This window comes from Rathayibacter sp. AY1C9, assembly GCF_002932315.1.
Lineage (GTDB): Bacteria > Actinomycetota > Actinomycetes > Actinomycetales > Microbacteriaceae > Rathayibacter.
This window is the reverse complement of record NZ_PSVZ01000016.1, coordinates 1-81,534: the sequence shown is the minus strand read 5'-3', so window position 1 is coordinate 81,534 and position 81,534 is coordinate 1. Positions and strand designations below refer to the sequence as shown.

Sequence of the window (81,534 nt, the reverse complement as noted above, 5' to 3'; positions counted from 1 at the left end):
AAGCCGATCAGGAACGCGCCGCCCAGGGGGACGAACACGAACAGGCCGAGCATCAGCAGGTTCGGCGCGAGACGGCGGCCGCCTACGCGTTCCTCGCGCCGAACCTGCTGATGCTCGGCCTGTTCGTGTTCGTCCCCCTGGGCGGCGCGTTCCTGATCGGCTTCCAGCGCACGAACGGCTTCGGCGACGGCGTCTTCGTCGGACTCGACAACTACGCGCGGCTGCTCGGCGACGGCCTCTTCTGGCGCTCGACGTTGAACACGGCGCTGTTCACCCTGATCGTGACCCCGCTCTCGATGGCGCTGGGCCTCGGCGCGGCGGTGCTGATGAACTCGGTGCTGCCCGCGCGGCCGGTGTTCCGCAGCATCCTCATCCTGCCGATGGCGGTCTCCGGAGTGGCGACGGCGCTGATGGGCGTGCTGATCTTCGACGAGAACAGCGGCGTGCTCGACGGCATGCTCCAGACGATCGGCCTCCCCCGCATCGCCTGGCAGTCCGGCGGAGCGGCGGCCTTCGCCTCCGTGGTGCTCGTCACCCTGTGGTGGCGCACCGGCTTCAACATGCTGATCTACCTGGCGGGGCTGCAGGGGGTGAACCCGGCGCTCTACGAGGCGGCCCGGCTCGACGGAGCGAACGCGTGGCAGCAGTTCCGCCACGTGACGCTGCCGCTGGTCGGCCCGTCGTCGTTCTTCCTGCTCATCCTCAACGTCATCTACTCGTTCCAGGTGTTCGACATCGTCTTCGTGCTCACCGGCGGCGGACCGCAGAACGCGACCTCGGTGCTCGTGACCTACGCCTACGACACCGGGTTCGTCACCCGCGACCAGGGCTACGCCGCGGCCATCGGCATCGTGCTGCTGATCCTGACCATGATCTTCACCGCGGTGCAGTGGCGCACCAACCGCTCGAGGGACCTCGTCGAATGATCCGCACGTCGCGCACCTCGCGCCTGCTCCGCCTCGCCCTCGCCCTCGGTGTCTCGGTGGTCATCGTCTTCCCGCTGTACTGGATGGTCGTCGTCGCGTTCTCCTCGCGGTCCGAGCTGCTCGGCGGCACCCTCCGCCTCTGGCCGCGCGAGCTGACGCTGGTGAACTTCGAGCGGGTGTTCTCGTCGTTCCCCGTGGCGACCTGGTTCGGCAACTCCCTCGCGATCAGCCTGGTCACCGCCCTGATCACCGTGACGATCAACCTGCTCGGCGGCTACGCCTTCGCGCAGCTGCGGTTCCGCGGATCCGGCGTGCTCTTCCTCCTGGCCCTGTCGACGCTCACCCTGCCCGTGCAGGTGATCATGGTGGCGCTGTTCCGGCTCGTCACCGACCTCGGCCTCTACGGGAGCTACTGGGCGGTGATCCTGCCGACGGCGGCGTCGGCGTTCGGGCTGTTCCTGGCGCGGCAGTTCATCCTCGCGATCCCGCGGGACCTGATCGAGGCGGCCCGGATCGACGGCGCCGGGCACTTCCGCGTGTTCACGGCCATCGTCCTCCCCCTCTCGAAGCCGCTCATCGCCGTGCTCTTCTTCATGTCGCTGCTCGGCTCCTGGAACGACTTCGCCTGGCCGCTCATCGCCCTGAAGGAGAACGCGCTGTTCACGCTCCCGATCGGGCTGCTCTTCCTCCAGGGGCAGTTCGGCAGCGACTACGGAGCGACCATGGCGTTCGCCCTGGTGAACGTCGTGCCGATGGTGGTGCTGTTCCTGGTGTTCCAGCGCTACTTCGTGCAGGGCTTCGCGCGCAGCGGCCTCCGCTGACCCCGCGGCGGGGGATGCCGATCGGTGCACTGAGCGGCCATTCGTCCCCCCGTCCGGGGCCGGGAGTGTCAATCCCCCCGTTCCGCCGACCCGGCCGGCGCCGCCCCGCGGTACCGTCGTCGCAGGCGCCCACCTCGTGCGCTCCGGAGCGCACCGTTCGAGCGGAAGGCGGGATCGCCATGAGTACCGTCGCCGCGAACGCCGCCCAGCAGAAGGTGGCCGGCCGCTACTACCTGATCGAGCGCATCGGCTCCGGCGGGATGGGCTCGGTCTACCGGGCCCGCGACGAGACCGTGCAGCGCGAGGTCGCCGTGAAGGTGTTCCGCGCGGAGGCCTCGAACCCCGAGGACGTGGCCCGCCAGGAGCGCGAGGTGCGGATGCTGAGCTCCTTCGCCCACCCCGGCATCGTCAACCTCTTCGACGCGGGGCTGCACAACTTCGGCGGCGAGGTCCGCCGCTACGTCGTGATGGAGCTCGTCGCCGACCCCACGATGGAGGCGCGGCTCGAGTCCGGCCCCCTCCCGGCGGCGGAGGTCGCGGCGATCGGCACACAGCTCGCGGAGGCCCTGGCCTACCTGCACGAGCGCGGCGTCGTGCACCGCGACGTGAAGCCCGCGAACATCCTGGTCAGCGAGGTCGCCTCCAGCGGCTACACCCGCACCGCCAAGCTCACCGACTTCGGCGTGGCCCACTTCATGGACGGCTCCCGCCTGACCAGCGACGGCGTCGTGATCGGCACCGCGAGCTTCGTCAGCCCGGAGCAGGTCGCGGGCGAGCCGATCAGCGGAGCGAGCGACGTCTTCTCCCTCGGCCTGGTCCTCCTCGAGGCGATCACCGGTCACCGGGAGTACTCGGGCACCGTCCTCGAGGCGGCGATCGCCCGCCTCCACCGCAGCCCCTCCGTGCCCGACACCCTGCCGGCGGAGTGGCGGGCGCTGCTGACCTCGATGACACAGAGGGACCCGGAGAAGCGTCCGACCGCCGACGAGGTCGCGCACCGGCTCCGCGGCGGGATGACGACGGGCTCGGCTTCGGGCGCGCCGACCGCCTCGGACTCGCGCGCGGCACGGATCCGGCGCTCCGTGATCATCGGCTCGAGCGTGGTCGGCGTCGGCGCGATCGCGGCGCTGTCGTGGATGCTCGGAGCGCTCGCCGGTCGCTGAACGACCGGGCGCGGGGCCCTAGGCCTCGCCGGGGAACGCGGGACGGAGCACGATCCGCGTCCAGGCGCCCACGTAGATCCGATCGCCCTCCTCGACCTCGCGGCGCTGACCGGCGGCGATCGGCGACTGCGGGAGCGCAGCCCCGGCCGGGGCGAGGTACGTGCCGTTCGCCGACTGCAGATCCTCGACCCACCAGCGGTAGCCGTCGGTGCTCAGCTGGCAGTGGCGCCGCGAGACACCGGAGTCGGAGCCGCAGTCCACCTGCGGCGAGATGCCGCGGGAGACGGACGGGCGGCCGACGAGCAGGGTCCGCTCGCGGAGGACGACGGTCGCGGGCGGGCCGGGCGAGGGCATGGGGTCGTCGGCGCGCTGCTCGGCGTACCACTCCGGGTCGACCCAGAGCTCGGCGATCCACGGGCGGTCCGGGTCCGCGGAGGCGGCGGCGGGGCGGGCGGAGCCGGTGGCCGGCGCGGACGCAGCCTCCTCCTCCGACGCCGAGGCCCCGGGTGCCGGGTCGGGGGCTGCGGCCTCGGGTGCAGGGGCCTCCGGGATCACCTCGGTCGGCGGAGCGGCGGGCGGCGCGGTCGCGACGGGGGTGTCGAAGCCGGCCTCCTGCTCCGGGACCAGCTCGGTCGGAGCCGCGGGATCGGCCTGCGGCGCGGGCGCCTCGCCCAGGTGCTGGGCCGGGTCCCCCGACGGCGTCGCGGAGCCGCCGACCTCGCCCGGAGCGCGGACGGCGCCGGAGGAGGTGAACGGATCGGCCTCGGGGAGGGAGCCGGTCGTGAAGTCGTAGCCGCAGTTCTCGCAGAACAGGGCGCCGGGCTCGTTCGGGAACGAGCAGTGCGGGCAGACCGAGGGGCCGGTCGGGATCGCGGTGGTCGGCGCGGCGGGAGCGGGCGACGGGGCCGCAGCGGCACCGATGGGCGCCCCGCAGACGTCGCAGTAGTCGCCGGACTGGGAGGTGTGCCCCTCGGGACAGCGGAAGCTCACTTGCGCACCCGCGTGGTCTTGGTCGACGCGGTGTCCAGCGCCATCTCGTCGAGGCGGTCCACGCCGCGCTTGAGCCGCACGGTGCCCTCGTTCGGGTTGTCGATCTCGACGACCTTCCGCAGCTTCGCGGTCGCCTCGTCGTTCCCTGTGACGGAGGCGAGCTGCACCGCCCGCCCGAGTTTGACCGTGGCGGTCGCCTCGTCGCCCCGCGCCTTGGCCGCGAGCCCGTCCTGGATCGCCGAGGCGAGCTCGGTCTGGCCGGTGTAGTGGGCGACGGCGGGGTCGATGCGGGCGGTCAGGGCGGAGTCGTCCGTCCAGCGCGCCTTCACCAGGGCGGAGGCGACCACCTCGTCGCGCACGCTGAGCTGCACCCGCGCGGCGAGCTGCTCCGAGCCGACCGGCTTCGACGCGACCCGGACCGCCACGTGGTATTCCCGCGACTCGTCGCCCCAGGCGCCGGTCGGGTAGGCGCCGGTGAGCGGGTTCACGGCGTTCCGCCGGGAGCTGAGGTCCTCGAGGTTCGGCGCGACCTGGCGGACGAAGAGCAGCTGCGCGCCCTGCGGAGTCCAGACGCGGAGCTCGCCGTTGGCGACTCCCCGGCCCATCGACGCCCGCATCAGCGACTCGAAGTCGGCGGCCATGTCGGCCGGGTTCGCGATCAGGCCCACGGTGCCCAGCAGGGCGCTCGCGATGGTGCGCGCCTCCTCGACGATCCAGCGGGAGCCGACGCCGCGCACGTCGCACTGGAAGTCGCCCGACGCCGCGCGGATCGCCGCGTCCAGCTGCATCCGCGACTCGTGCTCGTTCTTGCCGTCGGTGAGGAGGATCGCGTGCCTCTGCGTCGCCTCCGGCACGGTCGCGAACAGCTGGCGGGCGAGGGTCAGCCAGGTACCCATCGCGGTGCCGCCGTCGGCCTGGAGGTAGCCGATCGCCTCCTTCGCCGCGGCTCGCGCCCCCGGCTCCATCCGCACCATCGAGACGGTGGCGTTGGGGTACGGGAAGGCGCGGTCGGCGCGCTCGGACCCGGCCACGACGGCGAAGAAGGTGCCGTCCAGGATCTGGTCGACGGCCACGGCGGCGGCGCGCTTCGCGGCCGTCATGTTCTCGCCGGTCATCGATCCGGAGCAGTCCACGATGATGATCTCGGCCGCGGCCCCGTCGGACCCGGCGACCCCCGTGCCGGACGCGGTCACCGTGACGATGGCGTGCACGTCGGTGGCGCCGTCCGAGAGGAACTCGTTCTGGAAAACACTCGCGCTGAACTCCGCCATTCCGGCAGTTTACGGGGACGCCCGGCCCGAGCGGCCCTCCATCGCCGAGGATCGGCCGGGCATCGCGGCTCGACGCCTGCACGACAGCTGTCGGGGCGGGCGGAGGCGGGTCGAGCGCCGCCGGAGCGCCCCCGTCAAGCCCGCCGCGACCGGACGCCGCCGGTGCCAGGGTGGAGCCGTGCCTCCCTGGACCCTCGCCCTCGCCAGCGGCGCCATCGGCGGCGCCACCCTCCTGATCGGCGCCGCGCTCGCCTGGTTCGTGCGCGTGCCCCCGAAGCTCACCGCCGCGATCTCGGCGTTCGGAGCAGGGGTGCTGATCTCGGCGCTCGCCTACGAGCTCGTGCAGGAAGCGGCGGACGACGGAGGACTGCTCCCGACGATCCTCGGCACGCTCGCGGGAGCCGTCGTCTTCGTCGGCGCGGACGCGCTGCTCACCCGCGCCGGCGCGGGGAACCGCAAGAGCGCGAAGGGGTCGGGCGGAGGAGGAGGCGCGGCCATCGCGGCCGGCGCCCTGATCGACGGGGTCCCCGAATCGATCGTGCTCGGCCTCTCGGTCGCCCAGGGCGGAGCGGGAGCGGCGATCAGCGTGCCCATCGTCGCCGCGGTCGCGATCTCGAACCTCCCCGAGGGCCTGTCCTCGACGGTCGGCATGAAAGCCGACGGCCGCTCCGCCCGCTACGTCTTCACCGTCTGGGGCGGGATCGCCGCGATCTCGGCCGCCGCAGCGCTGGTCGGCTTTCTGGTCTTCGCCACCGCGCCCGGCGCGGTCGTGGCCTTCGTGACGACCGTCGCCGCCGGCGCGATCCTCGCCATGATCTCGAACACGATGATCCCCGAGGCGTTCGACCGCGACGACGTGCTCACCGGGCTGTACGCGGTGCTCGGGTTCGTGACGGCGTTCGCCTTGCACAGTGCTGGTTAGGACGCCGCTCCCCGCGCGGCGTCCCGCAGTCGGCCCGAGCGCGCGGCCGGGTCCCGAAGAGCGGGATACGTACGGCGACGCGGATCCGCTGGAACGCGGATCCCCGGATACGCCTCGCGAAGACGCCGCTCCCCGCGCGGCGTCCCGCAGTCGGCTCCAGCGCGGGGCCGGGTCCCGAGGAGCGGGTCGCGCACGGCGACGCGGATCCGCTGGAACGCGGATCCCCGGATACGCCTCGCGAGGACGCCGCTCCCCGCGCGGCGTCCCGCAGTCGGCCCGAGCGCGCGGCCGGGTCCCGAGGAGCGGGACGCGCACGGCGACGCGGATCCGCTGGAACGCGGATCCCCGGACACGCCTCGCGACGGCGCCGCTGCATTCGCGGCGTCCCGCAGTCGGCCCGAGCGCGCGGCCGGGTCCCGAGGAGCGGGACGCGCACGGCGACGCGGATCCGCTGAACCACCGATCCCCGGACACGCCTCGCGAGGACGCCGCCGCCTGCGGAACGGAGTGCGGTCAGCCGCTGAAGGCGGTGAGGGCGTCGTCGAGGATGCCGAGGCCGCGGGCGACCTCGGCGGGGGTGATGACGGCCGGCGGGACCACGTGGATCCGGTTGTCGGCGGTGAAGGGCAGAAGGCCGCGGGACAGCAGGTCGGCCTTGAGGCGGGCGACGGAGGCCGCCGGCAGCGGGGTGCGCGCGGCCCGGTCGGTGACCAGCTCCAGCGCCCAGAACACTCCGGAGCCCCGGACCTCGCCGATCAGGTCGTGCTTCGCCTCGAGCGCCGCCAGGCCGGGGGCCAGGTGCTCCGAGCCGATGGTGCGCGCGTTGTGGACGATCCCCTCCTCCTCCATCGCCTGGAGCGTCGCGACGACGCTGGCCGCGGCGAGCGGGTGGCCCGAGTAGGTGAGACCGCCGGGGAAGACGCGCTCGTCGAAGTGGTGGGCGATCGGATCCGAGATGACGACGCCGCCGATCGGGACGTAGCCGGAGTTGACGCCCTTCGCGAAGGTGATCAGATCGGGGCGCACGTCGAAGGCGTCGAAGGCGAACCACTCCCCCGTGCGGCCGAAGCCCGCCATGACCTCGTCGAGGATCAGCTGGATGCCGTACCGGTCGGCGATCTCGCGGACACCCGCGAGGTAGCCGGGCGGCGGGGTGAGCACGCCGGCGGTGCCGGGGATGGTCTCGAGGAGGAACGCGGCGATCGACTCCGGCCCCTCCGCCTGCACGACGCGCTCGAGGTGGTGGAGGGCGCGCTCGCACTCCTGCTCGAGGCTCTCGGCCCAGAACTCGCTGCGGTACAGGTAGGGCCCGAAGGCGTGCACGTGCCCGCGGGAGTACTCGTTGGGGATGCGGCGCCAGTCGCCGGTCGAGACGATCGCCGCTCCCGTGTTGCCGTGGTACGAGCGGTACAGCGAGACGACCTTGTCGCGGCCGGTGAACAGCCGCGCCATGCGGATCGCGTTCTCGTTCGCGTCCGCGCCGCCGTTGGTGAAGAAGACCTTCTCCATGCCCTCGGGCGCCCGCTCGGTGATCAGGCGGGCCGCCTCGGCGCGGGTCTCGTTCGCGTAAGCGGGGCCGACGGTGGTGAGGACGCCCGCCTGCTCCTGGATCGCGGCGACGACCTTCGGGTGCTGGTAGCCGATGGTGACGTTCACGAGCTGGCTCGAGAAGTCGAGGTAGCGGGTGCCGTCGACGTCCCAGACCTCGGCGCCGAGACCGCCCGCGATCGGCAGCGGATTCAGCGCGCCCTGCGCCGACCAGGAGTGGAACACGCGGGACCGGTCTGCGGCGGTGACCGAGGCGTTGTCGCGGACGGTGGGGGCGGTCGAGGACGTCATGCTCCCCATCGTGCCGCGCGCGCCTCGGAAGTGGGCGTGCGGATCCGTCGATCCGCGGACCCTACGATGGACGGAACGTCGAAGGGAGCCGCGCATGCCCGCGACCGTCCGCGATCTGCTGGCCGAACCGGCCTTCCGCCTCCGCGTGCTCGCCGGCGTCCACGACGAGGCCGACCTCGACGCCCCTCTGGTGTGGGCGCACTCCTCGGACCTCGTCGATCCGACGCCCTGGCTCGAGTCGGGCCAGCTGCTGCTGACCGACGGCGTCCACTTCACCGGGCACGACAGCGCCGAGTTCTCGGAGGAGTACGTCGCCCGGCTGCGCGGCCGCGGCATCCGCGCGCTCGGCTTCGCCACCCGCATCGTGCACGACGAGGTGCCCGCCGCTCTCGTCACGGCGTGCGAGCGCCAGGGCCTGCCGCTGCTGGAGGTGGCGGACCTGACTCCGTTCATGGGGATCATCCGCTTCGTCGCCGACGTGATCTCGCGGGAGCAGCGCGAGCGGCTGGAGTGGTCGATCGAGGCGCAGCGGCGGGTCGCCCGCGCGGCGCTGCGGCCGGACGGGCTCGCGGCGATCCTCACCGAGCTGGAGCGGCAGCTGGACTGCTGGGTCGCCCTCTACGACGCCGCCGGGCAGAGGGTGCACCTGCCCACCCGGCTCGACGTGCCCGCGGAGGAGGCGGTCGCCGCGGCCGCGAGGCACGCCCTGACCCGCGGCAGCCGAGCGGGACTCCGACTCGACGACGGCGGCGGAGTGACGCTGCAGACGATCGGGCGCCGCGACCACCTGCGCGGGGTGCTCGCCGTGGGCACGGGCACGCCGCTGGACCCGGCGGGCAGCGACCTCGTCGCGAGCGTCATCGCGCTGGCGAGCATCGCGCTGGAGCAGCGGCGCGCGCTGGACTCCTCCCGTCGGCAGCTGCGCTCCGGACTGCTCGAGCTGCTGGCCGCGGGAGCCTTCGACGTCGCCGAGAGCACCGCACGGCGCCTGGGGAGCCCGCTGCCCGCCGAGCCGGTGCGGGTGGTCGTGCTGAGCGCGCCCGTGCACGGCGACTCGCTCCTCGACGAGCTGGAGGTCGTGGCGGAGGAGGACGGCGCGCGCCTGTTCTTCGCCGAGAGGGACGGCTCGCTCGTCGCCGTGGCCGCCGCCGACGGACTCGGGCCGCTGACCGCCGTGCTGGAGCGGCACGGCGCGAGCGCCGGCGCCTCCGCCCCGATCGGATGGTCGGACCTGGACCGGGGCCTCGAGGAGGCGCGGCGCGCCGCCGAGCGGACGGGAGACGGGACGGTGGTCCGCTTCGAGGACGTCGCCGCAGAGGGGATGATCGGGCTCCTCGCCGCCGCCGGAGCCGCACCGCTCGCCCGCCGGATGCTCGCACCGCTGCTGACCCCGGAGGGAGCCGTGCTGCTCGAGAGCGCCCGCGTCTGGCTCCGCCGCAACGGCGCCTGGGAGCCCGCCGCCCGCGACCTCGGCGTGCACCGTCACACCCTCCGCAACCGCATCACCGCCGTCGAGCGCGCCCTCGGCCTCGACCTCGACGACGTCTCCGCCCGCACCGAGCTCTGGACGGCGCTGCGGCTCCACTCATAGCCTCTCTCCTCCTTCGTCGTCGATCGGCCGCGGTCGGCCGGGGAGGGTGGTCGCGTTCCGCAGAGCGGGTTGCGTACCGCGCACGACGATCCGCTCCCACGCGGATCGCCGGTTGCGCGGTGCTCAAAAGCCTCTCTCCTCCTGGCGTCGTCGATCGGCCGCGGTCGGCCTCAGAAGGTGGGAACGATGGGAAGAGCGGGTCGCTTACCGCGTACGACGATCCGCTCACACGCGGATCGCCGGTTGCGCTCGGCGGTGCTCAGGAGCCTCTCCGGTCGACCGAGCACTTCCCGCCGGCGCGGAGCGCAACCGGTGATCCGCGTCCCAGCGGATCGACGTGCGCGGAACGCACGACGCCCTCGAGAACGGAACCACCCTCCCACGCTGACTGCGGGCGATCGACGACGAGGGAGGAGAGAGGCTCACCAGCGCCGCGACTGCGGGCGATCGACGACGCCAGGAGGAGAGAGCCTCACGAGCACCGCTGAGCGCAACCGGTGATCCGCGTCCCAGCGGATCGACGTGCGCGGAACGCGCGACGCTCTGCAAGACCCGACCACCCTCCCGAGCCGACTGCGGGCGATCGACGACGAAGGAGGAGAGAGCCTAGGAATGCTGCGGGAACCCGAGGTTGATGCCGCCGTGGGAGGGGTCGAGCCAGCGGCTGGTGATGGCCTTCTGCTGGGTGAAGAAGCGGACGCCTTCGGCTCCGTGGGCCTTGGTGTCGCCGAAGAGGGACGCTTTCCATCCGCCGAAGGAGAACGTGGCGACGGGGACGGGGATGGGGACGTTGATGCCGATCATGCCGACCTCGACCTCGTTCTGGAAGCGGCGGGCCGCTCCTCCGTCGTTGGTGAAGATGGCCGTGCCGTTGCCGAACGCGCCGTTGTTGATCAGGGCGACGCCCTCCTCGTAGGAGGCGACGCGGACGATGGAGAGCACCGGTCCGAAGATCTCCTCCGTGTAGGCGCGGGAGGTCGTGGGGACCTTGTCGAGCAGGGTCGGGCCGAGCCAGAAGCCGTTCGCGTCGCCGTCCACCTCGATCCCGCGCCCGTCGATGACGACCTCCGCGCCGTCCTCCTCCGCGATCGCGATGTAGGAGGCGACCTTGTCGCGGTGCGCCTCGGTGATCAGCGGACCCATGTCGCAGCCGCGGCGTCCGTCGCCGGTGCGCAGGGTCGCGGCCCGCTCCTGGATCTTCGCGATCAGCTCGTCGGCGACGGGCTCGACCGCGACGACGACCGAGATCGCCATGCACCGCTCGCCCGCCGAGCCGAAACCGGCGTTGATGGCGGAGTCGGCGACGAGGTCGAGGTCCGCGTCGGGGAGCACCAGCATGTGGTTCTTCGCCCCACCGAGGGCCTGGACGCGCTTGCCGTGGCGGGTGCCCGTCTCGTAGACGTACTGCGCGATCGGGGTCGAGCCGACGAACGAGATCGAGCGCACGTCGGGGTGCTCGAGCAGCCCGTCGACGGCCTGCTTGTCGCCGTTGAGCACCGTGTAGACGCCGTCGGGGAGGCCGGCCTCCTTCCAGAGGGCGCCGAGCCAGATCGCCGAGGACGGGTCCTTCTCGGAGGGCTTCACCACGACGGTGTTGCCGGCGGCGATGGCGATGGGGAAGAACCACATCGGCACCATCGCCGGGAAGTTGAAGGGGGAGATGATCCCGACCACGCCCAGCGGCTGCTTGGTCGAGTAGACGTCGACGCCGGTGGAGACCTGCTCCGAGTACTCGCCCTTGAGGTGGTGCGCGAGCCCCGTCGCGAACTCCACGACCTCCTGCCCTCGGGTGATCTCGCCCAGCGCGTCCGAGACGACCTTGCCGTGCTCCGACGTGATCAGCTCGGCGAGCTCCTGCTTCTTCGCCTCGAGGAGCTCGCGGAAGCGGAAGACGATCTGCTGCCGCTTCGCGAGCGACGTGTCGCGCCAGGCGGGGAACGCGGCCTTCGCGGAGGCGACGGCGGCGTCCACCTCGGCGGAGTCGGCGAGCGCGACCTCCTTGGTCGCGACTCCCAGCGCCGGGTCGTAGACGGGAGCGGTGCGGCCGGACGAGGAGGCCGAGGGAGCCCCGTCGATCCAGTGGCCGACGACGGACAGGGCGGTGGCGGGCTCGGCGATGCTCATGGCGACGACTGTAGGGGCGTGACCACGGCCGCGGGGGTGCCGATCCGTCCAGCGGTGGAGGGGTGGTCTGGACGGATCGGCGCGCTCAGTCGGTGGGACGGGAGGCGTCGGCGTCGGCGTCGGGCGAGGGGGTGGCCGCGTCGGGGCTCGAGGCGGCGGGGTCGGCCGCGCTCGGGTCCGCAGCGCCGGGATCCGCAGCGCCGGGATCCGCAGCGCCGAGGTCGGCGGCGCCGGCGTCGGCGGTATCCTGCTCGGCTGTACCGGTCTCCTCACCGTTCACCTCGGCAGCGGACGCTTCAGCCGCAGTCTCCGCCGCACCCGCCGGGTCGAACCGCGCCAGCGCGGCCGTGATGTTGTCGTGCCCGCCGCGCTCGTTCGCCCAGGCGACCAGCGCCTCCGCGAGCGTGACCGGATCCGCGCCCACCCTCTCCTGCGCCTCGCGCAGCACGCGCGCGAGGTCCTCGGCGGCGGACGCGTAGTTCCAGAGCCCGTCGGAGCAGACCAGCACCCAGCCCGGCTCGGTCAGCTCCTCGGAGGCGACCCGCGGCTCCTCGTCGTGCGCGTCGGCGCCGAGCCAGCGGGTGATGGCGTGAGCGTCGGGCGCCGTCTCGGCCTGCTCCCGCGGCACTCCCGAGGCGATCTGCTCCTGCGCCCACGAATCGTCGACCGTGAGCTGCCGCGGCTCGCCCGCGTCCGGCATCCAGTAGCTGCGGCTGTCGCCCACGTTGCCCGTGACGAGCAGCGCGCCGTCCAGCACCGCCGCGGTGAAGGTGCACGAGGGCGGATTCGACCGCTTCTCGGGCACGGCCGCGTCGATCGCTCCGGAGGCGCGCGCGGTGGCCATCTGCAGCAGCGCGCGCCAGCGGTCCGCTCCCGCGCTCTCCCCGCCGACCTCGGCCTGCAGCGCACTGAGTGCCGCACGGGCCGCGGCGAGCGACGCCTTGTCGGAGTCGGGGGTCGAGGAGACCCCGTCGCAGACCACGAGCAGCGCCGTCCTCAGAGAGCCGTCGGCGCCAATGACCGCCCCGAGCGCCATCGCGTCCTCGTTGGCCGGGTGCCGGAGCCCGCGGTCGCAGACGCCGCCGACCAGCGGGTGCGGCGCTTCGGCCCAGTGCTCGCGCTCGGTCGGAGCGGGGCGTCCGCACTGCTCGCAGTAGCCGTCCTCGGCGACCGCTCCCCCGCAGTAGACGCAGGCGGCGGATCCTCCGACGGCGACGGGCGGAGCGGAGGGGGTGGCCGCGACGATCAGCGGCGTCCCGCAGGCCTCGCAGAACGCGTCGCCGGTCGTGACCGGCTCGCCGCAGTTCGGACAGGGAGTCGACAGCGCGCCGCTCATGTCAGCGTCCAGCGTCGGACCTCGTTGGCCCGGTCGACGAGGCGCAGGCGCTCGTCGCGCTCGCGAGTGGAGGCGGCGAGCGCGCGGTAGGAGGCCTCGAGGCCGTCGCGGATGGCGGCCTCGTTCGCCTCGACTCCACCGAGGGTCGCTCCCTCGGCCGGGCCGTCGCGCCGCACCAGCTCGAGGGCGGAGGCGAGGACCTGGGTCGTGAGCTCGAGGCGGGTCCGCTGGTCGATCGACACGGAGTCGACGCTCGCGAGGGCGGCCGAGAGCGCGGGCAGCCCGCGGCCCGACTCCGCCAGCAGCTCCGCCCGGCGGCGGCGCGCGTCGGAGTAGGAGGAGCGCGTGGGCGCGACGATGTCGAGCGCGTCGAGCGCCCCGTCGAGGTCGGAGCGCAGCTGCCGCACCCGCGCGAGACCGAAGGCGGCGGGTGCCGTGTAGTTCGCGTCGGCGCGGGCGCAGATCACGTAGAGGGACTCGGCGACCTCGGGCTCACCGCTCGCCTCGCACGCCGCGGCGAGCGCGAGCTTCGGGGCGAGCTCGCCGGGGACCTGCCCGTAGACGGTGTTGAAGGAGGCGCGGGCCCCGATGTCGTCGCCGCGCGCGAGCTGCGCGAGACCGCTCATCCAGACCGCCCGCCACTCCCACGGGTCCTCCGTGAGGATCTCGCCCGTCGCGCGGGCCGCCTCCTCCCAGCGCTGCGCCTCGATCGCCGCCCGGGCGCGGGCGAGCCGCACCTCGACCGTCACGGTGGGCGCGAGCGCGAGAGCGCGCAGGCGCACGATCGGGTCGGCGACGTTCACGCCCGCGAGCCACGACCGGGCGGGATCGGACTCGTCGCGGCGGAGCGCCGGCAGCGCGTCCCACGGCGGGACGCGGTCGACCACGTCGGCCACGGGCGCCTCGAACAGGGCCGACTCCGTCGAGTGCAGCGCGGGGTGTCCGGGACCGCGGTCGGTCGCGACGACCTCGCGCAGCACCCCGAGCAGCTGGCCGCGCATCTCGTCCACCGTGGCGAAGCGGTCCTGCGGGTCGGGAGCGCACGCCTTCGCGATCAGGCGGTAGAAGGAGTCGTAGCGCTGGAACAGCGGCGTCTCCGACACCGGCGGCAGCGAGGCGACGAAGGTCGTCTGGTTGCCGCGGAAGTCGAGCACCAGCGAGGCCAGCGTGCGGCCGATCGTGTAGACGTCGGAGGCGACCGAGGGACCGAGGTCGGCGACCTCCGGAGCCTGGTAGCCGACGGTGCCGTAGATGGCGGAGTCCTCGTCGTCGATCCGGCGCACTCCGCCGAGGTCGATCAGCTTGACCTGGTCGCCCACCTGGATCATGTTGTCCGGCTTGAAGTCGCAGTAGAGCAGGCCGTGGTCGTGCAGGTAGGCGAAGGCGGGCATGACCTCGAGCACGAAGGCGAGCGCCTGGTCCACCGGCAGCGGATCCGCGGCGCCGCCGTTGGCGTCCAGCCGCTCCTTCAGGATCTGCTTGAGGCTCGGCCCGCCGACGTACTCCATCACGATGTAGCCGGCGCCGTCGTGCAGGACGAAGTTGTAGATCTCGACGATCAGCGGGTGCTCGACCTCGGCCAGGAACCGGCGCTCGGTGACGGCCGCCGCGTACGCATCGGGGTCGCCGGAGTTGAGCAGGCCCTTGAGCACCACCCAGCGCCCCGAGACGTTCCGGTCGCGCGCGAGGTAGATCCAGCCGAGGCCGCCGTAGGCCAGGCAGCCGACGACCTCGTACTGGCCGCCGACGACGTCGCCCTTCACCAGCTGCGGAGTGAACGAGAACGGCGTGCGGCAGTTGGGGCAGAACCCCTCGGTGCGGCCGGACCGACCGTCGCGCCCGCGGCCGACGGCCGTGCCGCAGTGCGAGCAGAAGCGCTTGCGCTCGGGGAGGACCGCCTCGGTCATCAGAGCGGCCATCGGGTCGGCGGCCGGGCGGGACGGGACGGTGGTGAGCCCGGCGCCGAGCCTCGGGCCGCGCAGTCGGGTCGAGGTGGTGCCGACGCGGCGGGTGACCTTCGAGCCGGTCTGCGCCGTGCGGGCGGAGCCGAGGGCGGCGGTGGCGAGGCGGGCGGAGGAGGTGCGCGTGCTGCGCGCGGTGGCCGACTCCTCCGCGGGCCCGGGTGCCGTGGCGCCGGGGGTGCCCTCGACGAAGCCGGTGCCGAAGGCGGCGGAGGCGGTGGCCGGCGGGGAGGCCGGAGCGGCGCGGCGCGCGGTCGGCGTGGAGGCGGCGGCGCCCTCCTCGGGCGGGAGGCCGCAGACGTTGCAGTAGCCGTCCTCGATCGTCCCGGTGCAGCCGGGAGTCGCGGTGCAGGGGGCGCCGTTCATAAAGTGGCCTTCCGGTGGTGCGCGGGGTCGGGGTGCGGGAGGTCGCGGGTGACGACGTCGTACTGCTCGACCAGGTGGCGGGCGAGCGGGACGGAGCAGGGCACCGCGTCGAGAGCGGCGCGCACCTCCTCCTCGGCCGCGACGCCGACGGCGGTGGCAGCGCGGCCGTTGCCCTCGGCACGCTCCCGCAGCGCCCGGAGGCGGAAGCCGAGGGCGGCCCGTTCGCGCAGCGGCGAGGTGTAAGCGGCCTCGACCGCGTCGAACGCGCGGCCGACGGCGGTCAGGCGGGCGAGGTGCGCGTCGAGCGCCTCGCGGTCGGACGGAGGATCGCCCAGCCGGGAGACGTCGGGCACGGCCAGCCGCGGCGGGTCGGCGATCTCGCGGCGGCAGCGGGCCACGAGCTCGCGCAGCGGCGCCTCGCGGCGCTCGGCCGCCTCCGCCAGCTCGCGCGCCCGACGGCGGTCGCGCTCGAGTCCGCGCCGCTCGGACGCGGCGATGATCAGGTCGCGCTCGAGCCGGGCGGAGTCGCTCTCGAGCTGGCCGAGCGGCCCCGACACGTCGGCTCCCCGACCCGCCCGCTCGGCGAGCGCGTCGAGGCGGGAGCGCAGCACGGCGACCCGCTCCGCCCGCTCGCGGTCGACCGTGCCGCCGCCGTCACGGGTGAGGTCGCGGCAGCGCTCGATCTCGGCGCGCACCCCCACGATCCGCCCGGCGACGTCGGTGCCGCTGGGGTCGAGCTCGAGCCGGGAGCGCAGCTGGCCGACGACCGCGTCGCAGAGGCGCACCGCCTCCACCAGCGAGACCGCGCCGCTCCCGGAGGCGTCGAGACGGCCCCAGATCAGCTGCGACATCCGCTCGCGCGCCGCGACGTCGACGCGGCCGGAGTCCCAGACCGCCTCGAGCTCGGCGAGGCGCCGGGTGACGGACTCGCGGAGCGACTGGGCGAGCACCACGTCGGCCGTGTAGTTCTCGGCCTGCGGCGACGCCAGCGCGGCGGCGTCCAGCCGCGAGAGCTCGCGCGTGGTCCGCTGGAGCCAGCGGGTGAGAGCGGCGAGGTACTCGAAGAGCTCGCGCTGCGGCGCGGCCTCCCCCAGCCGGCCCGGAGCGACGGGGGTCCCCTCCGCGAGACCGGTGCTCATCGGCCGTACACCGGGGCCGGCGGCGAGGCCTCGCCGAGGACCCCGAGCCAGCGCTCGTAGATGCTCTGCCAGCGGCCGTCGCTGCGGATGCTCTCGAGCGAGGCGTTGACGAAGCGCACGAAGTCGGGGTCGTCGGCGGGCAGGCCGAGGCCGTAGGGCTCCGAGCTCAGGGCGTCGCCGACGACCTTCGCGTACGGATCCTGCGCCACGAAGCCCGCGAGGATCGTGTCGTCGCCCGCGATGGCGTCGACCTCGCCGGCCTGGAAGAGGGCGAGGCACTGCGAGTGCGTGGCGGCCTCGACGGCCTCGACCTCCGGGTAGTCGTTCTGCAGGCGGCTGAGCGTCGTGGTGCCGCTGGGCGCGCAGACCCTCTCGCCGCCGAGGTCGCCGATGCCCGTGATCGGGACGCCGTCGGGGTCGTCGGAGACGAGCACCTTGAGGCCGGCGTCGTAGTACTCGGAAGAGAAGGCGATCGAGCTCCAGCGATCGCAGGTCATCGTGAGGGTGCGGGCCACCATGTCGACCTGCGGGGCGCCGTCGCCGCCGGTGAGCGCGGGGAGGCGCTGAGCGGAGGTGATCACGACGTAGTCGATGGAGTCGCTGCCGAGGATCGCCCGGGCGACCTCGCGGGCGATGTCGACGTCGAAGCCCTCGATCGCCCCCGTGATCGGGTTGCGGGCGCTCATCAGGAGGGTGTCGGCCGAGACGCCGACGCGCAGGGTCCCGCGCCCGCGGATCTCCGCGAGCCTGGTGCTGTCGGTCACGCCGGTCGGCGCGTAGGAGGTGACCGCCGAGGGCGAGCAGTCCGCCGCGGCAGGAGCGGCGGGAGCGGACGCGCTCGCCGTCGGAGTCGGGGTCGCCGCGGCGAGGGGCGTGCCGAGGTCGTCCGCCCCCGTCGTGCAGCCGGTGAGGGCGAGAGCCGCGGCGGTGGCCAGGGCGAGGGCGGCGGCGCGCAGGCGGTTCATCGGTACTCCTCCAGTCGCTGGGCGATGCCGCGCCAGGCGAACACGGCTCCGGCGAGACCCGCCGCCAGCAGGATCCACGAGACGAGGGTCGCGAACTCCGCGCCTCGATCGAGCGTGGTGGCGGCGGCCAGTGCCTTCTCCTGCACCACGTCGCGGGCGTCGTCGGAGAAGGTGGTGAAGAGCTCGTTCGGCGTGCCGTTCCCGGTGATCGTGGCGACGCGGACGGCCTGGTCCCAGTTCCCGGCGTCGTCCGCCTCCCGGATCTCCTCGTGGAACGACTGCCACTGCCCGAACTCGTCGACGAGCCGTGTCCTCGCCAGCTCGTCCTGCAGGTCGCCCGAGAGCTTCTCCCGGGCGGAGTCGACGGCCTGGGTGTAGCGCTCCTCGAGGGCGGCGCCGGAGCCGCGCTTGATCAGCGTGAAGCTCTCGAGCGACTTGGCGTCGCTCGCGGCGATGAGCGCGTTCGACACGGTGAGCGCCTCGCGGTAGGACTCGACCCGCGCCGTCCCCGCGTCCGCCGCGACCGATCCGTAGGCGAGCGCCCCGCCGACGCCGACGACCAGCAGGAGGGCGGTCCCCGTGGCGAGCGGGCGGTTGAGGTAGCGGTGCGTACGGCGGGCGAGCCAGAGCTGCGCCGCCAGGAGAAGGACCAGCATCACGAGCGAGCCGATCATGAGCAGGACGCTCCAGCGGACGGCGTCGTAGGCGGCCGCGACCCGGTCGGCACCGGAGTCGACGAGTCCGTCGAGGTCCTCGAGGATGCCGCCGTCTCCCGAGAGGGCCGTCGACGCCTGGTCGAGATACGCCGAGGCGACGGGGAAGCCCTGCCGGTTGTTGGCCCGCGCCTGCTCGATCAGCCCGCTGTAGGTCGTGATGCTGCTGGCGACCCGGGCGAGGGCCCAGGTGTCCGCCGAGTCGGCTGCCGAGAGTCCGGCGATCGCGGAGGCGGCGCCGGTGAGGCTCGAGACGTACGACGCCCGCAGCTCGGTCGGCTCCAGTCCGCCGACGAGGAAGGTGTTGGCCGCGATCGCGTTGGCGTCCACCAGCAGCGTGCGGACGTTCTGCACGCCGAGGAGCTGCGCCGACTGCTCCCGGGCCGTCGTCGCGGCGCGCGCCTGCATCGCTCCTGCCTGCTGCGCGAACACGCCGAACAGCACGGCCGCCAGGGCCGTCAGGGCGAGCAGGAGGCGCAGCGTGGCCGGAGTGGTCGCGGTCGCGCGGGCCAGCAGCGACGGCTTCCGCTGCGCCGGCCGGTTGGCGACCTGGACGAGGGGCGGCTCGGGGATCCTCTGCGCGGGCGGCGCGGCGGGTGCGGTGCTCAACGGCTCTCCTCCTCGGGGTCGTCGGTGACGGGGACGGCCGTGCCGCTCGGGGCGGCGTCCGCCTGCCCGAAGGCCTCCTCAGAGCCGTCGACCGCGCCCTCGTCGTCGTCGCCGGCTCCGTCCGGGCTGCTCGAGGCTTCGGGGCTCTCCACCACGTCCTCGGGGAGCAGGATGCGCAGCTCGTCGAGCGTCGGCTCCTCCACGTCGCGGAGGCGCCAGGCGTGCCGGGCGATCGCCGCGTCGAGGACGTTGCGGACCCAGCGCCCGTTGCCGAACGCCTCCGTGCGCTGCTGCGCCGAGGCGAGGCCCGCGAACGCGGCGAGCGCCTCCTCCGTCGGCTCGAAGTCCGCGGAGGCGGCGAGGCGGCCGAAGATCGCCGAGAGCTCGTCGTCGGAGTAGTCGGCGAAGTCGATCGTGGTCGAGAAGCGGCTGGCGAGACCCTGGTTCGTGTCGAGGAAGCCCTGCATCGGCCCGGAGTAGCCGGCGACGATCACGACGAGGTCGCCGCGGTGGTCCTCCATGTCCTTCACGAGGGTGGTGACCGCCTCCGCGCCGTACTGGTCGAGCGCGAGCGCGTAGGCCTCGTCGATGAAGAGGACGCCGCCGCGCGCGGAGGCGATCACCTCCGCGGTCTTCGTCGCGGTCTGCCCGAGGTAGCCGGCCACCAGCTCCGATCGGTCGACCTCGACGAGCACGCCCTTCGAGAGGATGCCGAGCGAGCGGTAGATCCGCGAGACCAGCCGCGCCACCGTCGTCTTGCCCGTGCCGGGGTTCCCCGTGAAGACGAGGTGGCGGGTGAGCGTGGGCGTGCTGAGTCCGGCGGCCTGGCGCAGGGTGTCGATCCGGAGCAGCTGCGTCTGCCGCTTGATCTCGCTCTTCACCCGGTCGAGGCCGATCAGCGCGTCGAGCTCGGCGAGCAGGTCGTCGATGAACTCCGGCGGGTCGAGCGGCTCCGGCTCGGAGGCGGGCTCCGCGGCGGCGGGCGCCGGCTCGTCCTGCGGACCGTCGTGCTCGGTCCGGCGGAGGCGCTCGAGGATCTCGTCGACCCCGGGCACGCCGGCGGGCAGACCGGTCGGCAGGTCGGCGCTCGCGGCACCGTCCGGCGTCCGGCCGGTCGTGTGCGGCGCTCCCCCGCTCGTCGTCGGAGCGGCGCCCCGAGCACCCGGGACGGCGGAGAGCTGGGCCGCGGCGGTCGCGGAGGCGGAGGCGATGCCGCCGATGCCCGGGTCGCCGAGAGCGCTGGCCGCCGAGACGACCTCGGTCAGGGCGCGGGCGTAGGCGGAGGAGTGGTGAGAGCCCGCGCCGACCAGGGCGGCCAGCTGATCGGTCGGCCCCGACCGCCAGCGCCGGCCGCTCGAGGCGGCGGTGAAGAACGCCTCCAGACCGCCCGTCGCGCCGGTCGCGGCGAGCCAGTCCTGCCCGGCGCCGCGGATCGACTCGGCGACGGCGGCGGCCAGCCGCGCACCCTCGTCGCGGACGGCCGCGGCGTCGAGGCCGGCGGCCGTCCCCGCGAGCACGAGGGCGTCCAGCGCCGGGGCGAGCGCGGTCACGAGGCGCTCGGCGGGGTCAGCGAGCCGGATCCGGACGGCGCTCCCGGCTGCGGAGGCGCGTCGAGACCGCTCGGGGAGAGCGAGGACTCCGTGAACTTCTCGGCCAGGAACTGCCCGTGCGCGATCAGCGCCGAGGCGTCCTGTCGCGAGACGGCGTCCGAGATGCGGTCGAGCGTGCCTCCGAGGAGGTCGAGCTGGTCGCAGAGGATCATCAGCGAGGTCTTCCCCCTGTGCACGGCGCGGCGGTCGGCGAAGTCCCTCGGCAGGCGGAGGTAGCCCTCCACCGCCTCGGGGAGGTAGCTGGTCGCGGTCGCGACAACGGTGTGGCCCTGACGGCTCATCCCGCCGAGGCGGTCGAGACGGGGCACCATCTCGCGGACCGTCTCGTCGATCCGCTGGATGCGCGCCGCGACGATGCCGGGCACCCGGCCCTCCGTCCGCGTGCCGACCCTGTCGAGCGCCGCGAGGATGTCGTCGCTCGTCGGGACGCTCGGCAGAGCGGGCGCGGTCTCCTCCGGCGCCGCGGGGGCACCCGTGAACAGGCGGGAGAACCAGCCCATCGGCTAGCGGCCGAGATCGAGCGAGGACGTCGCGTCGATGTCCGAGTTGCTGCGGCGGGCCCGCTCGACGTACTCGCCGGCCTTCGCCGTCTCGGTCTGCAGGACTCCGACGGTCTGGGCCATGCTGTCGAGCGCCTTGATCTTGAAGTCCGAGATCGAGTCCATCGTCTGGTAGATGTTCGCGAACGCGGCCTGCAGCTGCGGCAGCCCTACCGTGGCCGAGGCGGCCTGCGACTGGATCGAGGCCGACTGGTCGGCGAGCATGCGCGAGGTGGCCTCGATCATGTTGGACGTCGTGGTGTTCAGCGCCGTGATCTGATCGAGCACGAGGCGCTGGTTGGCGAGCGCCTGCGCCACGATGACCGCCGTGCGCAGCGCCGAGACGGTCGTGGTCGTCGCGCGGTCGACGCCCTTGATCAGCTCGACGTTGTTCTTGATGACGACGTCGATCGCGAGGTAGCCCTGGATCGACACGGCCAGCTGGGTCAGCAGGTCCTGGTGCTTCTGGCGCGCGTAGAAGAGGACGTCCTCGCGCAGCGCCTTCGCCCGCTCCGGATCGGTCGCGTCGAGCTCGGCGATCTTCGCCGAGAGCTTCACGTCGAGCCGCTCGGCGACGTAGATGTACTCGTTGAGACGGGTCATCGTCTCCCAGAGGTTCTGCTTCTCGAGATTCAGGGCCGCGTTGTCCTTCCGCAGCTCGTCCTGCCCGTCGTACAGGGCCTGGATGATCGCGTTCAGGTGCGACTGGGCGCTCTCGTAGCGGCGGAAGTAGTCGGTGATCTTGTTGCCGAACGGGATGAAGCCCAGGATCTTCTTCTGCAGGTTGTCCTCGGACGGGTCCAGATCCTCCACCGTGCGGCGCAGCTCGAGCAGCGTCTTGCCGATGGTCGACCCCTCGGAGAGCCCGCCCTCCTGGAGGGCGCGCACCGGCGTGCTCAGCAGCCGGTTCGACGAGTCGGCGGCCGAGCGGATGTCGGCGTCGCCCATCGTGCGGATGTCGTTGGCCCGCGTCGCGAACTCGGGGCTGCGGGACTCCGTCGCCAGGAGCGTGTCGAGGTAGCCGTCGACCTTCGCCTCGAGGCCGGGCAGTGCGGCTTCCGGCACCTTCGGCGCGATCGACGGCGCCGAGGTGGTCGGCACCGCCGCCACCGGCTCCGGAGGCGTGAGCGAGAGGGCGTTCTGGACGGGCGGCTGCAGGGCCTCGGTCATCGGGATCCTCACCGTTCCTGGCGCTCGGCGCCGACTGGGATGAACGTCCGCCCAGCATATCCCGGGCCCTCCCGCGGGATCTCCGCGAGCCGCCTCGTCCGAGGACTCGACGCGATCGGGCGGCTGTGGAGGAGCATCCGCCGCCGGTCAGACCGCCTTCGGGCGCCTCCGCAGCGTCGCCACCGCGACTCCGGCCAGGGCGAGCGCGCCTCCGAGCAGCGCGGCGAGCGGCGGGGTCTCGCCCAGGACGAGCCAGGACAGCAGCACGACCACCGCGGGCACCGCGTAGGTGGACGCCGCGGTACGACCCGCGCTGGAGCGCGCGAGGACGTACCCCCACGTCGTGAAGGCGACGGCCGTCGGGAAGATCCCGAGGTAGACCACGGCCAGGATCGAGGAGAGCGGAGCGGCGGCGAGCGCCTCGACGAGCTCCGGGGCGAAGGGCAGGCACGCGACCGTGCCGGCGAGGCAGCCGAGCCAGGTCATCGTCGGTGCGTCGATCCGTCCCAGCAGGCGCTTCTGAAGGGTCGCCGCGCTGCCGTAGACGACGGCGGCGACCAGGCCGAGGGCGACGCCGATCACGTCGAACTGCCCGGTGGAGGTGGAGAACGCGATCACCGCGACGCCGGTCAGCGCCACGAGCATCCCGGCGAGGAGACGGCGGGGGAACCCCTCCCCCAGCAGCAGCCCGGCGAGCACGGCGGTGATCATCGGCGCGATGTTCACCAGCAGCGCCGCCGTCCCCGCGTCGACGTGCCGCTCCGCAGCGTTCAACGCCAGGTTGTAGACCCCGAACCAGGCGACCCCCCAGCCCAGCACGAGCAGGAGGAGGCGCCCGCGCGGGACCGCCGTGCGCGGATCCGGAGCCGCCTCCGAGCGGCGCCTCCGGGCGGTGAGGACGACGCGCACCACCGTGAGCGCGAGCGACCCCACCACGATGCGGCCGAGGGTCAGCGCGCCCGGGCCGAAGTCCTCCGTCGTGGCGCGGATGCCGACGAAGGCCGACGCCCAGAGCAGGACGGTGACCGCGATCGCGCCCCACAGCAGGAGGGCGTCCCTCGTGGAGGGCGGGGCGGAGGAGGAGACGTCGGTCATGAGGCCATCGTGGCGCTGCCGGGGATTCAGCACCAGTTCCGTTCACTGTCGGATCGTTCAGCCGGACTGTACGGTCGTCTCATGCTCGACGTGCACCGGCTCCGCATCCTCCGCTCCGTCGTCGCCTCCGGCTCGATCGCGGGAGCCGCCTCCGGCCTCGGCTACACGTCCTCCGCCGTCAGCCAGCACCTCTCCGCTCTGCAGCGCGAGACCGGACTGACCCTGCTGGAGCGGGTGGGCCGCGGCGTCCGCCCGACCCCAGCCGGACGCGCCCTCGCCGCCCAGGCGGACCGCGTCCTCGAGCGCCTCGCCGAAGCGGAGGCCGTGGTGGAGGAGCTGCGCGAGGGCCGCTCCGGCCGCCTCTCGGTGACGTACTTCGCCTCCGTCGGCAGCGCCTGGATGCCGGAGGTCGCCCGCCGGCTGACCGCCGCGTTCCCCGGCCTCGCCCTCGATCTGCGCCTGGGAGAGGAGCTCGACGACGACCTCGGAGCGCGCCCCGACGTGCAGCTCCTCGTCGCCTCCTCCGAGCCGACCGCCCCCGGATTCACGGCGCACCACCTCCTCGACGACCCCTACCTCGTCGTCCTGCCCGACGGTCATCCGCTCGCCTCACGGAGCGAGATAGACCTCGCCGAGCTCGCGAACGAGCGCTGGGTCGACAACGACCTGCCCACCGGCTGGTGCCGCCGGAACGTCGTGGAGGCCTGCGCCGCCGCCGGGTTCGCGCCGCCCTTCCACGTCCAGGCCAACGACCACATCACCGCCGCCGCGTTCGTCGCCGCGGGCATGGGCGTGACGGTCCTGCCGGAGCTCGCGGCCCACCGCCTGCCGGACGGCGTCCGCGCCGTGCCCGTCGTCCGTCCCCGGCCTGTCCGCTCCCTCGAGGCCGTCGTGCGGAACTCCGCCGCCTCCTCCGCACCGGTGGCCCTGGTGCTGGAGACACTGAAGGCCCTCGCCGCGCGCCGCTGAGCGCGCCTGCACGGGCGAGCTCGCAGCACACCGGAGCACGATGGGCGCGTGAGCTCCGTCGAACCCGTCACCCGTTCCGCGCCCGCGCTCGGCGGACCGCGCATCCTGAAGCAGCGCTGGACCGAGGCGACGTTCCTGCACTGGCGGGTCGACCCCGCCCTGGTGGCGCCCCACCTCCCGGCCGGGACGAGGCCCGACGAGCACGACGGCTCCTCCTGGGTGGGCCTGATCCCGTTCCGGCTCTCGCGGACGGCCTTCCTCGGCGGCCCGCGGGTGCCCTGGCTCGGCACCTTCCCCGAGGTGAACGTCCGGCTCTACTCCGTCGACGAGCAGGGACGACGCGGAGTCGTGTTCGTCTCGCTCGACGCCTCCCACCTCCTTCCCGTGCTCACCGCGCAGGCGGTGTTCGGGCTCCCCTACCGCTGGGCCCGGATGAGCATCGAGCACCGCCACGGCGCGGTGATCTACGACACGATCCGGCACTCGGACTCGGCCGCCCGCTCCCGGATCGTCGTCCGCCCGGGCGAGCCGGTCGACGAGGACCCGCTCGGCTCGTTCCTCACCGCACGCTGGGCCTACCACGAGCGCCACCTGGGCTCCACCTGGTACGGCCGCAACCTGCACCGGCCGTGGCCGCTGCGACGCGCGGAGCTGCTCGCGCTCGACGACGGGCTGCTCGACGCCGCGGGCTTCCCCGGGCTGGCGACGCGCGCGCCGGACTCGGTGCTGTACTCGGCCGGAGTGGAGACCGTGTTCACGGTGCCGCGGAAGGTGTGAGGGGGGCGACGCTCCTCCACAGACGGTTCTTCGCGATGCTGTCCGATGAAACGGCGCTCCCGAGGCCTACGGCGAGACTTCGTCCGGTGAGATCAGGGCATGAAGGAATCGGCGACAGTAGACGACGCGCTCACGGAGGCGCTCGCGCTCGCCGGCTCACGGCACGCTGAGCGGTCCGCCGTCGAGGCATCCCGGTACCGGGCAGTCGAGGAGGCACGCCGCCTCGCGATGGCGGCACCGGCGGCGCTCGCCGGCGAGCACGTCCAGGTGCAGGTGGATCGGGCGGAGGCGGCGCACCGGGCGCTGATCGCGGAGCTCGCGACGAGACTCCGGGTCTCGGAGGCGCACGCCTCTGCACTGGTCGACGAGGCACGCCTGCTGGTGAACGACCTCCCGGCGACGTTGCGCGCACTCGCGGACGGAGCGCTCTCCCCCGAGCACGCGCGACTCGTGGTGCGAGGAGCGCTCGACGTCCCCGCCGAGGTCCGTGGGCGCTTCGACGAGGAGGCCGCCACGATCGCGGTCGCCTGCACGCCGCCCCAGCTGCGACGCGCCCTCCGGTCGCTCCGGGAACGGCTGCACCCGCAGACGCTCAGCGAACGTCATCGGGACTGCGCCCGTCGTCGCGCGCTCTGGGTGGAGGGCCTCGACGACGGGATGGCGATCCTGCACCTCTACACCGCAGCTCCCGATGTGCTCGGCGCGATGGACAGGATCGACCGGGCCGCCCGCTCCCTCGCGGATCTGCCGGACGAGGAGCGGACGCTGGGCCAGCTCCGCGCAGACATCGCCGCTGCGCTGCTGGTCGACGGGGAGACATCGGCCGACGGAGACGGCACGTCGATGCCGGCGGGAGTGCGCGCCGAAGTCGCGGTGACCGTGCCGGCGCTGACCCTCCTCGGGCGGTCCGACCAGCCCGCCGTCCTCGACGGATACGGACCCGTCGATCCGGAGACCGCGCGGCGTCTCACAGCAGGTGCTCCCTCGTTCACGCGGCTGCTCACCCATCCGGAGAGCGGAGCGGTCCTCTCCGTCGGACGCGACTCCTACCGAGTGCCGGCGGACCTGCGTCGCCACCTCCAGCACCGCGACGGGACCTGCCGGTTCCCGGGATGCACCCGCAGCACCCGCAACGCGGACGTCGACCACACGAACGACTGGCACCACGGAGGCACCACGTCGGCCGACAACCTCGCGCACCTCTGCCGACACCACCACCGGCTCCGCCACACCACGGGTTGGACCCACCGGCAGGAGCCGGACGGCACGCTGCACTGGACGAGCCCGACGGGACGGCAGCATGTCACCCGGCCCGGGGAGCCGGGGAACGGGACGGAGGGCGGACACGATCCGACCGGGACCGGCGGGCCGTGACAAGGGGCAGGTCGGGTGGCGTGGACGGGCAGGTCAAGGGGCGGGCCCGCTTCGGCGCGCCCGCGTAGCGTGGACGGCACGGGCCGATAGGCGCGGAAGCGACAAGAGGGGCAGCGACATGGCAGGAACGAAGGACAGGAAAGACGCGACGACGGGGACCTCCGCGGTGCTCTTCGACATCGACGGGACCCTCGCCGACACGAACTTCCTCCACGTCGAGGCGTGGTCGCGCGCCTTCTGGCAGGCCGACCTCGTCGTGCCCGCCTGGCGCATCCAACGAGCGATCGGCGCAGACTCGTCGGAGCTGCTCGACATGCTCCTCGAGGACGAAGTGAAGGAGGAGCAGCGCGCACTGGTGAAGTCGCTGCACACCAAGAACTACACCGAGACGACAGCACGCATCGTTCCACTTCCGGGAGCTCGCGAGCTCGTCGCGACGCTCGTCGGTCGAGGCGTCCACGTCGTCCTCGCCACCTCGGCACCGCAGAACGAGCTGGACGTGCTTCTCGACGTCCTCGACTTCGGCGGGTCCGTCCACGCTGTCACCAGCGGCGCCGACGTCTCCACCGCCAAGCCAGCACCCGACCTGATCTCTATCGCGCTCGACCGCGCGGGTGTCTCCGTCGACCGCGCCGTCATGGTCGGCGACGCGACCTGGGACGTCCTGGCAGCCGAGCGCGCGGGCCTGGCAACGGTCGGAGTCCTCTCCGGCGGAACCTCGGAGCACGAACTCCGCGAGGCCGGAGCCGTCGCCGTCTACGAGGACGCGGCGGCCGTCCTCACCGGTCTCGGTGAAGGGCCCCTCGCGAGCCTCCTGAACTGACCGACCGCCACCCCAGGAGGCTCACGAGCCTCAGTCGCGGGGTCGCCGTCGCAGCACGAGGAGCGTCACTCCGATGGCGGCGGCGACCGCGGCGAGAGCGCCGCCGATCCACAGGACGTCCCCGAGGAGTGCCGGGTCCGATCCGGACGTCGCCTGCGCTTCGTCGGCGGACTCGGCCTGTCCTCCTGAGACCGCGACGGTGCCGTTGCAGTCCGGGACCGAGTCCGACCCGTCGGCGAGCGCGGTCCCGTCGGCCGGCGCCCAGTCGAACGCGTACTGGCCCGACACGGGGTGCCCGTCGGTCGACACGACCTGCCAGGTCACCTCGTACTCCCCCGCCGCGCCGAGCTCGAGCGGCATCGACGCTTCCGGCCCGACGACGCTGACGCAGCCGTCGCCGTAGTAGAGCCCGTCCGGCCCGACGACGCGCAGAGCCGCCGCCGTTCCGTCCGTCCCGAGGACGAGCAGGTCGTCGTTCGTCGTCAGCACCAGCGTTCCCGGCTGCTCCGTCACGGTCGAGTCCGCAGCGGGAGTCGTCGAGACGAGGTAGTTGTGCGCGCTGGCGGGCGCCGCCACCGCGATCGAGCCGAGCAGCCCGATCGCGGTAACGGCGACGAGGGCCTTCCGACGGGTCACGCCGACGCCCGGGGTCCGCGGCGGCGGGAGGCGAGCCCGACGGCCACGCCGACCGCGCCGACGACGAGCCCGCCGACTCCGAGGATGCGGGCGAGCACGTCGTCGCCGCTCGTGGCCGTCGTCGCCGAGGCGGTGGTCGCGACCGCGTCGTCACCGTCGCCGTCGTCGTCGTGTCCGCCCCCGTGGCCGGACCCCGCTTCCGCCGCGGTCACCGCGACGGTGGGAGCGGGCAGCTCGGGCTCGTCCTGGCCGTCGACGGTCGGCTGGTCCCAGGCGGTGCTGCCGGTCTCGCACGTCTGCAGCACGGGGAACTCCAGCGTGGAGCCGGCTGCGTCCTCGGGGAGCTGAAGCTGGAGGGCGACGGTGTCGCGGTAGCCGTCGGCGAGGGGCGTCTTCGCCGTGTAGACCACGTCCGAGACCCGCTTGGTCGCGGTGTTCCCGTGGGAGTCGGTGACCGGGTCGGCGATTGCGACCTCGTTCTTCACGACGTCCCAGTTCGGGTTGATCGTCGGGCTGACCGAGTTGATGCCGTCGGGCATCGTGATCGTGAGTCCCGTCGTCGGCGAGCCCTCGCAGCCGTGGGCCACCGAGAACGTCACCACCGTGTACGAGCCGGCGGCGGTGCTGCTCGCCGCCGCGGTCACGTGGGCGCTGGCCGCAGTGGGCGCGGCGACAGCGAGCGCGATCGATCCGGCGGCGACGAGTGCGCCGCTGCCGACGAGGCGGAGCCGCGAGAAGGAAGAAGAAGAAGAAGAAGAAGAACGGGTCATGACGGTCGTGTCCTCGGGGGAGATCCGGCGCGGGGCCGGGAGTTCTGGACGCAGCGCGGGTTCGCGGTGCATGCGGAGGCGCCGACCGGAGCCGCTCCCGCACGGGAGGGGCGTCAGGCGGCGCGGAGGACCCGCAGCGGCGGCCCGCGGTGCCGGAGGATCGAGAGGACCGCGTCGAGGGAACGGGGCGCCCGCGGCTCGGGGGTGCCCGTCATCGAGACGCCGGGTGCCGACGGGAGCGCGACCGCGGACGCGCGGGCGACGATCCGTACGACGACGCGCTGGAGGCCTGCTCCCAGCGTCCAGAAGAGGCGCTCGCCGTACCGGAACGCCGCGATCGTGAAGGCAGCCGCAGCGAGGTGGGCGACGAGCATCAGCGGAGCGTGGGCCGCGTGTCCGCCTCCGCCGGCGATCAGCTCGATGGTCGACCCGTCGTGGAAGTGCGCGCCGGTGCCCGTCGTCCCGACCACGCTCACCTCCCCACCGCTGCCCGTGATGAGGAAGAGGCCGTGGTACGCGATCTGGCTGAGGAGCACGGAGAGCGTCAGCCGGGGAAGGGACGGACGGCGCCCCGAGAGGAGGACGCAGACGACGACGGCGAACGCCGCGGCGAGGGCGAGCACGGCAGGAGCGGGGGTCTCGGCGCCCGCGAGCGTGTGGGAGGCGGCGGCCGTGGCGGTCGCGGCGAGAGCGGCGGCGACGCCGCGAGCCACTCGTGCACCTCGGGTCTGCACTCGCCCGTCCTCTCGTCGTCGCGTCGACGCGTGCGCGCGACGTCTCCAGGGTAATCGACGCGGCGGAGCAGCTCCCCGCCGTCCCGGTTCCCTGCCGTTACGAAGCCGTTACCTAGATCACCGAAAGAAATCCAAACCCCCGCAGGGAGGGCTCCGAACACATGTCAACGGCCGCGACACGGTCCACACAGAACAGGTCCTCCGCATCACGTGGGGGCCGTCTCACGAAGGAGTAATCCCATGCGATCCACCAAGCGTTCCGCCCTCGCCGCATTCGCCCTGCTGGGCACCGCCGCCCTCGGCCTCACCGCCTGCTCGAGCGGAAGCGGCTCGACCACCGCCGCCAGCGACGCGGCGACCGAGATGTCGACCCCGATGGCCACCTCGTCGGCCTCCGCCTCCTCGACCCCCATGGCGACCATGGACCCGGCCGCGAACCTCGTCGGCCCCGGCTGTGCCGCCTACGCCGAGCAGGTCCCGGACGGCGCCGGCTCGGTCGAGGGCATGTCGCTCGACCCCGTTGCGACCGCCGCGTCGAACAACCCGCTGCTCACCACCCTGACCGCTGCGATCTCCGGTGGCCTCAACCCCGACGTCAACCTCGTCGACACGCTGAACAGCGGCGAGTTCACCGTCTTCGCCCCGGTCGACGACGCGTTCGCCAAGCTCGACGCCGCGACCGTCGACTCCCTCAAGACCCCCGAGGGCGCCGCCACGCTGTCCTCGATCCTGACCTACCACGTCGTCCCCGGCCAGATCGCCCCTGACGCGATCGCCGGCGACCACGCCACTGTCCAGGGTGGCAACCTCACCGTCACCGGTTCCGGCGACGACCTGAAGGTCAACGACGCGTCCGTCATCTGCGGTGGCGTCCAGACCGCCAACGCGACCGTCTACCTCATCGACACCGTGCTGACCCCCCCGGCCAGCTAATTCCCCTCACCGGCTCCGGCCGGTGAACACGCCGAAGGGCGGGCACCTCGCGGTGTCCGCCCTTCGGCGTTCGTGCGTGCAGAAGCCCTCCGCGAAGCCGGGCACTGCAGAGTCGTCCAGCACAGAGTCGTCCAGCACAGAGTCGCGCAACGCAGCGCCGCCCCACGGGAAGCCGCACAGCGCAAAGCCCTGCGCAGTGCGGAGTCGGAGGGTCACCACGACCCGGCACTCGCCGTCACTCCGCACCACAGCACTCACCACGAACGACACGAGGCGCGGACCCCGATGCAGGGGGTCCGCGCCTCGTCGTCGTGCGGTCGGCGGCTACTCGGCCGGGGCGCTGATCTCGCGCAGGACGCGGTCGCCGGGGCGGGCCTCGATCATCTCGGCCTCGATCTCGGCCCGGTCGAGCAGCTCCTCCATGCGGCGGCGACGGTTGCGCGTGATGAGCGTCACGACCGTGCCCGTCTTGCCCGCGCGACCGGTGCGGCCGGAGCGGTGGAGGTAGGTCTTGTACTCGTCGGGAGCGTCGGCCTGGATCACCAGGTCGATGTCGTCGACGTGGATGCCGCGCGCGGCCACGTCCGTCGCGACCAGCACGTCCACGCGTCCGCTGGTGAGCAGTGCGAGGTTGCGGGTGCGGCGCGACTGGTTGAGGTCGCCGTGGAGGCTCGTCGCGGGGATGTCCGCGTGGTCGAGCTGCTCCGCGAGCTGCTCCGCGAACGCGCGGGTCCGGGCGAAGATCAGCGTCTTGCCCTGGCGGGCGGCGAGCTGCTCGATGATCTCGGCCTTGTCGCGGTGCTCGATCAGGAGCACGCGGTGGTCGATGGTCGAGGACGCCTGGTCCTCGCCGGCGACCTCATGGACGCTCGGCTCGACCAGGAACTCGTCCACGAGCGTCGCGACGCCCTTGTCGAGCGTGGCCGAGAACAGCAGCCGCTGGCCGCCGTCGGCGGTCTGGCGGAGGATGCGCTGCACGGGCTCGAGGAAGCCGAGGTCGCACATGTGGTCGGCCTCGTCGAGCACCGTGATGGTGATGTTCGAGAGGTCGAGGCGGCCCTGCTCGACGAGGTCCTCGAGGCGGCCCGGCGTCGCGATGACGATGTCGACTCCGCGCTGGAGGGCTCCGACCTGCTTGTACTGGGGGACGCCGCCGTAGATGGTCGTCGTGAACAGGCCGACGGAGCGGGCGATCGGCTGGATGGTCCGGTCGATCTGCATGGCGAGCTCGCGGGTCGGCGCGAGGATGAGCGCCCGCGGAGCGCGGCCCGGCTTGCGGCCCTTCGCTCCGTTGTTCTCCATCAGCCGCTCGACGACGGGGGCGCCGAAGGCGATGGTCTTGCCGGAGCCGGTCTTGCCGCGTCCGAGGACGTCCTTGCCGGCGAGCACCTCGGGGATGGTCGCGGCCTGGATCGGGAACGGCGCGGCCGCTCCGAGCTCGGTCAGCATCCGGACGATGTTCCCGCCCAGGCCGAGGTCGCCGAAGGTGACGCCCTCGACGTCGACGGCGAGCGTGGCGGTCGCCTCGAGGCGCTCGAGCACGACGTCGTCGGCCTGGTGCGGCGCACGGGCGTCGCGGCTGGGGTAGAAGTCCGAGCCGGAGTCGCGGCGCGAGGGCCGGGAGTCGCGGTCGAACGAGCGGGTCGGGCGGTCGCCGCGGTCGTGGCCGCGCGAGGGACGCGCGTCCCGGTCGAAGGAGCGGGCCGGGCGGTCGCTGCGGTCGAACGAGCGGGCGGGACGCTCGGTGCGGTCGTAGCCGCGCGAGGGGCGCTCGTCGCGGTCGCCGGTGCGGGCCGGACGGTCGTCGCGTCCGTAGGAGCGGGCCGGACGATCGTCGCGGTCGTTCGAGCGGGCCGGACGCGCATCGCGGTCGAAGGAACGGGCCGGGCGGTCGCTCCGGTCGAAGGAACGCGCCGGACGCTCATCGCGCCCGTAGGAACGCGCCGGACGCTCGTCGCGATCGTTCGAGCGCGCCGGACGCGCATCGCGGTCGAAGGAACGGGCCGGACGGTCACTGCGATCGAAGGAACGCGCCGGACGCTCATCGCGCCCGTAGGAACGCGCCGGACGCTCGTCGCGGTCGTTCGAGCGCGCCGGGCGTGCGTCGCGGTCGTACCCGCGGACCGGACGCTCGTCACGGTCGTTCGAGCGGGCCGGACGCGCGTCGCGGTCGTAGCCGCGAGAGGGCCGCTCGTCGCGGTCGTACCCGCGGGCGGGCCGATCGGCGCGCTCGGTGGCCCGCTCGGCGCGCTCGTCGGCGTTCCAGCGCGCCTTCTTGGGGGCGTTCTCGTCGACGGCGCGGAATCCGCGGTGGCCCTCGCTGCGCGAGCCCGGCTTGGCGCCGGGGAAGCGCGAGCGGCCGCCGAGCTGGGACTTGCCGCTCGAGGCGCCGAAGCGGTTGGGCTCGAAGTTCTTGGCCGGACGTCCGCCGGCGGGCTTCTTGTTCTTGGGCATGGCAGTTCTTCCTGGGTTCAGGTCGTGCGCGAGGAGGCGACGCCGGAGGAGCCCCGTCGTGAGGGGCGTCCGTGCGCTGGACTGCTGCGGGGCAGCAGGGGGAGAACCCGGGCGAGTCATTGACCGGGGCCGATTCACACATGTGATTCGTCTCACGACGACTGTCGGAGACTCGGCCCACTTGACTAACAAACCCATCCGCACGAGAACGCACGGTGTCAAGAGCCGACCGAGCGAGTCTACACGCGGCCCCGGAGCCTGGCTAGGGCGGGGAGACGTGCGGCCAGGAGCCGCTCAGGTCGGGGGCCGCGAAAGCCAGGAGCCGCGAAGCCCGGGAGCCGCGAAGCCCGGGAGCCGCGAAGCCCGGGGGCCGCGCACCTCCGCAACCGGTCCCCCGCGGAGTCGCCCCGCAACAGCCCCCCGGCCCCGAGCCGCAGCACGATCGACGCGCGCCCGCGCGCAACGACCGCCCGTCCGCTACTGCGACGCCCGCCGGGCCCGGTACGCGGCCACGTTCGCGCGATTGCCGCAGTTGCCCGTGTCGCAGTAGCGCTTCGAGCGGTTGCGGGAGAAGTCCACGAGCACCGCCTCGCAGTCCTCCGCCGCGCAGACGCGGATCCGCTCGCGCTCGTCGCCGCGGATCACGTCGACGAACGCCATGGCGGCCTCGACCAGGATGCGGGTGGCGAGCGGGCTCTCGTCGCGCGTCGCGTGGAGGTGCCAGCCGTAGGGTCCGTGCCGGACCAGCTGCGGGAGCGCGCGGCCGGAGTCGAGCATCCCGTTGACGACGGGGACGAGGTCCTCCTCGGCCCGCGTGAGCCAGAGGGTGCGGAGGGAGGAGCGGATCGACTGCACGGCCTCCAGCTCCTCGGTCGATCCGTCGCGGCTGCCCGTGTACCGGTTCTCGAGGAGGAAGTCGTCCAGCTGCTCGATCGTCGCCATCTCGTCCTCGCCGGACGGCGACAGCTCGGGGAGCGTGTTGACGAGGGTGGCGGTGGAGGTCAGTGACGCCTCGACGTCATAGGCGAACACCATGTTGACTCCTGACAGTGCGGCTCAGTAGTGTGCGATCAGCTCGCTGTCACGAGTGTAATCCTTTTGACTCCTGAAGGAGCCGACCATGACCGCCGAGAGCACCGCCGCCGTCACCCTCCCCGCCGCGAGCGCGCCCGCGCCTGCACGGCGCCTCGGCTCGGGCCTCGTCGCGGCGCTGGCCGCGTCGGCGGCGTTCGGTCTGGGCGGGCCGTTCGTGAAGCCGCTCCTCGAGGCGGGCTGGACGCCGGCGTCCGCGGTCCTCTGGCGGGCGGGCGGCGCGGCCCTGATCCTCGCGATCCCGGCGATCCTGTCCCTCCGCGGCCGCTGGCCCGTGCTCCGCCGCAACCTCGGCACGATCGCCCTCTACGGAGTCTTCGCCGTGATCGCCGCGCAGCTCTGCTTCTACAGCGCGATCGAGCACATGTCGGTCGGCGTCGCCCTGCTGATCGAGTACCTCGCGCCGGTGTTCCTCGTCCTCCTCGCCTGGGCGCGCACCCGCCGGCACCCCGGCCGCTTCACCCTCGCCGGCTCCGCTCTCGCGCTCGGCGGCCTGGTGCTCGTGCTCGACCTGTCCGGCGAGTCGACCCCCGAGCTGGTCGGCATCGCCTGGGCGCTGACCGCCTCGCTCGGCCTGTGCGTCTACTACGTCATCGCCGGTCGAGTGGATCCGGAGCTGCCGCCGATCGCGCTCACGGCGGGGGCGATGACGGTCGGCGCCGCGATCCTGCTGGCACTCGGGGCGCTCGGCGTCACACCGCTGCGCGCGACCTTCGGAGAGGTGGTGTTCGTCGGAGCGGAGGTCAGCTGGCTCCTCCCCGCGGGCGTGATCCTCGGCATGTCGACGGTGCTGGCGTATCTGCTCGGGATCGAGGGCGGACGCCGTCTCGGCACGCGGATAGCCTCCTTCGTCGGGCTGACGGAGGTGCTGTTCTCGATCGCGGCCGCGTGGCTGATCCTCGGCGAGCTGCCCGCGCCGATCCAGTTCGGCGGCGGCGCGCTGATCGTCGCGGGGGTCGTCCTGGTCCGTCTGCAGCGCGAGCCCGGCACCCCCTGATCGCGGGGGTGCCGCATCCGGGGCGCCGGGCACCCCGTACGCTGATCGCACTCATGCGCGAGCCCACCCGATCCCCGCGACGCGTCGCCACGGTCCTGGCCGCCCTCGCACTCCTCCTCTCGGGCTGCGCGAGCACCACTCCCGTCTCGGAGCCGGTGGCGCAGGCGCTCGGAGCGGCACCCGCACCCGACTGGTCCGGCGTGAGTGTGACGGCCGACGTCGTCTACGACGCGAGCACCGGGCAGAGCGTCGACGTCTGCTCCTCCCCTGCCCCGTCGGCGGAGCCGCGGCCCGCCGTCCTCGTCGTGCACGGCGGCAGCTGGGCCCGTGGAGGCAAGGCCGACGCGAACTGGCGCCCGATCTGCCAGTGGCTCGGATCGGAGGGGTTCGTCGCCGTCTCGGTCGACTACCGCCTCGCGCCCGCCGCCGTGTTCCCCGCGCAGCTCGACGATGTGACGGCCGCCCTCGACTGGCTGCTCGAGCCGGAGCAGACCGCGCGCTTCGGCATCGATCCGGAGCGGGTGGCGGCCTTCGGCGGCTCGGCCGGCGGCAACCTCGCCTCTCTGCTCGGCACGCTGCCGTCGACCTCGTCGCGCCTGGCCGCCGTGGTCGAGCTGAGCGGTCCCTCCGATCTCAGCGCCGCCGGCCTCGCCGACGACGACCCGGTTGTCGGAGTCGCGGCCGCCGTGCGCAGCTACCTCGACTGCGCGGACCTCGCCTCCTGCCCCGCTGCGACCGCCGCCTCGCCCCTCGCGCAGGTGGACGGCTCCGAGCCGCCGTTCCTCATCGCGCACGCGGCGCACGAGCGGGTCGCGCTCAGCCAGTCGACCCGCTTCGCGGAGGCGCTGCGCGGAGCGGGCTCGAGCGTCGACCTCCTCGTCCTCCCCGGCTCGCTGCACTCGATCGCGCTCCTCGACGACGCTCTGCGTGCTCGGGTCGTCGAGTTCCTCCGCGCCCACCTGGGCTCGTGAGCGGAGTCGTCGTCCGCCTCGAGGACGCAGCCGGAGCGGAGGGCCTCCTCGCCGCGGTCCCGCCCCCGCACGCCCGCGTCCTGATCGCCCGGATCGACGGGGCGGCGTCCGGCGTGCTGGTGCTCGCTCCCGGCCCGGACGACTTCGCCGAGGTGCTGGAGCTCGTGGTCGCCTCCGTCCACCGGCGCACGGGAGTCGCCCGACGGCTCGTCGCGGCGGCGGAGTCGTGGGCGCGGGTGCAGCGGATCCGCACGCTGCGCCTGGCCGCCGCGCCGGAGCTCGCCCCAGCGGCCGAGGCGCTCGGCTTCACGGCGATCGACGGCTTCGGAGCCCACGTCGGCGACGATGCGGTGCTCTGCTTCGCGCGTCCGGTCTGAGCAGCGCCCGATCCGAGGCGAACCGGGTCCGAGGAGCCCGGCCCGAGGGCCCGCCCGGTCGGAGGCCGACACGGCAGGACGCCCGGCGCCATCCCTGTGCCGCTCCCGAGAGGCGGCCCCGCCCTCATCCGGCGCGCACCCCCGCCGTCAGTCGATCGAGCAGCCCGGCTCGTCCGACAGCGCACGCTCGATCCGCGCGCGGTGCTCGTCCGACATCGGCGGCAGCGCGTCGGGCGCGAACCAGCCGACCTCGGTCGACTCGTCGTCCGCGACGTGGGCCTCCCCCGAGATCCAGCGGCAGCGCACCACGTGGTCGAGGTACTGCGAACGGTCCCCGTTGGGGTACTGCATCGGCGGGAGGGTGTGCACCTGCACGAGGCGCTCGACCTCGATCTCGACGCCCGCCTCCTCCTGCGCCTCGCGGCGGGCGGTCCCGGCGACGGTCTCGCCCGGGTCGATGATCCCGGTGACGGCCGTCCAGGCGCCGGTGTCGGCGCGTCGGACGAGCAGGACCTCGAGCGCCGGCTCCTCCCGGAGGATCACCGCGGTCACGCCGGTGAGCCAGAGCAGCTCGGTCCCGATCCGCTCGCGCAGTCGCAGCACGAAGTCGGGAGTCGCCATCAGTGCTCTTCGGGTCGGAAGTCGAACGCGACGATGCCGGCCGTGTCGACGAACGGCCCGACGAACTCCTTGAACGCGTCGTGCGCCGGATCCCAGTGCGCGGGGTCCTCGACGGCCGGCCGGCCCAGGTAGTAGTGCAGGTCGCCCTCGGACGAGAAGGTCAGCAGGAACGCGCGGTCGAAGCCCTCGCCCGCGCCCTCGATGCTCAGCTGCGGCCCGGTCTCGATGGACTCGATGTAGGGCCGTCCGTCGCGGACGCACTCGTCGGCGAGGGCGAGGAAGCGGCGGGTGACCTCGTCCGCCTCGGCGACCAGCGCCGTCGGGCGGAAGCGGATCAGGACGAGGTGCCGGAGCGTGCCCGGGCGGAAGTCGCGGGCGACGAAGCGCTCCGGACCGATCTCGTCGAGGACCGCGGTGGCGCGCTCCGGACCGCTGCGCCAGCGCGAGCCGACCGTCTCGGCCGCATCCCTGATGTCCGTCATACCGACGCCTTCCCGGCGCGGGCGGCACGCCGCCGCTCACGATACCCCTCGACCAGGTTGTAGACGACGGGCAGGACCACGAGGGTCAGCACCGTCGAGGACACCAGGCCGCCGATCACGACGATCGCCAGCGGCTGCGAGATGAAGCCGCCGTGGCCCGTGATCCCCAGCGCCATCGGCAGCAGCGCGAAGATCGTCGCGAGGGCGGTCATCAGGATGGGCCGGAGCCGCCGCTCGGTGCCGTGCAGCAGCGCCTCCCGCACCGGCATCCCGCGGTCGCGGTACTGGTTCACCAGGTCCACGAGCACGATCGCGTTCGTGACGACGATGCCGATCAGCATCAGCACGCCGATCAGGGACGGCACGCCCAGCGGCACGCCGGTGATCACCTGCAGGAGGATCGCGCCGGTCGCCGCGAACGGCACCGACACGAGCAGGAGCAGCGGCTGCAGGAGCGAGCGGAACGTCGCCACCATCACGACGTAGACGATCAGGATCGCGACCAGCAGCGCGATGCCCAGCTGCGAGAACGCGTCGGCCTGGTCGGCGGTCACTCCGCCGAGGGAGGCGTCGACACCGGCCGGAAGCGCCGTCGCGTCGATCGCGTTCTGCACGGCGACGTTGGCCGAGGCGAGGTCGTCGCCCTCGGGGGTGACGGTGATGGTCGCGGTGCGCTGCCCGCGCTCGGTGGTGATGCTCGCCGGACCGTCCGTCTGCTCGACCGCCGCGAGGGTGGAGAGCGCGACGGCCCCGGCGAGGGTTGGCACCTCGAGGGTCCGCAGCTCGTCCACGGTGGCCGGCGGCTGCCCGTCGGCCAGGTAGATCGAGAGGGTGCGGTCGTCGATCACGACGCTGCCGACCTGGCTGGGCTGGAGCGCCTGGCTGACGATCGTGCCCACGGCGACCTCGCTGAGACCCGCCCGGGCCGCGGCGTCGCGGTCGACCCGCACCGCGATGTAGGGCAGCGAGGAGGAGAGGTTGCTCTCGGCCTGGCTGATCCCGTCGGTCCCGCGCAGGGCCTCGAGGAGCTGGTCGCTCGCGCTCTGGAGGTCGCTCTGCGAGGCGGTCGAGAGGTCGACCTCGATGTCCGAGGAGGCGCCGAAGCCGGAGGAGGCGGCGACGCTGATGTCCTCGGCCGAGGCGACGCCCGACAGCGCGTCGCGGACGTCCGCCTGCACGGCCTCCTGGTCGGCCGACTCGTCGGCGGTGACGGAGTAGCGGATCGAGGTGCCGCCGCCGCCTCCGCCGAACGCGCTCTGCAGGCCGCCGGAGGAGCCGACGGTGAGCTGGACGGTCTCGACGCCGTCGACGCCGAGGATCGCCGTGCTCGCCTGCTGCGCCGTCGCGTCCTGCGCGTCGAGGCTCTGGCCGACGGGGACCGTCTGGGTGACGGTGAAGGTGTCCTGCCCGCTGGAGCCGAGGAAGTTCGTCTTCATCAGCGGGTACAGCGCACCGGTCCCGACGAGCACGAGCAGCGCGAGGAGGACGGTGACGACCGAGTGCTTCAGCGTCCAGTGGATGATCGGGCCGTACACCGACTGCAGCCCGCGCGCCCGCCGGGGAGCGGCGTGGGCGCCGTGGTGCGGGGCCTCCTCGACCGGCGCGGCGGTCTCGGCCGGGACCCCCGAGGCGGGTGCCCCTCCGGCCGCCGCGCGCTCCTCCGCGAGCGCCGCCTGCGCGGCCTGGCGCACCGCCGGCCGCTTCGAGGGGCGGAGGAACCAGTAGGCCAGCACCGGCACGATCGTCAGCGCCACCACGAGGGAGGCGAGCAGGGCGATCGACACGGTCAGCGCGAAGGGCCGGAACAGCTCGCCCGTGGTGCCGCCGACGAACGAGATCGGCAGGAACACCGCGACCGTGGTGATCGTGGAGGCGGTGATCGCGCCGGCGACCTCGCGGACGGCGACCGCGATGGTCCGGGCCCGGTCCTCGCCCGCGTCGAGGTGCCGCTTGATGTTCTCGATCACGACGATGGAGTCGTCGACCACACGCCCGATCGCGATGGTGAGCGCGCCGAGGGTCAGGATGTTGAGGGTGTAGCCGGCCGTCTGCAGGCCGATGAAGGTGATCAGCACCGAGGTCGGGATCGAGATGGCCGTGACCAGGGTCGAGCGCACCGACAGCAGGAACAGCAGGATCACCAGCACGGCGAAGACGAGGCCGAGCGCCCCCTCCTGCGCGAGCGACGCGATCGACTCCTGGATGTAGGGCGCCTGGTCGAAGACCGGGGTGAAGGCGGCGTTGTCGCCGATCGACTCCTCGAGGTCCGGGAGCAGCGCGGCCACGCCGGTCGACACGTCGACGGTGTTCGCGGCCGGGAGCTTGGTGATCGAGAGGGTCAGGGCGGGCTGGCCGTTGACGCGCGAGATCGAGGTGACGGGGGCGTCGGTGACGGCGACGGTCGCGACGGAGCCGAGGGTGGTGACCGTCGGCTCTGCGGTCACGGCCGCGCCTCCCGCCGCCGCTCCGACGTCGGAGCCGCCGACCGAAGCGCCGGAGCCCGCGGAGGCACCCGCGCCCGCTGACGCACCGGCGCCGCCCGAACCCGCGGAGGCACCTGCGGACGGCAGCAGCGGCAGCGCCGCGATCGCGTCGGTCGAGTCGAGCTTGACGCCCGACTGCACCGAGAAGGTCGAGCCGTCCTGGGTGATCTGTCCGCCCGCGACGAGCACGCCGTTCTGCTGCAGGGCCGAGCGGATGTCGCCGGTCGAGAGGCCGGCCGCGGCGAGCGCCGCGTCGTCCGGGGTGATCGTGACGCGCTGGGCGGTCTCGCCGACGAGCGCCGCCTCGCGCACGCCCTCGACCTTCTCCAGGTCCGGGATGACCGTGGTGCGCAGGCGCTCGGCCAGCGCGTCCGCGTCGCCGTCGCTCGACACGGCGAGCTGCAGCACCGGCAGGTCGTCGAGGGAGCCGGTGACCACCTGCGGGTCGACGCCGTCCGGGAGCGTGCTCTTGATCCGGTTGATCGCCTGCAGGATCTTCTGCTCAGCGGTGGCGAGATCGGTGCCGTAGGTGAAGGACGCCGAGATGAGGGAGGAGTCCGTGGAGGACGTCGCGCTGGTCGTCTCGAGCCCCGGCACCCCCTGGATGGCGGTCTCGATCGGCGTCGAGACGTCGTCGTTGACCACCTCCGGAGCGGCGCCCGGGTAGGACGTGACGACGGCGAGCTGCGGGAAGGAGATCGACGGCGCGAGCTCCTGCTTGAGCCCGGTCAGGTCGACTCCGCCGAAGACGGCGATGACGACGGTGACGAGCGCGATGAGCGCCCGGTTCTTCATGCTGAGGACCGCGAGGAGATGCACCCTCCGAGTCTTCCATCAGCCGACTGAGTGTTGGGAGGGACGCGGCGTTCCGGGGCGCGCGACGGGGCGACCGGCGCCACCGGCCGGCCCCGGACGCCCTCAGCCCAGGCGGACCTCAGCCGTCGACGACCCGACGGGGAGGCTCACTGCAGCGCCCGCCCCGGCGCTCGAGAGCGCGAAGTCCCCGGCGAAGGCCCGGACGCCGACGCGCCCCTCGGCGTCCGTCCGGAGCACCGTCGGGTCGAGCCACCAGTCCCCGCGGATCCGCGAGCGCAGCGCCTCGTAGGCCGGCTTCGGGCTCCCGTCGCGGCGGAGGAACCCGCCCGGCGCTCCGAGCCAGGCTCCGGCGTCGTCGAAGCCCCAGTAGGTGATCGCCTCGACCGCCGGATGCGCGACCAGCGTCTCGTAGTGCCGCACCATCTCGTCCGCCTGCCGCGCCTCCCCCTCCGGAGTGGTCGGCCAGTGCTCGACCACGTGGTCGTTGAGGTCCTCGATCTCGGCGGGCATCAGCTCGCCCGAGACGAGGGTGGTCTCGGTCCAGTGCAGCGGCAGGCCGAAGCGCGCGAACCTGTCGCAGATCGCCGTGATCTGCTCCTCCCCGCGGAACCCCTGGTGCATGTGCGACTGCAGGCCGATCGCATCGGGCCGGATCCCGGCCTCGAGCACGTCCTCGATCAGCCGCTCGTACTCGGGCCCGAGGTCGAAGTCGTTCAGCACGAGCACCGGTCCGGTGCCGACGCTGCGCGCCTCCGAGAAGGCCAGCTCGACCATGCCGACGCGTCCCTTCTCGCGGGCGAGGCGGGTGACGGCGTTCGTCACGCCGTCCGGCTCGTTCGCGAAGCGCGGCATGATGACGACCTCGTTGATCGCGTCCCAGGTGTCGATCAGCCCGGCGAAGGCGCCCACCTCCCGGCGGATGCGCGCGCGGAGGAGCTGCTCGGCCTCGTCCAGCGGCAGCGCGTCGAGCCACTCCGGCTTCACGTAGTGCCAGACCAGCGGGTGCCCCTTGAGCCGGACGCCGTCCGCGGCGAGCGCGCGCGCCTCGGTGAGCACCCCCTCCGTCGCGGTGCGGCCGCGCTCCTGCTCGAAGCGGCCCCAGTAGACGGGGAGCGTCGCCGTGTCGAACAGGTCGAGCCAGAGCCGGCGCTCCTCGGCGCGCGCGGGGTCGGTGCTCGGCGGAGTGCAGCCGAAGGCGAAGGCGTGGCGGCGCTGCTCGACCGTCACGTCGGCGTGGGCGAGCGGAGCGCCCTCGGCACCGAGGACGGTGACGAGGGCGTCGGCGAGACGGGGGCTGAAGTCGGTCATGCGGGGCCTTTCAGGCGGGGTGGCGCTCGTCGAGCGCCGTGTACTCGGATCGGGTGAGCGGGAGGACCGCTCCGTGCTTGGTGTCCTCGGGCAGGTCGAACTCCTCCGCGAGCTCCCAGCGGCCCGAGGCCGGGTCGGTGCTCGTGTAGGCGCGGTAGCCGTAGGGGCGGAGGGCGTACTGGTCGACCCAGAGCGACCAGCGCTCCTCGCGGTGGTGCCGGAAGACCAGCGGCCCCTCGATGCTCGGGCCGAGCTCCTGCCCGATCCCCCGGGCGACGGTGGCGAAGTCGTCCGCGAAGAGGGAGGAGCCGACCTGCTGGAACACCTGCATCGTGTCGGGGGCCTCGTCGTGCTGCTTGGCGAAGCGGTGGACGGCGGTGCCCTCGATCAGCAGCGTCATGTCGATCACTCCGCCGGGCAGCCGCAGGTAGGTCTCGGGCTCGGCGAACGTACGGAAGTCGCGCGTGCGGGACAGCAGGATGCGGCTGTCGCCCGTCTCGCCGGTGGCGGGGTCGCCGTCCTCGGCCAGGCCGGAGGACCAGTGCACGAGGAAGTCGCCCGAGACCGGGTCGTAGACCGACTCCGGCGCCCAGGCCATGCCCGCGCCCTCGGGAGCGACGGCGACCGCGCGCGGCTCGGACCACTCGAGGAGGTCCGGGGAGTCCCAGACCACGAGGTCGCGGCTCCCCCGGTGCCGGTAGAGGTCCCAGTCCGGGCCCTCGGGCCGCCAGACGCGGAGGTCGGTGGCGACGAGGTGGAAGCCCCGCGGCCCGCGGACGATGTGGGGGTCGCGGACGCCGCCCGTGCCGCCGGTCCACTCCAGCACCGGCCCGAGCGCTCGCCAGCGCAGCGGATCGTCGCCCCGGCTGAGCGAGAGGAAGATCTTCTCGCTGTGGCCGGTCCGGTCCTCCACGAAGTGGACCAGCAGGTAGCCGTACCCGTCGCTCATGAGAGAACGATCTCACACGCCCGGCGGGCACTCCACCTCAGACCACGTCGGCGAGGTACCCCGGGTCGGCCGCCGGGTGCCGGGCGACCTGCGCCCACGCCGTCGCGAGCGCCTCCACGGCCCGATCGGTCGCCTCGGGCGAGTAGCCGATCGGGATGCGGAGGAAGCGCTCGAAGGCGCCGTCGATCCCGAAGCGCGGGCCCGCGGTGATCAGCAGGCCCGCCGTCCGGGCGGCGAGCGCGAGCTGCGAGCTCGCCGGCCGGCCCAGGCCCACCCAGGTGGAGAGGCCGCCCGAGACCCGCGGCACGCTCCACTCCGGGATCGCGCGCGCCAGGGCCGCCTCGAGGTGATCGCGGCCCGCGCGCAGCTGTGAGCGCCGCAGCTCCAGCACGCCGTCCATCCGGCCGAGCATGTCTGCGACCAGGAGCTGCTCCAGGATCGGCGTGCCGAGGTCGCTCGCCGAGCGCGCCAGCGCCAGCTTGCGGATCACCGCCCGCTCGGCGCGGATCCAGCCGATCCGGATGCCGCCCCACAGCGTCTTGCCGACGGAGCCGATCGAGAGCACCGTCCCCTCGGGCCCGTAGGCGGCGAACGGCAGCGGCGTCATCCGCCGGTCGATATCGAGCTCGGCCGTCGTCTCGTCGGCGATGATCAGCGTGCCCTGCCGGGCCGCGGCGGCGATCGCCCGCTCCCGCAGCTCGGGGGCCATGGAGCGGCCCGTCGGGTTGTGGAAGTCGGGCATCAGGTAGGCCAGGCTCGGGCTCGTGCCGCGCAGCGCGGCGATCAGGCCCTCTCCGTCCCAGCCGTCCGCCCCGTCGACGTTCACCGGCACGAGCCGCGCGCCGGCCAGCCGGAGGGCCTCGTAGGCGTGCGGGTAGGTCGGGGCCTCGATCAGCGCCCGGTCGCCCCGCGCGAGCAGGGTGCGGGCGACGAGTGCGATCGCGTGCTGCGCGCCGATGGTCACCATGATCTGGCCGGGCTCGGTGCGCAGACCCCGCGCGGTGTAGCGCTCGGCGATCGCGCGGCGCAGCACCGGCAGACCGACCGTGTCGTAGGAGCCGGAGTCGAAGTGCTCGGGGGCCGCCTGCGCCGCGCGGGTGTACGCCTCGGCCAGCTCGGGGACGGCGGGCAGGGCCGCCTTGGTGAAGTCTAGGAAGTCCGGCGCGAGCGAGGGCACCGCGTGCACGGCCGCTCCCGGCAGGCGGGTGACGCTGCCGGAGCCGCGCACGCTGACGAGGTAGCCGCTGTCGCGCAGCTCGCGGTACGCGGCGGCCACGGTCGTGCGGCTGACGCCGAGGCGGGCCGAGAGCTCGCGCTCGGCGGGCAGGCGGCTGCCCGCGGGGATGCGGCCGTCGATCCCGAGGAGGCGGATCCGGTCGGCCAGAGCGAGGTAGGCGGGCCGGGTGCCGCGCTGCTCGCGCCAGTCGCCGAGGAGGGTCTGCAGGGCGCGCGCGCCGAAGTGGACATCAGCCATGCGTCCAAGGTAGCCGGATTGGACCGCGCGAAGAAGGCCAATGTCGCGCTGTGATGAGTCCATGACGCTCACCGCTCCCGTCGCCGCCGCCGCTCCCCCGGCTGGCCAGTGGCGCCTCCGACCCGTGCCGCGCCTGCTGGTGGGCCTGATCCTCTACGGATTCGCCGACGCGATGATGATCCGAGCGGCGATCGGCGTGGACCCGTGGACCGTCTTCGCCCAGGGGGTCGCGCACCAGACCGGGCTCGGGATCGGACTGCTCACGAACGTGATCGGCCTGCTCGTCCTGCTGCTGTGGATCCCCCTCCGACAGCGGCCCGGTCTCGGCACCGTGCTGAACGTGCTCGTGGTCGGCACGATGATCGATGTCGGACTGCGTGTGCTGGCGACGCCGGAGGAGTGGTGGGCCCGCGGCCTGCTCTTCGCAGGCGGTCTCGTTCTGCTGGCGGTCGCGAGCGGGATCTACATCGGCGCCCGCCTCGGTCCGGGGCCCCGCGACGGACTGATGCTGGGCCTGCACACCCGCACGGGCCTGCCGATCTGGGTGGCGCGCTCGGGCGTCGAGCTCACGGTGCTGCTCATCGGCTGGGCCCTCGGCGGCGACGCCGGCCTCGGCACCCTCCTCTTCGCGGTGCTGATCGGGCCGCTCTGCTCGGTGACCCTGCCTCTGCTCGGGGTGCGGAGGCACGGACCCGCGCACGACGGACGCCCCGCCTCCCGGACCGGTTCCGGGAGGCGGGGCCTTCGCGATCGGATCGGCTAGCGCTTGGCCGCGATCTCCGCGCGCATCCGCGACGCCTCGTCGGAGTCCTGGATCGAGGCGATCCCCTCGGTGATCGAGGTGCCCGACGCGGGGGCCTCGTGCTCGTCCGCTCCGAGCGTGGTCTCGTCGAAGGGCGAGCGCCCGCCGAGGACCTCGCGGACCTGCACCATGTCGATCTGCTTGGTCCAGGTGCCCACGAGAAGGGTGGCGACCGCGTTGCCGGTGAAGTTGGTGACCGCGCGGGCCTCGGACATGAAGCGGTCGATGCCGACGATCACGCCGACGCCGTTGACCAGGTCGGGGCGGAAGGACTGGAGGCCGCCGGCCAGCGTGGCCAGGCCCGCTCCGGTGACGCCCGCGGCGCCCTTCGAGGCGATCATCATGAAGAGGAGGAGGCCGATCTGCTCCGGGATCGACATCGGCGCTCCGGTGGCCGAGGCGATGAACAGCGACGCCATCGTGAGGTAGATCGCCGTGCCGTCGAGGTTGAAGGAGTAGCCGGTGGGCACGGTGATGCCGACGACGGGCTTGGAGACGCCGAGGTGCTCCATCTTCGCGATCAGGCGGGGCAGCGCCGCCTCCGAGGAGGAGGTGCCGACGATGAGCAGGTACTCGCGGGCCAGGTACTTCATCAGCGAGAAGATGCTGACGCCGGTCACCAGGCGCAGCAGCAGGCCGAGGACGACGACCACGAAGATCGCGCAGGTGATGTAGAAGCCGATCATCAGGGTGGCGAGAGCGACGACCGCTCCCCAGCCGGTCTTGCCGACGACCGCGGCGATGGCGCCGAACGCGCCGATCGGGGCGACCCAGAGCACCATCGAGAGGATGCGGAAGACCAGGACCTGGAGCTGCTTGATCGCTCCGAGGATCGGCTGACCCTTGGCGCCCATCTTCTGCAGCGCGAAGCCGACGAGCAGCGCGACGAAGAGGGTCTGCAGGATGCTGCCGTCCACGAGCGAGGAGAACAGCGAGACGGGGATGATCCCGAGGACGAAGTCGCTGGTGCTCTCGGCCTTGAGGTCGCTGGTGTCGTAGGTGGCGCTCGAGATGTCGAGGCCCTCGCCCGGGTGCAGGATGTTGCCGACGACGAGGCCGATCGCCAGGGCGAAGGTCGACATCACGATGAAGTAGCCCAGCGCGAGTCCGCCGACCTTGCCGACCGTGGCGGCCTTCGCGATGGAGCCGATGCCGATGACGATGGTGCAGAAGATGATCGGCGCGATCATCATCTTGATCAGTCCGACGAAGGCCTTGCCGACGGGCTCGAGCGTCGCCGCGAAGGCGGGAGCGACGAGTCCGACCACGACGCCGGCGACCACGGCGATGATGACGGCGATGTAGAGCCAGTGGTTCCGGTCGATGCGCCGCCGGGTCTTCGGAGGGGTGACCGCGGGGATCAGCCGGTCGGACGGCGTCTGAGGCGTCTTCGCCATGGGGGTGTCCTTCTCTTCGTCGAGGTGAGGGGGTAGGACGATGGTGGCCCCGCCTCCGGAGCCCGGCACGGTTGCGTTCATACTGTTCACGGCGGGGCGCCCCGAGCGCTCGCTCACGAGGGAGTGGCATGGTCAGGACGCCGAGCGCACGCGGACCGCGCGGCAGCATCGCCGCGCGCCTGTTCGCCGTGCAGCTGCTGAGCATCCTGCTGATCGCCGCGGCGGCCGTCGCGGTGCTGGCCCTCGACGCGCGGAGCCGAGCGGGCGACGAGGCCGCCCAGCGGAGCCTCGTCGTGGCGCGGACGGTGGCCGACAATCCGTTCGTCCTCGAGTCGACGGCCGGCGCGGACCCCTCCGCGAGCCTGCAGCCGTACGCCGAGGAGGTCATGCGGGACACCGGCGTCGACTTCCTCACGATCATGGCCCCCGACCGCACCCGGTACACCCACCGCGACCGCGACCGGATCGGCCTGCCGTTCCAGGGCACGATCGAGCCCGCGCTGGAGGGGCGGACCTTCACCGAGACGTACACCGGCACGCTCGGGCCCTCCGTCCGCGCCGTCGCACCGATCGAGGACGCCGACGGCGCGGTCGTCGCGCTCGTGTCGGCGGGCGTCACGCTCTCGGCCGTGGACGCCTCCTTCGCCGCCCGCGTGCAGGTCGTCGCGTGGGGCGCGCTCGGCGCGGTCGCGCTCGGCGCCCTCGGCTCGTGGCTCCTCGCCCGCTACCTGCGCCGCGTCACGGGCGGGCGGGGCCCGGAGCAGATGAGCCAGGTCTTCGCCTACTACGAGTCCGTCCTGCACTCGGTGCGGGAGGGGCTGCTGCTGGTCGACGACCGCGGCCGGCTGGTGCTCGCCAACGACCACGCGCTGGAGCTGCTCGGACTCGAGGGCGTGCGGACGCCGGTGCCGGTCGCCGAGCTCGACCTCCCCGGCGCCCTGCGCGAGCTGCTGCAGGACGACGAGCCCGTCTCGGACCGCCTGGTCGTCGCCCGGGAGCGGATCCTCGTGGTGAACGAGCGGCCCGCCGCCTCCCCCGGCGCCCGCCCCCTGGGCACGGTCGTCACGCTCCGCGACCGCACCGAGCTGCAGCGGGTGAGCGGCGAGCTGGAGTCGCTGCGCACCCTCTCGGACGCGCTGCGCTCGCAGACCCACGAGTTCTCGAACCGCCTGCACACCATCGCGTCGCTGATCGAGCTCGGCCGGCCCGACGAGGCGCTCGCGTTCGCCGCCGGCGAGCTGAACCTCAGCCAGCGCCTGGCCGACCGGGTCCTCGGCTCCGTGCAGGAGCCGGTGATCGCCGCCCTGCTGCTGGGCAAGGCCGCACAGGCCCGCGAGCGCGGCGTCGAGCTGCACTTCGAGACGCACCTCGAGCCCGGCACGCAGGGGCTGGAGCCCGGGGACCTCGTGACGGTGCTGGGCAACCTGATCGACAACGCCCTCGACGCGGCCGCCTCGTCCGCTCCGGACCGCGAGCCGTGGGTGGAGGTCTACCTCGGCCTCGCGGAGGGCGAGCTGGTGGTGCAGGTGTCGGACAGCGGCCCCGGAGTCGCGAGCGCCGCCGACGTCTTCGCGCGCGGCTACTCGACGAAGGAGTCGGACGGCTTCGGCCGCGGCATCGGCCTGGCGCTGGTGCAGCAGGTGGTGCAGCGGCTCGGCGGCTCGATCGAGGTCTCGCGCCACGTCGGCGCGGTGTTCACGGTGCAGCTGCCGCTGCCCGCGCGGGTGGCGTCGTGATCCGGGTGCTCGTCGTCGAGGACGAGCCGCTGACCGCGAGCGCCCACGCCGACTACGTCCGGCGGGTCGACGGCTTCGAGGTGGCCGCGGTCGCCGGCAGCGGCGCGGAGGCGATCCGGGCGCTGCGCGCGGACCCGGGCATCGCGCTGATCCTGCTCGACATGAACCTGCCTGACATGGGCGGCCTCGACCTCTGCCGGGCCGTCCGGGCGGCGGGCCTGGACGTCGACGTCATCGCGATCACCGCCGTCCGCGACGCCGCGAACGTGCGCGCCTCCGTCGCCGCCGGCATCGTGCAGTACCTGATCAAGCCGTTCGTCTTCAGCGCGTTCGCCGCCAAGCTCGCCAGCTACCGGTCGTACCGCGAGCGGATGCACGGCGCCGACGTCGCCAGCCAGCACGAGGTGGACGGGGCCTTCGCGGCGCTCCGCACCTCCAACGCCCCGGGTCTGGCCAAGGGGCTCTCGGCCCAGACCCTCGAGGCCGTCACCGCACTGCTGGGCCCCGTCGGCCTCTCGGCGGCCGAGCTCGCCACCCGCCTCGACATCTCGCGGGTGACGGCCCGCCGCTACCTCGAGCACCTCGCCGACTCCGGAGTCGCGGACCGCGCGCCCCGCTACGGCTCCCCCGGCCGCCCGGAGCTGGAGTACCGCCGCCGCTGAGCGCGCGTCAGGCGGCCCGCAGTGCGGCGGCGATCTCCTCCTCGATCAGGTCGTGATGGATCGCCGCGCCCACGCGCAGCCCGTCGGCGGACGAGGCGACGACCTGCGCCATCGGCTCGACCAGCGAGCCCGCGGCGAAGACTCCGGCGACGCCGGCCCGGCCCATCGGATCGACGGCGAGGTGCCGCGCGACTCCCGACGGGTGGTCGGCGAGCTCGAGGCCGAGCCCCTCGGGGAGCCGCCCCTCGACCCGCGGGCCGACGACGAGCGCGTCGAGCTCGTGCCGCCGACCGTCGATCACCACGCCGACCAGGCGGTCGTCCTCGACGAGGACCCTCTCGACGCGGCCGGGCACCAGAGCGATCCCGCGGGCGGCCAGCGCCGCCGCCTCGTCGCCGGCGGGCGCGGGTGCGCCGTGGAGCAGGATCGACGTCCGGTCGCTGAGCTGCCGGAACATCTGCGCCTGGTGCCCGGCGAACGAGCTGCCGAGCACGCCGATCCGCCGGCCGCGCACCTCGAAGCCGTGGCAGTAGGGGCAGTGCAGGACTTCCCGTCCCCAGCGGGCGCCGAGCCCGGGGATCTCCGGCAGCAGGTCGCGGACGCCGGTCGCGAGCAGGAGGCGGCGCGCGCGGAGGACCGTGCCGTCGGCGAGGGTCGCGGTCACGCCCTCGGCACCCGCGGAGGCGCGGACCGCCTCGCCCTCGATCACCCGGGCCCCGTAGCCCTCGGCCTCGGCGCGCGCCAGGCGCACCAGCTCCGTGGGCGGGACGCCGTCGCGGGTCAGCACGTTGTGGGCACCGGGCGAGGGTGCGTTGCGCGGAGGTCCGCCGTCGACGACGAGGACGTCGCGGAGACTGCGGCCGAGGGCAGTGGCGGCGGCGAGGCCGGCGAAGGAGGCGCCGAGGATCAGGACGTCGGCGGGGGCGGGGTCTCGGGCACGACGCCATCCTGGCACGGGCGGTCGCGCCGCATGCCGGAACGGCACGGATCCTCGCGGCCCAGCCCGGGGCGGCGGAGCATCGACCCATGACCTCCACCGACGCCTGCGCACCCGCCGCGACCGCACGCTCGCGTCCCTCGCGGCCGAGACCGGCATCTCGGCGAGCACCCTCTCGCGCCTCGAGAGCGGAGGCCGTCGCGCGACGCTGGAGCTGCTCCTCCCGATCGCCCGCGCCCTCGGGGCGCCGCTCGACGAGCTCGTCGGCGCCGCGCCGGAGGATCCCCGCGTGCACGGGCGGCCGGTGCGCCGGAACGGCATGCTCATCCAGCCGCTCAGCCGCGACGCGGGCGCGCTCCAGGCGTTCAAGCACACGCTCCCGGCCGGGCCGGTGACGGAGCCGGCGGAGCAGCGCGCGCACGAGGGCTTCGAGTGGCTCTACGTGCTGAGCGGGCGGCTCCGCCTGCGGCTCGGCGAGCACGATCTGGTGCTGCCGGCCGGCGAGGCCGCCGAGTTCGACACCCGGGTGCCGCACTGGTTCGGCCGCGCCGACGAGCAGCAGGTCGAGTTCCTCAGCCTCTTCGGCCGCCAGGGCGAGCGGATGCACGTGCGCGCGTCCACGCGCCGCTGAGCGCGGTCACGCCTCGCCGAGCACCTCGCGCGCGAAGCCCTCGGTGCGCGCCCGCAGAGTCGCGATCCGCTGCGCCCGCGCCGCCTCGAGGTCGAACCCGATGTAGGCCACCGACGGGCGCCGCCGCACGTTCACCGAGCACTCGAAGCGGGAGCAGACGAGCGTGCCGAGCGAGTCCCCCGCCCGCCCGGCCGCTCCGGCCTTCCGCGCCCCGAAGAAGACGACGTCGTTCGGGAGCTGCACGTCGCGGCACCACGAGCACTGCGCCCGCGAGCGCGGCAGGGCGTCGGCCTGGGTGAGCAGGACCCCGACGAGGCGCTCCTCCAGCGGCACGACGACGTAGGCGCGGCGGCCCATCCTCCGGTCGCGCCAGCCGAGATGGTCGATGACCGACCAGTCCAGCGCGTCGAAGTCCTTCGGCAGCGCGAGGTCGGCGACCTCCTTGCGGGAGGCGTTGACGAAGGACTCGCGGATCTCGGTCTCGGTCAGTGGCTGCATGGCGCTTCCGAGCCTAGGCCGGGATCAGCCCAGGTGGGCGACGGCCTCCTTCGGAGCCTGGGCGAGGAACTCCTCCTTCTTCACCCGGATCATCGCGACGGCGACGACGGAGGCGACGACCAGCCCGATCGCGGCCGCGACGAAGACCGCGGAGTAGCCGTCGACGAAGGCGACCGGCGACTGCTGCTCGCCCGCGACTCCCGCGTAAAGGGTCGTGAAGATCGACAGCCCGATCGAGCCGCCGATCTGCATGGCGGCGTTCGCGGTCGCTCCGGCGGCACCGGCGTCGTGGGCCGCGACTCCGGTGAGCGCGAGGTTCTGCAGCGGCACGAAGACCATCGCCATGCCGATGCCCAGGAGGATCAGCGCGGGCAGCACCTCGAGGAGGTAGCCGCCGTCGGGGGTGATGCGGCTCAGGTAGAGGAGCCCGGCCGCCGCGATCAGCGGGCCGACGATCATCAGCACGCGCGGGCCGATGCGCGGCAGCAGCTTGGCGGCGACTCCGGCGACGATCATGATCGTCACCGTCATCGGCAGATTGGCCAGGCCCGCCTCGAGCGGCGGCAGGCCCAGGACCAGCTGCAGGTGCAGGGTCAGGTAGAGGGTGGAGCCGATCATCACGCTGCCGACGATCGCCTGGACCAGGAAGGCTCCGCCGCGGACGCGGTCGGCGACGATGCGCAGCGGCAGCGACGGGTGGTCCGAGCGGGCCTGGATCCGCACGAAGAGGGCCAGCAGCAGCACGCCGAGGAGGAGGAAGCCGAGGGTGTCGACGCGGAGCCAGCCCTGCTCGGCGAGGGTGAAGCCGTAGACGACGCTCGCGAGCCCGAGCGCGACGGTGATCGTCCCGGCGACGTCGAAGCGGTTGCGCCCCTCCGCGCGGCTCTCGGTGACGAGCAGCTGGCCGGCGATCGCGCCGACCACGACGACGGGGACGTTGACGAGGAGGCACCAGCGCCAGTCGGCGAACTCGGTGAGCAGCCCGCCCAGCACGAGGCCGACGGCGGCGCCCGCTCCGGCGACCGCTCCGAAGACGGCGAAGGCCGTGCCCCGCTCGCGGCCGGAGGGGAAGGAGACGGTGAGGAGGGCCAGAGCGGCCGGGGCGAGCAGCGCGGCGAAGGCGCCCTGCAGCCCGCGGGCGGCGATCAGCTCCGTGCCGGAGGTGGCGAGGCCGCCCCAGGCGGAGGCGGCGCCGAAGCCGATCATCCCGATCAGGTAGGTGCGCTTGCGGCCGGTGTAGTCGGCGATGCGGCCGCCCAGGAGCAGGAGCGCGCCGAACGCGAGGGCGTAGGCGGTGACGACCCACTGGCGCTCGACGTCGGTGAGGCCGAGGTCGGCCTGCGCGGCGGGGAGGGCGATCGTGACGATGGTGCCGTCGAGCACGACGACGAGCTGCGTGAGCGCGAGGATCACGAGCACCCACCAGCGGCGGGCGGAGGAGGGAGCGGACGGGGAGGGCATGGCGGCCTTTCACACGGAGCGGAGCGGGACCGGCGGGTCCGGATCCGAGCCGCGTCATCGGGGCCGAACCACCCCAACCAGTTGGTTGGGCGAAGAAGAGTGTATCGTTCGAGCGCCCGGAGGTGAACCATGGAGCCGACATCCGATGCGGCGCTGCCCGCACGCGAGCGGATCCTCCGCGCCGCCTCCGTCGAGTTCGCCGCCCACGGCTTCGCGGGCGCCCGGGTCGACCGTGTGGCCGCGGCGGCGGGTCTGAACAAGGAGCGGCTCTACGCCTACTACGGCGGCAAGCGCGGCCTGTTCGTCGCGACCGTCGTCGAGGCGCTCGGCGCTCTCGACGAGACGCTCCTCGCCGAGGCGGCGGACCTCCCCGACCTCGCGGGCCGCATGTTCGACCATGTGTGGGAGCACCCGGAGTTCCTGCGCCTGCTCACGTGGGCGCGCCTGGAGGGAGCCGGCGTCTGGGAGGAGGCCGGCGAGCAGCTCGGCGGGGTCCCCGCCCCCGAGGCCCGGGTCCTCGAGTGGCAGCGCACCGGCGTCGTCGACGCGAGCTGGTCCGCCGACGACCTCTTCATCGCCCTCCTCGGCCTCTGCGAGATCTGGCACCTCACCCCCTTCGCCTCCCGGGGCGGGGAGAAGACGCGCGACCGCCGCCGCGCCTTCGTCGTGCACGTCGCGCAGCTGGTGGGCGCACCGCGCTGAGGCAGACCCCTCCCCCGGCAACGGAAGCGACGTCGGCATCTCCGATCCGGACGCGGTGGACGGGGCGGCTCATCCCTCCGAGCCGGAACCCGACGGATCGGACTGGAGTGGGAGGTCCCGCGGATCCGGCTTCGGGACGACCCCTTCATCACCCGGAAGGACCGCGCCCGCCGCGCGCTGAGCCTCGTCCTCGAGGAGGAGTGATTCGAAATCGCCGGGCGCGCACGGCATCTCCGCCCCGATCATGTACATCTCCTCGACAGCGCCGGTGACGAAGCTCGCCCGCAGCACCGGTCCGCCCTGCCCGTAGACCGTCGGGCGCGGAGTCGAATCGGTCACTCTCACCGTCATCCCCAGAGACTCCCAGTAGTCCGCGACCTTCCGCGCATCCCCCTCGACATCGGTGCCCGCCGGGGCCCACCAGGCGTAGCTGTAGCTCGCACCGCTCACCCGGTCGCCGGGGCCGCACACATCGGGCCTGGCCGCGCCGCTCCGCGGCCACCACCCCTCCACATCGAGCCGCCCCGCGGAGTCCCGCACGAACTCCACCACCCGATCCCGACCCTCCCGAGGACTCATCGTGCTCACCGGTCTCGCCTCCTTCTCCGTTGCACAAGCGGTCATCGACATCACGAGCAGAGCGGCGACGGTCAGCGCGACGCCCGTCCGCTGAGGAGAGCCTCTACCCGCCATGGGAGGCTCCCACGACCGCCTTCTGGAAGGCGGTCGGTCCGAGCGGCCGGTTCTCGGTCAGCAGGTCGAGTCGCCGGGAGACGGCCCACGCCGCGTTCTGCAGGGACTCGGTGTTCGTGTCGAGATACCCCGCGAGATCGCCGTCGTCGCTCTTCAGCGCAGCGTGATCCGTCACGATCCTCCCGGCGTCGCCTCCGGTCTCCACACCGAAGACGCGCGCGCCGAAGTCCTCGTCAGCGGGATCCGTGTGGTGGTTCCAGCTGAAGGCGCGGCCCATCCACGCGGCCTCGTCGCCGCTCTCGGTCTCGCCGAGGTACTTGTCCCGCGCCTGCCCCGCGAAGACGGATTCCGCGTGCAGGTCGCTCGCCTCGTCGACGCTGTCCGGGAGGCCGGCCGAGCCCAGCGTCACGACGACCCCGAGCTCGACGTCCGAGCGCGAGGCGGCGACGGCCATGACGGTGCTGCCGTAGGAGTGGGCGACGACGTTCGGCTTCGGCAGGTCGTCGCCCCGGACCGCGGAGAGCCCCTGGACAGCCGAGGCGAGTGCGGCGCCGCCGGCGACCGCCTGGTTCGAGGTGAGGACGTCCATGCCGTTCCCGCCGAGCCGCGCCATCGGCGGGGTCTCGTAGCCGATCCAGGAGACGACGGCGCTGCCGGGCGGGAGGAGCGACTGCAGATTCTGCGACGCCTTCGTCCATCGGGTCATGCTCTCCGTCGTCTGTCCCATCCCGGGGACGGCGTAGGTGACGTTCGTGGCGGTGTCGGGATCGCCGATCGAGACGGCGGCGAGCGGAGGCTCGTCGGCGGTCAGGGAGATGAGGAAGCGCGGGTCCTGACCGAGACCGCGCCGGAGCGATGCCCGCACGTCCCTCAGCGCCACCAGCTGCGACTCCACCGCCGCGAGTCGCTCCCCGTCGCCCGCCTTCCCGCGCAGGCCCGCCGCCTCGCTCCTCAGCGCCACGATCCGCGCCCTCAGCGCCCTCTCGTTCGCCCTCACCCGGGCGCGGTAGGGAACACCCTCCAGATTCCCGATCACCCCGGGCAGACCGGCGACCAGCGCCTCCTGCTGCGGCGAGAAGCGCGCGCCGTCCGTGGAGTCGAGGCTCCGCCACCAGTCGTTCACGAGGGTCGGAGCCAGTCGCCCGAGGCGCGCCGCGAGGTCGGGCGACGCCGCCAGGAGTGTCGCGAGATCGTCGGACGAGAGCGCCGCGAGGGAGTCGAGCAGGCTCCGGCCGCCCCGGGGCCGCGCCAGGGTGCCGACGGCGTCGAGGACCGGAACGGAGAGCGCCGCTCCCCCCGCGGCGGTGAAGGCCAGGGAGATCTGCTCGACCCAGGTCGCGTCGGCCGCACCGATCGACAGCAGCTCGCGGAAGCCCCGGAGCACCGAGAAGGACTCGACCGGCGCCCACGAGCAGCGGTTGCCGAAGGCTCCCCAGGCGGCCATCAGATCCTGGAGCCGGGAGCGCATCGCCTCGTCCGCCTGCCGGGTCTGCGAGACGAATACGTCGAGGCGCTCGGGGTCGGCGGAGGTCGCGCCTCCCGCGGCGGGGCCGCCCGGGGACGTGCGGGGCACCGACCGGGGGGAGAACAGCGCACGGATCGGCGGAGGCACGACCGGCCGATCGGACGGCGGCCGGTCGACGACCTCTTCGACTCCCGCCGCGAGGGCCGCGACCGGATCGAGGCGGCGCTGCTGCTCGCGCTCGTCCGCCCGCCGCTCCCAGGCCGCGTACTCCTCCCGGCGCCGACGCTCCTCCTCGGCCTTCCGTGCCACGAGCCGAACCGTGTCGGCGAGCTCGTGCAGCTCGGCGCTCAGCCGACCGCGGTTCTCCCTGTCGCAGACGCAGACCCGGCGGAACAGCTCGGCGTACGCGCCGCGGAACTCGCCCAGCGCGTACTCGGCAGCGACGGACCTCAGCAGGCCCTCGGAGGCGAGCGCCTCCGCCGCCTCGTCCGAGGCGCGGACCAGCTCCGCCGCTGCTGCGTGGTCGAAAGAGAACAGGGTCATCGCCTCCTGAGTGAGAACATCTCAGGAAATGTAGAACGACTACGACGGCGTCGGCACCGGGTGGCGCGAGACGGCGCGCGGTCAGCGCGCCCGCGCCGCGTCCGGCGGCACGCAGAAGTGGCGCGGACCGCATCGGACCGCGCCACTCGTCCAGATCACGCGGCTCACTCCGCCGCGGTCAGCCGCTCCAGGTATCCCGCGAACGCACGCAGGTCCTCCTCGGGCCAGGCGCTCAGCGCCTCCTGCATCCGCTGCCGCTGACGGCCGCCGAGGTCGCGCATCCGCTCGCATCCGGCCGCGCTGAGCGAGAGGAACCGCGCTCGGCCGTCGGCGGGATCGGAGGTCATCTCGACCAGGCCCAGCTCGGCGAGCTGGCGGGCCTGGCGGCTGATCGCGCTGCGGTCGACCCCGAGCCGCTCCGCCGCGGCGCCGGAGTGGACCGGACCGCAGCGCTCGAGGATCCGCAGCAGCCGCAGTCCGAAGGGCGGCAGCGCCGGGTCGATCGACGCCGCCGCGTCCCGGACGGCGAGGCGCACCTGGACGGCGAGCACGGTGATCTGCTCCTCGACCTCGTGCAGCGCCTCGGCCGAGGGCGCGGCGGCGGGCATCAGGAGCGCTCGATCACGTCGACGGAGCCGGTGGGAGCGGCGTGGCGTGCGTGCCCGACCGGCTCCTCCTGCCGCTCGTCGTCGGCGTGGCGGCCGTGTCCGGCGGGAGTGGCCTCGCGACCCTCCCGGGCGTGCGTCGCGTCGTCCGTCCGCCGGGCCTGGCCGACGGGGCGGAGCGCCGCCTGGCCGTCCGAGGCGGCGATGAGGGCGTCCTCCGCGGCCTGCAGCGGAGTGGTCGGCTCCGCCTTGAGCTGCACCGCGTTCTTCGAGCCGAGACTCACGTTGGGCAGGAGGACGACGGCGATCAGCGTGACCACGGCGAGCGGGATGCTGTAGAGGAACACGTCGCCGACGCCGATCCCGTAGGCGCTCTCGACCACGACGCGCACGGCGTCGGGCAGGGTGGCCGGCTGCGGGATCGTGCCGCTGCCCAGCGCCTGCGCGGCGAGAGCCTGGTCGGCGGGAGCGAGCCCCGCGATGCCGGTCTTGATGCGGTCGGCGATCACGGTGCCGAGCATCGAGCCCAGGACCGAGACTCCGACGGTGCCGCCGAGGCTGCGGAAGAACGTGACCGCGCTGGTCGCGACGCCGAGGTTCTTCACCTCGATCGAGTTCTGCACCACCAGGACGAGGTTCTGCATCAGCATGCCCAGGCCGGCGCCGAGGACGGCCATGTAGATCCCGACGAGGACCAGGTCCGTGTCGTAGCGGAGGGTGCTGAGGAGGGAGGTTCCGATCACGGCGAGCACGCCGCCGCTGATCATGATCGCCTTCCACTTGCCGGTGCGGGAGATGATCCCGCCGAAGATCGTCGACGCGATCAGCAGGCCGGCCATCATCGGGATGGTGAGCAGGCCCGACTGGGTCGGCGTGGCTCCGCGGGCCAGCTGCATGTACTGCGCGAGGAAGACGGCGACGCCGAACATCGAGACGCCGACCGAGATGCTCGCCACGACGGCGAGGCTGAAGGTGCGGTTCTTGAACATCCCCATCGGGATGATCGGCTCGGCCACGGTGAGCTCGGTGATCACGGCGGCGATCAGCAGCACGACGGCACCGCCGACCATGACCGCGGTCTCCCACGAGGCCCAGTCGAAGTTCTTGCCGGCGAGGGAGACCCAGATCAGCAGGAGCGAGACTCCGCCCGCGATGAGCACGGCGCCGAGGTAGTCGATCCGCACCTTGCGCTTCGGGTGCGCGGGGAGGCGGAGGGTCATCTGGAGGAGGACGATCGCGACGATCGCGACGGGCATCGCGATGAAGAAGTTCCAGCGCCAGCCGAACGCGTCGGTCACGACGCCGCCCAGGAGCGGGCCGCCGACGGTGCCGATCGCCATCACGCCGCCGAAGAGGCCGGCGTACTTGCCGCGCTCACGGGGGCTGATGATGTCGGCCATGATGATCTGGCTCAGCGCGGCGAGTCCGCCGGCGCCCAGGCCCTGGAACACGCGGAAGACGATCAGCATGTTCGTGTCCTGCGAGAAGCCGGCCAGGGCGGAGCCGATGACGAACAGCCCGAGGGCGAGCTGGATCAGCAGCTTGCGGTTGAACAGGTCGGCGAACTTGCCCCAGAGCGGGGTGGAGACCGTGGTCGCGAGCAGGGTCGCGGTGACGACCCAGGTGTAGGCGTTCTGGTCGCCCTTGAGGTCGGAGATGATCCGGGGCAGCGAGGTCGACACGACCGTGCCCGCGAGGATCGAGACGAACATGCCCAGCAGCAGGCCGCTGAGCGATTCGAGCACCTGGCGGTGCGACATGGCGCCGTCCGGCCCGGCGGGGGCGTGCGGCGCGGTGGTTCCGCGCGATGCGGCGCGGTGTTCGGGGTGTGACATGGGCTCCTCTTCAGCACGGCGGCGGTTCTAGTTGACTGCGATCAACTATTGACCGAGAGCAACTATATAGCCGGGCGTCACGAATCTCCAGTGGCACTCTGCTGCCGTCCAGGCGCCGCTCCGGCCGCGCCTATCCTCGGAGCATGGACAACATCGATCGGAAGATCCTCGATCTGCTGCGCCAGAACTCCCGCGCGGGCTACGGCGACATCGGCGGCGTGGTCGGGCTCTCCGCCTCCGCGGTGAAGCGCCGCGTCGACCGACTCGTGGCCGACGGCGTGATCCGCGGCTTCACGATCAAGGTCGACCCCGCGGTCGACGGCATGGCCACCGAGGCCTACGTCGAGCTCTTCTGCCGCGGCACCGTCGCTCCGGACGAGCTCCGCCGCATCCTCTCCGCGGTCCCCGAGGTCGTCGACGCGGGCACGGTCACCGGCTCCGCCGACGCGATCGTCCACATCCGCTCGCGCGACATCCCCAGCCTCGAGCTCGCCCTCGAGAAGGTCCGCATCGCGCCCAACGTCGACCACACGCGCTCCGCGATCGTCCTCTCCCGCCTCATCCAGCGCAGCGAGGCCTGACGGATCGCGCCACCTCCTCGACGCGCGTCGCGACCGCCTGGTACTCCATACCTGTATGGTGAATCCAGGAGGGCGAGCATGAGCGACAGGGAACAGGCCGGTACGGCGGCACGACGGAGACGGCGCATCTGGCTGATGCTGCCGGCACTGTTCGTCGGCGTCCTGGCCGGGCACCTCGTCGCGACCGCGGTGGGCGCCGAGGATCCGTGGGACGTCGTGGTCACCGCCGCCGTCGCGGCAGCGGTGGCGTCCGTCGTCCTCGCCCTCGTCGATCGGCGGCGCTGAGCCCTCCCTCCTGGATCGGAATCCGAGGGAGGGAACGACGATGGAACGACAGAGGACGAGCACGGCACTGGTCGCGGCGGCGGCCGCTCTGCTGGCGGTGCCGCTGTTCACAGCGCAGGCCGCGCACGCCGAGCCGGCGAGGCAGGAGACGAGCAGCCGGGTGCACCTCGAGGCACGGGGCGGATCGGCGTCGACGGTGACCTTCGACGTCACCGACGACACGCGGATCGTCGAGCTGGCGGGCGGCGGGGTCGGCTTCACGGACGGCGCCGAGACGTCCGACGCACTCCCGGAGAGGATCGACGTCGGACGCGGCCGCACCGTGTCGGGCCACTGGTCGATCGACGACTCCGACACGCTCACCTTCCACTTCGCCCCGGACTCGGCGTCCCGCTCGGCGGTGGGCGGCCTGCACCTGAACAGCGACTGGAGCTCGCCCGAATGGGGCCACTGCGTCGCCGGGAGCGGCGTCAGCGGTGCCGCGACCGGCGGGGTGATCGGTGCGATCTCCGGTCCCGGCGCGATCGCCTCCGCGACCGGCGGGCTGCTCGCGGGGATCATCGGCGGAGCGATCACCTGCTGAGTGCCGCCTCCTGAACGACCCGGATCAGGCGGGCGCGTCCGCTGCGGTGTGGACGCGCTCGCCGCCGATCCAGGTGCCCAGCACCCGGGTGTCCCCGATCGCCCGGGGGTCGCCGGCGAAGGGGTCCCGGTCCAGCAGGGCGAAGTCCGCCGCGAGTCCCACGGCGATCGAGCCCGACTCGCCCTCCAGGCCGTTCACCCACGCCGAGCCGGCCGTGGAGGCGGAGAGGGCGGTGGCGAGGTCGAGGCGCTGCTCCGGGAGGAACACCTCCTCGCTCCACCCCGGCTCGCGCTCGGACGGCGCCGAGAGCCGGTTCACCGCGACGTGGATCGCGGCGAGCGGGTCGGGCGTCGACACCGGCCAGTCGCTCCCCGCGGCGAGCACCGCGCCCGAGCGGAGCAGGTCGCCGAAGGGGTACTGCCACGAGCCGCGCCGCTCACCGAGGAACGGCAGCGTCAGCTCCACCATCTGCGGCTCCAGCGAGGCCCACAGCATCTGCAGGTTGGCCGCGACGTCGAGCGCACGGAAGCGCGGCAGGTCGTCCGGATGCGCGACCTGCAGGTGGGCGAGGTGGTGGCGGTTGCCGCGGCGCCCGTTCGCCTCGATCGCCCGCTCGACGGCGTCCAGGCACTCGCGTACGGCACGATCGCCGATCGCGTGGAAGTGCACCTGGAACCCGGCCGCGTCCAGGAGCGGCACGGCCTCGTTCAGGAGGCGCGGGTCGACCATCGAGAGGCCGTCGCCGTGACCATGGCCGCCGTGCCCGTCGAGGTAGGGCTCGAGCATCGCCGCCGTGAAGTTCTCGGCGACCCCGTCCTGCATGATCTTGACGGTCGTCGGCGCGAAGCGGTCGGCGGCGAGCGCCGCGCGCCGCTCGACGAGCTCCGGGATCTGCTCGACGCCGCGGCCCCGATCCCACCACAGCGCACCGCGGACGCGCCCGGTCAGCTCGCCCCTCAGCGCCGCTAGGCGGTACACCGGACCGGGATCGCCCACATCGCCGTAGGAGCCGATGATCGCGTCCTGCCACGCCGTCACTCCGAACGAGTGCAGGGTCTCCTGCCCGAGGAGCAGCGCGCGGTGGAGCTCGTCCGCGCTGGCGGGCGGGAGATGGCGGCGGACCGCGTCCATCGCCCCCTCGTGCAGGGTGCCGGAGGGGGTGCCGTCGGCCAGGCGCTCGATGCGGCCGTCGGCGGGGTCCGGCGTCGTGCGGTCGATCCCCGCGAGGCGCAGTGCGGCGGAGTTGACCCAGGCGCCGTGCCCGTCGGCGTTGGTGAGGAAGGCGGGCCGGTCAGGGACGACCGTGTCGAGCTCGCGGGCGGTCGGGGTGCCTCCGGGGAAGTCGGGCAGGTTCCAGCCGCCGCCGAGGATCCACTCCGCTCCGCTCTCCCGAGCCGCGTACTCGGCGACCGTCGCCAGGTGCTCGGCGGGCGACCCTCCCGCTCCGAGCCAGCAGCGCAGCAGCGCGGCGCCGCCCCAGACCGGGTGCACGTGGGCGTCCTGGAAGCCGGGGACGAGCATCCGGCCCTCGAGGTCGACCACCTCGGTGCGCGGCCCGATCAGGTCGGAGGCGTCGGCGCCGACCGCGACGATCCGCCCTCCGACGACAGCGACGCCGTGCGCTCGGGAGCGCACGGCGTCGGCGGTGAAGACGGCGCCGCCGGTCAGGACGAGATCGGCGGCGCTCACGGGTTCAGAAGCCCGCGGGAGCGAAGGCCTGCGTCATCAGGGAGAACAGCGACACCGTCCAGCCGATCGCGATGAGGAACGACACGACCACGACGCCGAGGAAGACCCAGAGCGGGAGGAGGCCGCCTCCGGTCACGCGCTTCACGACCACGCTGCGGCCGATCACGTAGACGTAGGGAGCGGCGAGGAAGGCCCACGCCCAGTGGAACGGACGCTGCAGGCCGGCTCGCTTCAGCTGGCGCCAGTCGAGGAAGGCGAAGACGACCTCCGCCGCGTAGATCAGGAAGCCGACGACCTGGAGCACGCCGAGGCCGACGAGGTAGGCGGTCGACATCCCCATCGAGGAGCTCGGCCCGTAGGTCGAGGCCATCGACGAGTCGACGATCGCGCTCGGCGGGAGGAGGAAGATCGACAGCGCCGAGAGCAGCGGCAGGAGGACCACCACCCAGATCCACGGGGTGGACGTGACGATGCTCGTGTCGCGCTGCTGCACGGGTGCTCCGGGAGCCGCGGAGTAGGCCGGGTACTGCGGCTGCTGCTGGTTGTAGGGCTGCTGCGGCTGCTGGCCGTAGGGCTGCTGGCCGTACCCCTGCTGGCCGTACTGCTGGGGAGCCTGCTGGCCGTAGCCCTGCTGCGGCTGCTGCTGGCCGGAGGGCTGCTGCGGCTGCGGCTGCTGACCGGCGCCCTGCTGGCCGTAGCCCTGCTGCCCGTAGCTCTGCTGCGGGTCGGCGGACGACGGCTGCTGCGGATACCGACCCGAGGCCGACTGTCCGTAGCTCGTCGCCGCTCCGCTCGACGTCTCCCCGTAGGCGGGACGCTCGGCGGGCGGCGCGGGCGGAGTCGGTGCGGTCGGCGGAACGGGAGTCGCGGCGGCCTGCGCCGACCCGCTCCCGGCCGGGGCGGTGGGAGTGGCCGCCGGCGCGTCGCGGAGCGACTCCGTCCAGCCGGTCCCGTCCCACCAGCGCTGACGGGACGAGCCCGCCGGGTCCGGGTACCACCCGGCGCGGGGTCCGGAGGCCTCGCCGCCCGTGCTCGCGCCCTGGTCCGTGCCGGTTCCGTTGTCGTCCGTCATGGCGTCCTCCACTCCCCTCCGGGCGTCTGCCCGCGATCTCGGACCACCGTAGCGCCGCGACACGATGCGTGGCCTGAGGGCGGGCTGATCGCGCGCTGTCCGAGCGCTGTCCGCACCGGCAGGCGCCGGAGGCCGCCGACCGCCAGGATGGACGCATGCCCCACCTCCTCCGAGCCCGCGCCGCCCTCTTCGACATGGACGGGACGCTCGTCGACTCGACGGCCGTCGTGGAGACCATCTGGGGTGCCTTCGCCGAGCGCTTCGCTCTCGACCACGACGCGGTGCTCGGCGCCGTTCACGGTGTCCGCGCCGCCGACAGCGTCCGCCGCTTCACCCCGGCCGGCAGCGACGTCGACGCGATCGTCGCGGAGCTCGACGCGTACGAGCTCGAGCACACCGAGGGCACCGTCGAGATCCCCGGCGCGACGGCGTTCCTCGCCTCACTCCCCCGCGAGCGCGTCGCCCTGGTCACGTCCGCGAGCCCGGCGCTGGCGGCCGCACGTCTGGCTGCGGCGGGCGTCCCCTCCCCCGACACCGTCGTCACCGCGCACGACGTCGCGAACGGCAAGCCTGCTCCCGACGGCTACCTCGCCGCCGCGGCCCTGCTCGGCGTCTCCCCCGAGGACGCGCTGGTGTTCGAGGACGCCGAGGCCGGCATCCGGGCGGGTCTGGACGCCGGCATGCGCGTGATCGTCGTCGGGAGCCACGAGAGCGCGAGCACCCGGGGTCTGCCCCGGATCGCGCACTACTCCGACGCACGCGCCGTGCTCGAGGGCGACGAGCTCGTCGTCACCCTCGGCGGGCCTCAGTAGCGGATCGCGTCGATCACCTTCACCCGCACGGCGACGATCGCCGGCACCAGGCCCGCGAGCGCGCCGACGAGGGTCGCCGCCCCGAGCCCGAGCAGCGCCGCCTCGGCCGGGAAAGGCGGGATGTCAGCGATCCCGTTGTCCTGCACGAAGGCCACGGTCCAGGGGTTGGTGACGAGGATGACCGCGATCGTCACGCCGACCACTCCGGCGACGACGGTCGCCACGACGCTCTCCATCATGATCGAGAAGAAGATGCGGCCGGAGGAGGCGCCGAAGCTGCGCCGGATGCCGATCTCGCGGATCCGCTGCCGGACGGTGACCAGGGCGATGTTGAGCAGTCCGAGCGCGCCGAGCGCCAGCACCAGGCCCGCCACGCCGCCGATCACCCAGGTCAGCACGCCGAAGGGGTCGGAGTCGTAGACCAGGTAGTCCTGCCGGTCGACCGACACCTCGAAGTCGGATCCCAGGGCGCCGGCCACGTCGCGCTCCACCGCCGCGGCGAGGGGCTCGGCCAGGTCGAGCGGCACCCACATCTCGTAGTTCGGCACGCCCTGCCCGCCGTACTGCGGGTCGGCGTCGCGGGCGACCGCCGGGTAGGCGTCCGCGAGCATCATCATCGACGGATCCGTCTCGAACTGCGAGGAGGGAGTCACGCCGACCACCACGCCCGTGACGTCGCGCTCGGAGCCGAGCAGGGTGACCACCGGGTGGGTGCGCAGATCCGGGCTCCCGATCCGCTCCCAGAAGCGCTCGTTGACGACGAGGGCGGGAGCGAGGCGCTGGGAGTCGCGGGCGGTGAACCAGGAGCCGTCCACGATCTTCAGCCGGTGCATCTCGGCGAAGGGCTGGTCGACCGCCTGCACCGCGACGTCGACGGCGCCGTCGGCGAACTGGACGCGCGCGCTGCCGTAGGTCGAGCGGCTCGCGTAGGTGATGGAGTACCGCTCGAGCGCACCGGTCCACGCGGCCTGGAGTGCGTCGGCATCCACCTCGGCGGTGCCGGTGCCGGAGGGGTAGGCGGAGAGGAAGAGGCTCGCCGGGCGCCCGCTGGAGCGCTCGGCCTGCTCGATGCTGGCCTGGCGGGCGATGCCGCCGGCGGCGACGACCGCGGTCAGGGCGGCGACGGCCACCGCGACTCCGATCAGCGAGAGCAGCACGCGGCCGCGGTGGATCCGCAGCTCGGTCCACGCCTCGACGATCGCGCCGGCGATCCCGACGAGCACGCGCATCAGAGGACCCCCGCCTCGGCGACGGGGCCCGCATCCGCGGTCGAGCCCAGTCGGCCGTGGTCGAGCCGGTAGTGGCGCTCGGCCCGCGCCGCGATGGCCGGGTCGTGGGTGATGGTGACCAGCGCGGAGCCGGACTCGCGGGCGATCTCGTCGAGCAGGCCCATCACGCTCTCGCCGGTGTCGGTGTCGAGGGCGCCCGTCGGCTCGTCGGCGAGGATCAGCCGCGGTCGGCGCACCAGGGCGCGGGCGATCGCGATCCGCTGCTGCTCGCCGCCGGACATGCGCCCGGGCATCGAGTCCACGCGGTGCCCGAGGCCGACCCGCTCCAGCATCTCGGCCGCGAGGTCGCGGCGGCGCCAGAACTCCGATCCGGTCGCGTAGAGCAGCGGCGTCATCACGTTCTCGCGGGCGGTCCGCCCCTCCAGCAGGTTGAACTGCTGGAAGATGAAGCCGATGCTGCCGCCGCGGATGCGCGCGCGGGCCCGCGAGGACAGGGTCTCGGTGGGAGCGCCCTCGAGCAGCATCCGCCCCTCGGTGGGCTCGTCGATGAGTCCGAGGATGTTGAGCAGCGTCGACTTGCCGGAACCGCTGCGGCCCACGACCGAGACGTGGTCGCCCTCGCCCACCTCGAGATCGACTCCGTCGAGGATCGTCAGCGGCGGCGCGTCGGGCAGCGGGACGACCTTGCGGATCCCCTCGAGCCGGAGGATCGTCACGAGCAGAAGACCGAGCCGTCGGGCTGCGCGATGCAGTCGCCGCCCAGCTGGACGTCGGGAGCAGCCTCCTCCGCGCCCGGCACGAACTGCAGGAGCTCGGCGCCCTCCTCCACTCCGCCGGTGATCTCGACGGAGCTGCCGTCGGTGAGTCCCAGCGTCACCGGGACCTCCTCGGTGCTGCCGTCGTCCGCCCGGCGGAACACGACGCCGGACTGGGCGGTGCCCTCGACCGCGGTGGTCGGCACGACGAGGACGTCCTCCGCCTTGCCTCCCGCGAGCGTCACCGAGGCGGCGAGCCCGGGGAACACGGTGACCTCCGTCGGCACCTGGCAGGTGAAGCTCGTGCCGGAGCCGCCGGTGGAGGTTCCACCGCCGCCGCCGTCCGTCGCTCCGCCGGTCGTGCCGCCCTCGCCGGCTCCGGCGAGAGGGGTGCTGATGGTGAGGTCGGTGCAGGTGAAGCCGGCGGGCCCGCCGGTGATCGCGACCTGCGCCTCCGTCGGCCGGTTCTGGATGCGGTAGAGCTGCTGCGCGTCGATCGTGCCGGTGACGGCGTAGCTCGGCGGCGCGACCTGTCCGGTCACCTCGCCGACCGTGACGGCCTGGTCGTGGATGACGCCGAGGGCGCTGAGGGTGCCGCCGGTCGCGGCGTAGACCCGCTCGAAGCGCACGGAGGGCTCCTGCTGGGTGAGGGTGACGGCGCCGTCCGGGCCGGTCGTCTCGACCGGGTCGCGCGGAGTCTCGACGCGGATGTCGTAGATGAGATCGCCCGACGCGACGGCCGCGCCCTGCTGCACGTAGACGTCGTCGACCGTTCCGGCCGCCGTCGCCTTCAGCGGCACGGCGGGGTCGGCGGCGACGGTGCCCTGGAGGGTGAGGTCGTTGGTGACCGTGCCGCGGGCGACCGTGACGGTCGGCTCGGTGATCTCACCGGTCGGCTGCGTCGGATCGGCCTCGGCCGCGCCGTCCGGGAAGAACGCGATCTTCACCAGGGCGATGCTCGCCGCTCCGATGATGACCATCCATACGATCGGGAACACCCAACGCCGAACCGCACCCATCAAGTCCCCCGACTCCGCTTCCAGGGCGCTCCGCCGTGGGGCGCCGGAGGCAGCCTATCCGGCGGGGAGGTCGCGTCACGGACCGTGGCGCGCCCGTCAGCCGGCGAGCGCCGCGACGATCGAGGCGACGCGGCGCGCCCTCGTCTCGGCGGCCTTCGCGCCCTCGACCGACGTGACGTGGGCCTTCCGCGCGCTGGGCGAGAGCGCGGCGAAGCGCTCCGCAGCGCCCGCCGAGGCCAGCGCGGACGCCAGGTCCTCCGGCACGACGACCTCGCGCGGCGCGGTGTCGAGCTCGATCACGACGTCGATCGCGTCACCGCCGGCGAGCTGCGTCTCGCGGCGCTTCTCGGCCGAGAACGGGATGAGCGCGCGTCCGCCCATCGCTCCGACCGTGCTGGTGAAGCGGTAGCCGTTCACCGTCACCGCGACGGCGGGACGCTTACCGCCGCCGAGTGCCTCGAGGACCTCGGGCGGCACCTCGATGCCGGTGTTGTTGCCGATCTGGAAGAGCGTCGCGGTGAACTGCACGAGGCGATGATGGCACGGACTCCCGCGTGTCGCGCGGCCGATCGCCGTACGGACGCGGAGGGCCGTCGACTCGATCCTCGTCGACCTTCCGTTCACGGATCCGGAGCGCTCGAGGGCGTTCTCCCCGGCGCTCGGCCGGACCCTGGATCTCCTTTTCAGCCCTGAATCCTCTGTTCAGCGGCGACGCCGCCTGCTCCGTCGCCTCCGAGCACGTGTCCGCGATGCTCCTCCCGCACCCCTCCTTCTCGACCTCCAGGTCGAAGGAGATCGTCGACGCGCGCTCCCAGATGCAGGGCCTCTTCGCGGTGAGCGTCGGCAGTCGGGAGGAGGTCGGGAACGGGCCGGCCTCCGGCGGCGCCGAGCCGGTCGCGGTGCAGGACCTCGGCTCCATGCGGGCGCGCGGCCTCGAGGACCCTGACGGCCACGTCCGGGAGTCCCTGTACACGGATCCGGCCGCGGCCGAGGCCGGTCCGCCCCGGGAGTGAGGGGTCGGCGCGCTCAGCAGGAGCGGGTGTCGGGGTCTCCGAGCGAGGAGCGCACGGCGTCGACCGTCATCCTGCCCTCGGGGTCGAGCCGGGCGAGCATGCGCGACATGATGTCGGCCAGCTGCGGGATCTGGTCGGCGTCGAGCGGATCGATGACGTCGGCCAGCACGGTCGCGACGTGACCGGGCGCCGTGTCGACGATCTTCTGGAGGCCGGCGTCGGTGAGCACCGCGTTCGTGGCGCGGCCGTCGGAGGCGCAGGGGCGGCGCTCGAGGTAGCCGCGGGCGACGAGGCGGGTCACCACGTGCGAGAGCCGGGGCAGGGTCGCGTTGGTGCGGGCGGCGAGCGTGGTCATCCGGAGGGCGCGGTCGGGCGCCTCGGACAGCATCGCCAGCGTCAGGTACTCGAAGTGCGTGAGTCCCGCGTCGCGCTGCAGCTGCGTGTCGAGGGCGCCCGGCAGCAGTTCCACGACCGCGATGAAGCGCAGCCAGGCGTCGAGCTGATCGGGCGTCAGCCAGCGTGTCTCGGGCGCACTCATCCCCCCACCCTACCCACTACTTGCCGCGACAAGTAAGTCCCCCGTCGCCCCTCGTCGAGCCGCGTCCCGAGGCTCCGTCGGGAGGCCGACCCGCGCCCGCCTGATCCCACCATCCCCGCAAGCACCGCCCCCGAGGCGAACCAGCGATCCGCGTACCAGCGGATCGCTGCAGCCGAACGCACCCCGCCCTGCAGAAACCACCCCGTCGAGAAGCCGACCGCGCCACACATGATCCACACCATCCCCGCGAGCACCGCCCCCGAGGCGAACCAGCGATCCGCGTGCGAGCGGATCGCTGTAGCCGAACGCCCCCCGCTCCTCAGAACGCACCCCGTCGAGAAGCCGACCGCGCCACACTCGATCCACACCATCCCCGCAAGCACTGCCCCCGAGGCGAACCAGCGATCCGCGTACCAGCGGATCGCAGTAGCCGAACGCACCACGCTCCTCAGAACGCACCCCATCGAGAAGCCGACCGCGCCACGCCCGTCAGGGACGGGCGTGGAATCGACTACAGCACGTCGTCGCTCAGATCGATCGGGTTGCCGAAGCGGTGGTTCGTGATCGAGATCGCCTGCTCGCGGAGGAAGGGCAGCAGTTCGACGCGGCCGGCGGGGGTGACCGGGTCGGCGTAGACGGCGGTGTCGAGGGCGCCGCCGAGGGCTTCGGCGAGGGCGGTCGCGAGGGGGACGCGGGATCCGTCGGCGCGGGTGAGCGGGACCGGAGTTCCCGTGCTGCCGCGGGTCATGCCGGCGACGACGTCGGTGAAGGAGCCGGTCGAGTCGGACGATCGGCGGACGACGGCCTGCTGTCCGCGCGTCGGGCTGCCGGGGGCCTGCGGGCCCGCATAGCCGTCGACGCGGTCGGAGACGATGTCGCCGATGATGCGGATGCGCGGCGCCGTGATGCGGCCGGCCGCGGCGCGCTCGAGCCACTGGGCGTCGGTCTCGACGACGATGCGCGGGACGAGGCCCGCCATCTCGGCGAGCTCGTCGCCGCCGAGCATCTCCTGGACCCGCGGCGGGAGCGGGAGGGACGTGGAGATGTCCATCCGGGAGCGGGTCAGCAGGCCCGCGGCGATGACGCGGAGGAGCTCTCCGAGGTCGCCGCCGTCGGCCAGGCGCAGCGCGATCGGCACGCGGAGGTAGCGGAACAGGTTCCGCTCGACGCCGACCTTCGAGATGTCGGTGACGACGCCGAACTCGGTCGCCCAGGCGAGCTGGTCGGAGAGGGCGGAGCGGCGGAGCAGGTCGAACTGCTCGAACCGGAGCGAGGATTGGGCCGCCTCGATGAACTGGCGCGCGCGGTCGTCGAGGCCGCGCAGGTGCAGCGTCGAGGAGGAGCGCGCGGGCGAGGGCTTCCAGGAGCCGAGGCCGATGAGGTGGTTGGGTCCGCCCGCCTTCGCGCCGCCGCCGACGGACGAGCGCTTCCAGCCGCCGAAGGGCTGGCGCCGGACGATGGCTCCGGTGATGCCCCGGTTGACGTAGAGGTTGCCCGCCTCGACCGAGTCGATCCAGAGGGCGAGCTCGTCGGCGTGCAGGGAGTGGAGCCCGGCCGTGAGCCCGTACTCGGTGCCGTTCTGCATCCGGACGGCGTCCTCGAGGGTCGCCGCGTGCATGATCCCGAGCACCGGGCCGAAGAACTCGGTGAGGTGGACGTAGCTGTCCTCGGTGACGCCCTCGCGGATCCCGGGCGACCAGAGCGTGCCGCTCTCGTCGAGCCGCTGCGGCTCGACGAGCCACGACTCGCCTCCGCCCAGCGTGGTGAGCGCGTGCAGGAGCTTGCCGGTGGGCTCCTCGATGAGCGGCCCCATCACCGCCGACGGGTCGTCGGGCCGGCCGACGCGGAGCGACGTGACGGCGTCGACCAGCTGGGCGCGGAAGCGCTTGGAGCGGGCGACCGAGCCGACCAGGATCACCAGGGAGGCGGCGGAGCACTTCTGGCCGGCGTGCCCGAAGGCGCTGCGGACGATGTCGGCGACGGCGAGGTCGTAGTCGGCGTGGGGAGTGACGATGATCGCGTTCTTGCCGCTGGTCTCGGCCTGCAGTGCGAGGCCGGGCCGCCAGGAGCGGAAGAGGCGGGCGGTCTCGTAGGAGCCGGTGAGCAGCACGCGGTCCACGAGGGGGTCGGTGATCAGCGCCCGTCCCAGCTCCTCCTCGTCGAGGTCGACCAGGGCGAGGAGCTCCTGCGGGACGCCCGCGTCCCAGAGCGCCTCGACGAGCACAGCCGCCGAGCGGCGGGCCTGGGGCGCCGGCTTCACCACGACTCCGGAGCCGGCGGCGAGCGCCGCGAGGATCGATCCGGCCGGGATGGCGACCGGGAAGTTCCACGGCGGAGCGACGACGGTGACCCGCGCGGGGACGAAGGTGGCCCCGGTGACGGCGTCGAGCTCGCGGGCGCGGGTGGCGTAGTAGTGGGCGAAGTCGATGGCCTCGGAGACCTCGGGGTCGGCCTCGGCGATCGTCTTGCCGGTCTCGGAGGCCATCACCTCGATCAGGCGGTCGCGGTTCGCGGCGAGGACGAGGCCGGCGCGGTCGAGCACGGCCGCTCGGTCGTAGCCCAGGCGCTCGCCCCAGCGCTCCGCGCGGCGGGACACCGCGCGCAGCACCTCCTGGAGCTCCGCCTCGGTGCTCACGCGCGCGGCGTCGGCCGTGCCCGCTCCGATGGTCGAGCCGGCGATGCGCTCGGTGATCAGGCGCGCCCAGCGGCGGTTGCCGGGGAGGGCGGGGTCGGTGTCGGGCTCGTTGTGGAAGCCCGCGGTCGCGGCGGCGGCACCGGAGCCGCGGCTGAGGCCGAGGACGGCCTGCGTCAGGCCCGCGGCGGCCGGGTCCTGCGCCCGCTCGCCGGCGCGGGCGTGCTCCTGCACGAGGCGGCGGCCGGAGCCGGAGGACCACTCCCGCAGGCGGTCCTGCGTGCGGTTCGGCGGCGGGACGGAGTCGTCGAGGGCCTCGAGCGAGGCGCGGAAGCGGCCGAGCTCCCGCTGCAGCACCTCCTCGTCGTCGAGGCGGAACGCGGCCGAGAGGAAGTTCTCGGGGCTGCTGTTCTCCTCGAGCCGGCGGATGAGGTACGAGATGGCCACGTCGAACTCGTGCGGGTGCACGACGGGCGTGTAGAGGAGGAGGCGTCCCACGTCCTCGCGGACGGCGCGCGCCTGCCCGGTCGCCATCCCGAGCAGCATCTCGATCTCGACCGCGCCGGTCACCCCGCGCTCGGTCGCCGTGAGCCACGCCCAGGCGAGGTCGAAGAGGTTGTGCCCGGCGACGCCCACGCGCACCGCGTCGACGCGCTCCGGCCGCAGTGCCCGGTCGAGCAGGCGCTTGTAGTTCGTGTCGGCCTCCACCTTGCTGCCGACCGTCGCGAGCGGCCAGTCGTGCAGGGCCGCGTCGACCCGCTCCATCGCGAGGTTCGCGCCCTTCACGACGCGCACCTTGATCGGGGCTCCGCCGCGGGCCCGGCGCTCCTGCGCCCACCCGGTCAGCTCGTCGAGCACGCGGACGGAGTCGGGCAGGTAGGCCTGCAGGACGATGCCCGCCTCGAGGTCGAGCATGCCCGGCTGCTCGAGGAGGCGCCGGAACACGGCGACCGTCAGATCGAGGTCGCGGTACTCCTCCATGTCGAGGTTGATGAAGGTGGGGTCGGCTCCGGACGCGGCGGCCTGGTAGAGCGGGGTGAGACGCTCCACGACGCGGTCGACCTCCTCCTCGAAGGCCCACATCGACAGCTGGCTGACGACGCTCGAGACCTTGACGCTGACGTAGTCGACGTCCGGCCGCTCGAGCAGGCGGAGGGTCCCCTCGAGGCGCCGGCCGGCCTCGCGCTCGCCGAGCACGGCCTCGCCGAGGAGGTTGAGGTTGAGCCGGTCGCCGCCCTCGCGCAGCGCGGCGACGGCCGCGCCGAGACGGGCCTCCGAGGCGTCGACCACGAGGTGCCCGACGAGGCGGCGGAGGACCCGGCGGGCCGCGGGCACGACCACCCAGGGCAGCACGGGGCCGACGGCGCCGCCGGTGCTGATCGCCGCGCGCAGGTAGGAGGGGAGGAAGGCGGGCGTCTTCGCGGTGAGCGCCGCGAGGTTCTCGGCCGCGACCGAGAGGTCCTCGGGCCGGGCGACGCCGTCGACGAACCCGACGGCGAAGTCGAGTCCGTTCGGGTCCTGGAGCACGCCCGCGAGCCGCTGGGCGGCGGGCTCGACCGGGAACTCGCCGCTGCGCGCGATCCAGCGGCGGACCAGGGACTCGACGCGCTCGATCATCGGGCGGTCGTCGACCTCGGGCTCGGCGGCGGCGGGCGCGGCGTGCTCCGACTCCGACGCGGCGTCGGGCCCGCGCAGGACCTCGTCCTCAGCGTCGCGCACGACCTCGTCCTCGGCATCGGGCTCGCTCACGGCCTCGTCCTGAGCGTCGCGCACGACCTCGTCCTCGTCCTGGATCTCGGACTCGCGCACGGGCTCGTCCTCAGCGTCGGACTCCTGCGCGTCCCGAGGCTCGGGCACGTCCTCGGGTGCGGACTCCGGCGCCGGCGCGACCTCGGCCCCGCTCCCGGAGTCGCGGGCCTCACCGGCCTCGACCTCGTCGTCCGACTCCGTGCCGCCCTCCGGCGTCCGACCACCGACCGTCGCGTCGACGCCGCTCCGCACGGCCGCGTCGTCGGGCTCGCGCTCCGGGTCGCTGCCGGGCACACCTGGGGTCGTCGACTGCTGCATCCTCCGAGGCTAAGCCCGACCCGCCGCGCGAACGCGGCGTGACGCGGTGGTCGCGCCGACTCGCCCGCGAGCCGCCCCTGTGGAGGAGCGGATCAGTGCCGGCGGTGGTCCTGGATGGTCATCCGCGGGCCGTGCCGCGGCTTCCTCGCTCCGCTGCAGCCGATCAGCCGGATGACCCGCTGCCGGTGCCCGCGCCACGGCTCGAGGAGCTCGAGCATGCCGTCGTCGTCGACCCCGAGCCGACCCGTGAGCGCGAAGCCGACGGCCGCGGCCAGGTGGTAGTCGCCCACGCTGACCGCGTCCGGATCGCCGTGGGCGCGCATCATCACCTCGGACGCCGTCCACGGCCCGATCCCCGGCACCGACTGCAGCCGACGGGCGACCTCGTCGCCGCCCCGCCCGAGCGCGAGGGTCCGCTCGAGGCCGGAGGCGACGAGCGCGGCGGTGAGGACGGTCCGCGAGCGCCGCGGATCCACTCCCGCGCGGTGCCAGTCCCACGAGGGCACCCGTCGCCACTGCTGCGCGCTCGGAGCCACGTGCAGAGCGACCGGCCCCGGGGCGGGCTCCCCGTGGAGGCGCACCAGCACCCGGTAGGCGCGCCACGCCTCCGTGCTCGTGACCTTCTGCTCGAGGACCGACGGCGCGAGCATCTCGAACACCAGGTTCGCGCGCGTGAGGCGCAGGCCCGACGAGCGGCGGAGCACCTCGGCGAGCGGCGCGTGGGCCGACAGGTCGAGCCCGCTCCAGTCGTCGCCGTGGCCGAGGAGCTCGGGGACCGCGTCGATCAGCCACTCCGCTCCCCCGCCCCAGGCGCGCGCGTGGACCGCGCCGTCCACCGCCTGCCGCAGATGCAGGGTGCCCGGGCCGAGCGGCGTGCGGAACGCCCGCCAGAAGCCGGACGCGTCGAGGAGCATGGTCGGGTCGCCCGAGCCCCGCAGCAGCGTGCGGAGGGTGAGCGCGAGGCTCACCGGCTCCGCCGGCGCGTAGACCGTCGCCCAGGCGGGCTCCGGAGCAGGGGCGGGGATCGACACGCAGTGATGGTAACCGGCGGCTCCGACACCGGATCGGACGCTCCTCCACAGAACCCCCATCCACGACGTGTTCGGAGCGACACGCCCGGCGGATTGGTTCAGACGGCGTGAACACATGCGCGGATCCGATCGCCCGTTTCCACTGGTCAGCAGGTCGATCCCGGGCGTAGCTTCGCGCTGTCGCGGCGGCGCTCCAGCCGCCCGGCACCCGCCTATCACTGGAGATGCGCACATGTTCGACACGACCTTCATCCGCAACGCGATCGTCAAGAGCTCTGAGACCGCTCTCGACCGTCGCCGCTTCTTCGAGGCCACCGGCGTCGCCGGCCTCGGCATCGGAGCCGCGGCCCTCGCCGCGCCCACCGCCTCCGCCGAGGAGGTCGCTGCCAGCGGCCCCAGCGACGCCTCGATCCTCAACTTCGCCCTCAACCTCGAGTACCTCGAGGCCGAGTTCTACCTCCGCGCCGTCTACGGCACCGGCCTCGGCGGCTCGGACGTGACCGGCAAGGGCACGCCCGGCGGCGTCATCGGCGGCCGCCCCGTCGACTTCAAGACCCCGTGGCTGAAGAGCTTCGCCACCGAGGTCGCGAACGACGAGAAGGCCCACGTGCAGTTCCTGCGGGCCGCGCTGGGCACCGCGAAGGTGGCCCGCCCGGCGATCAACCTGAAGGACAGCTTCAACTCCGCCGCCGTTGCGGCGGGGCTGATCAAGGCCGGTCAGTCGTTCGACCCGTTCGCGAGCGAGTCGAACTTCCTGCTCGGCGCCTTCGTCTTCGAGGACGTGGGAGTGACCGCCTACAAGGGCGCCGCCCCGCTCATCCAGTCGAAGACCTACCTCGACGCGGCCGCCGGCATCCTCGCGGTGGAGGCGTACCACGCGGGCGCGATCCGCTCGGCGATCTACGCCGCCGACCTGTCCGACTCGGCGAACAAGCTCTCCGACGCGCGCGACAGCCTCGACGGCAAGACTGACCTCGACCAGGGCGTCAAGGTCAACGGCCAGGCGAACATCGTCCCGACCGACGGCAGCTCCATCGCGTTCAGCCGCACCCCGGGCCAGGTCCTCAACATCGTGTACCTGAACCCCGCGGCCGGGACGCGCACCGGCGGATTCTTCCCCCGCGGCGTCAACGGCGAGCTCGTCACGACCTAGTCCCACCAGCACCGAGCACGACGACGGGCCCTTCCTCGAGGCGGCGAGGAGGGGCCCGTCGTCGTCCGCGTGCACATCCGTTCACCGGGTCCTCTAACCTGAGCGGGTGAAGATCGGGATCCTGACCTCCGGTGGCGACTGCCCCGGCCTCAACGCCGTCATCCGCGGTGCCGTCTACAAGGGCATCAAGGTCTACGACCAGGAGTTCGTGGGCTTCCGGAACGGCTGGCGCGGAGTGGTCGACGGCGACCTCCTGCCCCTGGGCCGCCCCGAGATCCAGGGCATCGCCAAGCAGGGCGGCACGATCATCGGCACCAGCCGGACGAACCCCTTCGAGGGCGAGAACGGCGGCCCCGAGAAGATCGCCGAGATGATGGACCGCAACGGCATCGACTCGATCATCGCGATCGGCGGCGAGGGCACCCTGGCGGCGGCCAAGCGCCTCACGGACGCGGGCCTCAAGATCGTCGGCGTCCCCAAGACCATCGACAACGACCTCGGCGCCACCGACTACACCTTCGGCTTCGACACCGCCGTCGGCATCGCGACCGACGCGATGGACCGCCTCCGCACCACCGGCGACTCGCACGGCCGCTGCATGGTCGCCGAGGTCATGGGCCGCCACGTCGGCTGGATCGCCCTGCACTCCGGCATGGCCGCGGGCGCCCACGTCATCCTCATCCCGGAGAAGCGCACCTCCCTAAACCAGATCGTCGAGTGGGTGCAGAGCGCGCAGGACCGCGGGCGCGCACCGCTCGTCGTGGTCGCCGAGGGCTTCTCGCTCGACACGATGGACGACGCCCACTCCGAGCGCGGCCTCGACGCCTTCGGCCGGCCCCGCCTCGGCGGCATCGGCGAGCTGCTGGCCCCGCTCATCGAGGAGCGCACCGGCATCGAGACCCGCGCCACGACGCTCGGCCACATCCAGCGCGGAGGCACGCCCACCGCGTTCGACCGCGTCCTCGCGACCCGCCTGGGCATGGCCGCCATCGACTCCGTCGTCGCCGAGCACTGGGGCCGCATGGTCGCCCTGCGCGGCACCGACATCTACCACGTGGACTTCGCCGAGGCGCTCGGCACCCTCAAGACGGTCCCGGACGCCCGCTACGAGGAGGCGCGCACCCTCTTCGGGTAGCGCGCGCTCCCCGCGGAGCGGGTCAGCCCTTCGCGCCGTCCGGCGTCGCCGTGGCGACGATCTGCGCCCGCGCGAGGGTGTGGAAGTGCGCGTTGAAGCCGAGGATCGCCGGCGTCGACTCCGGATCGAGGTCGAGCGACTCGACGTCGAGGGCGTGCACCACGAAGAAGTAGCGGTGCTCGCGGTCCGGCGGCGCCGCTCCGACGAACTGGCGCAGCCGCATCTCGTTGGGCAGCGTCTGCGCGCCCGCCGGGAGCAGCTCGAAGCCGGCGGCTCCGGCTCCCGTGGGGAGCTCCGTGGTGTCGGCCGGGAGGTTGTAGACGGCCCAGTGCCAGAAGCCGGAGCCGGTGGGCGCGTCGGGGTCGAACACCGTCACGGCGAAGCTCTTCGTCTCGGCGGGGGCTCCCGACCAGCGCAGGTGCGGCGAGACGTCCTCCCCGCCGGAGCCCTCGCCGTAGTGGCGGGCGGACAGGGGCGCACCGTCGGCGATGTCGTCGCTCTCGAGCGCGAAGGTCGGCACCTCGCCGAGGCGGGCGTAGGGGTCGTAGGTCCAGTCGGACATCCGGTTTCTCCGTTCGGGAAGGGCGGGCGGGGGCCCGCGCCCTCAGCCTAGGAACCCGGCGGTGCGCGCCGAAGGGCTTGCGGAGGGGGTCAGGACCCGAGATAGCGGCCGGGCCGGTGGTTGAACGCCAGGACCAGGTTGAGCACCACCACTCCCGCCGCCGAGATCAGCACGTTCAGCGGAGGCACCACCAGCAGCGCGGCCGCGACCACGCACGCGTCGAGCGCCATCATCACGTAGCCCGCCCGCCAGCCGAGCCGCTCCTGCGCGATCAGGGCGACGATGCTGAATCCGCCCAGGCTCGACCCGTGCCGGAAGAGGATCAGGAGGCCGATCCCCGCGAGCACGTCGCCCGTGAGGACGCCGTAGACGGGCTCGATCCGCAGCTCGCCGAACGCCAGCGGGTGCAGGCCCGCCAGGACCGAGACCAGCACGATCGAGAACATGGTCCGCAGCGTGAAGCGCCAGCCCTTCTTCCACAGCGAGAGGGCGAGGAACGGCACGTTGACCGTGACGAGGATCACGCCGAACGGGATGTCGAGCGGGTACCCCAGCAGCAGTGCGAGACCCGCGGTGCCGCCCGTGACCGCCTGGCTCGCGCGCAGCAGGTAGAGGCCGAGCGACACGACGAACGCACCGGTGACGAGACCGAAGACGTCCTCGAGGCGGGAGTGCGGCACGGGGGCGGAGGCGTCGGGCACCCGACGATGCTGCCACACGCCGCGCCCCGGTCCGGACGTCCTCGTAGGATGTGCCGGTGCTGCCGAAGATCCTGCTGTTCTACCGCTTCGTGCCGCTGGCCGACCCCGAGTCCGTGCGGCTGTGGCAGCGCGAGCTGTGCGAGTCGCTGGGCCTGCGCGGGCGCCTGCTGATCTCGGAGCACGGGGTGAACGGCACGCTGGGCGGCGGGATGGACGCCCTGAAGCGCTACGTCCGCCGCACCCGTGAGCACTCGGCCTTCCACGGGCTCGAGGTGAAGTGGAGCGACGGCTCCGGCCTCGACGACGACGGCCGCAGCCTCGACTTCCCCGGTCTCTCGGTGAAGGTGCGCGACGAGATCGTCTCGTTCGGCGCGCCCGACGAGCTGCGGGTCGACGCCGACGGGGTCGTCGGGACGGCGCCGCGGCTCGACCCGGACCAGCTGGACGCCCTCGTCGCCGAGCGCGACGACGTGGTGCTCTTCGACGGCCGCAACGCCTTCGAAGCCGAGATCGGCAGGTTCGAGGGGGCGATCGTGCCGGGGGTCTCCAGCACCCGCGAGTTCGTCGAGCAGCTCGACGCCGGCGTCTACGACCACCTCAAGGGCCGGCCCGTGGTCACGTACTGCACCGGCGGCATCCGCTGCGAGGTGCTGTCGAGCCTGATGACGGCGCGCGGCTTCGGCGAGGTGTACCAGCTCGACGGAGGCGTCGTCCGCTACGCCGAGGCGCGGCGCGACCGCGGTCTGTGGAAGGGTGCCCTGTACGTCTTCGACGGCCGCGGCTCCGTCTCCTTCTCCCCCGACGCCGAGGTGCTGGGCCGCTGCACCTCGTGCGCCGCGCCGACCAGCCGGATGCGCAACTGCACCGACCTCTCCTGCCGCGCCCAGCTCGTGGTCTGCGCCGACTGCGATGCGGCGGCCTGCGCCGCGCACGCGGGCCCTACGCTCGTGCCATGAGCATCGAAGCGCGCGGGCGCACCCTCGTCGACCTCCACACCGCCCCCGAGCTGCTGCAGGTGGTGAACGTCTGGGACGTGATCAGCGCGACCACGGTCGCCGCGCTCCCGGAGACCCGGGCGCTCGCGACCGCCAGCCACTCCATCGCGGCGGCGTTCGGCTACGAGGACGGCGAGCGGATCCCGCTGGAGCTGCACCTGGGCATGATCGAGCGCATCGTCGCCGCCGTCGAGGTCCCGGTCTCGGCCGACCTCGAGGCGGGCTACGGCGACACGGGCGAGACGGTCCGCCGCGCGATCGGGATCGGCGTCGTGGGCGCGAACCTGGAGGACCAGGCGAAGCCGCTCCCGGAGGCGCTGCGGGCGGTCGAGAAGGCCGTCGCCGCGGCCGAGGAGGAGGCGGTGCCCTTCGCTCTCAATGCCCGCACGGACGTGCTCCTCCGCGCCGGCGACCGCGACCGCGGCGAGGTCCTGGCCGACGCGATCGAGCGCGGCCGCGCCTACCTCGACGCCGGCGCCACCTGCTTCTTCGTCCCCGGGCTGCTCCAGGACGCCGAGCTGGAGTCCCTCGTCGCCGCCCTCGGGCGGCAGCGCGTCAGCGTCATCGGCGTCCCCGGATCGCAGTCGCCCGCCCGCTTCGAGGAGCTCGGGCTGGCCCGCGTCTCCTACGGTCCGTGGACGCAGCGCGTCGCCCTGACGGCGCTCCAGGACGCGGCCTCCGCCCTCTACTCCGGCGGATCGCTCCCCGAGGGCACCCGGCCCCTGAACTGACCGCCCGGCCGCGGGCCCGCGGGCGTAGCGTGGGCCCATGTACCGAGCCATCGTCGTCGAGCGGCACTCCGACTCCGACACCGACACCCCCAACCGAGCCCGCCTCCTCGAGCGCGACGACCCCGACCGCTCGCACGGCGACGTGTCGATCGCCGTCGAGTACTCGAGCGTCAACTACAAGGACGCCCTGGCGCTGGCGGGGCGGCCCGGGATCGTGCGCCGCACCCCGCTCGTCGCCGGCATCGACCTGGTCGGCACCGTGGAGTACGCGGACGGCGAGGCGGGCGAGCGCTTCGACTCCGGCGACCGGGTGGTGCTCAACGGCGCCGGCCTCGGCGAGCGCCACGACGGCGGGCTCGCCGAGCGGGCGCGTGTCGACTCCGCGTCGCTGCTCCGGCTGCCCGGCGCCATCTCGGCGGCACGGGCCGGAGCGATCGGCACCGCGGGCTTCACGGCGATGCTGGCCGTGCTGGCGCTCGAGCGGCACGGCGTGCGGCCGGGCAGCGGTCCCGTCCTGGTGACGGGGGCCTCGGGAGGCGTGGGGTCGCTCGCCGTCGCGCTCCTGGCGCGCCTGGGCCACGAGGTCGTCGCCTCGACCGGCCGGCTCGGCGAGCACGGCGCTCTGCTCCAGCGCTTAGGCGCCTCCGACGTCATCGACCGCGCCGAGCTGCAGGAGGGCGGGAAGCCGCTGCAGTCCGAGCGCTGGGCGGGAGCGGTGGACTCCGCCGGCTCGCACACGCTCGCGAACGCCCTCGCGCAGACGCGGTGGGGCGGCACCGTGGCGGCGTGCGGTCTCGCGCAGGGCCCGGACCTGCCGGTGAGCGTGATGCCGTTCATCCTGCGCGGAGTGACGCTGGCCGGCATCAACTCGGTGGAGGCGCCGCGCAAGCTCCGCGAGGAGGCCTGGCGCCGCCTCGCCCACGACCTCGACCTGGAGCTGCTCGACGAGCTGACGACGACGGTGCCGCTCGGCGGGGCGGTCGACGCGGCCGAGGACGTGCTCGCCGGCCGCTCGCACGGTCGGACGCTGGTGGACGTCCGCGCCTGAGTGCACGGCGTCGCCGGAGGGCGTCCGCCCGCCTCGAGCGTGGAGGAGTGGGCGCCTCGGCCGGCGCTGCGTGGCTGCTGCTCGTGCGGCGGTGCGCTACTCCGCAGCCTCGGTGGCGCCGCTCGGCTCGGCCGACGCGTGACCGACGGAGGAGTCGGGGCGCGCGGCGCGGGGCTTCGCCGGCGTGCGGGGCTTCGGCGCGGGCTTCGCGGCCGGCCCCGGCTTCGCAGGGGCGGGCTCGGCGGACTCGGATCCGGCGGGCTTCGGCTCGGCGGGCTTCGATCCCGCGGACTTTTTCTCGGCGGGCTTCGGCTCCGCGGGCTTCGGCTCGGCGGGCTTCACCGGAGCTGCGGAGTCGATCGGCTCGGAGCCGATGACGTCCACGGGCGCGGAAGCCCCGGACTCGGCCGGCGTGCTCGCGGCGGTCCGAGCACTCGTCTTCGGAGCGGCCTTCGGCGTGGCCTTCGGGCTCTTCGGAGCGGCCCCCGCTGCTGACTCCGTCGGCGCCGCGACGTCCTCCGCGGCGCCGTCCGCCTCCGGAGCCGCGGTCGCCGCGGCCGCCGCGCTCCCGCCGCTCGCCGCCTCCCGGCCCTCGACCACCGTCGCCGGACCCGCCGCCTCCGCGGCCACGGCCGCGGCCTCCGCCGCCTTCGCCTTCGTCTTCGCGCGCTTCTCCGCGGCGGCCGCCTGGGCCCGCTCCGCCTGCTCGGCGACCTCGGGGACGATCACGAGGTCGTCGGTCTCGATCACGGGGATCGCCGCGGTCGTCGTCCCCAGCTGGAGGGCCGCGATCAGCTCGGGAGCGTGCTTGGTGCTCACGATCAGGCGGGAGTAGTCCTCGTCGACCAGGTCGATCACGACGGCCGAGGCGGTGCGCTTGATCAGCAGGAAGTCCTTGCCGCCGTGGAACTTCCACGTGCCGGCCGCGAGCGTGAGCGGCACCGCGGTGCCCGGCGCGCGGATGCCCCGGACCCAGATCCAGGGGTCCTCGGTGACCGTCGCCGAGCGGATGCTCGACCGGTCGACGACGACGTCGCTGCGGTGGAACGCGAGCAGTCGCTCGGCCGCGGTGAGGCGGAGTTCGAGGCGGTCGGGGAGCACGGTCACGACGGGCATGCCTCTAGTCTGCCCCGCCGCCCGCCGCCGGGTCAGCGCCGGATCGCACAACGATGCCCCGCCGCTCGCGTGGGTGGCAGCATGGTCGGATGCCGATGGATCCGGACGAGGCGCGCCTCCTCGACGCGCTGCTGGCCGAGCGGCAGGCCGAGACGCGCGACGAGGCGGCCCGGCTCGAGGCCTCGCTGGCCGAGCTCCTGCGCGACCGTGCCGACGGCACCGCCGATGACGAGCACGACCCGGAGGGCACGCCGCTCTCGGCCGAGTGGTCGCGGATGGCCGGAGTCCGCGACGCTCTCGCCCGCACGGCGCGCGAGCTCGACGCCGCTCGCGCCCGCCTCGGCACCGGCGGCTACGGGGACTGCGCCTCGTGCGGCCGCCCGATCGGAGCCGCCCGCCTCGCCGCCCGGCCCACGGCCGAGCTCTGCATCGACTGCGCCCGTCTGGCGGAGTCGCGCATCCGCTGACGCCCCGCGAGGCGAGCCTGCGGCGCGCCCTCCGCCTGAAGGCCCCCACAGATCCCGGCGTGCGGAAACCCGGTTTCTCCTGCGAGCATTCACACCCGGTCGCGTCCCTCGAACTCCGCCTCACCGCGGCCGAGCGACTGCTCGCGTTCCACCGCAGCGACGT

At 73.4% G+C, this 81,534-nt stretch carries 73 protein-coding genes and 1 pseudogene; 30 read left to right on the top strand and 44 right to left on the bottom strand.

The genetic code is table 11. The annotated features are described in order from the left end of the window. The 3 genes from C5D09_RS11745 to C5D09_RS11735 form a co-directional block, all read left to right on the top strand. Positions 1–926, top strand: a 926-nt coding sequence (locus C5D09_RS11745; RefSeq protein ID WP_308471886.1) for a sugar ABC transporter permease, incomplete at its 5' end; no start/stop codon positions are given. Then, positions 923–1,747, top strand: coding sequence for a carbohydrate ABC transporter permease (locus C5D09_RS11740; protein ID WP_104223846.1), 825 nt, complete (start codon positions 923–925; stop codon positions 1,745–1,747). The genes C5D09_RS11745 and C5D09_RS11740, both read left to right, overlap by 4 nt. 179 nt (positions 1,748–1,926) lie before the next feature. After that, positions 1,927–2,910: a serine/threonine-protein kinase gene (locus C5D09_RS11735; RefSeq protein ID WP_104309863.1), complete on the top strand. Its 984-nt coding sequence runs from the start codon at positions 1,927–1,929 to the stop codon at positions 2,908–2,910. Positions 2,911–2,928: 18 nt separating this feature from the next. Here the strand turns inward: C5D09_RS11735 and C5D09_RS11730 are convergent, their stop codons facing one another. Together C5D09_RS11730 and C5D09_RS11725 are read right to left on the bottom strand one after the other, a co-directional pair. Next, positions 2,929–3,900 (bottom strand): FHA domain-containing protein, encoded by a 972-nt coding sequence (locus tag C5D09_RS11730; RefSeq protein ID WP_104269377.1) that lies wholly within the window; start codon positions 3,898–3,900, stop codon positions 2,929–2,931. After that, positions 3,897–5,171 carry a VWA domain-containing protein gene (locus tag C5D09_RS11725; RefSeq protein WP_104238603.1) on the bottom strand — a complete coding sequence of 425 codons (1,275 nt, stop codon included), beginning with the start codon at positions 5,169–5,171 and terminating at the stop codon, positions 3,897–3,899. The genes C5D09_RS11730 and C5D09_RS11725 overlap by 4 nt, the downstream gene beginning before the upstream one ends. A gap of 178 nt (positions 5,172–5,349) precedes the next feature. Here C5D09_RS11725 and C5D09_RS11720 point away from each other — a divergent pair, with 178 nt between their 5' ends. Continuing rightward, positions 5,350–6,093, top strand: a complete 744-nt coding sequence (locus C5D09_RS11720; RefSeq protein ID WP_104223842.1) for a ZIP family metal transporter — start codon at positions 5,350–5,352, stop codon at positions 6,091–6,093. A 513-nt stretch (positions 6,094–6,606) separates the two neighbouring features. Here the strand turns inward: C5D09_RS11720 and C5D09_RS11715 are convergent. Further along, positions 6,607–7,932 (bottom strand): aspartate aminotransferase family protein, encoded by a 1,326-nt coding sequence (locus tag C5D09_RS11715; RefSeq protein WP_104269376.1) that lies wholly within the window; start codon positions 7,930–7,932, stop codon positions 6,607–6,609. A gap of 94 nt (positions 7,933–8,026) precedes the next feature. Here C5D09_RS11715 and C5D09_RS11710 point away from each other — a divergent pair, with 94 nt between their 5' ends. Continuing rightward, a complete protein-coding gene (locus C5D09_RS11710) occupies positions 8,027–9,523 on the top strand; it encodes a PucR family transcriptional regulator (protein ID WP_181135039.1) in 1,497 nt (498 codons plus the stop codon). Between the two features lie 606 nt (positions 9,524–10,129). Here the strand turns inward: C5D09_RS11710 and C5D09_RS11705 are convergent. The 10 genes from C5D09_RS11705 to C5D09_RS11660 form a co-directional block, all read right to left on the bottom strand. Continuing rightward, positions 10,130–11,647: a CoA-acylating methylmalonate-semialdehyde dehydrogenase gene (locus C5D09_RS11705; protein ID WP_104269374.1), complete on the bottom strand. Its 1,518-nt coding sequence runs from the start codon at positions 11,645–11,647 to the stop codon at positions 10,130–10,132. An 85-nt stretch (positions 11,648–11,732) separates the two neighbouring features. Next, the gene (locus C5D09_RS11700) at positions 11,733–12,983 is read right to left on the bottom strand and encodes a PP2C family serine/threonine-protein phosphatase (protein WP_104269373.1); all 1,251 of its coding nucleotides are present in this window, start codon (positions 12,981–12,983) and stop codon (positions 11,733–11,735) included. Further along, positions 12,980–15,310: a serine/threonine-protein kinase gene (locus C5D09_RS11695; protein WP_104269372.1), complete on the bottom strand. Its 2,331-nt coding sequence runs from the start codon at positions 15,308–15,310 to the stop codon at positions 12,980–12,982. The genes C5D09_RS11700 and C5D09_RS11695 overlap by 4 nt, the downstream gene beginning before the upstream one ends. Further along, positions 15,307–16,449: a hypothetical protein gene (locus C5D09_RS11690; protein WP_104269371.1), complete on the bottom strand. Its 1,143-nt coding sequence runs from the start codon at positions 16,447–16,449 to the stop codon at positions 15,307–15,309. Before C5D09_RS11690 ends, C5D09_RS11695 begins: the two co-directional genes overlap by 4 nt. After that, positions 16,446–17,414: a glutamate ABC transporter substrate-binding protein gene (locus C5D09_RS11685; RefSeq protein WP_104249858.1), complete on the bottom strand. Its 969-nt coding sequence runs from the start codon at positions 17,412–17,414 to the stop codon at positions 16,446–16,448. The genes C5D09_RS11690 and C5D09_RS11685 overlap by 4 nt, the downstream gene beginning before the upstream one ends. Then, positions 17,411–18,736, bottom strand: coding sequence for a hypothetical protein (locus tag C5D09_RS11680; RefSeq protein ID WP_104269370.1), 1,326 nt, complete (start codon positions 18,734–18,736; stop codon positions 17,411–17,413). Before C5D09_RS11680 ends, C5D09_RS11685 begins: the two co-directional genes overlap by 4 nt. Next, the gene (locus C5D09_RS11675) at positions 18,733–20,286 is read right to left on the bottom strand and encodes an AAA family ATPase (RefSeq protein WP_258066988.1); all 1,554 of its coding nucleotides are present in this window, start codon (positions 20,284–20,286) and stop codon (positions 18,733–18,735) included. Before C5D09_RS11675 ends, C5D09_RS11680 begins: the two co-directional genes overlap by 4 nt. After that, the gene (locus tag C5D09_RS11670; RefSeq protein ID WP_104267137.1) at positions 20,283–20,846 is read right to left on the bottom strand and encodes a hypothetical protein; all 564 of its coding nucleotides are present in this window, start codon (positions 20,844–20,846) and stop codon (positions 20,283–20,285) included. The genes C5D09_RS11675 and C5D09_RS11670 overlap by 4 nt, the downstream gene beginning before the upstream one ends. Before the next feature lie 3 nt (positions 20,847–20,849). Continuing rightward, entirely contained in the window at positions 20,850–22,055 is a 1,206-nt protein-coding gene (locus tag C5D09_RS11665; RefSeq protein WP_104223833.1) for a toxic anion resistance protein, read from the bottom strand. Positions 22,056–22,202: 147 nt separating this feature from the next. Continuing rightward, on the bottom strand, positions 22,203–23,150 hold the full coding sequence (locus tag C5D09_RS11660) for a DMT family transporter (protein ID WP_104249861.1): 948 nt from the start codon (positions 23,148–23,150) through the stop codon (positions 22,203–22,205). A gap of 81 nt (positions 23,151–23,231) precedes the next feature. Here C5D09_RS11660 and C5D09_RS11655 point away from each other — a divergent pair, with 81 nt between their 5' ends. The 4 genes from C5D09_RS11655 to C5D09_RS11640 all read left to right on the top strand — a co-directional run bounded on the left by C5D09_RS11655 (position 23,232) and on the right by C5D09_RS11640 (position 27,093). Continuing rightward, positions 23,232–24,119: a LysR family transcriptional regulator gene (locus C5D09_RS11655; protein WP_104269369.1), complete on the top strand. Its 888-nt coding sequence runs from the start codon at positions 23,232–23,234 to the stop codon at positions 24,117–24,119. Between the two features lie 48 nt (positions 24,120–24,167). Then, a complete protein-coding gene (locus tag C5D09_RS11650) occupies positions 24,168–24,896 on the top strand; it encodes a YqjF family protein (RefSeq protein WP_104246884.1) in 729 nt (242 codons plus the stop codon). A gap of 99 nt (positions 24,897–24,995) precedes the next feature. Next, positions 24,996–26,270, top strand: a complete 1,275-nt coding sequence (locus tag C5D09_RS11645; RefSeq protein WP_104269368.1) for an HNH endonuclease signature motif containing protein — start codon at positions 24,996–24,998, stop codon at positions 26,268–26,270. A 118-nt stretch (positions 26,271–26,388) separates the two neighbouring features. Next, positions 26,389–27,093 carry an HAD family hydrolase gene (locus C5D09_RS11640; protein ID WP_104246886.1) on the top strand — a complete coding sequence of 235 codons (705 nt, stop codon included), beginning with the start codon at positions 26,389–26,391 and terminating at the stop codon, positions 27,091–27,093. A gap of 30 nt (positions 27,094–27,123) precedes the next feature. Here the strand turns inward: C5D09_RS11640 and C5D09_RS11635 are convergent, their stop codons facing one another. The 3 genes from C5D09_RS11635 to C5D09_RS11625 are packed head-to-tail and all read right to left on the bottom strand — an operon-like array spanning position 27,124 to position 29,212. Further along, positions 27,124–27,729: a copper resistance CopC family protein gene (locus C5D09_RS11635; protein WP_104223827.1), complete on the bottom strand. Its 606-nt coding sequence runs from the start codon at positions 27,727–27,729 to the stop codon at positions 27,124–27,126. Beyond that, positions 27,726–28,571 (bottom strand): YcnI family protein, encoded by an 846-nt coding sequence (locus C5D09_RS11630; RefSeq protein WP_104269367.1) that lies wholly within the window; start codon positions 28,569–28,571, stop codon positions 27,726–27,728. Before C5D09_RS11630 ends, C5D09_RS11635 begins: the two co-directional genes overlap by 4 nt. 41 nt (positions 28,572–28,612) lie before the next feature. Continuing rightward, complete coding sequence (locus C5D09_RS11625) at positions 28,613–29,212, bottom strand: hypothetical protein (RefSeq protein ID WP_104260386.1); 600 nt, start codon at positions 29,210–29,212, stop codon at positions 28,613–28,615. A 261-nt stretch (positions 29,213–29,473) separates the two neighbouring features. Between C5D09_RS11625 and C5D09_RS11620 the strand changes: the two genes are divergently transcribed. Then, on the top strand, positions 29,474–30,166 hold the full coding sequence (locus C5D09_RS11620; RefSeq protein WP_104246890.1) for a fasciclin domain-containing protein: 693 nt from the start codon (positions 29,474–29,476) through the stop codon (positions 30,164–30,166). Positions 30,167–30,490: 324 nt separating this feature from the next. Here the strand turns inward: C5D09_RS11620 and C5D09_RS11610 are convergent, their stop codons facing one another. Beyond that, the gene (locus C5D09_RS11610; RefSeq protein ID WP_104269365.1) at positions 30,491–32,620 is read right to left on the bottom strand and encodes a DEAD/DEAH box helicase; all 2,130 of its coding nucleotides are present in this window, start codon (positions 32,618–32,620) and stop codon (positions 30,491–30,493) included. Between the two features lie 477 nt (positions 32,621–33,097). Next, positions 33,098–33,655 carry a CGNR zinc finger domain-containing protein gene (locus tag C5D09_RS11605; RefSeq protein WP_104269364.1) on the bottom strand — a complete coding sequence of 186 codons (558 nt, stop codon included), beginning with the start codon at positions 33,653–33,655 and terminating at the stop codon, positions 33,098–33,100. An 85-nt stretch (positions 33,656–33,740) separates the two neighbouring features. Between C5D09_RS11605 and C5D09_RS11600 the strand changes: the two genes are divergently transcribed. From C5D09_RS11600 to C5D09_RS11590, 3 genes are read left to right on the top strand one after another with little or no spacing between them, the layout of a single operon-like run. Then, positions 33,741–34,709: a DMT family transporter gene (locus C5D09_RS11600; RefSeq protein ID WP_104269363.1), complete on the top strand. Its 969-nt coding sequence runs from the start codon at positions 33,741–33,743 to the stop codon at positions 34,707–34,709. A 53-nt stretch (positions 34,710–34,762) separates the two neighbouring features. Then, a complete protein-coding gene (locus C5D09_RS11595) occupies positions 34,763–35,680 on the top strand; it encodes an alpha/beta hydrolase (RefSeq protein WP_104269362.1) in 918 nt (305 codons plus the stop codon). After that, positions 35,677–36,057 carry a GNAT family N-acetyltransferase gene (locus C5D09_RS11590; protein WP_104269361.1) on the top strand — a complete coding sequence of 127 codons (381 nt, stop codon included), beginning with the start codon at positions 35,677–35,679 and terminating at the stop codon, positions 36,055–36,057. The genes C5D09_RS11595 and C5D09_RS11590 overlap by 4 nt, the downstream gene beginning before the upstream one ends. A 147-nt stretch (positions 36,058–36,204) precedes the next feature. On the opposite strand, the gene C5D09_RS11585 is transcribed toward C5D09_RS11590, so the two are convergent. The 6 genes from C5D09_RS11585 to C5D09_RS11560 all read right to left on the bottom strand — a co-directional run bounded on the left by C5D09_RS11585 (position 36,205) and on the right by C5D09_RS11560 (position 44,190). Then, complete coding sequence (locus C5D09_RS11585; RefSeq protein ID WP_104226172.1) at positions 36,205–36,678, bottom strand: NUDIX domain-containing protein; 474 nt, start codon at positions 36,676–36,678, stop codon at positions 36,205–36,207. After that, positions 36,678–37,160, bottom strand: coding sequence for a Dabb family protein (locus tag C5D09_RS11580; RefSeq protein WP_104249875.1), 483 nt, complete (start codon positions 37,158–37,160; stop codon positions 36,678–36,680). Before C5D09_RS11580 ends, C5D09_RS11585 begins: the two co-directional genes overlap by 1 nt. After that, positions 37,157–40,462 carry an efflux RND transporter permease subunit gene (locus tag C5D09_RS11575; RefSeq protein ID WP_104269360.1) on the bottom strand — a complete coding sequence of 1,102 codons (3,306 nt, stop codon included), beginning with the start codon at positions 40,460–40,462 and terminating at the stop codon, positions 37,157–37,159. Before C5D09_RS11575 ends, C5D09_RS11580 begins: the two co-directional genes overlap by 4 nt. Positions 40,463–40,561: 99 nt before the next feature. Further along, positions 40,562–41,767: an endo-1,4-beta-xylanase gene (locus C5D09_RS11570; protein ID WP_104269359.1), complete on the bottom strand. Its 1,206-nt coding sequence runs from the start codon at positions 41,765–41,767 to the stop codon at positions 40,562–40,564. A gap of 10 nt (positions 41,768–41,777) precedes the next feature. After that, positions 41,778–42,716 carry a glycoside hydrolase family 43 protein gene (locus C5D09_RS11565; protein ID WP_104269358.1) on the bottom strand — a complete coding sequence of 313 codons (939 nt, stop codon included), beginning with the start codon at positions 42,714–42,716 and terminating at the stop codon, positions 41,778–41,780. Positions 42,717–42,753: 37 nt separating this feature from the next. Beyond that, positions 42,754–44,190 carry a PLP-dependent aminotransferase family protein gene (locus tag C5D09_RS11560; protein WP_104257666.1) on the bottom strand — a complete coding sequence of 479 codons (1,437 nt, stop codon included), beginning with the start codon at positions 44,188–44,190 and terminating at the stop codon, positions 42,754–42,756. A 61-nt stretch (positions 44,191–44,251) separates the two neighbouring features. Between C5D09_RS11560 and C5D09_RS11555 the strand changes: the two genes are divergently transcribed. Beyond that, entirely contained in the window at positions 44,252–44,953 is a 702-nt protein-coding gene (locus C5D09_RS11555; RefSeq protein WP_374953046.1) for a YitT family protein, read from the top strand. On the opposite strand, the gene C5D09_RS11550 is transcribed toward C5D09_RS11555, so the two are convergent. Next, positions 44,950–46,389: a cation:dicarboxylate symporter family transporter gene (locus tag C5D09_RS11550; protein WP_104223811.1), complete on the bottom strand. Its 1,440-nt coding sequence runs from the start codon at positions 46,387–46,389 to the stop codon at positions 44,950–44,952. The genes C5D09_RS11555 and C5D09_RS11550 overlap by 4 nt on opposite strands. 128 nt (positions 46,390–46,517) lie before the next feature. On the opposite strand from C5D09_RS11550, the gene C5D09_RS11545 reads away from it, so the two are divergent. Next, a complete protein-coding gene (locus C5D09_RS11545) occupies positions 46,518–48,125 on the top strand; it encodes a sensor histidine kinase (RefSeq protein WP_104269357.1) in 1,608 nt (535 codons plus the stop codon). Then, on the top strand, positions 48,122–48,787 hold the full coding sequence (locus tag C5D09_RS11540) for a response regulator (protein ID WP_104223809.1): 666 nt from the start codon (positions 48,122–48,124) through the stop codon (positions 48,785–48,787). Before C5D09_RS11545 ends, C5D09_RS11540 begins: the two co-directional genes overlap by 4 nt. 7 nt (positions 48,788–48,794) lie before the next feature. Here C5D09_RS11540 and C5D09_RS11535 read toward each other — a convergent pair whose 3' ends face one another. Next, positions 48,795–49,742 carry an NAD(P)/FAD-dependent oxidoreductase gene (locus tag C5D09_RS11535; protein ID WP_181135042.1) on the bottom strand — a complete coding sequence of 316 codons (948 nt, stop codon included), beginning with the start codon at positions 49,740–49,742 and terminating at the stop codon, positions 48,795–48,797. Here C5D09_RS11535 and C5D09_RS17950 point away from each other — a divergent pair. Then, positions 49,657–49,983, top strand: a pseudogene (locus tag C5D09_RS17950) (helix-turn-helix domain-containing protein); the annotation flags it as partial. The gene C5D09_RS11535 and the pseudogene C5D09_RS17950 sit on opposite strands and share 86 nt — an antisense overlap. Before the next feature lie 30 nt (positions 49,984–50,013). Continuing rightward, positions 50,014–50,355, top strand: a complete 342-nt coding sequence (locus C5D09_RS11530; RefSeq protein ID WP_308471852.1) for a cupin domain-containing protein — start codon at positions 50,014–50,016, stop codon at positions 50,353–50,355. 6 nt (positions 50,356–50,361) lie between these two features. On the opposite strand, the gene C5D09_RS11525 is transcribed toward C5D09_RS11530, so the two are convergent. Continuing rightward, positions 50,362–50,853, bottom strand: coding sequence for an FBP domain-containing protein (locus C5D09_RS11525; protein WP_104222848.1), 492 nt, complete (start codon positions 50,851–50,853; stop codon positions 50,362–50,364). 24 nt (positions 50,854–50,877) lie between these two features. Beyond that, positions 50,878–52,314, bottom strand: a complete 1,437-nt coding sequence (locus C5D09_RS11520; RefSeq protein ID WP_104269356.1) for an MFS transporter — start codon at positions 52,312–52,314, stop codon at positions 50,878–50,880. A 129-nt stretch (positions 52,315–52,443) separates the two neighbouring features. On the opposite strand from C5D09_RS11520, the gene C5D09_RS11515 reads away from it, so the two are divergent. Beyond that, the gene (locus C5D09_RS11515; protein WP_104233110.1) at positions 52,444–53,016 is read left to right on the top strand and encodes a TetR family transcriptional regulator; all 573 of its coding nucleotides are present in this window, start codon (positions 52,444–52,446) and stop codon (positions 53,014–53,016) included. Between the two features lie 69 nt (positions 53,017–53,085). Here C5D09_RS11515 and C5D09_RS11510 read toward each other — a convergent pair whose 3' ends face one another. The 4 genes from C5D09_RS11510 to C5D09_RS11495 form a co-directional block, all read right to left on the bottom strand. Continuing rightward, entirely contained in the window at positions 53,086–53,568 is a 483-nt protein-coding gene (locus C5D09_RS11510) for a hypothetical protein (RefSeq protein ID WP_146085634.1), read from the bottom strand. A gap of 130 nt (positions 53,569–53,698) precedes the next feature. Continuing rightward, complete coding sequence (locus tag C5D09_RS11505; protein WP_104269354.1) at positions 53,699–55,717, bottom strand: alpha/beta hydrolase; 2,019 nt, start codon at positions 55,715–55,717, stop codon at positions 53,699–53,701. A gap of 164 nt (positions 55,718–55,881) precedes the next feature. Continuing rightward, positions 55,882–56,325, bottom strand: a complete 444-nt coding sequence (locus C5D09_RS11500) for a MarR family winged helix-turn-helix transcriptional regulator (RefSeq protein WP_104222853.1) — start codon at positions 56,323–56,325, stop codon at positions 55,882–55,884. Further along, on the bottom strand, positions 56,325–58,082 hold the full coding sequence (locus tag C5D09_RS11495) for an MDR family MFS transporter (protein WP_104222854.1): 1,758 nt from the start codon (positions 58,080–58,082) through the stop codon (positions 56,325–56,327). The genes C5D09_RS11500 and C5D09_RS11495 overlap by 1 nt, the downstream gene beginning before the upstream one ends. A 218-nt stretch (positions 58,083–58,300) precedes the next feature. Between C5D09_RS11495 and C5D09_RS11490 the strand changes: the two genes are divergently transcribed. From C5D09_RS11490 to C5D09_RS11485, 3 genes are all read left to right on the top strand, one after another. Beyond that, positions 58,301–58,738: an Lrp/AsnC family transcriptional regulator gene (locus C5D09_RS11490; RefSeq protein ID WP_104222855.1), complete on the top strand. Its 438-nt coding sequence runs from the start codon at positions 58,301–58,303 to the stop codon at positions 58,736–58,738. Between the two features lie 78 nt (positions 58,739–58,816). Then, positions 58,817–59,023, top strand: a complete 207-nt coding sequence (locus C5D09_RS17165; RefSeq protein WP_146076614.1) for a hypothetical protein — start codon at positions 58,817–58,819, stop codon at positions 59,021–59,023. Between the two features lie 40 nt (positions 59,024–59,063). Further along, positions 59,064–59,606, top strand: coding sequence for a hypothetical protein (locus C5D09_RS11485; protein WP_104269353.1), 543 nt, complete (start codon positions 59,064–59,066; stop codon positions 59,604–59,606). 24 nt (positions 59,607–59,630) lie between these two features. On the opposite strand, the gene C5D09_RS11480 is transcribed toward C5D09_RS11485, so the two are convergent. Next, positions 59,631–61,295, bottom strand: coding sequence for an amidohydrolase (locus C5D09_RS11480; RefSeq protein ID WP_104269352.1), 1,665 nt, complete (start codon positions 61,293–61,295; stop codon positions 59,631–59,633). 4 nt (positions 61,296–61,299) lie between these two features. Continuing rightward, positions 61,300–62,367 (bottom strand): DUF2510 domain-containing protein, encoded by a 1,068-nt coding sequence (locus tag C5D09_RS11475; RefSeq protein WP_146085633.1) that lies wholly within the window; start codon positions 62,365–62,367, stop codon positions 61,300–61,302. Positions 62,368–62,522: 155 nt separating this feature from the next. On the opposite strand from C5D09_RS11475, the gene C5D09_RS11470 reads away from it, so the two are divergent. Further along, the gene (locus C5D09_RS11470) at positions 62,523–63,179 is read left to right on the top strand and encodes an HAD-IA family hydrolase (protein ID WP_104269350.1); all 657 of its coding nucleotides are present in this window, start codon (positions 62,523–62,525) and stop codon (positions 63,177–63,179) included. Here C5D09_RS11470 and C5D09_RS11465 read toward each other — a convergent pair. From C5D09_RS11465 to C5D09_RS11450, 4 genes are all read right to left on the bottom strand, one after another. After that, positions 63,173–64,408, bottom strand: coding sequence for an ABC transporter permease (locus C5D09_RS11465; protein ID WP_104246910.1), 1,236 nt, complete (start codon positions 64,406–64,408; stop codon positions 63,173–63,175). The genes C5D09_RS11470 and C5D09_RS11465 overlap by 7 nt on opposite strands. Next, positions 64,408–65,124: an ABC transporter ATP-binding protein gene (locus C5D09_RS11460; RefSeq protein WP_104246911.1), complete on the bottom strand. Its 717-nt coding sequence runs from the start codon at positions 65,122–65,124 to the stop codon at positions 64,408–64,410. Before C5D09_RS11460 ends, C5D09_RS11465 begins: the two co-directional genes overlap by 1 nt. After that, positions 65,121–66,143 (bottom strand): efflux RND transporter periplasmic adaptor subunit, encoded by a 1,023-nt coding sequence (locus C5D09_RS11455; RefSeq protein ID WP_104246912.1) that lies wholly within the window; start codon positions 66,141–66,143, stop codon positions 65,121–65,123. Before C5D09_RS11455 ends, C5D09_RS11460 begins: the two co-directional genes overlap by 4 nt. A 135-nt stretch (positions 66,144–66,278) precedes the next feature. Next, positions 66,279–66,710 carry a YdeI/OmpD-associated family protein gene (locus tag C5D09_RS11450; protein WP_104246913.1) on the bottom strand — a complete coding sequence of 144 codons (432 nt, stop codon included), beginning with the start codon at positions 66,708–66,710 and terminating at the stop codon, positions 66,279–66,281. A 212-nt stretch (positions 66,711–66,922) separates the two neighbouring features. On the opposite strand from C5D09_RS11450, the gene C5D09_RS11445 reads away from it, so the two are divergent. Beyond that, a complete protein-coding gene (locus C5D09_RS11445) occupies positions 66,923–67,195 on the top strand; it encodes a VOC family protein (RefSeq protein ID WP_219813070.1) in 273 nt (90 codons plus the stop codon). 13 nt (positions 67,196–67,208) lie between these two features. Here C5D09_RS11445 and C5D09_RS11440 read toward each other — a convergent pair whose 3' ends face one another. The 3 genes from C5D09_RS11440 to C5D09_RS11425 all read right to left on the bottom strand — a co-directional run bounded on the left by C5D09_RS11440 (position 67,209) and on the right by C5D09_RS11425 (position 73,463). After that, positions 67,209–67,733 carry a MarR family winged helix-turn-helix transcriptional regulator gene (locus C5D09_RS11440; protein ID WP_104246915.1) on the bottom strand — a complete coding sequence of 175 codons (525 nt, stop codon included), beginning with the start codon at positions 67,731–67,733 and terminating at the stop codon, positions 67,209–67,211. 511 nt (positions 67,734–68,244) lie between these two features. Continuing rightward, positions 68,245–71,982: a proline dehydrogenase family protein gene (locus C5D09_RS11430; protein WP_181135040.1), complete on the bottom strand. Its 3,738-nt coding sequence runs from the start codon at positions 71,980–71,982 to the stop codon at positions 68,245–68,247. Positions 71,983–72,524: 542 nt separating this feature from the next. After that, on the bottom strand, positions 72,525–73,463 hold the full coding sequence (locus C5D09_RS11425; RefSeq protein ID WP_258063215.1) for a DNA-3-methyladenine glycosylase: 939 nt from the start codon (positions 73,461–73,463) through the stop codon (positions 72,525–72,527). Between the two features lie 232 nt (positions 73,464–73,695). On the opposite strand from C5D09_RS11425, the gene C5D09_RS11420 reads away from it, so the two are divergent. Next, positions 73,696–74,616, top strand: coding sequence for a ferritin-like domain-containing protein (locus C5D09_RS11420; RefSeq protein WP_104222865.1), 921 nt, complete (start codon positions 73,696–73,698; stop codon positions 74,614–74,616). 106 nt (positions 74,617–74,722) lie between these two features. Beyond that, entirely contained in the window at positions 74,723–75,751 is a 1,029-nt protein-coding gene (locus C5D09_RS11415; protein WP_104226151.1) for a 6-phosphofructokinase, read from the top strand. A 22-nt stretch (positions 75,752–75,773) separates the two neighbouring features. Here C5D09_RS11415 and C5D09_RS11410 read toward each other — a convergent pair whose 3' ends face one another. Next, complete coding sequence (locus C5D09_RS11410) at positions 75,774–76,313, bottom strand: YbhB/YbcL family Raf kinase inhibitor-like protein (protein WP_104222867.1); 540 nt, start codon at positions 76,311–76,313, stop codon at positions 75,774–75,776. 89 nt (positions 76,314–76,402) lie between these two features. Beyond that, positions 76,403–77,014: a YitT family protein gene (locus C5D09_RS11405; RefSeq protein WP_244230588.1), complete on the bottom strand. Its 612-nt coding sequence runs from the start codon at positions 77,012–77,014 to the stop codon at positions 76,403–76,405. 56 nt (positions 77,015–77,070) lie between these two features. Here C5D09_RS11405 and C5D09_RS11400 point away from each other — a divergent pair, with 56 nt between their 5' ends. Genes C5D09_RS11400 through C5D09_RS11390 form a run of 3 tightly spaced genes read left to right on the top strand, consistent with a single transcriptional unit; the run spans position 77,071 to position 79,788 of the window. Then, positions 77,071–77,970 carry a rhodanese-related sulfurtransferase gene (locus tag C5D09_RS11400; RefSeq protein ID WP_104222869.1) on the top strand — a complete coding sequence of 300 codons (900 nt, stop codon included), beginning with the start codon at positions 77,071–77,073 and terminating at the stop codon, positions 77,968–77,970. Next, positions 77,967–78,740 carry an isocitrate lyase/phosphoenolpyruvate mutase family protein gene (locus C5D09_RS11395; RefSeq protein ID WP_104269348.1) on the top strand — a complete coding sequence of 258 codons (774 nt, stop codon included), beginning with the start codon at positions 77,967–77,969 and terminating at the stop codon, positions 78,738–78,740. Before C5D09_RS11400 ends, C5D09_RS11395 begins: the two co-directional genes overlap by 4 nt. A gap of 37 nt (positions 78,741–78,777) precedes the next feature. Beyond that, positions 78,778–79,788, top strand: a complete 1,011-nt coding sequence (locus C5D09_RS11390; protein ID WP_104249899.1) for an MDR family oxidoreductase — start codon at positions 78,778–78,780, stop codon at positions 79,786–79,788. 96 nt (positions 79,789–79,884) lie between these two features. Here the strand turns inward: C5D09_RS11390 and C5D09_RS17855 are convergent, their stop codons facing one another. Beyond that, positions 79,885–80,904, bottom strand: a complete 1,020-nt coding sequence (locus C5D09_RS17855) for a hypothetical protein (protein ID WP_258066989.1) — start codon at positions 80,902–80,904, stop codon at positions 79,885–79,887. Between the two features lie 89 nt (positions 80,905–80,993). Here C5D09_RS17855 and C5D09_RS11380 point away from each other — a divergent pair, with 89 nt between their 5' ends. Beyond that, positions 80,994–81,371 carry a TraR/DksA family transcriptional regulator gene (locus tag C5D09_RS11380; RefSeq protein ID WP_258060010.1) on the top strand — a complete coding sequence of 126 codons (378 nt, stop codon included), beginning with the start codon at positions 80,994–80,996 and terminating at the stop codon, positions 81,369–81,371. Positions 81,372–81,534: the final 163 nt, after the last annotated feature.

What these genes read in the sequence shown, in the direction of transcription:
- C5D09_RS11705 (WP_104269374.1), bottom strand. Translation starts at nt 11,647, where the DNA reads ATGAGCATCGCCGAGCCCGCCACCGCCCTGTCCGTCGTCGGCCACTGG.
- C5D09_RS11665 (WP_104223833.1), bottom strand. Translation starts at nt 22,055, where the DNA reads ATGACCGAGGCCCTGCAGCCGCCCGTCCAGAACGCCCTCTCGCTCACG.
- C5D09_RS11485 (WP_104269353.1), top strand. Translation starts at nt 59,064, where the DNA reads ATGGAACGACAGAGGACGAGCACGGCACTGGTCGCGGCGGCGGCCGCT.
- C5D09_RS11515 (WP_104233110.1), top strand. Translation starts at nt 52,444, where the DNA reads ATGGAGCCGACATCCGATGCGGCGCTGCCCGCACGCGAGCGGATCCTC.
- C5D09_RS11570 (WP_104269359.1), bottom strand. Translation starts at nt 41,767, where the DNA reads ATGACCGACTTCAGCCCCCGTCTCGCCGACGCCCTCGTCACCGTCCTC.
- C5D09_RS11690 (WP_104269371.1), bottom strand. Translation starts at nt 16,449, where the DNA reads ATGAGCACCGGTCTCGCGGAGGGGACCCCCGTCGCTCCGGGCCGGCTG.
- C5D09_RS11380 (WP_258060010.1), top strand. Translation starts at nt 80,994, where the DNA reads ATGCCGATGGATCCGGACGAGGCGCGCCTCCTCGACGCGCTGCTGGCC.
- C5D09_RS11560 (WP_104257666.1), bottom strand. Translation starts at nt 44,190, where the DNA reads ATGGCTGATGTCCACTTCGGCGCGCGCGCCCTGCAGACCCTCCTCGGC.
- C5D09_RS11430 (WP_181135040.1), bottom strand. Translation starts at nt 71,982, where the DNA reads ATGATCGAGCGCGTCGAGTCCCTGGTCCGCCGCTGGATCGCGCGCAGC.
- C5D09_RS11470 (WP_104269350.1), top strand. Translation starts at nt 62,523, where the DNA reads ATGCCCCACCTCCTCCGAGCCCGCGCCGCCCTCTTCGACATGGACGGG.
- C5D09_RS11630 (WP_104269367.1), bottom strand. Translation starts at nt 28,571, where the DNA reads ATGCACCGCGAACCCGCGCTGCGTCCAGAACTCCCGGCCCCGCGCCGG.
- C5D09_RS11420 (WP_104222865.1), top strand. Translation starts at nt 73,696, where the DNA reads ATGTTCGACACGACCTTCATCCGCAACGCGATCGTCAAGAGCTCTGAG.
- C5D09_RS11525 (WP_104222848.1), bottom strand. Translation starts at nt 50,853, where the DNA reads ATGCAGCCACTGACCGAGACCGAGATCCGCGAGTCCTTCGTCAACGCC.
- C5D09_RS11395 (WP_104269348.1), top strand. Translation starts at nt 77,967, where the DNA reads ATGAGCATCGAAGCGCGCGGGCGCACCCTCGTCGACCTCCACACCGCC.
- C5D09_RS11565 (WP_104269358.1), bottom strand. Translation starts at nt 42,716, where the DNA reads ATGAGCGACGGGTACGGCTACCTGCTGGTCCACTTCGTGGAGGACCGG.
- C5D09_RS11440 (WP_104246915.1), bottom strand. Translation starts at nt 67,733, where the DNA reads ATGAGTGCGCCCGAGACACGCTGGCTGACGCCCGATCAGCTCGACGCC.
- C5D09_RS11660 (WP_104249861.1), bottom strand. Translation starts at nt 23,150, where the DNA reads ATGACCGACGTCTCCTCCTCCGCCCCGCCCTCCACGAGGGACGCCCTC.
- C5D09_RS11390 (WP_104249899.1), top strand. Translation starts at nt 78,778, where the DNA reads ATGTACCGAGCCATCGTCGTCGAGCGGCACTCCGACTCCGACACCGAC.
- C5D09_RS11685 (WP_104249858.1), bottom strand. Translation starts at nt 17,414, where the DNA reads ATGAACCGCCTGCGCGCCGCCGCCCTCGCCCTGGCCACCGCCGCGGCT.
- C5D09_RS11500 (WP_104222853.1), bottom strand. Translation starts at nt 56,325, where the DNA reads ATGCCCGCCGCCGCGCCCTCGGCCGAGGCGCTGCACGAGGTCGAGGAG.
- C5D09_RS11645 (WP_104269368.1), top strand. Translation starts at nt 24,996, where the DNA reads ATGAAGGAATCGGCGACAGTAGACGACGCGCTCACGGAGGCGCTCGCG.
- C5D09_RS11725 (WP_104238603.1), bottom strand. Translation starts at nt 5,171, where the DNA reads ATGGCGGAGTTCAGCGCGAGTGTTTTCCAGAACGAGTTCCTCTCGGAC.
- C5D09_RS11605 (WP_104269364.1), bottom strand. Translation starts at nt 33,655, where the DNA reads ATGGTGTTCGCCTATGACGTCGAGGCGTCACTGACCTCCACCGCCACC.
- C5D09_RS11475 (WP_146085633.1), bottom strand. Translation starts at nt 62,367, where the DNA reads ATGACGGACGACAACGGAACCGGCACGGACCAGGGCGCGAGCACGGGC.
- C5D09_RS11695 (WP_104269372.1), bottom strand. Translation starts at nt 15,310, where the DNA reads ATGAACGGCGCCCCCTGCACCGCGACTCCCGGCTGCACCGGGACGATC.
- C5D09_RS11600 (WP_104269363.1), top strand. Translation starts at nt 33,741, where the DNA reads ATGACCGCCGAGAGCACCGCCGCCGTCACCCTCCCCGCCGCGAGCGCG.
- C5D09_RS11410 (WP_104222867.1), bottom strand. Translation starts at nt 76,313, where the DNA reads ATGTCCGACTGGACCTACGACCCCTACGCCCGCCTCGGCGAGGTGCCG.
- C5D09_RS11715 (WP_104269376.1), bottom strand. Translation starts at nt 7,932, where the DNA reads ATGACGTCCTCGACCGCCCCCACCGTCCGCGACAACGCCTCGGTCACC.
- C5D09_RS11710 (WP_181135039.1), top strand. Translation starts at nt 8,027, where the DNA reads ATGCCCGCGACCGTCCGCGATCTGCTGGCCGAACCGGCCTTCCGCCTC.
- C5D09_RS11545 (WP_104269357.1), top strand. Translation starts at nt 46,518, where the DNA reads ATGGTCAGGACGCCGAGCGCACGCGGACCGCGCGGCAGCATCGCCGCG.
- C5D09_RS17855 (WP_258066989.1), bottom strand. Translation starts at nt 80,904, where the DNA reads ATGCCCGTCGTGACCGTGCTCCCCGACCGCCTCGAACTCCGCCTCACC.
- C5D09_RS11465 (WP_104246910.1), bottom strand. Translation starts at nt 64,408, where the DNA reads ATGCGCGTGCTCGTCGGGATCGCCGGCGCGATCGTCGAGGCGTGGACC.
- C5D09_RS11455 (WP_104246912.1), bottom strand. Translation starts at nt 66,143, where the DNA reads ATGGTCATCATCGGAGCGGCGAGCATCGCCCTGGTGAAGATCGCGTTC.
- C5D09_RS11640 (WP_104246886.1), top strand. Translation starts at nt 26,389, where the DNA reads ATGGCAGGAACGAAGGACAGGAAAGACGCGACGACGGGGACCTCCGCG.
- C5D09_RS11555 (WP_374953046.1), top strand. Translation starts at nt 44,252, where the DNA reads ATGACGCTCACCGCTCCCGTCGCCGCCGCCGCTCCCCCGGCTGGCCAG.
- C5D09_RS17165 (WP_146076614.1), top strand. Translation starts at nt 58,817, where the DNA reads ATGAGCGACAGGGAACAGGCCGGTACGGCGGCACGACGGAGACGGCGC.
- C5D09_RS11595 (WP_104269362.1), top strand. Translation starts at nt 34,763, where the DNA reads ATGCGCGAGCCCACCCGATCCCCGCGACGCGTCGCCACGGTCCTGGCC.
- C5D09_RS11735 (WP_104309863.1), top strand. Translation starts at nt 1,927, where the DNA reads ATGAGTACCGTCGCCGCGAACGCCGCCCAGCAGAAGGTGGCCGGCCGC.
- C5D09_RS11655 (WP_104269369.1), top strand. Translation starts at nt 23,232, where the DNA reads ATGCTCGACGTGCACCGGCTCCGCATCCTCCGCTCCGTCGTCGCCTCC.
- C5D09_RS11620 (WP_104246890.1), top strand. Translation starts at nt 29,474, where the DNA reads ATGCGATCCACCAAGCGTTCCGCCCTCGCCGCATTCGCCCTGCTGGGC.
- C5D09_RS11550 (WP_104223811.1), bottom strand. Translation starts at nt 46,389, where the DNA reads ATGGCGAAGACGCCTCAGACGCCGTCCGACCGGCTGATCCCCGCGGTC.
- C5D09_RS11585 (WP_104226172.1), bottom strand. Translation starts at nt 36,678, where the DNA reads ATGGCGACTCCCGACTTCGTGCTGCGACTGCGCGAGCGGATCGGGACC.
- C5D09_RS11505 (WP_104269354.1), bottom strand. Translation starts at nt 55,717, where the DNA reads ATGACCCTGTTCTCTTTCGACCACGCAGCAGCGGCGGAGCTGGTCCGC.
- C5D09_RS11670 (WP_104267137.1), bottom strand. Translation starts at nt 20,846, where the DNA reads ATGGGCTGGTTCTCCCGCCTGTTCACGGGTGCCCCCGCGGCGCCGGAG.
- C5D09_RS11520 (WP_104269356.1), bottom strand. Translation starts at nt 52,314, where the DNA reads ATGCCCTCCCCGTCCGCTCCCTCCTCCGCCCGCCGCTGGTGGGTGCTC.
- C5D09_RS11740 (WP_104223846.1), top strand. Translation starts at nt 923, where the DNA reads ATGATCCGCACGTCGCGCACCTCGCGCCTGCTCCGCCTCGCCCTCGCC.
- C5D09_RS11700 (WP_104269373.1), bottom strand. Translation starts at nt 12,983, where the DNA reads ATGAGCGGCGCGCTGTCGACTCCCTGTCCGAACTGCGGCGAGCCGGTC.
- C5D09_RS11490 (WP_104222855.1), top strand. Translation starts at nt 58,301, where the DNA reads ATGGACAACATCGATCGGAAGATCCTCGATCTGCTGCGCCAGAACTCC.
- C5D09_RS11495 (WP_104222854.1), bottom strand. Translation starts at nt 58,082, where the DNA reads ATGTCGCACCGCCAGGTGCTCGAATCGCTCAGCGGCCTGCTGCTGGGC.
- C5D09_RS11610 (WP_104269365.1), bottom strand. Translation starts at nt 32,620, where the DNA reads ATGCCCAAGAACAAGAAGCCCGCCGGCGGACGTCCGGCCAAGAACTTC.
- C5D09_RS11580 (WP_104249875.1), bottom strand. Translation starts at nt 37,160, where the DNA reads ATGACGGACATCAGGGATGCGGCCGAGACGGTCGGCTCGCGCTGGCGC.